This is a genomic window from Paenibacillus sp. FSL M8-0212, from assembly GCF_038004645.1.
GTDB lineage: Bacteria > Bacillota > Bacilli > Paenibacillales > Paenibacillaceae > Paenibacillus.
This window is the reverse complement of record NZ_JBBORP010000001.1, coordinates 6,112,792-6,228,134: the sequence shown is the minus strand read 5'-3', so window position 1 is coordinate 6,228,134 and position 115,343 is coordinate 6,112,792. Positions and strand designations below refer to the sequence as shown.

General features: G+C 44.3%; 108 protein-coding genes (2 of these 108 only partly in view). 79 read left to right on the top strand and 29 right to left on the bottom strand.

Going from position 1 to position 115,343, the window contains the following annotated elements:
• A protein-coding gene (locus MKX68_RS27205) for a Gfo/Idh/MocA family oxidoreductase (RefSeq protein ID WP_340914835.1) crosses the window boundary here: on the top strand, window positions 1-70 show its 3' portion. The gene continues 950 nt to the left of window position 1, outside the view; only the last 70 of its 1,020 coding nucleotides appear in the window; its start codon lies off the left edge, out of view; its stop codon occupies window positions 68-70.
• 146 nt (window positions 71-216) lie between these two features.
• On the opposite strand, the gene MKX68_RS27200 is transcribed toward MKX68_RS27205, so the two are convergent.
• Window positions 217-1,233, bottom strand: a complete 1,017-nt coding sequence (locus tag MKX68_RS27200) for a zinc-dependent alcohol dehydrogenase (protein ID WP_340914834.1) — start codon at window positions 1,231-1,233, stop codon at window positions 217-219.
• A gap of 198 nt (window positions 1,234-1,431) precedes the next feature.
• On the opposite strand from MKX68_RS27200, the gene MKX68_RS27195 reads away from it, so the two are divergent.
• The 10 genes from MKX68_RS27195 to MKX68_RS27150 all read left to right on the top strand — a co-directional run bounded on the left by MKX68_RS27195 (window position 1,432) and on the right by MKX68_RS27150 (window position 11,667).
• On the top strand, window positions 1,432-2,103 hold the full coding sequence (locus MKX68_RS27195; protein WP_338594556.1) for a response regulator transcription factor: 672 nt from the start codon (window positions 1,432-1,434) through the stop codon (window positions 2,101-2,103).
• Window positions 2,100-3,167, top strand: coding sequence for a HAMP domain-containing sensor histidine kinase (locus tag MKX68_RS27190; protein ID WP_340914831.1), 1,068 nt, complete (start codon window positions 2,100-2,102; stop codon window positions 3,165-3,167). Before MKX68_RS27195 ends, MKX68_RS27190 begins: the two co-directional genes overlap by 4 nt.
• Window positions 3,168-3,341: 174 nt before the next feature.
• Window positions 3,342-3,875, top strand: coding sequence for a hypothetical protein (locus MKX68_RS27185; RefSeq protein ID WP_340914830.1), 534 nt, complete (start codon window positions 3,342-3,344; stop codon window positions 3,873-3,875).
• A gap of 12 nt (window positions 3,876-3,887) precedes the next feature.
• Window positions 3,888-4,577, top strand: coding sequence for a hypothetical protein (locus MKX68_RS27180; protein ID WP_339784007.1), 690 nt, complete (start codon window positions 3,888-3,890; stop codon window positions 4,575-4,577).
• A gap of 115 nt (window positions 4,578-4,692) precedes the next feature.
• Entirely contained in the window at window positions 4,693-6,159 is a 1,467-nt protein-coding gene (locus tag MKX68_RS27175) for a methyl-accepting chemotaxis protein (protein WP_340914827.1), read from the top strand.
• Between the two features lie 5 nt (window positions 6,160-6,164).
• Window positions 6,165-7,049 (top strand): alpha/beta hydrolase, encoded by an 885-nt coding sequence (locus MKX68_RS27170; protein WP_340914825.1) that lies wholly within the window; start codon window positions 6,165-6,167, stop codon window positions 7,047-7,049.
• 229 nt (window positions 7,050-7,278) lie between these two features.
• Window positions 7,279-8,436 carry a type III polyketide synthase gene (locus tag MKX68_RS27165; RefSeq protein ID WP_338594562.1) on the top strand — a complete coding sequence of 386 codons (1,158 nt, stop codon included), beginning with the start codon at window positions 7,279-7,281 and terminating at the stop codon, window positions 8,434-8,436.
• The gene (locus MKX68_RS27160) at window positions 8,423-9,142 is read left to right on the top strand and encodes a methyltransferase domain-containing protein (protein ID WP_047842870.1); all 720 of its coding nucleotides are present in this window, start codon (window positions 8,423-8,425) and stop codon (window positions 9,140-9,142) included. Before MKX68_RS27165 ends, MKX68_RS27160 begins: the two co-directional genes overlap by 14 nt.
• Window positions 9,143-9,148: 6 nt before the next feature.
• Window positions 9,149-10,297, top strand: coding sequence for an NAD(P)/FAD-dependent oxidoreductase (locus MKX68_RS27155; protein WP_340914821.1), 1,149 nt, complete (start codon window positions 9,149-9,151; stop codon window positions 10,295-10,297).
• A 179-nt stretch (window positions 10,298-10,476) separates the two neighbouring features.
• Window positions 10,477-11,667, top strand: coding sequence for an aminotransferase-like domain-containing protein (locus MKX68_RS27150; RefSeq protein WP_340914819.1), 1,191 nt, complete (start codon window positions 10,477-10,479; stop codon window positions 11,665-11,667).
• A gap of 68 nt (window positions 11,668-11,735) precedes the next feature.
• On the opposite strand, the gene MKX68_RS27145 is transcribed toward MKX68_RS27150, so the two are convergent.
• A complete protein-coding gene (locus MKX68_RS27145; protein WP_340914817.1) occupies window positions 11,736-12,161 on the bottom strand; it encodes a MaoC family dehydratase in 426 nt (141 codons plus the stop codon).
• Window positions 12,162-12,325: 164 nt separating this feature from the next.
• On the opposite strand from MKX68_RS27145, the gene MKX68_RS27140 reads away from it, so the two are divergent.
• From MKX68_RS27140 to MKX68_RS27100, 9 genes are all read left to right on the top strand, one after another.
• Complete coding sequence (locus MKX68_RS27140) at window positions 12,326-13,321, top strand: LacI family DNA-binding transcriptional regulator (RefSeq protein WP_340914815.1); 996 nt, start codon at window positions 12,326-12,328, stop codon at window positions 13,319-13,321.
• A gap of 118 nt (window positions 13,322-13,439) precedes the next feature.
• A complete protein-coding gene (locus MKX68_RS27135) occupies window positions 13,440-14,324 on the top strand; it encodes an AraC family transcriptional regulator (RefSeq protein ID WP_017688600.1) in 885 nt (294 codons plus the stop codon).
• Between the two features lie 85 nt (window positions 14,325-14,409).
• Entirely contained in the window at window positions 14,410-15,675 is a 1,266-nt protein-coding gene (locus MKX68_RS27130) for an ABC transporter substrate-binding protein (protein WP_340914813.1), read from the top strand.
• A gap of 216 nt (window positions 15,676-15,891) precedes the next feature.
• Complete coding sequence (locus MKX68_RS27125) at window positions 15,892-16,782, top strand: carbohydrate ABC transporter permease (RefSeq protein WP_036608160.1); 891 nt, start codon at window positions 15,892-15,894, stop codon at window positions 16,780-16,782.
• Between the two features lie 15 nt (window positions 16,783-16,797).
• Window positions 16,798-17,679: a carbohydrate ABC transporter permease gene (locus tag MKX68_RS27120; RefSeq protein WP_340914811.1), complete on the top strand. Its 882-nt coding sequence runs from the start codon at window positions 16,798-16,800 to the stop codon at window positions 17,677-17,679.
• A gap of 189 nt (window positions 17,680-17,868) precedes the next feature.
• On the top strand, window positions 17,869-19,278 hold the full coding sequence (locus MKX68_RS27115; RefSeq protein ID WP_340914809.1) for a spore germination protein: 1,410 nt from the start codon (window positions 17,869-17,871) through the stop codon (window positions 19,276-19,278).
• Window positions 19,279-19,318: 40 nt separating this feature from the next.
• Entirely contained in the window at window positions 19,319-20,434 is a 1,116-nt protein-coding gene (locus MKX68_RS27110) for a GerAB/ArcD/ProY family transporter (RefSeq protein ID WP_338594574.1), read from the top strand.
• Window positions 20,435-20,476: 42 nt separating this feature from the next.
• The gene (locus MKX68_RS27105) at window positions 20,477-21,628 is read left to right on the top strand and encodes a Ger(x)C family spore germination protein (protein ID WP_340914807.1); all 1,152 of its coding nucleotides are present in this window, start codon (window positions 20,477-20,479) and stop codon (window positions 21,626-21,628) included.
• Between the two features lie 43 nt (window positions 21,629-21,671).
• Window positions 21,672-21,890 (top strand): hypothetical protein, encoded by a 219-nt coding sequence (locus MKX68_RS27100; protein WP_340914806.1) that lies wholly within the window; start codon window positions 21,672-21,674, stop codon window positions 21,888-21,890.
• An 84-nt stretch (window positions 21,891-21,974) separates the two neighbouring features.
• Here the strand turns inward: MKX68_RS27100 and MKX68_RS27095 are convergent, their stop codons facing one another.
• Entirely contained in the window at window positions 21,975-23,249 is a 1,275-nt protein-coding gene (locus MKX68_RS27095; RefSeq protein ID WP_340914805.1) for a stalk domain-containing protein, read from the bottom strand.
• 267 nt (window positions 23,250-23,516) lie between these two features.
• Here MKX68_RS27095 and MKX68_RS27090 point away from each other — a divergent pair, with 267 nt between their 5' ends.
• On the top strand, window positions 23,517-23,939 hold the full coding sequence (locus tag MKX68_RS27090) for a hypothetical protein (protein WP_340914803.1): 423 nt from the start codon (window positions 23,517-23,519) through the stop codon (window positions 23,937-23,939).
• 98 nt (window positions 23,940-24,037) lie between these two features.
• On the opposite strand, the gene MKX68_RS27085 is transcribed toward MKX68_RS27090, so the two are convergent.
• Window positions 24,038-24,463 carry a hypothetical protein gene (locus MKX68_RS27085; protein ID WP_340914802.1) on the bottom strand — a complete coding sequence of 142 codons (426 nt, stop codon included), beginning with the start codon at window positions 24,461-24,463 and terminating at the stop codon, window positions 24,038-24,040.
• A 46-nt stretch (window positions 24,464-24,509) separates the two neighbouring features.
• A complete protein-coding gene (locus MKX68_RS27080) occupies window positions 24,510-25,742 on the bottom strand; it encodes a GAF domain-containing sensor histidine kinase (protein WP_133384686.1) in 1,233 nt (410 codons plus the stop codon).
• A gap of 163 nt (window positions 25,743-25,905) precedes the next feature.
• On the opposite strand from MKX68_RS27080, the gene MKX68_RS27075 reads away from it, so the two are divergent.
• The 5 genes from MKX68_RS27075 to MKX68_RS27055 all read left to right on the top strand — a co-directional run bounded on the left by MKX68_RS27075 (window position 25,906) and on the right by MKX68_RS27055 (window position 32,108).
• A complete protein-coding gene (locus MKX68_RS27075) occupies window positions 25,906-26,214 on the top strand; it encodes a hypothetical protein (RefSeq protein WP_211083220.1) in 309 nt (102 codons plus the stop codon).
• 187 nt (window positions 26,215-26,401) lie between these two features.
• Window positions 26,402-26,974, top strand: coding sequence for an alpha/beta fold hydrolase (locus MKX68_RS27070; protein WP_211083302.1), 573 nt, complete (start codon window positions 26,402-26,404; stop codon window positions 26,972-26,974).
• A gap of 204 nt (window positions 26,975-27,178) precedes the next feature.
• Complete coding sequence (locus tag MKX68_RS27065) at window positions 27,179-28,177, top strand: helix-turn-helix domain-containing protein (RefSeq protein WP_340914799.1); 999 nt, start codon at window positions 27,179-27,181, stop codon at window positions 28,175-28,177.
• 129 nt (window positions 28,178-28,306) lie between these two features.
• Window positions 28,307-29,101, top strand: a complete 795-nt coding sequence (locus MKX68_RS27060) for an SDR family NAD(P)-dependent oxidoreductase (RefSeq protein ID WP_340914796.1) — start codon at window positions 28,307-28,309, stop codon at window positions 29,099-29,101.
• 187 nt (window positions 29,102-29,288) lie between these two features.
• Window positions 29,289-32,108, top strand: coding sequence for a glycoside hydrolase family 2 TIM barrel-domain containing protein (locus tag MKX68_RS27055; protein WP_340914794.1), 2,820 nt, complete (start codon window positions 29,289-29,291; stop codon window positions 32,106-32,108).
• Between the two features lie 105 nt (window positions 32,109-32,213).
• Here MKX68_RS27055 and MKX68_RS27050 read toward each other — a convergent pair whose 3' ends face one another.
• Window positions 32,214-33,587, bottom strand: a complete 1,374-nt coding sequence (locus MKX68_RS27050; RefSeq protein ID WP_340914793.1) for a sugar phosphate nucleotidyltransferase — start codon at window positions 33,585-33,587, stop codon at window positions 32,214-32,216.
• A gap of 17 nt (window positions 33,588-33,604) precedes the next feature.
• The gene (locus MKX68_RS27045) at window positions 33,605-34,414 is read right to left on the bottom strand and encodes a DUF6492 family protein (protein ID WP_340914791.1); all 810 of its coding nucleotides are present in this window, start codon (window positions 34,412-34,414) and stop codon (window positions 33,605-33,607) included.
• A 202-nt stretch (window positions 34,415-34,616) separates the two neighbouring features.
• Here MKX68_RS27045 and MKX68_RS27040 point away from each other — a divergent pair, with 202 nt between their 5' ends.
• The 5 genes from MKX68_RS27040 to MKX68_RS27020 all read left to right on the top strand — a co-directional run bounded on the left by MKX68_RS27040 (window position 34,617) and on the right by MKX68_RS27020 (window position 41,383).
• Window positions 34,617-35,381 carry a YheC/YheD family protein gene (locus tag MKX68_RS27040; RefSeq protein ID WP_340914789.1) on the top strand — a complete coding sequence of 255 codons (765 nt, stop codon included), beginning with the start codon at window positions 34,617-34,619 and terminating at the stop codon, window positions 35,379-35,381.
• A 198-nt stretch (window positions 35,382-35,579) separates the two neighbouring features.
• The gene (locus MKX68_RS27035; protein WP_340914787.1) at window positions 35,580-36,320 is read left to right on the top strand and encodes a LytR/AlgR family response regulator transcription factor; all 741 of its coding nucleotides are present in this window, start codon (window positions 35,580-35,582) and stop codon (window positions 36,318-36,320) included.
• Between the two features lies 1 nt (window position 36,321).
• A complete protein-coding gene (locus MKX68_RS27030) occupies window positions 36,322-37,620 on the top strand; it encodes a sensor histidine kinase (RefSeq protein WP_340914785.1) in 1,299 nt (432 codons plus the stop codon).
• 111 nt (window positions 37,621-37,731) lie between these two features.
• Window positions 37,732-39,783 carry a serine hydrolase domain-containing protein gene (locus MKX68_RS27025; protein ID WP_340914783.1) on the top strand — a complete coding sequence of 684 codons (2,052 nt, stop codon included), beginning with the start codon at window positions 37,732-37,734 and terminating at the stop codon, window positions 39,781-39,783.
• A gap of 196 nt (window positions 39,784-39,979) precedes the next feature.
• A complete protein-coding gene (locus MKX68_RS27020) occupies window positions 39,980-41,383 on the top strand; it encodes a PQQ-binding-like beta-propeller repeat protein (protein WP_340914780.1) in 1,404 nt (467 codons plus the stop codon).
• A gap of 67 nt (window positions 41,384-41,450) precedes the next feature.
• Here MKX68_RS27020 and MKX68_RS27015 read toward each other — a convergent pair whose 3' ends face one another.
• Window positions 41,451-42,125: a class I SAM-dependent methyltransferase gene (locus MKX68_RS27015; protein ID WP_340914778.1), complete on the bottom strand. Its 675-nt coding sequence runs from the start codon at window positions 42,123-42,125 to the stop codon at window positions 41,451-41,453.
• Window positions 42,126-42,288: 163 nt separating this feature from the next.
• On the opposite strand from MKX68_RS27015, the gene MKX68_RS27010 reads away from it, so the two are divergent.
• The 4 genes from MKX68_RS27010 to murB all read left to right on the top strand — a co-directional run bounded on the left by MKX68_RS27010 (window position 42,289) and on the right by murB (window position 47,359).
• Window positions 42,289-42,900, top strand: coding sequence for a hypothetical protein (locus tag MKX68_RS27010; protein ID WP_340914777.1), 612 nt, complete (start codon window positions 42,289-42,291; stop codon window positions 42,898-42,900).
• Between the two features lie 181 nt (window positions 42,901-43,081).
• Window positions 43,082-44,062: an SDR family NAD(P)-dependent oxidoreductase gene (locus tag MKX68_RS27005; RefSeq protein ID WP_340914775.1), complete on the top strand. Its 981-nt coding sequence runs from the start codon at window positions 43,082-43,084 to the stop codon at window positions 44,060-44,062.
• Between the two features lie 242 nt (window positions 44,063-44,304).
• Window positions 44,305-46,335 (top strand): methyl-accepting chemotaxis protein, encoded by a 2,031-nt coding sequence (locus MKX68_RS27000; protein WP_340914774.1) that lies wholly within the window; start codon window positions 44,305-44,307, stop codon window positions 46,333-46,335.
• Window positions 46,336-46,450: 115 nt separating this feature from the next.
• Window positions 46,451-47,359, top strand: coding sequence for a UDP-N-acetylmuramate dehydrogenase (gene murB, locus MKX68_RS26995; protein WP_445671132.1), 909 nt, complete (start codon window positions 46,451-46,453; stop codon window positions 47,357-47,359).
• A 52-nt stretch (window positions 47,360-47,411) separates the two neighbouring features.
• Here murB and MKX68_RS26990 read toward each other — a convergent pair whose 3' ends face one another.
• From MKX68_RS26990 to MKX68_RS26975, 4 genes are all read right to left on the bottom strand, one after another.
• Window positions 47,412-49,661, bottom strand: a complete 2,250-nt coding sequence (locus MKX68_RS26990) for an ABC transporter permease (RefSeq protein WP_340914772.1) — start codon at window positions 49,659-49,661, stop codon at window positions 47,412-47,414.
• 30 nt (window positions 49,662-49,691) lie between these two features.
• A complete protein-coding gene (locus tag MKX68_RS26985; protein WP_340914771.1) occupies window positions 49,692-50,390 on the bottom strand; it encodes an ABC transporter ATP-binding protein in 699 nt (232 codons plus the stop codon).
• 1 nt (window position 50,391) lies between these two features.
• Window positions 50,392-50,979 carry a TetR/AcrR family transcriptional regulator gene (locus MKX68_RS26980; RefSeq protein ID WP_340914770.1) on the bottom strand — a complete coding sequence of 196 codons (588 nt, stop codon included), beginning with the start codon at window positions 50,977-50,979 and terminating at the stop codon, window positions 50,392-50,394.
• Window positions 50,980-51,199: 220 nt separating this feature from the next.
• Window positions 51,200-51,985 (bottom strand): DUF817 domain-containing protein, encoded by a 786-nt coding sequence (locus MKX68_RS26975; RefSeq protein WP_340914769.1) that lies wholly within the window; start codon window positions 51,983-51,985, stop codon window positions 51,200-51,202.
• 266 nt (window positions 51,986-52,251) lie between these two features.
• On the opposite strand from MKX68_RS26975, the gene MKX68_RS26970 reads away from it, so the two are divergent.
• The 7 genes from MKX68_RS26970 to MKX68_RS26940 all read left to right on the top strand — a co-directional run bounded on the left by MKX68_RS26970 (window position 52,252) and on the right by MKX68_RS26940 (window position 57,694).
• Window positions 52,252-52,596, top strand: coding sequence for a YojF family protein (locus MKX68_RS26970; protein WP_340914768.1), 345 nt, complete (start codon window positions 52,252-52,254; stop codon window positions 52,594-52,596).
• Between the two features lie 23 nt (window positions 52,597-52,619).
• Complete coding sequence (bshB2, locus tag MKX68_RS26965; protein WP_340914767.1) at window positions 52,620-53,300, top strand: bacillithiol biosynthesis deacetylase BshB2; 681 nt, start codon at window positions 52,620-52,622, stop codon at window positions 53,298-53,300.
• A 317-nt stretch (window positions 53,301-53,617) separates the two neighbouring features.
• Entirely contained in the window at window positions 53,618-55,006 is a 1,389-nt protein-coding gene (locus MKX68_RS26960; RefSeq protein WP_340914766.1) for a right-handed parallel beta-helix repeat-containing protein, read from the top strand.
• On the top strand, window positions 55,003-55,584 hold the full coding sequence (locus tag MKX68_RS26955; protein WP_340914765.1) for a nitrous oxide reductase accessory protein NosL: 582 nt from the start codon (window positions 55,003-55,005) through the stop codon (window positions 55,582-55,584). The genes MKX68_RS26960 and MKX68_RS26955 overlap by 4 nt, the downstream gene beginning before the upstream one ends.
• 28 nt (window positions 55,585-55,612) lie before the next feature.
• Window positions 55,613-56,434 (top strand): ABC transporter permease, encoded by an 822-nt coding sequence (locus MKX68_RS26950; RefSeq protein ID WP_340914764.1) that lies wholly within the window; start codon window positions 55,613-55,615, stop codon window positions 56,432-56,434.
• On the top strand, window positions 56,427-57,140 hold the full coding sequence (locus tag MKX68_RS26945; protein ID WP_340914763.1) for an ABC transporter ATP-binding protein: 714 nt from the start codon (window positions 56,427-56,429) through the stop codon (window positions 57,138-57,140). The genes MKX68_RS26950 and MKX68_RS26945 overlap by 8 nt, the downstream gene beginning before the upstream one ends.
• 11 nt (window positions 57,141-57,151) lie before the next feature.
• The gene (locus MKX68_RS26940) at window positions 57,152-57,694 is read left to right on the top strand and encodes a TlpA family protein disulfide reductase (protein ID WP_340914761.1); all 543 of its coding nucleotides are present in this window, start codon (window positions 57,152-57,154) and stop codon (window positions 57,692-57,694) included.
• Window positions 57,695-57,856: 162 nt separating this feature from the next.
• Here MKX68_RS26940 and metE read toward each other — a convergent pair whose 3' ends face one another.
• Entirely contained in the window at window positions 57,857-60,151 is a 2,295-nt protein-coding gene (gene metE, locus MKX68_RS26935) for a 5-methyltetrahydropteroyltriglutamate--homocysteine S-methyltransferase (protein ID WP_340914760.1), read from the bottom strand.
• Between the two features lie 262 nt (window positions 60,152-60,413).
• On the opposite strand from metE, the gene MKX68_RS28750 reads away from it, so the two are divergent.
• Window positions 60,414-60,815, top strand: a complete 402-nt coding sequence (locus tag MKX68_RS28750; RefSeq protein WP_445671094.1) for a DUF3888 domain-containing protein — start codon at window positions 60,414-60,416, stop codon at window positions 60,813-60,815.
• Window positions 60,816-60,831: 16 nt separating this feature from the next.
• Window positions 60,832-61,455, top strand: a complete 624-nt coding sequence (locus tag MKX68_RS26930; RefSeq protein WP_340914759.1) for a hypothetical protein — start codon at window positions 60,832-60,834, stop codon at window positions 61,453-61,455.
• 221 nt (window positions 61,456-61,676) lie between these two features.
• Here MKX68_RS26930 and MKX68_RS26925 read toward each other — a convergent pair whose 3' ends face one another.
• On the bottom strand, window positions 61,677-62,342 hold the full coding sequence (locus MKX68_RS26925) for an MBL fold metallo-hydrolase (protein WP_340914758.1): 666 nt from the start codon (window positions 62,340-62,342) through the stop codon (window positions 61,677-61,679).
• Window positions 62,343-62,559: 217 nt separating this feature from the next.
• Here MKX68_RS26925 and MKX68_RS26920 point away from each other — a divergent pair, with 217 nt between their 5' ends.
• Window positions 62,560-63,030: a GNAT family N-acetyltransferase gene (locus MKX68_RS26920; RefSeq protein ID WP_074095010.1), complete on the top strand. Its 471-nt coding sequence runs from the start codon at window positions 62,560-62,562 to the stop codon at window positions 63,028-63,030.
• A gap of 142 nt (window positions 63,031-63,172) precedes the next feature.
• On the opposite strand, the gene MKX68_RS26915 is transcribed toward MKX68_RS26920, so the two are convergent.
• Window positions 63,173-63,538 carry a winged helix-turn-helix transcriptional regulator gene (locus tag MKX68_RS26915; protein WP_036608870.1) on the bottom strand — a complete coding sequence of 122 codons (366 nt, stop codon included), beginning with the start codon at window positions 63,536-63,538 and terminating at the stop codon, window positions 63,173-63,175.
• 105 nt (window positions 63,539-63,643) lie between these two features.
• On the opposite strand from MKX68_RS26915, the gene MKX68_RS26910 reads away from it, so the two are divergent.
• On the top strand, window positions 63,644-64,501 hold the full coding sequence (locus tag MKX68_RS26910; RefSeq protein WP_340914757.1) for an arginase family protein: 858 nt from the start codon (window positions 63,644-63,646) through the stop codon (window positions 64,499-64,501).
• A 144-nt stretch (window positions 64,502-64,645) separates the two neighbouring features.
• Complete coding sequence (locus MKX68_RS26905) at window positions 64,646-65,824, top strand: MFS transporter (protein ID WP_340914756.1); 1,179 nt, start codon at window positions 64,646-64,648, stop codon at window positions 65,822-65,824.
• 87 nt (window positions 65,825-65,911) lie between these two features.
• Here MKX68_RS26905 and MKX68_RS26900 read toward each other — a convergent pair whose 3' ends face one another.
• The gene (locus tag MKX68_RS26900) at window positions 65,912-66,724 is read right to left on the bottom strand and encodes an undecaprenyl-diphosphate phosphatase (protein WP_036608062.1); all 813 of its coding nucleotides are present in this window, start codon (window positions 66,722-66,724) and stop codon (window positions 65,912-65,914) included.
• Between the two features lie 210 nt (window positions 66,725-66,934).
• On the opposite strand from MKX68_RS26900, the gene MKX68_RS26895 reads away from it, so the two are divergent.
• The 5 genes from MKX68_RS26895 to MKX68_RS26875 all read left to right on the top strand — a co-directional run bounded on the left by MKX68_RS26895 (window position 66,935) and on the right by MKX68_RS26875 (window position 70,888).
• Window positions 66,935-67,963: an ABC transporter substrate-binding protein gene (locus MKX68_RS26895; RefSeq protein ID WP_340914755.1), complete on the top strand. Its 1,029-nt coding sequence runs from the start codon at window positions 66,935-66,937 to the stop codon at window positions 67,961-67,963.
• A gap of 186 nt (window positions 67,964-68,149) precedes the next feature.
• Entirely contained in the window at window positions 68,150-68,575 is a 426-nt protein-coding gene (locus MKX68_RS26890) for a MarR family winged helix-turn-helix transcriptional regulator (RefSeq protein WP_036608058.1), read from the top strand.
• Between the two features lie 137 nt (window positions 68,576-68,712).
• A complete protein-coding gene (locus tag MKX68_RS26885) occupies window positions 68,713-69,357 on the top strand; it encodes an SDR family oxidoreductase (protein WP_340914754.1) in 645 nt (214 codons plus the stop codon).
• 51 nt (window positions 69,358-69,408) lie between these two features.
• Window positions 69,409-69,753 (top strand): rhodanese-like domain-containing protein, encoded by a 345-nt coding sequence (locus MKX68_RS26880; RefSeq protein ID WP_017688554.1) that lies wholly within the window; start codon window positions 69,409-69,411, stop codon window positions 69,751-69,753.
• A 112-nt stretch (window positions 69,754-69,865) separates the two neighbouring features.
• Window positions 69,866-70,888, top strand: a complete 1,023-nt coding sequence (locus MKX68_RS26875; protein WP_340914753.1) for an NADH:flavin oxidoreductase/NADH oxidase — start codon at window positions 69,866-69,868, stop codon at window positions 70,886-70,888.
• A 133-nt stretch (window positions 70,889-71,021) separates the two neighbouring features.
• On the opposite strand, the gene MKX68_RS26870 is transcribed toward MKX68_RS26875, so the two are convergent.
• On the bottom strand, window positions 71,022-71,945 hold the full coding sequence (locus tag MKX68_RS26870; protein WP_340914752.1) for an AraC family transcriptional regulator: 924 nt from the start codon (window positions 71,943-71,945) through the stop codon (window positions 71,022-71,024).
• A gap of 289 nt (window positions 71,946-72,234) precedes the next feature.
• Here MKX68_RS26870 and MKX68_RS26865 point away from each other — a divergent pair, with 289 nt between their 5' ends.
• Entirely contained in the window at window positions 72,235-72,813 is a 579-nt protein-coding gene (locus MKX68_RS26865; protein WP_340914751.1) for a TetR/AcrR family transcriptional regulator, read from the top strand.
• Between the two features lie 99 nt (window positions 72,814-72,912).
• Here the strand turns inward: MKX68_RS26865 and MKX68_RS26860 are convergent, their stop codons facing one another.
• Window positions 72,913-73,326: a MerR family transcriptional regulator gene (locus MKX68_RS26860; RefSeq protein ID WP_017688550.1), complete on the bottom strand. Its 414-nt coding sequence runs from the start codon at window positions 73,324-73,326 to the stop codon at window positions 72,913-72,915.
• A gap of 193 nt (window positions 73,327-73,519) precedes the next feature.
• On the opposite strand from MKX68_RS26860, the gene MKX68_RS26855 reads away from it, so the two are divergent.
• The 3 genes from MKX68_RS26855 (at window position 73,520) to MKX68_RS26845 (ending at window position 75,717) form a co-directional block, all read left to right on the top strand.
• Window positions 73,520-74,560 (top strand): NAD(P)-dependent alcohol dehydrogenase, encoded by a 1,041-nt coding sequence (locus MKX68_RS26855; RefSeq protein WP_036670869.1) that lies wholly within the window; start codon window positions 73,520-73,522, stop codon window positions 74,558-74,560.
• Window positions 74,561-74,577: 17 nt separating this feature from the next.
• Window positions 74,578-75,219 (top strand): HIT family protein, encoded by a 642-nt coding sequence (locus MKX68_RS26850; protein WP_340914750.1) that lies wholly within the window; start codon window positions 74,578-74,580, stop codon window positions 75,217-75,219.
• Between the two features lie 126 nt (window positions 75,220-75,345).
• On the top strand, window positions 75,346-75,717 hold the full coding sequence (locus MKX68_RS26845) for an iron chaperone (protein WP_338594647.1): 372 nt from the start codon (window positions 75,346-75,348) through the stop codon (window positions 75,715-75,717).
• Between the two features lie 74 nt (window positions 75,718-75,791).
• On the opposite strand, the gene MKX68_RS26840 is transcribed toward MKX68_RS26845, so the two are convergent.
• Window positions 75,792-76,772, bottom strand: a complete 981-nt coding sequence (locus MKX68_RS26840; protein WP_338594648.1) for an aldo/keto reductase — start codon at window positions 76,770-76,772, stop codon at window positions 75,792-75,794.
• Between the two features lie 410 nt (window positions 76,773-77,182).
• Here MKX68_RS26840 and helD point away from each other — a divergent pair, with 410 nt between their 5' ends.
• Together helD and MKX68_RS26830 are read left to right on the top strand one after the other, a co-directional pair.
• Window positions 77,183-79,597 (top strand): RNA polymerase recycling motor HelD, encoded by a 2,415-nt coding sequence (helD, locus tag MKX68_RS26835; RefSeq protein WP_340914749.1) that lies wholly within the window; start codon window positions 77,183-77,185, stop codon window positions 79,595-79,597.
• A gap of 221 nt (window positions 79,598-79,818) precedes the next feature.
• The gene (locus tag MKX68_RS26830; protein WP_340914748.1) at window positions 79,819-80,532 is read left to right on the top strand and encodes an SDR family oxidoreductase; all 714 of its coding nucleotides are present in this window, start codon (window positions 79,819-79,821) and stop codon (window positions 80,530-80,532) included.
• 108 nt (window positions 80,533-80,640) lie between these two features.
• Here the strand turns inward: MKX68_RS26830 and MKX68_RS26825 are convergent, their stop codons facing one another.
• The 3 genes from MKX68_RS26825 to MKX68_RS26815 all read right to left on the bottom strand — a co-directional run bounded on the left by MKX68_RS26825 (window position 80,641) and on the right by MKX68_RS26815 (window position 83,727).
• A complete protein-coding gene (locus tag MKX68_RS26825) occupies window positions 80,641-81,471 on the bottom strand; it encodes a carbohydrate ABC transporter permease (protein WP_340914747.1) in 831 nt (276 codons plus the stop codon).
• A 1-nt stretch (window position 81,472) separates the two neighbouring features.
• On the bottom strand, window positions 81,473-82,345 hold the full coding sequence (locus MKX68_RS26820; RefSeq protein WP_036670879.1) for a carbohydrate ABC transporter permease: 873 nt from the start codon (window positions 82,343-82,345) through the stop codon (window positions 81,473-81,475).
• A 68-nt stretch (window positions 82,346-82,413) separates the two neighbouring features.
• A complete protein-coding gene (locus MKX68_RS26815; protein ID WP_338594651.1) occupies window positions 82,414-83,727 on the bottom strand; it encodes an ABC transporter substrate-binding protein in 1,314 nt (437 codons plus the stop codon).
• A gap of 206 nt (window positions 83,728-83,933) precedes the next feature.
• Here MKX68_RS26815 and MKX68_RS26810 point away from each other — a divergent pair, with 206 nt between their 5' ends.
• From MKX68_RS26810 to MKX68_RS26800, 3 genes are all read left to right on the top strand, one after another.
• Window positions 83,934-85,697: a sensor histidine kinase gene (locus MKX68_RS26810; protein WP_340914746.1), complete on the top strand. Its 1,764-nt coding sequence runs from the start codon at window positions 83,934-83,936 to the stop codon at window positions 85,695-85,697.
• Window positions 85,698-85,875: 178 nt separating this feature from the next.
• Window positions 85,876-87,402: a response regulator transcription factor gene (locus MKX68_RS26805; RefSeq protein ID WP_340914745.1), complete on the top strand. Its 1,527-nt coding sequence runs from the start codon at window positions 85,876-85,878 to the stop codon at window positions 87,400-87,402.
• Between the two features lie 243 nt (window positions 87,403-87,645).
• Window positions 87,646-89,631 carry a methyl-accepting chemotaxis protein gene (locus tag MKX68_RS26800; RefSeq protein WP_340914744.1) on the top strand — a complete coding sequence of 662 codons (1,986 nt, stop codon included), beginning with the start codon at window positions 87,646-87,648 and terminating at the stop codon, window positions 89,629-89,631.
• Window positions 89,632-89,735: 104 nt separating this feature from the next.
• Here MKX68_RS26800 and MKX68_RS26795 read toward each other — a convergent pair whose 3' ends face one another.
• On the bottom strand, window positions 89,736-90,608 hold the full coding sequence (locus MKX68_RS26795) for an AraC family transcriptional regulator (RefSeq protein WP_340914743.1): 873 nt from the start codon (window positions 90,606-90,608) through the stop codon (window positions 89,736-89,738).
• 245 nt (window positions 90,609-90,853) lie between these two features.
• Between MKX68_RS26795 and MKX68_RS26790 the strand changes: the two genes are divergently transcribed.
• Both MKX68_RS26790 and MKX68_RS26785 read left to right on the top strand, forming a co-directional pair.
• Window positions 90,854-92,053, top strand: coding sequence for an MFS transporter (locus MKX68_RS26790; protein WP_340914742.1), 1,200 nt, complete (start codon window positions 90,854-90,856; stop codon window positions 92,051-92,053).
• A 215-nt stretch (window positions 92,054-92,268) separates the two neighbouring features.
• Window positions 92,269-93,024, top strand: a complete 756-nt coding sequence (locus tag MKX68_RS26785; RefSeq protein WP_340914741.1) for a gamma-glutamyl-gamma-aminobutyrate hydrolase family protein — start codon at window positions 92,269-92,271, stop codon at window positions 93,022-93,024.
• A 107-nt stretch (window positions 93,025-93,131) separates the two neighbouring features.
• On the opposite strand, the gene MKX68_RS26780 is transcribed toward MKX68_RS26785, so the two are convergent.
• Both MKX68_RS26780 and MKX68_RS26775 read right to left on the bottom strand, forming a co-directional pair.
• Window positions 93,132-95,456, bottom strand: coding sequence for an MMPL family transporter (locus MKX68_RS26780; RefSeq protein WP_340914740.1), 2,325 nt, complete (start codon window positions 95,454-95,456; stop codon window positions 93,132-93,134).
• Between the two features lie 19 nt (window positions 95,457-95,475).
• On the bottom strand, window positions 95,476-96,123 hold the full coding sequence (locus tag MKX68_RS26775; protein WP_340914739.1) for a TetR/AcrR family transcriptional regulator: 648 nt from the start codon (window positions 96,121-96,123) through the stop codon (window positions 95,476-95,478).
• Window positions 96,124-96,358: 235 nt separating this feature from the next.
• On the opposite strand from MKX68_RS26775, the gene MKX68_RS26770 reads away from it, so the two are divergent.
• The 5 genes from MKX68_RS26770 to nspC all read left to right on the top strand — a co-directional run bounded on the left by MKX68_RS26770 (window position 96,359) and on the right by nspC (window position 102,259).
• Entirely contained in the window at window positions 96,359-97,252 is an 894-nt protein-coding gene (locus MKX68_RS26770) for a TetR/AcrR family transcriptional regulator (RefSeq protein ID WP_340914738.1), read from the top strand.
• 216 nt (window positions 97,253-97,468) lie between these two features.
• The gene (locus MKX68_RS26765; RefSeq protein WP_074095035.1) at window positions 97,469-98,728 is read left to right on the top strand and encodes a cytochrome P450 family protein; all 1,260 of its coding nucleotides are present in this window, start codon (window positions 97,469-97,471) and stop codon (window positions 98,726-98,728) included.
• Between the two features lie 163 nt (window positions 98,729-98,891).
• A complete protein-coding gene (locus MKX68_RS26760; protein WP_340914737.1) occupies window positions 98,892-99,350 on the top strand; it encodes a nucleoside deaminase in 459 nt (152 codons plus the stop codon).
• 541 nt (window positions 99,351-99,891) lie between these two features.
• A complete protein-coding gene (locus MKX68_RS26755; RefSeq protein ID WP_017688530.1) occupies window positions 99,892-101,130 on the top strand; it encodes a saccharopine dehydrogenase family protein in 1,239 nt (412 codons plus the stop codon).
• Window position 101,131: 1 nt separating this feature from the next.
• Entirely contained in the window at window positions 101,132-102,259 is a 1,128-nt protein-coding gene (nspC, locus tag MKX68_RS26750) for a carboxynorspermidine decarboxylase (RefSeq protein ID WP_100526213.1), read from the top strand.
• 200 nt (window positions 102,260-102,459) lie between these two features.
• Here the strand turns inward: nspC and MKX68_RS26745 are convergent, their stop codons facing one another.
• Window positions 102,460-103,233, bottom strand: coding sequence for an SDR family NAD(P)-dependent oxidoreductase (locus MKX68_RS26745; protein ID WP_340914736.1), 774 nt, complete (start codon window positions 103,231-103,233; stop codon window positions 102,460-102,462).
• A gap of 111 nt (window positions 103,234-103,344) precedes the next feature.
• Here MKX68_RS26745 and MKX68_RS26740 point away from each other — a divergent pair, with 111 nt between their 5' ends.
• The 5 genes from MKX68_RS26740 (at window position 103,345) to MKX68_RS26720 (ending at window position 107,820) form a co-directional block, all read left to right on the top strand.
• Window positions 103,345-103,701 (top strand): MerR family transcriptional regulator, encoded by a 357-nt coding sequence (locus tag MKX68_RS26740; RefSeq protein ID WP_338594670.1) that lies wholly within the window; start codon window positions 103,345-103,347, stop codon window positions 103,699-103,701.
• A gap of 90 nt (window positions 103,702-103,791) precedes the next feature.
• Window positions 103,792-104,664 (top strand): YitT family protein, encoded by an 873-nt coding sequence (locus tag MKX68_RS26735; protein WP_036670902.1) that lies wholly within the window; start codon window positions 103,792-103,794, stop codon window positions 104,662-104,664.
• A gap of 168 nt (window positions 104,665-104,832) precedes the next feature.
• The gene (locus MKX68_RS26730) at window positions 104,833-105,027 is read left to right on the top strand and encodes a hypothetical protein (RefSeq protein ID WP_017688524.1); all 195 of its coding nucleotides are present in this window, start codon (window positions 104,833-104,835) and stop codon (window positions 105,025-105,027) included.
• Between the two features lie 215 nt (window positions 105,028-105,242).
• The gene (locus MKX68_RS26725; protein WP_340914735.1) at window positions 105,243-106,376 is read left to right on the top strand and encodes a serine hydrolase domain-containing protein; all 1,134 of its coding nucleotides are present in this window, start codon (window positions 105,243-105,245) and stop codon (window positions 106,374-106,376) included.
• Window positions 106,377-106,677: 301 nt separating this feature from the next.
• The gene (locus MKX68_RS26720) at window positions 106,678-107,820 is read left to right on the top strand and encodes a DUF4309 domain-containing protein (protein WP_340914734.1); all 1,143 of its coding nucleotides are present in this window, start codon (window positions 106,678-106,680) and stop codon (window positions 107,818-107,820) included.
• A 99-nt stretch (window positions 107,821-107,919) separates the two neighbouring features.
• Here the strand turns inward: MKX68_RS26720 and MKX68_RS26715 are convergent, their stop codons facing one another.
• Window positions 107,920-108,888 carry a DMT family transporter gene (locus MKX68_RS26715; protein WP_156946115.1) on the bottom strand — a complete coding sequence of 323 codons (969 nt, stop codon included), beginning with the start codon at window positions 108,886-108,888 and terminating at the stop codon, window positions 107,920-107,922.
• Window positions 108,889-109,045: 157 nt separating this feature from the next.
• Window positions 109,046-109,606 (bottom strand): TetR/AcrR family transcriptional regulator, encoded by a 561-nt coding sequence (locus MKX68_RS26710; RefSeq protein ID WP_340914733.1) that lies wholly within the window; start codon window positions 109,604-109,606, stop codon window positions 109,046-109,048.
• A gap of 167 nt (window positions 109,607-109,773) precedes the next feature.
• Here MKX68_RS26710 and MKX68_RS26705 point away from each other — a divergent pair, with 167 nt between their 5' ends.
• Window positions 109,774-110,181 (top strand): cupin domain-containing protein, encoded by a 408-nt coding sequence (locus tag MKX68_RS26705; RefSeq protein WP_340914732.1) that lies wholly within the window; start codon window positions 109,774-109,776, stop codon window positions 110,179-110,181.
• A gap of 161 nt (window positions 110,182-110,342) precedes the next feature.
• On the opposite strand, the gene MKX68_RS26700 is transcribed toward MKX68_RS26705, so the two are convergent.
• On the bottom strand, window positions 110,343-110,912 hold the full coding sequence (locus MKX68_RS26700) for a TetR/AcrR family transcriptional regulator (protein ID WP_340914731.1): 570 nt from the start codon (window positions 110,910-110,912) through the stop codon (window positions 110,343-110,345).
• A 187-nt stretch (window positions 110,913-111,099) separates the two neighbouring features.
• On the opposite strand from MKX68_RS26700, the gene MKX68_RS26695 reads away from it, so the two are divergent.
• The 5 genes from MKX68_RS26695 to MKX68_RS26675 form a co-directional block, all read left to right on the top strand.
• Window positions 111,100-111,534 (top strand): nuclear transport factor 2 family protein, encoded by a 435-nt coding sequence (locus tag MKX68_RS26695; protein ID WP_340914730.1) that lies wholly within the window; start codon window positions 111,100-111,102, stop codon window positions 111,532-111,534.
• Between the two features lie 248 nt (window positions 111,535-111,782).
• Complete coding sequence (locus MKX68_RS26690; RefSeq protein ID WP_036670908.1) at window positions 111,783-112,772, top strand: LacI family DNA-binding transcriptional regulator; 990 nt, start codon at window positions 111,783-111,785, stop codon at window positions 112,770-112,772.
• Window positions 112,765-113,643 (top strand): ribokinase, encoded by an 879-nt coding sequence (gene rbsK / locus MKX68_RS26685; protein WP_340914729.1) that lies wholly within the window; start codon window positions 112,765-112,767, stop codon window positions 113,641-113,643. The genes MKX68_RS26690 and rbsK overlap by 8 nt, the downstream gene beginning before the upstream one ends.
• On the top strand, window positions 113,643-114,044 hold the full coding sequence (gene rbsD, locus MKX68_RS26680; protein WP_340914728.1) for a D-ribose pyranase: 402 nt from the start codon (window positions 113,643-113,645) through the stop codon (window positions 114,042-114,044). Before rbsK ends, rbsD begins: the two co-directional genes overlap by 1 nt.
• 14 nt (window positions 114,045-114,058) lie before the next feature.
• Window positions 114,059-115,343: the 5' portion of a sugar ABC transporter ATP-binding protein gene (locus MKX68_RS26675; RefSeq protein WP_340914727.1), read on the top strand. Its footprint extends 197 nt past the window's final position; the window shows 1,285 of its 1,482 coding nt (coding positions 1-1,285); the start codon lies at window positions 114,059-114,061; the stop codon falls past the right edge of the window.

The following is a 115,343-nucleotide window of genomic DNA, read 5'->3' as shown; positions in this document are numbered from 1 at the left end:
GGTCATCAAAGAGGAAGAAACGATTATCGCGATGGGGATTCTGGAACAAGGTATAGCCGCATGCAAATAAACAAATAAGCATTTGAGCTTACGAATATAGATCAGTTTCGAAGAAAAGGTAAGTAAAGATGAGCGACAAAAAGCCACCTTCTGGTGGCTTTTGTCATTCAATTTATTTCATTTTGAGTTTTGGAATGCATCTGGACTTGTGAGGTATTAAGTTAAATCTACAACCACTTTAACCGTTCCTTTGGCCTGAATGGCTGTATTAAAGGCTTCCTGGATATCATCCAGTTTGTATACCTGTGTTACAAGAGTAGATAATTCAGGATGGAAGTGGGTCAGATGTTCCACAACCTTACTGAAATCCTCGTGCGTGTATCCACTGGAACCTTTCACTTGCACTTCTTTGGACATCACCTGTTGCAGGCTGATGGGCACCTCGGTTTTATATACGGCAATAATGGAGATTCTGGCCTGCGGTTTGACAATCTTCATGATCTTCTCGAACAACACGGGAGCACCAGCCGCATCGATAAATACATCGACATTAGGCACCTCAACGCCGTATACATTAACGGTGCCGTAGTGTGCAGCCAGTCCCTCTTCAAGTGTAGTAGCCGAGGTATTCACGGTCAGAGCACCGAGTCCTGCAGCTTTGGCGAGACGCCATTCGTCGATATCGACAACACATACCTGTTTCATACCCTCAGCAATCAGACTTGCAGCAGCCAGCAGGCCAATCGGACCCGCACCCATGACGACAATCCGATCTTCAGGCTTCGGATCTGCACTGAAAGCCCCATGTCGTCCTACACTCATGGGTTCAATCAATGAGGCTACTTCTGCCGGAACACTTGGATCTATTACATATAAGTTATAATCAAGCTGGGCTTCTTCTACCAGAACGTACTGGGAGAATCCGGAGCATTCCAGCGATTTGCGTCGTCCGACTTTTTTGGCGGTAATGGGATTAATACCTACACGCATTCCGATGTGGATCTCCGAAGCAACGTCAGAGCCGATCTCAACAACTTCACCAACCATCTCATGTCCAAATTCAGAGCCCAGGCTGATGCCCATATCTCCTTGACCCACTTTAACAATATTAATATCGGTTCCGCAGATTCCACCGCGCAGATTTCGAACCAGAACATCGGTTGGACCGACAACCGGCATTGGTTTTTCTTCCACACGAATATCATTTTTACCATAATAAATAGCTGCTTTCATCATGATTCACTCCTTATGACTGATTATCATTCACTGCTTGAGCGACTGAGTACGTTTATCATGATGCAGCGATGTTTCCGTGTTGTTTGAATATTGTTTATGAGATATTAATTTAACAGATGGATAGATAGACGGTTTAAACAATTTTTTAACATCTGGACATTATAATGATGACATGCAGCACGAGAGGATGATTAGATGATCAAAATACTTGTGGTAGAGGACGATATTAAACTGAATCGTATTATCTGTACATATCTAACCAATAACGGTTATCACGCTATCGGATGTTTTAATCCGCGAGAGGCGTATGATTTGATGTATAACGACATGTACGATCTTCTGATTTCCGATGTCATGATGCCAGAGATCGACGGATTTGAGTTTGCAGAGACGGTGAGACAGATTAATAAAACCATTCCCATTCTTTTTGTTACAGCACGTGACGATATTTCCTCGAAACAAAAAGGGTATCAGGCTGGGATCGATGATTATATGGTCAAACCAGTGGATCTGGACGAGCTCGTCCTGCGTGTAGGTGCGCTGTTGCGGCGGGCCAATATTGCCCATGAGAAGAAGCTGAGTGTAGGAAGTCTGTTGATGGATGCAAATGATATGACAACAACGGTGAATGGAGAAGAAATTTCCGTAACGGTGCGAGAATTCAATATCCTTTACAAACTGCTTTCCTATCCCAAACATACCTTTTCCCGTGCACAGCTGATGGACGAGTTCTGGGGCATAGACAGTCAGACCAGCCTGCGTGCAGTGGACGTCTACATTGTGAAACTTCGGGACAAGTTCTCCGTGTGTGAGGATTTTAAAATCGTAACGGTTCATGGACTTGGCTACAAGGCCGTATTGCAATGAGCAAGACACAGATCCCGGACGTGCGAATTAAAAAGCCACTACTATCATGGAAAGAGTTTCTCGGTACGTATCTCTTGTTATCTACATTGACCGCAGGACAAGCTCTCATCTATAACGCCTATCTGCCCGTGGGTTATGTCCCATGGCCCTACATTTTCGGTATCTCGGGATACTGGGTCATCGTCAGTCTTATTTTTTGCCTGGTGACAGCAAGGCAGAAGTATAATGCCTTCGATAAGCCGATGCGCAAGCTCAGTGAGGCTGCGAAGCAGGTAGCGGAAGGTGATTTCTCCGTGTATCTGGAACCGATTCACCGAGCGGATAAGCAGAACTACGTGGATGTGATGTTTGAGGATTTTAATAAAATGGTAGAAGAACTGAACAGTATTGAAACGTTGAAAAATGATTTCATCTCCAATGTATCTCACGAGATTAAGACACCGTTATCGGTCATCCACGGGTATGCCATGGCGTTGCAACAGGATGATATACGTCCAGAGCTCCGAAAAGAGTACACAGAAACCATCATTTCTTCCACGAACAAACTCGCGACCCTCGTCGTTAATATCCTGAAGCTGAACAAATTGGAGAATCAGGAGATTACCCCTGTTGCCGAGCCTTATGATCTGTGCAGGCAGCTTGCCGAATGTGCTCTATATTTTGAACAGACATGGGAAGAAAAAGATATTGAATTCATGGTGGATATCGAAGATCGTGCAATCATTCATGCGGAAGAGAGCATGCTGGAGATCGTATGGCATAACCTCTTCTCCAATGCGCTCAAATTCACATCTCCCGGAGGAAAGATCACCCTCAAGCAGACGTCGGATGAAGACACCATTACAGTCATGGTATCCGACACAGGTTGTGGTATGAATGAAGAAACGATGAAACATATCTTCGATAAATTCTTTCAAGGGGACCCCTCCCATCACGGAGAAGGGAATGGCCTTGGCCTCGCTCTTTCCTTGCGTGTCATCGAGTTGGTAGGGGGTGTTATTTCAGTGGAGAGCAAACCGCAGAAGGGCACAACCTTCACCGTTAAGCTAAAAGTGGGAGAGTAACATATAGCCTAGTTACGTGAGCTTAAATAGCTAAGCCTGAATTCGAAACCATCGAATTCAGGCTTTTATTCATATTTCGTAAACATTTCATAAGCAACTTATAAACATTTGGCCGGTACGATAGGAACATCCAATGAGGGATATCAGGAAAACAATTGAGGAGTGATGCCAAGCATGAATGAGATGATCAGAACTGAACATAGCTTCGTCGGCTATGAATATAAAGACGTCATTGTGAAGCAAGATGTTGAATCATTGTATACGGACGGATATGCTCACTTTGGATGGATTCTGGAAGCTACTTCAACACCATTTCAAAACGTGGGTTCTGTCACGATGAAGTTTAAGCGGGATCGCAAGATTCGCAACAAAGCGGAGTTGATCCGCCTGCAAAGACAGTTCGAATCCTGTGTTACCGAGATAGCAACATTGGAACGATCCAAGATCATGGGAGCTTCTGCCGTTGCTTATTTTATCGGAATTGTCGGCACAGCATGTATGGCTGGTTCGGTGTTTGCATATCAGGCTAACATGCTGCCTCTTACCATTACTCTGGCGATCCCTGGTTTCGCAGGCTGGATTATTCCGTATTTCAGCTATAGCGGGCTTCGCAAGAAAAAGTCCGACAAGGTCACGCCGTACATTGACAAGAAATATGACGAAATATACGAGGTATGTGAAAAGGCGAATGGTCTGCTCGCCAAGTAGTATGAATATCTTATGAAAATGAAGACATACTTGAAGTCCATGTGGGTCCGTTATCTTGGAAATAAGCAAGACCGGACGGCCATGATTAACGCTGCATCCCTTGTTATCAATGCTTTGATCGGAATAGGTAAGTTAATTCTGGGGATATATCTCCTTTCCGGATGGTTCGTCACGAATGCTGTATATTATCTGATTCTGTGTGTAGCCAAAGGGCAGGTGCTTCAACAATATAAAGTTGCCAAAAGGATGGAGTCTCCCCAAGAAAGATATGCATTGGAGCTTACGGTCTATAAGCGCGGAGGTCTTTTCCTTTGCTTTCTGGGTGTATCCTATTTGATAGTCTGCCTGCGAATGTATCTGATCGGCGATGCCTTTATCTATAGCGGCATCATTGTGTATATCGTAGCTACAGTCGCTTTTACCAAGCTGGCTTTTGCTGTGTACGGTACTTGGGCTAACCGTCATCTCCATAATCCGATCATATCTACATTGAAAATGATTAACTTCACCGATGCTATGGTGTCCATCGTTGTGACACAAGCGACACTGCTTACCATGCAATCCTCACCGCTTGCATTAAAGACCAGCAGCTTGTTTGGCATGGGGTGCAGCGCTTTATTTTGTCTGATGGGAGTCTGGATGATGTTCCACAAGAAAAAGGAGTCCAATATGGAGCAGGGGAGTGCAACACACGAACAGTGAGATGAAAGAGGGGGGAATTAGCATGGAATGGTGTTATGTACTCCTGCTCAATATCATTTTGATTATGACCAAAATCATCGCAGAGCAGTTCACAAGTCGTTGAGGGGGAATTACCATGCAAGTCATGGACAACAGCTTTTTTAGAAACAACACTTCCAAAGTTAATAAAATTATCGCCACGATTCTATGGCTAACGCTGCTCGCTTTCTGCTTTTTCATCCGTAGTAAGCAGGTTGAACTTGCAGTTGTATTCTCGCTGTTTGTTGAGCTTTCCATTGCATCATTTTTGATGTATCGTAAGAAAAAAACGGTCATGATCATGGTTGTGCTGATGATCGCGATTCTGACTGCAACCACTCAATATATCCAATCTCCGGGAGCAGGCATGCTCATCGTGGTTGTGCTCTGCGTTATCTCACTTTATCTGAACCGTGTTTTATTGTATGGATTCGGTGCAATGTATAATATTGCTTATATCGTGATCTATTACGCGGACCATCAGCAATACGATACGACCTTTTACATGACCATTGGGTTCATTGAACTGACCATTGTTGCTCTGTATTTTGTATGTAAACGAGGAAGGGACTTGATTCAGGTCGCCCTCGACAAAGAAGCAGAAGCCAGAGATCTTGTGAAGGCACTCGATAATATGGTGAAGGTGATTCGGGAGAACACATCTACGTTAAATACCGATATTGCCAGTTGTAATGATGATATCCGTAATCTGAAGCAGATGAGCGACACTGTAACATTGAACATTCAGGAAGTGACCGAGGGCATTCGCGATCAATCAGGCAGCATTACACGTATCAGTGAGATGGTGAACACGGCAGATGCACAGATGGTGGAGATCAATCAGATATCACATCACCTTGCCCAAATCTCGTCCGATAACGGACAAGTTGTTCGTCAAAGTTCGGATCGAATTGTGCAAATGGGTAAGCAGATGAACATGATTAACGGAGCAGTAACCGATTCGATGACGACAGTCCAGGAATTGAACCAAAGTATGGATGATGTGAATACCTTCCTATCGGCCATTAACCAGATCTCGGATCAGACCCATCTCCTGGCATTGAATGCCAACATCGAAGCATCAAGAGCAGGGGAAGCTGGAGTTGGCTTTGCCGTCGTAGCTCATGAAGTCAAGAAGCTTGCACAGGAAAGCTCCGATACGGTCAAACAAATTAATGAGATCATTCATAATATCAAAAGAAAGACACAGCTCGTGGTGGAGAAGGCCGCCATAGGCAATGCTGCCGTAAAAGAAGGAGAAGCGATCACTGAACAGGTACTTGAGAGTTTCGACCACATCAGGTCCACATTCGAACATGTTGATCAATACATAGCTAAGGAATTGGGCATGACGGATCAGATGAGCCTGATCTTTACTCAAGTACGAACGCAAGTGGATCATATTTCCGATATTTCGCAAGAACATGCAGTCGCAATCGAAGGTGTACTGGCAACGACGCAAGAGCAGGAAAATAACATTGATGTTATCTACGAATTTATTAGCAGAATTAATCATTCAAGTCTGCGGTTGCAGGAACTCATTGGTAATCATAATAAGGAGTGATATCTATGGATCAACAACAACAACTGGCAATGGTACAACGTATGCGTCAAAATGTCGTCGGTACAGGTGCAGCTCTTCAACCCAGTTCCACGTATGCTGTCACAGTAAAAGAAGTCATGATTCCTACGACGAAAGGTGATACACGTGTACTTGTGTATACTCCGGATAGGGACCATTCCGCTCCTCTGCCAGTCTTCTTTAATATGCATGGGGGTGGTTTCATCTTGGGACAAGCAGAGATGGATGATCCATGGTGTCGTCTGATCGCTGATCGATCTGATTGTGTGGTCGTTAATATCGATTACAGTCTTGCACCAGAGCACAAGTTCCCAACGGCGGTCCATGAATGTTACGACGTTGTACAGTGGGTCCACGCCAACCCACAATCCTTCTGGGTTAACCCGTCTCTATTCGCTATTGGGGGGCATAGTGCTGGTGGTAATCTTGCTGCAGCAGTGTGTCTACTGAATCAGCAACGTGTTAGCGAGCTGCCAATTGTTCTGCAAATTATGGATTATGCCGTGTTGGATGTGGCTACAGATCCGGCCGAGAAACCGAGTTTTGCAGAAGCCATTCCAGCCGATATCGCCAGAACGTTCAATGCCATGTACCTTGATACGCCAGAAGATGCGCAAGACCCGTTGGCTTCACCTGTGCTCGCAACATCAGTAGAGGGACTTCCAGAAGCATTGATTATTACCGCGGAGAAAGATTCACTGGCCCAAGAAGCAAGAACATATGCAGCAAGGCTGGAAGCAAGCGGTGTGAAGGTGACACTTAAGGAGTACGAGGGAGCCGCTCATGGATTTACGCATTCTGGGGATCTCCAGATGGCTGAGGATGCCTGGTACCGAATGAGTGACAAGATCAGAGAAGCATTTTCCAAATAACGTGTATCAGAATGACGCTTAGTAGGAATCTGGTACCCTTGAAGTCGCCTAATGGCGGCTTTTTTCGTTCATTGGTGTAATTGCTTCAATGGCTTGGCGAAACCAAGCTTCTGAGCTTGCAGATGTGTTAATAAACTAGATTAGGAGCCTTATTGAGATTATAACGATATCGTTAAGGGTAAGAGTTGTTAAATTAGAGGAAATAATGACCAATACCAGGAGGTTTATTATGAACCAATATAACAGTCCATCCGATATCGCGATTCTTGGCATGGGGACGGCTCTACCTGCTCACCCCGTAGCGCAGTCAGATATTGCAGAATTAATCGCTTCTTCTCTTCAGGATCGGCCAGATTTGGCCCGTTTTGCCAAGCGAATATTCAAGTCCTGTGGTGTTGAAACACGATATACCGTGGAACCGAGCTATCTGGGTTCACTGGAAGAATGCCGTTATCTGCCCTCTGGTGAGCGATCAGACATCCCGACAACCGAAGAACGAATGAATACATACAAGCGAGAGGCGCTTCCACTCGGGATTGAGGCGGCAGAGAAAGCCCTGGAAGATTCAGGCGTATCTCCAAAGAGCATCACACATATCATCACGGTAAGCTGCACCGGTCAGTATCTGCCGGGTCTTGATGTTATGCTCATTCGTCATTTGGGTTTGTCTGCCCGAGTTAATCGACTGCCGCTGATCTTTCAGGGTTGTGCCGCAGGGTTGAAAGCCATTCAGATGGCACGAGATGTCGTGCAGGGAGCTCCCGGATCACAGGTCCTTGTGGTCAGTGTAGAGTTATGCACCATTCATTTTCAGCCCGTACAAGATCGGGAAGCGCTGTTTGCAGCTTCATTCTTCGGAGACGCTGCTTCTTCTTGTGTAGTGGGTACACCAGAATCTCAGCACAAGAATGTTTTGAGTCTGGGAACGGGTTATTCTGTGCTTCTTCCGGATTCGACTGAAGATATGACCTGGGAGGTGGGGAATCTGGGGTATGATTTGTATCTATCCCCACGCATTCCGAAGCTGTTAGGTGTTCATCTGGAAGAGGAACTGCGTCTCTTATTGCAAAGTGAACAGCTTCCTGAACTATGGGCCATTCATCCGGGAGGACGTGGGATTGTGGACTCTGTGCAGAATGTAATGAAGCTGCGAGACGAGCAAACGAAGTATAGCAGGGATGTCCTCAGAACGTATGGTAACTTATCTTCCAATACCATTCTGTTTGTACTGAACGCGATGCGTGAGGACATGAAGGCACAGGGTCAATCCTCTACGGATGGTGTAGCCATGGCATTTGGACCGGGACTCACCGCAGAGTTGATGAAATTCACTTATGTACCCTCATTATCTTCAGTGATGGAGGAGCATGATCATGTCCTTTTTTAGAACATTGTCCATTCGAGCCAAGGAAGATGAACTGATGGATGACTTCTCTCTGGGAGGGGAGGAGCTGCGTGAAGCGCTTAGACATCTGAGACGTCTTAACAAAATATTTGCAGCACCTGGCCCAACTCTGGCTGGTGTAGAGAAGTTATGGAACTCTGTCGGCAGGCCGGATAAGCTGACTCTGCTGGATGTGGGGGCAGGTTCAGGAGATGTGAACCAGAAACTACTGCAATGGGCAGATCGTCAGGGTGTTCAGCTGGAAATTACGTTGGTTGATCTGACGGAAGAAGCATGTGAGGAAGCGAGACAACTATTTCGTGACGAACCCCGAGTTCGGGTACAGCGTGCCGATCTTACACAACTGCCGGATGCTTCCGCAGATATCGTGACAGGCTCCCAGTTTGTACATCATTTTGACGGAGATCAGCTGGTCGATATGGTTTCTCATATGCTAAGAGCATCCAGATACGGTGTCGTTATTAATGATATTCACCGCCACCCCGTATCCTATAAGGCGGTCTGGATTACTACACGGATGATCTCGCGCAATCGTTATATTCGTCATGATGGGCCTCTTTCCGTAGCCAAAGGTTTTACAGGGAGGGATTGGAAGGAACTTAAACAACGGCTCAATCATGATACGATGACCTATGAATGGAAGCCCTTATTCCGTTATTCTGTTGTAATTCCCACGAAAGGCAGGTGATCTTACGTGTCGAAATCGATAGATGTGATTGTCATCGGAGCCGGAATTGCCGGCAGTACATGTGCAATGCAACTGGCAGGAAAAGGACATCGGACCCTTTTGCTGGATCGCCAGGAGTTCCCGCGGCACAAAACCTGCGGTGAGTTCATGTCACCCGAAACCAAGGAGATGTTAGAGGTTCTGGACATTCACCTTCTGGACCATTCGAAGAAACCCAGCACCATGGATCATGCCAAAATCGTAATGCCACAAGGCGGAGTGATCGAAGCACCGCTGCCGGGATTCGCATATGGCATAAGTCGATATGAGCTGGACCAGATTTTGCATCAGAAGGCTCAGGAGGCCGGAGCTCAGATTGTGACCAAAGCGACGATAACGAGCATTGAGCAGCTTGAAGATGCCAGTTATGAGGTTCAGGTGAAACAGGGAGATGAGCAGATCAGCTACAGAGCCAAAGCCGTCATCGGAGCACATGGGACCAAGAAACCGCGTGGGATGGCTTCCGCACCTGATCTGCGGGATCAAACCGTATATGTTGGTATTAAATCCCACTTCAGCGGTATCCAGATTCCAGCACGGGTAGAGTTATATTTTTGCGAGAGAGGTTATGTGGGGATTTCCCCTATTGAGGACGGCAATGTGAATGTCGCTGCATTGTTGACACTGGATACCGTCCAGGGAAGTGGCAAGTCTGTCAACGATATTTTACAGGCGGCATCCCTGACAAACGTGAGTTTGGCAGCCCGTTTAGCCGAAGGAAAACCTGTAGATGGAACGCAAGTGTCGATTGCGCCGCTGCATCTATCCAATGTTCCTGAACCATGGTCCCAATATCCGCATATTGGGGATGCCATGCTGATGATACCGCCTTTATGTGGAGACGGGATGTCCATTGCCCTTCGCTCCTCACTCCTGTGTGCAAGGTGGACTGACAAGTACCTGCAAGGCGACATTGAACATGCCGATTGGCAGAGTAATTACACGCTGGAAGCAAGCCGGGAATTCACCCAATTGCTCAGACGCGCAAGGAGAATTCAAAAGCTGGCTTTTGCCAGAACCAATAAATTCTATCCTGGTCTGGCTCGGATGATTCCCGGTCTAGCCGCTTATGTTGTGAAGGCCACACGGTTATCCGAGATGAACGCAGCGCGCTAACAGGCTGAAATTTTGCTCAATACTTATGTGGAAGAGGTTGCTGACGGCGGCCTCTTTTTTGGTGTATAAACATTAATTTTGTGGAGACAGTTTGGAAATTCGGGAAATGCTCGTATAATAGAATCTAATGTAATGATAGAGAGTTAATTCAGATGAAATGTCGGGAGGCACTATTTAAGATGAACTATTCATTTTCCAATCGTATCGCAGCACTGCAACCATCCATTATTCGTGAGATTCTGAAGGCTTCTTCGGGGCAAAATGTGATTCCATTCTCCGCGGGAAATCCTGCTCCGGAAACCTTTCCTATTGAGGCGATTCGCACATTCACTCAATCCATTCTGGAGCATGACCCGATCACAGCTCTGCAATATGGGATTACGGAAGGATATGTTCCCCTCAGGGAAGCATTGACTCAACATTTGAAGACAGGTTTTGATACCGGTAAACCATCCGATCAATTGTTCATCGTATCTGGAGCGCAGCAGGGGATTGAGCTTGCCTGTAAAGTATTCTGTAATGAAGGGGATACAATCATCTGTGAGAGCCCGAGCTTTATCGGTTCTCTGAACTCCTTCCGGGCATCCGGTGCAAAGCTTGCTGGCGTTCCGATGGAGATGGACGGTATGGATATCGAGAAGCTGGAACAGGCGCTGCAAACGGAGCCTAATGTGAAACTGATCTACGTGATCCCGAGTTTTCAGAATCCGACTGGTGTAACGACAAGTCTTGCGAAACGTAAGGCCATATACGAGCTGGCCAAGAAGTATGGCGTTATGATTTTGGAAGATAACCCGTACGGAGAGCTTCGATTCAATGGAGACGATGTGCCAACGATCAAGTCTATGGATGATGAGGGTCTGGTCATCTATGTTGGATCATTCTCCAAAATTTTGTCGGCTGGACTGCGCGTTGGTTTTGTACAAGCGCCACATGAAGTTGTGGAGAAAATGGTTGTCGCGAAACAGGGAGAAGACGTACATACGGCTATGCTTCCACAGATTCTGGCATACAAGTTCATGACAGAGTATGACTACGCAGGGCATATTAACAGCATTCGTGAGGTATATCGGAGAAAGGCAACATTGATGATGGACAAGCTGCAAGAGCATATGGGTGAGTCCATTACCTATACCCAACCGGATGGTGGGTTGTTCCTCTGGTGTGATCTGCCAGCACATGTGCCAATGCTTGATTATGCCAAGACAGCGGCAGCTCAAGGGGTTGCGGTTGTACCGGGAAATGCATTCCTGGTGAACGAACAAGACCCTTGTAATGCCATTAGGCTTAATTTCTCAACTCCGTCAGACGAACAGATTGTCAAGGGCGTAGAGATTTTGGGGCAGGTATTAAAAGGTTATAACGCTTAAAAATGCTTCAATGTGATATATCTACGAAAAGCCGCCAATTGGCGGCTTTTTTGGGCTTTTTCTCGTCCTTAATTATCGATTAATGCACTTAATTCTGCCTGAAATACCTTTTGATTCTTCTGATTGAATGTACTCAGCAGCACCGTAACAATCCCATTTCCTTTTCGTCTGGGAGTCAGTCCAATGACTTCTGCAATGACATGAAGTTCATCATCCGGAAAGACAGGTTTCAGGAATTGAATGTTATTCATTCCGGTACCTGCCACGACATGCTCTCCATAGACCCCGACCTCAATCCATAATTTAAAGGAGATATTCATTGTTTGCATGCCAGAAGCAATTAAACTGCCGAATCGGCCTTGCTTGGCCTTTTCCTCATCCAAATGCATGTACTGTGGATCATAGATTGTGGCAAACTCAATAATATCGCTTTTGGATAATGCCAAGGATTTTGTTTCGTAGCGCTGACCTATTACATATTCACTAAATCTCATGAAGGCACCTCGGTTTCTTTAATATGTTTTTTCGTAGTTGATGGTTTGTTAAGAGACATGACTGGACTGACGTGTTAAAATGCTAGTGAACTATCCCGTGTGTATTGCTGTGTTACTGCCATAATGAACTAAACAGATGAAACTGTCTTTGAGGAGTATATATGATGACAACGATTAAAGATGTAGCCAAGATGGCGGGTGTGGCCAGTTCGACCGTATCTTGCGTACTCAACGATAAAGGGAATGTAAGTGAGCCGACAAGACTCCGAGTACTTGAGGCAGCGAGTCAACTCAATTACGTTAGGCATGGTCCTGCATCGGAATTAAAACGAAATAGTACACAAACCATTGGTGTTATTGTCCATGACATGTCCAGTCCATACTTCTCGGATTTGGTGAATGGAATAGAAACCGTCGTCATGAGTCATGGATATGATATGATCGTATGTAGTTCGTTGGGTGGAGAGAAGTCGACAGCCCATCGCTACATTCGAGAAAGAAGAATTGACGGAGCTATTGTTATCGCTCAGAATATTCAAGATCAGTTGCTTATTGAAGCATCTGAAGCAGGATTTCCTATTGTTGTCATGGATCGGGATCTGGATGCTCAACATATTGTAAAGGTTTTGATGAGTGATACGCAAGGTGGTTACTTGGCTACCCGTTATCTGATCGATAAAGGACATCGGACAATAGCTTATATTAGTGGCCCGTCACAATCGGAATGTAATCTCCATCGTTATCAAGGTTATTTGAAAGCCTTAAAGGAGGCAGGCATCGAAGAGAACCCCGAATGGAAAATTGGCGGACAATACATGAAGCAAGATGGCTACATTGCAGCCAAGAAACTGCTTGAAGGAGAGTTGCCATCCGCTGTATTTTTTGCAAATGATGAAATGGCCATCGGCGGCTTGGAAGCCTTCAGGGAGCATGATATCTCAATACCTGAGCAGTTATCCGTAATTGGCTTTGACAATATACCTGCATCTCAGTACATGAATCCACCTCTAACCACATTTCGTCAGCCGAAGAGGGATGCAGGCCAGCTTGCAGGTCATGTTCTCTTCCAACTGCTGAACGGAGAGATCGTAGAGACGTTATATACACTGGACATCCAATGCGTGGAACGTGATTCTGTTCGGCTCCTCAACCTGAGTTGAGGAGTTTTTTTTGCATTCTATAGAATTTTAAATACTTAAAAAGAAAGGAGAGTAGCCATTTATGCATAATATAAAGACGAGGAGTATTTTTTGTTGGAAATAAATGGAGGTTGATACGATGGGCGTACCCACTTTTTTGGAGACAGGCCATATGCAAGAAGGTTTTCCCATTCGGGTAATTCATACAGGAAATCAGTTCAATTATGCTGCACACTGGCATGATGAGGTTGAACTGGTTCTCGTCAATGGAAAGAGCGCCAGAATTGGCGTGAACGACCACGTGTGTGAGTTGGAAAAAGGGGATGTGCTGTTGATCAAACCAGGGGATGTTCACTGCTTCTTGCCGGGAACCGAACATTTGACCATTATTTTGTTCCGACTCGAATTGTTAACGGGAAGTTTCACAACCGAAGCCGAAATTCAGGATCTCGGACAACTTTTCAACAAAACAACAGTTATTCCCTCGAATACGGGAAGTCAGAGCAATCTGACTCAATATATAGATGACATCATTACCGAGAAGAAAAATCAGAAGCCGGGATACCGATGGTTAATGGTATCCAGGTTGTATGATCTCATCATACTTTTATTACGTACCAAAGTACCGGTTACCACCGATGAATCTTCATCTTCAGGATGGGCATGTACTTCTTCCAAAAAATTTGAATTCCTTGAATCGGTCTGTGAATACCTGGAGGAGCACTATGCTGAGCCCATTAAGCTGGAACAGGTGGCGGAACATATTAAATTCAGCAAGTTCCATGTCTGCAAACTGTTCAAAGAGATCAAGGGAGTAACACTGATGGAATACTTGAATCATTTTCGAATTATCAAATCCGAGTGGGCTTTATTGTTCCGTCAGGATACGATTCTAGAGATTGCGATCGGACATGGATTTAACAATGTTAACTCCTATAATCGTCTTTTCAAGAAATATAATGACTGCACGCCCTCCGAATTTCGTAAGAAACATCGTACAAATATCACAAAATATGGAGGGTAATGCACAATATTTGTGGAGAAAGCCCTCTCCAAAATCAATATACTCTAATAAATTGTAAGCGTTTCCTTTTTGAAGGAGGGGGCCTATGAAGAAGTGGTTTAAGCCAACTATTGTATTTGTATGTGCAGCGATGTTGTTAGCTGGTTGTCAGTTCAGTCCATCGAATCAAACCAAACAACAGGAGATTACCGTGTGGAGTTTTACAGATGAAGCAGGGTACGCCATCGAGAAATTCGAACAGAAATATCCTGACATCAAAGTGAACTTTGTCAACATCCCCGGTAATTTCTATATCACCAAGCTGAAATCTGCGCTACAGACAACCTCGAAGGCTCCAGATGTATTTATGATTGAAAATGCGAATATTCGAGAGCTGATTGACGTTCCATATCTGGAGAATTTATCCGCTTCGCCGTATAACGCCAATGAACTTATCGAGGAACAATATGCTTTTGTTCAGGCCAATGAACAGGACAGTGAAGGAAATGTCAGAGCGATAGGTTATCAGGGAACACCAGGGGGCATCTACTATCGTCGGGATTTGGCGAAGAAATATCTGGGCACCGATGATCCTGAGCAGGTGGGTTCACAGATCGATACATGGGAGAAGATCTTCGAGATTGGAGAGAAGGTACAGCAACTTAGCGGGAATAAAGTACATGCATTGGCGAATTGGAACGCTATTTCGAATTCATATGATGGTATACCTTGGGTGAAGGACGGCAAACTTGTTATCGATCCAACTTACTTGGAAGTGCTCGATCTTGTACGTGAAGCACGTGAGCGGAATGTACTTGCCGAGTATGAAGATGGAAGTGCCGGTTACGCTGCATCCATGCAAAAAGGAGAGGTCATGTTTTATCCCGGGGCAACCTGGGCACTGCAATACACGTTCAAGGCAAACGCCCCGGATACCGAAGGCATGTGGGGCTTGGCTCAGGGACCGTCAGCGTTTAGTGCAGGCGGAACGTATATAGCGATGTATAGTAAAAGTGACAAAAAAGATCTCGCCTGGAAGTTTATCGAGTTCTATAACTTTAACCACGACTTTCTGTCGGAGTTAGCAAAAGAGCAGGATTATTTCACCAGCAACATGGTTGTGAATGATGAACTTGCCCCGTCTCTCTCATCGTCTTATTTGGGAGGACAGAAGCATTTCGAGTTTTTCTCGGAGGCTGCAAAACGGGTACCTGTATACGAACGCACCAAATATGATGCCACGATTAACAATGATATCTACAAGATTGTACTCCAGTTATATCTCAACAAGGACATTCAGACCAAGGAAGAAGTCGTAAAGCGAATCAAACGTGATGTCACTTTGAGATTTCCGGAGCTGGAAGTGGATTAGCTTAGGACGTGTCTCAAAACTCGCTGAAGTGCATCTTTTACCGCCTTTTCGCCCCCTGCTGTGTCACTTTCCCTTGACGTGCCCCGGCACGCCTGCGGAAAACTTCCTTGCTTGGAACGAAAATTCGGCAAAATCTGCTTCCTTCGGAGTTTTCAGACACGCCCTAGAAGTAAGCGATTGAACATACACATCCGATGATAACTGGGGGGATAGAACATGTTTGCCAAAACGATTCGCAAGGACCATTACGGCTACTACTTCATTGCTCCGTTTTTTATTATTTTCACCACTTTTGGGCTGTATCCCATTTTATATTCCCTCTACATCAGTTTCACCAACTTTGATGGGATCACGACACCTGATTTTGTAGGGATCGGTAACTACGTTGCCGTATTACAAGATCCGTTGTTCTACAAAACCTTGTTTAATACGTTATTCATCTGGGGCGTATCTGTAGTTCCACAGCTCACAATCTCACTTGTGTTGGCTTTTATCTTGAATGATAAGCTGCTCAAAGGACGGGACTTTTTCAGAGCCGTATACTTTTTTCCCAACATCGTGACGGCTGCATCACTTGGACTACTTGTCAGCTTGATTTTTGACTGGCAGTCTGGCGGACTGAATCATTTTTTGGTGCAGACCGGCATAATACAAGATCCAATTAACTGGAAAAACGATCCCTGGTTTATGCGCCTGATTGTATCATCCATTTTGTTTTTTCAATACTTTGGCTATTCCATGGTCATCTACTTAGCTGGTCTTCAGGGCATTGACCCTTCTCTGCTGGAGGCTGCCCAGATGGATGGCGCGAAAAAGAAACATATTTTCATTCATATTATCGTGCCGATGCTCCGTCCAATTATTCTGTTTCAGATGATTACATCCATTATTGGGGGCATCCAGATATTCGATCAGCCATTTACACTGACCAATGGAAATGGCGGTCCTGACCGGGCAGCCATGACCAGTATTATGTATCTCTATAATGTAGCATTTCAGAGCACGCGTTTTGGTTACGGCGCTGCCATAGCATTTTGCCTGTTCATCATTATCATATTGTTGTCTGTTGCATCCTTCATCATGACCAAGCGCAAGAGCCGTTCATAGGGAGGGGAGTTCTTCATGCAAACTGCGAAATCAATGGAACAACCAAATGCAGCGATTCAGCATTATGCCAGCACAAGGCGACTGACGGTTGGCAAGATCATCATCTATTTGTTACTGGTCGGTCTAGCCGTGCTTTGTATTATTCCATTCTATCTGATGCTCATCTATTCAACACATAATAATGCAACGATTGCTTCGACGTTTACATTTCTCCCGGGCTCATTCTTGGTTGATAACTATATGAACATGGTATCCAAAATCAACATATGGCGTGGGTTTGCCAACAGCATATTTATTGCCGGAACATCAACCGTATTATCTCTGTATATTGGGGCCTTAACTGCGTATGGATTTGCCAAATTTAAATTCAAAGGACGAAACGGGTTGTTCCTGTTTCTGTTAGCAACCATGATGGTACCGGGTCAACTGGCTCTTATTGGTGTATATCGACTATTCAGCATGATGGGCCTTCTGGATAGTTATGCCGCCATTATTTTGCCTGCTGCGGCTAACGCGTTTAATGTATTTTTTATCAAGCAGTTCATGGAGAGCAGCATCCCGGATGAGATTATTGAATCTGCAAGGGTGGACAGTGCTGGTGAGTTCCGCACGTTTAATCAGATTGTACTGCCTATTCTGGGGCCAGCGATTGCTGCCCTTGGCATATTCACATTTATCGGATCATGGAATAATTTCCTGACACCGCTTGTGCTATTTTTCTCCCTGGATAAATATCCGCTTCCGGTATTGGTTGCGCTAGTGCAGGGGTACTATGGGATGGATTATGGGCTCTTGTATTTGGGTGTAGCGATCTCAATCCTGCCTATTATCATTGTATTCTCTATATTTTCCAAACAGATTATTGGGAGTGTTGCTTTGGGTGCTGTGAAAGGATAGTGATAAATAGAAAATAGGGAATTTCAAAGAGCAAGATCAACGAATTCATAGGAATGAATAGCGCAGGGTCGCCCGAGAGGGAGGCCCTTTTTGCTATTCTATATTTTGCGTATATATCCCATCTGATAAGTAAAGGATACCTTTAACTGAGAATATCTGGACGGAGCGTTTACGGAAAGGGGAGGCGTCATGGACACATCAGCGATAACACAACAGGACCTGCCATTAACCGGACAACTTGTTATTGATCAAGAAATGTTACGCTCCGTTTTTGCGGGTTGCTCGGACGTTGTATTTCATACATTCCAAACCGCGTGTCTTACATCAGCGTTATGCGTATATTGTGTTGGTGTATGTGATACGGAGCGGCTGGAACGACAGGTACTAACACCCCTTCAGGAAACGGGGATCGAAGCTGCGCAAGTTCCCCTAGCTTCTGTTAAGCAAGTTGAAACGACTACTCAGGCAGTACAGGCCATATTTGAGGGGGAGGCCCTGTTACTGCTGGACGGTTCAATAGGCGGAACAACATACCCTTTATACCAAGCTGCAAATCGTTCAACAGAAGAACCGTTAGCTGAATCGACCGTGCGTGGTGCACGGGATGGGTTCACAGAGTCGTTGACCATGAATATGTCTTTACTGCGCAAACGTCTCAAGACACCTGCATTGAAGATTCATACACGTAACATGGGAGATCGTACAAACACCAGTATTTCACTTGTATACATGGAGGGGATTATTGACCCCAAACTTGTTAAGGAAGTGGAGACACGACTTGCCGATTTAAAACTCCGAGACGTACTGGAGAGTCAGTACATTGAAGAAGGCATTGTTGATCAGCGATATTCACCATTTCCACAGATGATTGCGACAGAGCGCCCGGATGTCGTCGTATCCAACTTGCTGGAAGGTCGTTTTGCTATTCTCGTTGACGGAACGCCATTTACCCTTATCGCGCCAGTGACCATTTTTTCCATGTTACAATCCCCCGAAGATTATTATCAAAATGTGTTCATGAGTGTTTTTGTACGCTGGCTGCGATACATCTTTTTTGTTTTATCAATGCTGCTTCCATCGGCTTATGTAGCGATTACGACGTTTCATCAGGAGATGATTCCTACCGTATTGCTTCTCAGTATTGCTCGGGCGAGAGAAGAGATCCCTTTTCCAGCACTGGTGGAAGCGCTCATTATGGAAATTGCCTTTGAAGCATTGCGTGAGGCTGGCGTCCGATTGCCCAAGCAGGTCGGATCAGCGGTCAGTATCGTGGGCGCCTTAATTATTGGGCAAGCGGCGACGAGTGCCGGAATTGTCTCAGCCCCCATGATTATCATTGTCGCGATTACCGGTATCGCTTCTTTCATGATCCCTCGCTATGCTGCCAGCATCGCGACCCGTCTACTACGTTTTCCCATGATGTTTCTTGCGGGAACGCTGGGACTCACGGGTGTCATGCTGGGAGTCATCTTGGTTGTCATTCATCTAAGCAGTCTTCGTTCATTTGGAACACCTTATCTCTCACCGGTAGCACCTACGATGGCTAAGGAACTTAAGGATGTATGGTGGCGTCCATCCCCAAGGAACAAACCACACTAGAACAATCTACATTCAAGCAAACAAGGGAGCGGGATTACATATGTTGACTGACAAAGGGAAAATATCGGTGACTCAATTGGCATTTATGGTCTTTCCCGCCATTCTCGCGACGGCTATCCTGTCTGTGCCTGGAATTACAATGCACTATGCAGGACATGACATGTGGATGACTCCAATTATAGGTTCTATTGTTGGATTGGCTGCCATTGGTATTTCCGTTGGACTTGATCGTCTGTACCCTGGAAAAACGCTCATTCAATCCAGTGTATTGATTATTGGTCGGATTCCTGGCAAGTTATTCGGTCTGATATATATTGCTTTCTTGCCCCACCTGACGGGCTTGATTATTCGGGAATACGGTGAATTCATTGTCAATAATGCACTTCCGCGTACACCTTTGTTTGTTGTGATGGGTACGATGGTTGTTGTATGTGCGATTAATGTCAGACTCGGGATTGAAGTTGTCGGACGAACCGCTCAGGTGTTTGTTACCCTGCTGATCGTTCTGCTGGCTTTGATCTTTATATTGTTGATTGGTGAACTGAATCCTGCCGAGCTGTTTCCTTTTATGGAGAAGGGTCCAATTCCCATTATAACGGGGGCGGCTGCACCTGCTGCATGGTTTAGTGAATATATCGTGTTGGCTTTTCTGCTACCTTATGTGAATGAAAAAAAACGAATAACCCGGGTCATGCTGGGTTCCCTTGTGTTTACAACAACTGCAATGACAGTTACCAATCTGTTTTGCCTGTTTTTAATTGGTGATTTGACGGATACATTTGTATTTCCGGTCATGATCGCAGCAAGATACATAACCATTGCGGACTTTTTGCAACATATCGAATCCCTTATTATTGCCATCTGGATTTTCGGTATTTTCGTTAAAATCTCCGTTTTTCTATATATCTTTGCTACATCAACCGCGGAATGGTTTGGTTTGCGGGACTACAAACCTGTGGTTGGTCCACTTTCGTTCCTGTGCATGGTATTTGCTTACTGGGTTGTGTCGGGTGGATCCGGTATTTCTAGTTTGGTTAGCGCTTCAGCCAACTTGTATACGATCAGCATTTTATTAATCCTTCCGGCTATGATCTACGGTGTCGCATGGCTGAAAAAAGGGTGGGCACATTTTCGGAAGAATCGAGCGAACACCTGATTGATGGGGGAGGAGCACTTGCGAATATATAGAGTACTACTAATGCCAATATTGTGTTGTGTGCTTTTAAGTGGATGCTGGGATCGTATCGAGATTAACGATTTGGCTATCGTGCTGGCTACAGGGATAGATTATGAAGATGGCAAAGTACAATTGACTTCACAGATTTTCATTCCGCGAAAGGCGAGTGCAGGAGATAGCAGTGGGAGTGGAGGCAGTCCAAGCGGGGTTACAATGATTCGAACAGCGGAAGGACGTACAATTGCGGAGGCATTGAATCGGTTACAACGTAAAGTTCCCCGCAATATGTTCTGGGGCCACTGCGAAGTCATAATCATTAGTGAGCAAGCCGGCAAACGTGGTATTCGCGAGTACATCGATTTCTTCCTGCGTTACCCTCAGTTCAGGGAGCATGCATATGTCTTTTCCAGCGAAAAGGCTGCGAAAGATATCCTTGCATTACTTGATCCACTGGAGCGAAGTTCTGCTGAATCGTTGCGTGAGATGGCCAATTTGAAGTTAGGTACACGTGTTACTGCCCTTGAACTGGCTAAATCTATTGAAGGTCCGAGCAGTTCCGCCATTTTGTCTCGCATGTTAATCTTACCCCCGGAGCCCGATCAGGATAAACTGACAACTACGCCATATGTGAAAGGTCTGAGTATGTATAAGAAGGATCGTTATGTCAAGACGGTCAAAGAACCACTAAGCGTAGGTGTATTACTACTTGCAAAAGAACTGAACAACATTATCATGCCTGTTGAGTTTGAGCCGTTAAAGGGTTCTTTCTCGATAAGACTCATTGAAAATAAAACCTCCTTGAAGCCGCGAATCGTAAACCAACAGTGGAGTATGAAGGTCGATATCCAGACCAGGGGAGAAGTGGTATTAAATACGACAGATGCCAATCTGACTGATCCTGCTGTATTAACTAAACTGGAAAAGGAATGGTCGGCTAAGCTCACATCTTTGGCTCATGATGCTTTAGATATGTCCCAGAAAGAGCTGCGCTCCGACTTCTTCAAATTCGCAGTTGAATTCCGCAGATATTATCCGAATCAATGGAAAGCGCAGGAGAAGAACTGGGAAGCCATCTATCCTGATTTGGACGTGCAAGTCAACGTAGATGCGCATGTAGTACGTACCGGAAAATCAACAGGACCACAGGGGATACCTAATGAGGACGAAAGTTGAACAGAATCGGCTCCTGTACAAGCCTGAGAAGAGAGGTGATTGCATGAAACTAGGCTCAATCCTTGGTATTTTGATGCTGGCGACTGCGATAGTGTATGGAGAGTGGAAGAGTAGCAAAGAGAAGCGAGCCAGAATATTGATCGCGGGAATTACTGCTGTGGCGGCAGTAATTGGGATTATTCTTCTCTTTCAGCCCCGTTTGCCTGGTCCTACCCAGTTTGTGAAGCTTGTATTTGGAAGTGTGGATAAATTTATGAAGTGAGATGATGGGAAAAAGAAGGGCCAAGCTCTGAGTACCAGACGCGTGGTCCTTCTTTTATTAAGTGAACTGCATCCAGTCAGAATTTTACTCTTTGATTACAGAAGCATTCACGGCATCTTCCATTTTCGTATTGTAGGAACGGAACAGACCCAGACGCCAGAATGCGGCTCCTTTGAGGTCATAACGTTTGGCGAGACCGAGCTTGTCATCTACAGAGGAGGGCGTTTCACTGCTTAGACTGATACCGAGCAGAAGCTTGCTCTTTGGGACACCGGCCTGTATGGCTAATTGAATCGCCTGATCTACAAGACTATTTGGCTCAGGTACCTGAGATTTGGTGCCAACCGGATTATACTGATAGGCCATAATAATAAGATCATCTGCAATAGAGGCAAGTGTCTTGTAATCATAACCTTTATAAGCACTATTTAGCGGCGGTACTGCCAGAGATAAAGCTGTGTCCTGGGGCAAGGAACTCTTTAGTTGCTTCACGTAAACATTGAGCAGCTTCTGTTGTTCTACCGCATCCAGCTTAAAGCCCAGTCCTTCAAAGTCAAGAACAACTCCGCCAAAACCATGCTCTGCGACAGCAGCAGTTATGCCTTCAATCGATTTAAGCCGCAGACTGCTGTCGCTCAGAACTTTGGTCAGTTCGCCGTTTCCATCCAAGGCATATACCATGAGCTGTGGTTGGATATTTTGATCTGCTGCGTCAGCAACAATGGACTGAGGTGTAATATCACCCGCAGCAGCAGGGAGACGGTATTCATCTCCTTGGAGCGTGAACTGACCTTCACGATCAATGCGGCTCCAGCCAAAGGCTACGGAATTCATGGAAGTAATAAGGTCCTTTTCTTGAAAGGATTGCAATGCATAGAAGGCTCTCAGGTGCATCTCGCGTTGTGGGGAGACAAGGGAGACCGTCTTGGTGGCCTGATTCCAGCTTACTTGTATACCGAATTGGTTACTGAACGAACTTAGTGGGATAAGTACGCGCCCCTCCCGTTGAACGGGTGCTGCAGCAAGTGTAACTTTTTTTCCATTTACGGTCGCTATGGTACTGCCAACTTGTAATAGTACCTCGGTAGTTTGTCCTTTCACAGTGTTCGTCGCTTTAACAGTCTGTGATTTGCTGTTCCAGGTAATATCAATACCTAGGGCTTCCCCGACTGTCCGGAACGGAACGTAAGTAACACCTTTATCAATACGTGGAGCTGCATCAAATTTCAGGGGCACATCATCCAATTGAACTGAGATGGCCGGGGCAGCATAGGCTCCACCGAGATTGGAAGTACTTCCAAGGATAGAGAGAGCAATTACAGTAACCGCGGCGATTTTTCCTACACGTTTAATAAGCATCGTATGTCTCCTCCAACTTTGTACATAATAATAGAATCATGTTTTATAACAATATCTAGTAACCTAGCATATGTATCATAACAAAATTTTCATATCGTTCCAATATAAGAGTCTGGAATATAGTCACATATACCATATTGCTGTTTGATAGATTCTTCCCGAGCATAGTGAAATTAAATTAAACTCTGTTGAGCGAATGATAAGAAGTCCAAACACAATAGTACGTTACGAATATACTATTCTATCCCAACATTAGGAGGTAGATTGATGAGCACATTTCTGGATGCAAGAACATCTCAAAATGCCAGTTTGGCCAACTCAATAGCTATTCCAATATTATTCCTGAACACTCCACAGCTCTTTGGCCAAATCGGTCTGCAAACTGCCGGAGCAGGAGCAAATCCCAGAGTTCAATTTAAAGGGACGGTTTCTGTACAATTACCTTTAGCTCTTGCGGGAATAACGATTACCGTTGTAAGAGGTACCTTAGCAACGGACCCGGTCATTTATTCTGCTACATCCACATTTGATTTAAGTGTACTGGCACCACAAGTAATCACATTCTCGGGAAATGATTTTAATCCACCGATTTTACCACAATTAACCTACACTGCTTTTGTAAGCTCCAACTTGCTGGGAACAATCCGTGTTGGTCCTGAGAATTTCGATGGATTTGTTGTTTCTGATTAATAGCTCTCTCTAAAAATAGTTATGTTAATAGTATAAATAACCCCATACCTCTAATCTTATTGGGAAACCGATTAGAGGTATGGGGTTATACGTATTTTTTAATCTGAAACGACATACCCGTCGAAACTCTCGGGTCCCACGCGTGTAGTCCCGAGCAGGTTTGTGCTGATAAATGCGGTATAGGTTAATTGGGGCATGAGCGGTGGGTTATAGTCAGTGGCAGAGAAGACAATCACTTCAGGGTTAAGCAGACCATTCAGACCATATGTGTGGTTTCCTGAGTATACAATTGGATCGGTTGCGATTGTTCCTCTTACCACAGTAATTCTCACTATAAAAAGTGCACGAGGCAATTGCACCGTGATGGTTCCTTTTAATGAAACTCTTAGATTGGTTCCGGCTCCAGCGGTGATGAGACCAATCTGGCCGAATAATTGGGGCGTTAAAATCACTGGAATCGGTATGGAGATGGAATTAAACAAGGCGGCATTTTGGGATGTCCGTGCATCTAGAAATTGCGTCAATGAATATACCTCCTATCTTACTCAGATAGAATAATATATTCATTATTCAGATATTCGCATGGACGGTGGGTGCAGTGCTGGAAATATTAAAGACAAACTGACTGCCCAAATCACTGGAATCTTTAAGCCATACAACGCCACCCATTAATTCTGCGAGTTGTTTACAGATGGACAGGCCCAGCCCCGCTCCGCCATACTTTCCTGAATTACCATGAATCTGGGAGTAGGATTTGAACAAGAGATCCTGGCGATCCTGCGGGATGCCGATGCCCGTATCCTTTATTTCGTAGGATGCATGGAGAGTACCTTCTGTATCAGCAGATACCTCAGTAGAGATACATACTTCACCTTTCTCCGTAAATTTAAGCGCATTCCCAACGAGATTGATTAGAATCTGACGAACTTTGTGCTGATCGCCCATAAGCATCAGATGATCATTAATATTATATTCTGCGTACAACTTAATTCCTTTTTTCTGTGCTTCAGAAGAGAATAATTGTAATACATGTTCTACTGTTTCAGTGACACTATAGGGTTTGATCTCCAGAGAGATCGCACCAGCTTCTGCTTTGGAGTAGTCCAGAATTTGATCCATCATCGACAGAAGGCTGGCACCACTTGACTCAATGACATTAACATATAACGATTGATCCTCACTCAGCCTGGTCGATTGCAACAGATTGGCCATGGCAAGAACACCATTCATTGGCGTCCGGATTTCGTGGCTGAGAACGGCGAGCAGATTTTTCTTTTCTTCAAGCACTTTTGCAGCGGTCTCTTCCGCCTGTTTTAACTGTTGCAGAGTTGTTTCCATCTCAAGAAGACTCGTGAAAAATGAAGATAAGGAGAGAAGCAGATCCACGTCCTTTTGTTGATAGGAATAGAAATCCTGATCAAATGAGCAAAGGGAGCCGTAAATTTCTCCGTTCTCATTATGTATAGGCACACCGACAAATGAGCAGCCACCTACGAATTCGGTTGCGTCCATATGTCTGGTTAATGGATGAGTCAGATTATTATTGATCACCAACGGACCTTGGGTATGTTCTGTCACAAGTGCACAGTATGACTCGGCGTTATCAACGACCAGCCCTTCACCCAGGATTAGTTTGTCGCGATTATATACGTTCAGAACTTTGGTGGATAGATGATCCAACTGGGCAATACAAAACGTGTTTGCAGGAATTAATCTGCTTGCCGTGTCCATAACGTTAGCAGCCGAATCATATAATTTATGTGAGACAATGGATAGTACATCAATGAATTCTGTTTTCAACATATTGATTTGACTCCTCCTGATTGTAGAAATTCGTTGTGCACTGTATTCAGTATATATGAATTCGAAGAATCGATCATGTATGGTTTTGACAGTGGAAGACGGAAATGAGAAAATATAATGCTGTGCAACATGTATATATTAATAAAGTTTTGGAGGCAAATCAATGAATCAACGTTTTCGAATTACCCGATCCATGCAAGATAGTAATGCCGAACAATCCATTTCGCTGGAAGAGTGCAAACTTTACTTTGAATCCCAACCCGATTTTACCTATTCACCGGTTCTTAACATTGTAGGAGCTGAAAGCACCATGACCATCGAGGGGGACTTTTTTATGTGGGACCTTGAGGGTGCACAGATTGCTTTTCGTTTGTACATGGGGGATCTGTATGTAGCTATTTCTAACGAAGCTATTGTACCCAAAATGATTGAGATTGCAACGGAACTACGTGCAGATATCGTTGAAGGATAAGAAGTAGAGAACTAGAGTTTGATAAAAGTGTAATCATGTTAGTTGTAGTATGCTTTAGACATTCTTGTAAAAATGAGACTAAAGATTCATTTATATTCCATATGTTAGATTGTAATATATGGAATATAAAACATTTTACAGGAGAGTGGATGAAGTGAAAAAGACCAAATTAATACTTGTTGTATTCATGAGTATGATCCTTGCCTTATCAATAACTGGAATAGGATCGAGTTCAAAGGCTTCTGCAGCTACGGCGCGTACACCTATTGTATTGGTACATGGATTGACCGGTTCAGATAGCAATTTTACAGCAATTGAGAGTTATTTGCGTAGCCAAGGGTGGACAAGAGACGAACTATTTGCGATTGACCTTCCTAGCAAACAAGGAAACCAGCTGTTGAACTCCGCAGCAATTAGTCGATTCGTAGATGATGTTCTAAACCAAACGGGTCACACGAAAGTGAATATTATAGCTCATAGCATGGGTGGAGCTAACAGTCTCTATTACATACTTAACCGTGGAGGCGCTTCCAAAGTGGACAAGTTGATTACCCTTGGCGGGGCTAATCGATTGACCACAACGACAGCTCCGAGTGGAATAAAGGTGACTTCGATCTATTCCACCAGTGACACGATTGTGTCCCCGGCACTTTCCCGGTTGAACGGGGCGAACAACGTTTCGGTTTCCCTCGTATCCCATATCGGTCTGCTGTTTAACTCACGGGTGAATGCCCTGATCAAAACTGCGTTGAACGAGTAGCTGACATTGTAAAAATGGTAAACAAATGTACATTTTTTCATAATATATTAAATGATTGACTTGAACACGACTGACCATTCATGGTTAGTTGTGTTTTCGTATTACCTGGAAATGGCTTGCTGAGGTAAGATTCAAAAATAGGTGCATCCATTCTATAATTAGAAATCAGAATAAAAATGGAGCAAGTTAAAGGAGTCTGTATACGTGCAACCTCAACCGAATGATCGAATTAAGGTTCATCCAGGCTTTTGGGCTGGATTACATCAATTAGGGATTGATGCTGACGACATCGCTCGTACAGCACAACTATCTCTTGAGACAATAAATAAACCTGTAGTGACCCAATCTCAGTACTTTGCAATCTGGCAGGCCTACTCTGATCTCATTGGGGACACTGCCGAGGGCATCGTCAAACTTGCAACCGGATATGAGATATCGAAGTATCCTCCGCCTGTTCTGGCGATGTACCATGCTCGTGATTATCGTGATGCGTTGAATCGAATGGCCCGTTACAAGCAAATGTGTCCTCCCGAAAGTTTGCAGATTACCGAAGCAGGGGAGGAATGTATCATTGAACTCGAATGGTTACATAAGGGTCAACAAGGTCCGCCATTACTAGTCGGTATTACGCTGGCATTTCTAATCGAACTTGGACGGAGGGGCACAGGACAGCCTGTCACTGCAAAACGGGTTGAGTTCTCCCAACCGATGGGTGACGTAGCCACCCTTGAGGCTTACTTCGGCTGTCGAGTCGATACGAATTCCAACTCTAATCGGCTGACGATAGAACGGAAAGATCTGAGTCTTCCCTTTCTATCGTATAACGAGGAGTTACTTGAGATTCTGACCCCGGCTCTGGATCGGTCGCTGGACGAACAAGAGAGCAATCGTTCCGTTACTGAAGTAGTCAAATGGATTATGAAACGCAGCCTCACAGGAAAGCGCCCTGACATCCAGACGGTCGCCAAAGAGCTTCGCATGAGCGATCGTACCTTGCAGCGGCGACTGACGGAGGAGAACACAAACTTCAAGCAATTATTAACCGAGGCCAGACGTGAGCAGGCCCGAGAGTACCTTGCAGATCCTTCGCTCGATATCAAAGAAGTCGCATTTCTGGTTGGATATGAAGATCAGAATTCATTCTATCGTGCTTTCAAGACCTGGGAAGGGGATACACCTTCAAATTGGCGTGTAAGGCAATAACTCTGGCGCAAAATGCTAGTTACTAGGTCCTTCAGACTGCGTAATATTATACCTATCCGGTGCGTGAAGCTATTGGCAATGTCCAGAAGAAGAAGCCGGATAGTTGTAATCATGAAGGAGAAATGCAGGATGGATATGGGACTAAAAGAGAAAACAGCCTTAGTTACAGGATCAACAAAAGGGATCGGCAAAGCGATTGCTATAGAACTCGCTCGAGAAGGTGTTCATGTTCTGATTAATGGACGTAATGATGAAGAGGTGGAACAAACCGTTCGTGAAATCAAGTCCACTTTTCCGGAGACCTCTCCGCAAAAGGCTACCGCTGATCTTGTGGATCTGGCGCAACGCCAAGCTTTATTCGAAAAATTTCCTGAAGTTGATATATTAATCAATAGTATGGGGATATATGAAATCATGAGTTATGAAGACGTGAACGATGAAGTGTGGGAGAAATATTTCCGTATTAATGTACTCGCTGCCAATGGCTTGTCTCAATTTTATTTACCTAAAATGGTGAAGAAAAATGATGGGCGTATTATTTTCATCGCAAGTGAAGAAGCCCTTATGCCTTCAGGTCAGATGCCCCAGTATTGCATGACCAAGTCAATGCTGCTGTCATTATCCAAAAGTTTGTCCAAACTGACAGCAGGGACCGAGGTTACGATCAATACAATCCTGCCAGGTCCAACACTGTCCGAAAACGTACAAAAAATCATTGAGGGCATATACCCTGATGAGACGTTGAATTTCAAGGAAAAAGAGAAAGACTTTATGAAGAGTAATCTGCCACAGTCTGAATTACAGCGATTCATCAAGCCATGTGAAATAGGCAGACTCGCAGCTTTTGTATGCAGCCCGTATGCTTCAGCTTTTAGAGGTTCTCCCATCCGAATGGACGGGGGCATGGTTCCCACCATATTTTAAAATTGTTCAGGATACAGGATATGTATCCATAAGATGTCGCCAGCATTGGCGACTTTTTTATTTGTAAATGATCTATGCGAGGGGCGTCAATCGAGTTTATAATACAGGTATGATTTTCGAAAACGATTTCTGTTTATTGGAAGCGATTACTTATATCGATTAGTTGAATCTAAAAGGGGATATTATCATGATAGCTGCAATAAATCTGGAAGGCATATGGAAACTCCAACTTGATGAACATAAGGTGGAACGTGGTCTGAATTTCTCAGACGTTATTACATTACCAAATACTACATCTCATGCGGCCAAGGGCAAGAAAAACGAGAATGTGTTAATCGGTGCGCTGACGGATGAGTACTTATTTGAGGGTTATGCCTGGTTTTCACGAGAGATTAAAATTCCCGAACACTTGGCTGGAAAATGTTGCTTCTTGCATCTGGAACGAACACGAGTAACCACAGTTTGGATCGATGGGGTGGAATGCGGAACACAAAACAGTCTGAACACACCTCACCGTTACGAGATTGAGGCAGGGCTAACCGCTGGGACTCATACAATTACCATTCGAGTGGACAATACCAATTATCCAACCAAAGGTGGTCACCTTACATCCGAAGACACGCAGACGAATTGGAACGGCATCACCGGGAAATTGGAACTTCAATTTTTCGAGCGTGTTTTCCTGGAGAATGTTCAAGTTTACCCCGTTCTGGCAACAAAATCTTTCGACATTAAGGCAGCACTTGTCGGTGAACTGCAAGGAGTACGAATCGTGGTATCAGCTGTTTCTGTCAGTGCAGATCCAGTTCATACGACGGAGGAACAGATATTCACCCCGGATTCGCAAGAGATCCAGCTGACGTATAAGATTGGCGAAGATGCCATGTTATGGAGTGATGATGAACCTAACCTGTACCAACTTCATATTCATCTGCAAGATCAGGATGGCGAAGTGCTGGATTCCACCGAAGTATGGACGGGATTAAGGGAATTCCGGGCTGCCGGAGATAAATTCACCATTAATGGTCGCAAAACGTTTCTTCGAGGCAAACATGACGGGCTGATCTTTCCGCTCACGGGATACGCGCCAACAGATGTGGATGAATGGGTTCGTATTCTCGCTATCTCCAAGTCCTACGGTATCAATCACTACCGTTTCCATACCTGTTGTCCTCCGGAGGCTGCTTTTATTGCAGCGGATCTGCTCGGCATCTACATGGAGCCTGAGCTTCCATTCTGGGGAACCATTACGGATGAATCATCGGATGGGCATAATCAAGCAGAGCAGGATTACTTGATTAGCGAAGGATTTGCAATGTTGCGTGCTTTTGGTAATCATCCTTCGTTTGTCATGATGTCCATGGGGAATGAACTATGGGGAAGCAAGGATAGATTGAATTCGATCCTGAAGGCATACAAAGCATATGATCATCGTCATCTATACACCGAAGGTTCCAATAACTTTCAGTTTGTGCCGGACATTCTGGAGGAAAGTGAATTCTTCTGCGGAGTGCGTTTCTCCAAAGAGCGCCTGTTCAGAGGTTCGTATGCGATGTGTGATGCCCCGCTTGGTCACGTGCAGACCGACTTGCCAAACACGCTGAAAGATTACGATTCGAACATTTTACCGGAGCAAGGCAGCGATGTTGACCCTTCTGGACAAACGGGGGATAAAGAGATTCAGATTCAGTATGGGACAAGCTCCAAAACGGTGCAGGCCGAAGCTGGTAGTGACCAACTTGTCTCACATGTACCGATCATCTCGCATGAAATTGGACAGTACGCCACGTTTCCTAATTTCGAGGAGATCAACAAGTATACAGGTTCTCTCAAAGCCAAGAATTTCGAAGTGTTTCGAGAGCGTCTGAATGCCAAAGGACTGGGACATCTGGCGGAAGCATACTTCAGAGCCTCTGGTAAACTCGCGGTCGCATGTTACAAGGAAGAACTGGAAGCTGCTTTTCGTTCGCAGCAACTAGCCGGGTTCCAGCTGCTGGATCTTCAGGATTTCAGTGGTCAGGGAACAGCGCTGGTGGGTGTACTGGACGCATTCATGGATTCCAAAGGCATGATTACACCTGAGGAGTGGAGAACGTTTTGTTCCGATGCGGTGCTGTTGGCGAGATTCCCCAAATATAATTATCAAGCTGGTGAACTGTTCGAAGCGCGCATTGAACTAAGTTACTTCCGGAGACAAGCATTGGATGGACTTCAATTGAAGTGGGAAATTCAAAGCGAGCAGATCGAAGGAAGCGTCCTATTGGAAGGGAAAGCAGACCTGCCAGCGACCCATGGAGAACATTATGTGAATATCGCGGATCTCAGCATTCGCATTCCTGAAGTCTCCAATATGACCAAAGTGGAGCTTAGACTGTCCATTCCAGGCACGGATATCCGTAAGTCGTACGACCTGTGGATCTACCCGAGTCAACTGGACGTGGATTTGACCGGATTAAATCTCTTTACCGAACTCTCCGAAGCGGCGCTGGTGTTGCTAGAGCAGGGAGAGGATATCATGCTTTTCCCAAATCCCGACCAGATTCAACATGCGATTCAAGGTTTCTATAGCACCGATTTCTGGTCTTACCCTATGTTCCGATCCATCTCGGAGAATATGAAAAGAGAAGTTCCTGTGGGCACAATGGGCTTGTTAATTCAACAGGATCATCCGGCCTTCGAACATTTTGTCACAGAGGAGCACTCAACTTATCCGTGGTGGAGCATCGTGTCCGAGTCATCATCGATCATCTTGGATGAGTTGGATAAAGACTTGAATCCGATCGTGCAGACCATTGACAATTTTGAGCGAAACCACAAGCTCGGCCTGTTGATGGAGTGTCGGGTCCGGAAGGGGAGAGTGCTGATGGGAGCGCTGAATCTGGAGCGTCTGATGACTACATTGGAGGGCAGACAGTTGTTATACAGCTTCCGGCGTTATGTACAGAGTTCCGCTTACCAGCCAGTTGCACGTCTGGAAGTAGAGGAACTTCGCAAGTTGTTTAACTAAGATATAGGGGAAGAAGTGTCAGGTTTCCCTTAATTATGCCAATGAGCCCCTTCCGCGAATGGAAGGGGCTATAAGACATGCAGATTGAATCGGTTCATTCGCCCATTAAGCGTTAGATAAACCTGCACTTTTTAGGATAACATTCCAATCTTCTTCTTCAAAAAGTATGTTGTCTTTATCCTCTGTTACTCCGATCCGGACCTCAAGGATCACCATCCTGGTTTCAGCCAGAATAGAAAAGAGACTCTCCTTGGTAATCGCGAACTGATTGCCCATACTCACTTGCATGACCTTTCCGTTGACGAGCACTTGCCCACTGCCTGCAAGCACGGTCCATGCTCTACACCCAGTTCTATGCCAGTTCAACCCGATATGTTTGCCCGGTAGAACCGTTATGTTTAATGTGGTTACTGTTCTATTCTCATCTTCTAACGAACTTTCAATGACACGATAACTGCCCCAGGTTGATTCACCATACATCGGTTTTAGTGGCAAGTTACCCAATTGCGCTTTAATTTCATTTGAATTATTTTTGTTGGCAATGAGAATGCCATCCGGACTTGCGGCAGCGATAATACCTGGCACGCCAATGACTTGGATGGGGTAGGGAAGCTCGTTAATAATATAGGAATCGGAGGAAGAACCCGAGATTTCACCGTGTCCGATTACATGGGTATCTAACTGTGCGCACAGCGTATCCCAGCTTCCGATATCCTGCCATACTCCCTTATAAGGCAGGACTACGGCCCGCTGCGCCTTTTCTGCAACATGCTTGTCAAAACTGCGTTCAGGCAACGCTTCATACAGGGACAACAATTGATCATAATGAACCGGAAGCCCCATTTTTTTAATATGGGATATCATAAACGCGACGGTGAATGCGTACACACCGCAGTTCCATAGTGCCCCACGTTGTAGCAGAGTCTCAGCAATGGTGGCTTCGGGTTTTTCTATAAATTGTGTTATGGGCGCATAAGCATTACGTTCTTCCCCACCCGGCAGGATGTATCCATACTGTTCTGAAGCATGTGTAGGCCTTGTCCCAATTAAAGCGATATCGGCTTGAGAATGTTTCAATATGTCCGGCAGTAATTGGAAGTTGCTGAAAAAATCTTCACCTGCGAACACATCAGCTGGCGCGATACAGATCACATCGTCATCTTTGGCCATTCGGAAGGATTGCAGATATAACGTCGCTAAGGCCGCCGCAGTAAAAGTGCCTCGTTTATAAGGTTCCCCAATGACTGGTATTTTGCCTTGAGTATGTCGTGCCGTAATATTAGCCTGATCCTGATGTGAAATAATGAGCGTTGAATCCGTTAGGGATGAACTGTCAAGCTGGCGGCATACTCTGCTGATCATGGATTCCCTACCTCCAGCGGGTGATGGAAGTATATCTATGAACAGCTTGGAGCGAAGCTCATTGGATAACGGCCAGAGCCTTTTGCCAGAGCCGCCGCACAGCATTACGATATGCATGGGCTTCCTCCTTAAGCTCAGGGAGCTTTACTATAGATTTTCCGTTTATGGAAGGAAAGAGAACGGTATTTAAGAGCCAGATTGCGGATTTGTTGCTCTTTTAACGAAGAAGCGTTCACATTCAGACTTTTATTCTTGGAGCTTCTAAGGACCATGCTGCCTGGGTTCTTGGTATACATAAAATTGGCATACGTTTCATACTCGGAGAAACCAAACTGCTTTTTCTTATTGATATTGGAGATGATCGCTTTGTACCATGGCAGCTTATGAACGGCTTCAATTTTATGTTTTAAGGCAGCGAGTTTCGATTTGTCGAACAGCATATAATGAGTGACAAAAGAGCGGGGACGTGGAGCTTTCATGCCTAACAACTTGCGGTAGGTATTAAAATATTCCGGCTGGCTCCAGTCACGGCAGTAAAAGACTGTTTTGCCTTCTACAATAAATGAATGAGGTTTAATCAGTACGGTATCTGCATCCATGACTAGAAAGTACTTTGCCTTCACAATGGAATCTCCGTTCATTTTGAGCAGCTGTTGATATAACCAGCCTGACCGATTCCATCGGGAGGACTGGTAGTGTATGTCGTTTTTGGTTATAGGCAGGACGGATCGCTCATTAACAAAAATGCAGTTTTTGAGGGTACAAAGTTTTCTGATTTTGGTGCTTACCGGAGAAACAATATATATGCTTCCAATGGGATGGTTTACATAACGGCGAATGTTATCAATGACGAGGGGAAGGGTAGCCAAATCTTTCTCGATCGCTGGTATCAGAACATCAATCTTAGGCGCATTATTCAACCGGATTTCAGGCAGGACGGACATTTACTCATCTCCTTGCACAAATCGTGATGACTCATTATATGGTATGTGTGCAAAAGTGTTTTGGTCAGGGCATGTGCAAATATACATTTTTACGAATAGGGGCTTTTGTTGAGGGCTCCTTTATCGGTATTACATATAATGCATGCAGGATCTTGATCAAACAGCGGGCTATGATGCGGTTGCTGAAGGGAGAGTTTACGACATGGGAGTTGATAAATTGCAGCCGTTAAGAAGCAAGTGGTTAAAAACAAAATTGATCATTAATAATGAATTAATTAAACCGTTTATCCCCGACACACAGAAATATAACAAAACGAATCTGAAATCCATGATCAGCAAATATGGAATGGTCTATGTCAAACCCGAGAGAGGTACTTTCGGGATGGGTGTTATTAAGGCCGAGATGGAAAGTCATCAACATTTTGTCTATCAGATAGAGCAAAAACGCCTGACGTTTGACAGCTTTGAATCGTTTTATAGCAGTCTGACTCGTCTGGTGAATAAAAGAAGTTATCTGATTCAGAGAGGAATCCATCTGCTTAAGCACAATAACAGACGTTTTGACATCCGAGTCATGATACAGCTAAGCCCGACCAAACATTGGGAAGCTACCGGAATCATCGGCCGACTGGGTCATCCTAAGAAAATCGTAACCAATTATCATAGTGGTGGTACACCGATGGATATTCACAAGCTGCTACAATCGCATGCATCCACAAAACGCAGGAATGAACTGGTTCAGGAGATGAATGAGCTTAGCCTGCGCATAGCTCGTCATATGAAAAAAAAGTACCCGTATCTAAAGCAAATCGGTGTAGATATCGGCCTTGACCACAGTCTGAAACCCTGGATTATTGAGGTAAATGTCAAACCTGACCCATTTATATTCAATCAATTAAAGGACAAGACGATGTATCGCAAGGTAATACGATATTACCGCCATGCTTTCCCCAAAAAAACAGAATAACAGACCGGACTTTTCATAGAAATGACTGGAGAAGGTCTCAAGCTCAAGAGTCGCCAATGTGGCGACTTTTTTTGTTGATCTGCGTTTTAGGGTCGGAATAATGCATTTCATCCCAATTCGACTCCGAAACCTATGCTAAAATAGTATATTCGAGAGTGAAATTCAGAGTCGATGTCGATGAAAGGCGGATGTTCCCCCATGTTCAATATTGCAATCTGTGATGATGAGGAACAGCAACGAGAACGTGTGAAATCCATGCTGGTCTCCTTATCTCTAAAAACCAATTTTGATTTTCAAATTAGCCTATTCACATCTGGTGAACAACTGCTCTCACACTACAGAGAGGTTGGGGATACATTCAATATCCTCATCTTGGATGTGGAGATGGGCGGAATGAACGGAATTCAGACCGCTAAAGAGATCAGAAACATGAAGTTTCTGGATGTACAGATTATGTTTCTGACGAGTTACCCGGAATATATGGTGGAGAGCTTTGATGTCATCACCTTTCAATATCTGATCAAGCCCATCCAGCCGCAAGTTTTCGAGGAAAAGATGATTAAGCTGTGTCAATATTTTCAGGCATTGGACAAAAAGTATGTACTAATCAAATCAGACTATGATGAACTGCTGCTGAAATATGATGATATTCTCTGGATTGAGGTCGTCAAAAGTTTAACGATCAAGAACAAGTTAAATTTTGTGACACAGGAAAATGTACATGAAACCAAAGGCATTTTATCCAGCTACGCTAGTGGTTTGAAAGATCACGGTTTCTTGCAGATTCATCGCTCGATTATCATCAACCTGATGCATGTTCAGAAGTTTTCCGGTACCCAAGTTGTTATGTTAAATGGAACCGAATTGCCTATAGGCCGATCCAAGGTTAAAGAAGTCAAGGATGCCTACACCAAATACATGATTATGAGGATTCAATGATATGGATGTATATATGATCCTTTCCATCATCTTTGTCACCTTACTTATGGCATTTCAGGCGAATTTTTATTTTGATTCTGTGCTGGGTAAGTCCAAGCGGAAGCCACAGAGAGTTTTCTATTTCATCGTATTTTTGATGCTGGGTTATTTTTATTTGGCATCTTCCTTCTCCGATCTCGTTTCCACTGCAGTTGCTCTGCTATTAATCTTCAGTCTGGCACAGTCCTATGAAGTGGAGTTCAAAATCAAGCTTGTTTTCACCATCCTGTATGGGGTCTTGATTACTATGGCGAATACGATAGCGGTATATATTCTCGGAGTTGTGGAATCGACAGATTTCATTTCATGGGAACAGTTCAACGGAGATAACCACTGGATTCTCTCCAAGGTGATGTTACTGGGTTGTAGCATCATGTTCATTGTTATTCAAGTTGTCCGTCTAGTCGCCAAACGTAGAAGTTTTGCCGTTCACTATCGTTATTATTTGCTGTTTCTCATCGTGCCGATCATTACGATCTATCAGATCAATGTGGCCTCCATCTATAGTGAAAAAAACATATTTTACGTCTTTTCTGTACTGGGCTCTCTTTTTCTCAACGTGTTCATTGTTTATGTATTCGATAATATGGTGGAAAAGGTACAGCTCACGCATGAAAATAACCAGTTACAGCGTCAGATGGACTACCAGGATGCCAACTATGAGAAGACCGTTCACAGTTTCAAGAACATTAAATCCATCATCCATGATATCAATCAGCAATTTCTGTATATTGATGAATGTATCCAACGTAACGAACTGACGGCGGCAGGGGATCATATCAAGTCTACATTAAATACCATTGAAGGTGCGTATAAGCGGGTGAATTCCGGCAATCTGGTCATTGATGCTCTTGTTACGAATACTCTAGCTATGGGACAGGCAAACGGAATCAAAATCGACACCAAAATCCAGCTCCACTCGCAACATATCCAGATCGATCGCTATGATCTGTGTGTGGTGCTTGGTAACATGCTCGATAACGCGATTGAAGCCTCCAAGAAGGTTAGACAAGCGGAGGATCGATATGTCCTCATTGCCATTCACTCGACGTCATCTGCACTCGTCATCCAGATTATGAATCATGTAGAGCACCCTGTCGTTGATTTGAAAAGTGAGAAGCCCAATCCGGAGTACCATGGGATCGGGCTAACCAATATATCGCGAATGTGCGAGAAATATGGTGGACATATGAGCATTGAGCATCAGCATCGGAAGTTTAATAACATGGTCGTGCTTCCGTTTCACACCGACAATCCCTGAACATACCGTTCGGGGATTGTTTTTTTCCATTCAGGGTCCGTTTGCGTTCGATCTGTCTTTTCCCGGATATGATGAATTCAATCAAAAGAACATTTGAGGGAGGACATGGGCATGAAAAAATTAATTAGTCTTTTATGTACAGCGGTGCTTGTCATTACACCGATGGCAGATGTCAGCGCAGAGGCGAATAACAGCAGTACGATTGAGGCACGGGCGGAGCAGATCGCCACGCAGATGGTGCAAAACTACGGTGTCACCAGTGTGCAATATGCGATCATGGATGAAGGAGAATTCATTTTATCAGATAGTGTAGGACTGCACGACAAGGCATCACAGAAGCCAATAGACAAGGATAGCATGTATGGCATAGGCTCGGTTAGTAAAATGGTTGTTACGGCAGCCGCCATGAAGCTGGTTGATTCCGGAAAAATAGATCTGGATGAGCCGCTTACTTCGTATATTAAGGACTTTAAGATGGCAGATGCGCGATATACGCAAATCACACCGCGCATGTTGATGAATCATTCATCTGGTCTTTACGGAACTCATTATGGAAACAGCATGTTGTTTGACGATAATGACAGCCGCAATCATGATGAACTATTGCTCAAACTTCAGTCCGAAAAACTGAAATCCAAACCTGGCGAATACTCCGTCTACGCCAATGACGGTTTTCAATTGCTTGAAATCCTGGTTGAACGGGTGAGTGGGTTAAGCTACAGCGAATATATCGCCAAGTACATCAGCGAGCCGTTGAAGTTGGAATCAACGAAGACACCACTAGATTCCTTTGACAGAGCGCAATTATCCGAAACCTATTGGCCTACACTTGAGATGACGATGCCTACCGAAAATGCAAACATTATCGGCACAGGCGGGGTGTACTCTACCGCAGAAGAATTGAGTCAATTCGGAGAGGTTTTAATGGGGAACCGACCCGATATTCTGTCCGAATCTGCTGTGAAGGCCATGCAATCTCATGAATATCGGAAGGGCATATGGGTATCTGATGAGCAAAATACGATCAATTATGGCTTGGGGTGGGATTCGGTTGAGCTTGCACCTTTCAGCGATTATGGGGTTACCGCGCTTGCCAAAGGCGGGGATACCATGTTGTACCATGCCGTGTTAATCACTATACCTGAACATGATATTTCAATGGCGGTCCTATCCTCTGGCGGATCTTCCGTCTACAATCAGATGTTTGCCAGCAAAGTGCTGCTGGACGTTCTGGAGGATCAGGGCATCATCAACGATGTTCAGCCTGATCAGACATTCTCACCACCTGTCAAAGTGAAGATGCCAACAGAATTAAGCGCGTACTCCGGTCTCTATGGTACGGTAGGAGAGACATTGGATATAAAGATCAATGATGGTGAGATGCAACTGCCTGCCTTGCTGGGAGGAATTATTCCTGAGCAGAACTATGTCTACACAGGTGACGAACATTTTACAAGTGCGGATGGCAGTGTAAAAGCTAGCTTTGTGAAGGAACGTAATGAAAAGGTGTATGTTAAAGTTCAGGCGATTATAACGTTACCCGGCATAGGTCAGACGGTGATGAACACGTATGATTATCAAAAACTGGATCATAATGCGCTTGACGCAACAACCAAAGAGAAATGGACAGCTCGTGACGGCTCGAAATATTACGCGTTGGATGAAAAAATAACGTCGATCTTCTATCTGCTTCCATCGATGCTGATCAAGAACCTGTCTGTTGATGCCCAAAATGGCTATGCTAATGGCACACAAATCATGGATGCAAACAACGCAGATAATATCGCCGAGATTCCTGTAATGAACGGAAGAGACGCGTTTGATCTGCAATTTTACACAAAGAATGGCGCCGAGATTTTGATCCAGGATGGGCAAGAATACATTGCCGAGGATGCGATTACTCCAATCTTTGGTGGGAAAAAAGGAATTACAACTATTCCGGCAAACGGTCAAGCGCGGTGGTATGCGATCGACGCCCGATCGGGTAACAAATCCATCAAGGTGGATTCTCCGAAGACCGGAGGTTATGCAGTGTATAATGATAAAGGTGAAATGGTTGACTTCTCTGTAGCAACTAAACAGGAATCGACGAAGCTCCCAAAAAGTGGTTTTATCGTTTTTGGTGGGGATGCCGGTGATGTATTCCAGATTGAATTAAAGTAAAGCAGGGACTGCGTTACAAAATTGTCGTGCGCAACTTGTCACATAAATAATGTCGTATTCAGAAAGTCGCCTTATGGCGGCTTTTTTGACTTTTTATTAGAATAATTTAACAATTTGGTAACTATTCGGCCTCACTGCTCGTTATATTTATGTAGTTATATATCAGGCTCATTTTTAACAGGAGGAATTATTATCTATGATCAATAGACATAAACGTCAAACGACTAAGCAATGGAAAAGAAGAGCAGGCAGACCCATCGTTGCAGGTCTTACTGCCGGAATGTTGATGGTTCATGGAGTCATCGGCGTGTTGCCATCTCAGGCACATGCTGAAGCATCGGATGTATCCATCCGTAACTGGTATTCCTATCAGCGAATCACTGTACCTGAACTGAAACCTTCTTGGACAGCAAAAGTAGATAACTATTTGAGTATGAACGAGACGTACATCGGAGCTAATGCCATTGCAGAAGAAGGCAAAGTATTTACGTTTGCTGGATCAAAGTTGATTGCACTTGATGCGACAACAGGTAAACGGCTGTGGACTTACGGCAAAGAACTGACACCTTATATTACCTATCAAGGCGGCGTCCTCTACGGACTGACCAGTGATCACAAGCCATATGCCTTGAATGCAAAAACAGGCAAAGCAAAATGGCAGTCAGGAACATCCACATGGATTGATACGGTTCAACGTGCGGAAGCTCTGATTCCAACAGCGGATACCCTCTATGTTATTAAAGGAAGTACAACGTTTGCACTGGATATCCAGTCAGGCAAACTGCGCTGGAAGGCAGATGAGCCATTAGGCGAAGGTCATGGTACTGAATATCTTGAAGAGTCTAATGGTATTGTACTGAGAACCTTTTTTGTCCAAGGGGCACTTACATCCGTTCAACTTAATGCATATGACAAGAAAACGGGCAAGAAGCTTTGGGGGCATTTTGGTCAGGGGGAAGCTATTCAGATCAAAGACGGTCTTGTGTATTCGGTGGATTTTTATTCTCCAATGTTGGAAGATGACGAGTCTTCACCTGAACGCAAATGGAAAGTCAATGCGTACAACCTGAAGACCGGTGTGTTGAAAGGAAGTCAGGAGTATAGGTGGACCATGCCTGGTGACCCACCGTATACGAATGGTAGAGGAGGTATACTTGTCTATAAAGACAAACTGTACATTTCGCAGGGGGACAACATAGCGGAGTATTCGTTGAATACGACCAAGTTGGAAACTACGCCAATTCGAACGTTTCACCAACCTTACGGGGACAAAATGGAGTTACTTGGCATTGTACAGGAACGGCTGGTGTACAAGAACCTCGAGACAGGTGAACTTAAAGGCATTAAGCTGGCTAACGGTCAGGAGGTGCAGTGGCATGGTGATGCCCCGGTTTCTCAGATTGATGTTTACGGTAAAGGAATGTATCGAGCGCAACGTAACGGCACCTTGCTTGCCCTCAACATGATGACGGGTCAGCCAGCTTTTCGAGTCTCTACCGGGGGAGACCTGTATAATAAGACATTGAAGACAAATGGAATGATCATCATCCAAGCCGAAGGCAAACTTCTCGGCGTCAAGCTGCCAGCATCGCTGAAATAATCGATTCAGAATAAAATCATGGGAGAAGACCGGATCAGGGCATAACTCGCTTCTAATCCGGTCTTTTTTATTTTTGTGCGTAAAACACTGCAAAGTCCAAGTATTTGTACATGCAATCTGCCACGCCAAACCCAGCTTCCTCCAACCACATCAATTGATCCTCCAGCGTGGCATTGATATCCACCTTGCGTCTTTCGATCGAAGCCGAGATGGCTTCCTCAGACAAACCACTTTGATGTATCGTTTCTAACCAGCGCTGGCGGTAATAGGTGTCCGTATCGGGGGTTCTTCCCTGAACTTGATCTGCGTTGATGAAACATCCACCTGGTTCTAACAACTTGTGTACAGATTCAAACACCTTTTTCTTGTCAGCGTGGGGCAGATGGTGAATAGACAGGGAGGAAATAATCATATCGTAGGAACTGGTGAAATCGTACTTGGAGTAATCCCCGATCACATACTGTACTTGGTTTGCATCAGCAAATCTTCGACGTGCTGCTTCAAGCATTTGATCACTAATATCGATCAGGGTTAATCGTGCGTTGGGATACTTTTGCAGGACCAATCCGGAGAGCAGTCCCGTTCCTGCACCCAGATCAAGAATACGCGGAGAATCGAGCGGGCTTTCCATGAGATCCAGAGCTATTCCATAAAAATCATCAAAGCAAGGGATAAGCTGCTTTCGCTGCACATCATAATCTTGGGCTACCTTATCAAACAGCTGCTTTACTGAGAATTCCATGTGCTTATCACTCCTTGAGGTTTTCTCCATATTTTACAAACTGGAAGGGATCAAGGGAAATACTGATTATGGATAAACTCATAGGTTGGGCCTATAGGTTTCGAGTTTCTGCCATGGGTAATAACATGTAAGCGCAGAATATAGACAGGGAGGAATGAACCTGATGTTTCAACCACGTTCTATTATGATGAGTATCTCGTTAATCGTTATAGTTCTAACACTTGCAGCTTGCTCTGGTAGTAATCAACCTTTGCCTAGCCCTCAACCATCAATGCCAGTAGGTGAAACAGAAGACGCGATTGAAACAGAGCGTCCACAGACCGAAAGTTTTGAAATGTTGACCGCAAATGGCAATCAATCACTAGAAGCGACCTTGCAACAAGGAGAAGGATTTTCCTTGTACGTATTTGAGAAATTCACATTTGATGCTGTTAAAGGCCGTCTGTCACTGATTAGTAACGCTGACTATTATGTGGATATTGAACCACTGCCTTCGGAGTATAATCTGGCAGAACTGGAGACAGCGGGTAAAGAAGAATTAGAAAAAGCCGGTAAGGTATCCGATTATAGTGGAGAACTGGTAGAACACCCCCTTGGTTATGCCGAGCTCTATCTTCAGGCCTCTGGTGAAAAAGGCATTAGCGATTATATGGTCTGGAAATCAGAAGAAGGGGATGCATTTCTATTCCGTCTTCATAATCCAAAAGGAGAAGAGGCATCTGATTTCGCCAGTCCGGTCCTTGTTTCGTTATCCACAGTTCAGGGTGATTCGTAACTTAGATGACTATAAATTTTTCAACGAAAGTCGCCAATTGGCGGCTTTTTTACTTATGCAGATTGCACGGAAAAGTTGCGAGACGATGTATTCACTTCCATTTGACTTAGAGTACGCTCTAGGGTGTAGACTTTGAAGAAGAAAAAGAAGAAGAAGAAATATTGCCAAGGAGATGAACAGAATGACACAGGAAAATAATATTAGAACTTTACAACATAAAATGGACTCTGGCTTCAATCATAACAGTACAGCGGAGGATGTATTGAGAGATCTGGACTTATCAGGACAGCTTGCTATTGTAACGGGTGGATATTCGGGTCTCGGGTTGGAGACGACACGTGCGCTTGTTAATGCGGGAGCCCGTGTAGTGGTGACTGCACGTCGTCCAGCGGTTGCGAAGGAAGCACTTTCTGGTCTGGAAGGTGTTGAAATAGATGCATTGGACCTTGCTGATTTATCCAGCGTTCGTGCTTTTGCCGAGCGGTTTCTGGCGAGTGATCGGAACATTGACATGCTGATTCTTAATGCGGGCATCATGGCTTGCCCGGAGACGCGGGTTGGTCCTGGCTGGGAAGCTCAATTTGCAACAAATCATCTGGGCCACTTTGCCCTGACTAATCTGTTATGGCCAGCACTCGCTAGTCAGGGGGGAGCACGTGTTGTTTCCTTGGCATCAGCGGGACATCATTTCTCACCTATTCGTTGGGATGACATCCAATTTGAACATGGCTATGAGAAATTCCCTGCCTATGGACAGTCCAAAACAGCAACGATTTTATTCAGCGTTGAGCTGGATCGTCGAGGTGCAGAGCACGGAGTACGGGCTTTCTCAGTTCATCCAGGCGGAATTATGACACCACTACAGCGTCATATGCCAAAAGAGGAAATGATTGCGCTGGGCTGGATTGATGAATCTGGACAAGTGGCCAACCCTGCGTTCAAAACACCTGAGCAGGGGGCAGCGACGCAAGTCTGGGCAGCAACTTCACCTCAGCTTGAGGGAAAAGGTGGTGTCTACTGCGAGGATTGTGACCTCAGTGAATTGGCTCCAGAGGATGGAGGTTTCTATGGGGTCAAGAAGTATGCTATCGACCCCGAACAAGCTATTCGTTTATGGGAGCTATCGGCCAATCTGACTCAAACAGACATAGTACTCTCATAATCATGTAATTTTCTTGTCCACGAGATAACGGTAGTTGCATGAGAAACGCCTTGCGGTATTCATCCGGCCTAGATGCTGGTTCCGCAAGGTGTATTTTTTATTTATTTTTTGAAAGAGAAATATTTAGTTTCATGAAAAACTTTCATATATCTTTAAGTTGAAATTAATCGTACCCTCATCTATTTCATGCTTAATAGAGAATAAGCTACGATACATTACATCATACATAAGGAGAAACGCCTATGAAATTCAAGAAAAAAATCGGTACGGTCAGGAACCGTCTGGTAGCATCATTTTTAATCGTATTGTTGCTTCCCAGTCTGGTTATCGGAGGATTCGCCTATTTCACCGCTAAACAGCAAGTAGATACACAACTAGCCAACATGGCCAACACCGACATATCGCTCGTTAGCAGCATGGTCAACCAATACATACAAGCTAAACAATCAGATGTGGGTCTCTTAGCCGAATCCATTACATCTACAACTCCTGAAGCCGCATTAAAAGCCTATACCAATAACCATTCGGAGGTCGAATCAGCTATTTTTGTAAACAGCGACGGACAGCATGTGTCCGCTTCTTCCAGTCAGAGCAAGCCGGGCAACGATAAACCTCTGGAGAGCGAATTCTATACAAAGGCGATGGCTGATCCAGGACAGGTTGTTCTGACGGAGCCGTTCACTTCGGAAGAGTCGGGTAACACGGTATTGACCTTAGCGAAAGCGTCTAGTGACAGCAAGTCAGTCGTCGCTGTAACCCTTGATTTAAGCACTCTGCAAGAGATTGTAGGCCAGATCAAAATTGGAGATAACGGCTTTGTCGTCATTTTTGGCGCGAATGGCTCTATGATCGTAACTCCGCCATGGGGAACTGAAAGTTCTCAGGGTGAGGATGCGGCAAATGGTAGTGCAACACCGCTCAACTCCTCTTCTGATGCAGAACAAGACACCGCTCAAGGTGATGGAGGACCCGGGACAACGATGTTTGAGGGCGACTCCGGCCAAATTGAGCAAAGCTCTCCTGAAGGAGAGACACGTCAGCTCGTCTATATTACCAATCAGCTTACGGGCTGGAAAATCGCAGGAGATCGCTCACCGATCGAGATCGTGCAAGCAGCCAAACCCATTTGGAACAATACATTAATGGTCATCTCCGTGTTTGCCCTGCTAGGGATAGGGATGACAATCCTGATCGTGCGTTCGATCACCAAACCGCTCAAAACATTAAATGATGTATCTGAGGAAGTCAGTCGGGGAGATTTGACCCAAAGCGCAGCCATTCATTCAAATGATGAACTCGGTCAGTTGGGGGATGCCTTCAACCTTATGGTCGGTTCCCTGAATTCCATTGTATCCGAGGTGAAGAATTCATCTAATCAACTGGTCACTGCTTCGGAACAGTTATCCGCTAATGCGGGTCAAAGTGCTACAGCAACAGGACATATCGCTGAAACGATTGAACAGATGGCGGAAGGCGCTGACAGACAGGTGGCGCTGGTTGAAGCGAGTCTGCGTACTATTCATCATGTGGCGGAACAAATCGGTCATATCGCCAATAATGCCTCAGCGACAGCTTTAGCTACAGAACATGTAACGGAGAAATCAAAAGAGGGTGGGCAGGCCATCAATGGCGCTGTGACACAAATGGGAACCATACACCATTCCGTCAATCGTGTGTCGGATGGCATTAACCATCTGGTTCAGACTTCGTTGGAGATCGGGCAAATCATCAAGGTGATCTCAGATATCTCCCGTCAGACCAATTTACTGGCTTTGAATGCTTCCATTGAAGCTGCACGGGCAGGTGAACACGGCAAAGGTTTTGCTGTTGTAGCCAGAGAAGTAGGTGCACTCGCGGAGCAAGCTGCTGATTCAGCGAAGCAAGTCACCACACTAATTGGGAGCATTAACGAAGGAATCCAGCATGCGGATCAATCCATGATTGAGGCGATTGGTGAAGTTTCCAAAGGGATGACCGTGATGAATACGGCGGGCCAGCTCTTTGAAGAAATTACCTTGTCCGTGGATATGGTGAACAGCAAAGCCAGCGAAGTATCCACCATGGCTGATGATATCGTTCAAGAAACCTCCCATGTGGTGGCGAAAATCGAGGACATTTCTCATGTCTCGCGGGAAACGGCGGAAGGAGCGCAAACGGTATCTGCGGCAACAGAGCAACAACTTGCTTCAATGCAAGAGATTAGTTCATCTTCATCTTATCTGGCTCGCATGGCATCACGTCTTCAGGAACTCACGGAAAGGTTCAAAATCTAAAGAGAATGCGATTAATTATTGTGAAAACAACATAATTTCAAACAAAATCTCCTATTTAGCATATAATAAAGAAGGAGCATCTTATTTTCGCGATGATGCAATCATTTCTTTATGAATTCAGGGAGAGAAAATCATGAATATTTTTGAGCATCAGATACCTTTGGAAAAAGTGAAATTCAATGAACCGTTAAAAAATCACACGTTTATAAAAATTGGTGGTAACGCAGATATTCTCATCCATCCAACAACGATAGACGAAATCACAAAAATCGTAGAAATTGCCAACTTACATCAGTTACCTCTGACGGTCATTGGAAAAGGCTCAAACGTTATCATTAAAGACGGGGGCATCCGGGGAGTAACGATTTCTCTTAGCCACTTCGATCAAATTAAAGTGAGTGAGGACAGCATGATTGCGCAAAGTGGCGTTGATATCATTGATGTATCCAGACTTGCTTTGGAGCATAGCTTGACCGGTTTGGAGTTTGCTTGCGGTATTCCCGGCAGCACGGGGGGCGCACTTTACATGAATGCGGGTGCTTATGGCGGTCAGATCGCAGATGTTGTTGAACGTGCGACTGTGATCACCAAAGACGGCGCAGTGTTGGAGATCCCGCGAGAAGAGATGAAGTTTGGTTATCGAAATAGTCTCTTCAAAATGGATCACTATATCATACTGGAGGCCGAATTCGGGCTCAAAAAAGGAAACAAGGATGAAATTGCAAGCAAAATGAAGGAATTAACGTTCCTGAGAGAATCCAAGCAGCCGCTGGAGTACCCTTCTTGTGGAAGTGTATTTAAACGACCCGAAGGACATTTTGCCGGTAAACTGATTCAGGATTGTCACTTGCAGGGTACTCGCATCGGAGGTGCTGAAATCTCCATGAAGCATGCAGGTTTTATCGTAAATGTGGATCACGCTACTGCCCAGGATTATATGGATCTGATCCAATTTATTCAGAAGAAAGTCTATGATACGTTCCAAGTTGAATTGGAAACCGAAGTAATCTTTCTGGGAGAATAGCTTCGATGATGTAAGAAGAGCCGCCTTTTGGGCGGCTTTTTTGCTTATCAACTTATTCATGACTTGGAATACTTTCAAGCCCCATGCCTCGTGTCTGCTTGAACACTTTTCGCTTAAATAAGGAGACGACCAATTGATATTGAAGCAAAATCAGTATGAGGATCAGGATTAGAATCCACCAGTGGATCTGGAACGGGATATAATCCCCGGTTTGTAATGAGATTATGCGCAAGATTGCACGTGCTGCCAGAATCGCAAAAGGTACAGCAATCAGATACAGCAGGACAAATAGCGGTTTGTATACATCAATGAGCGTACGGTTAATGTCTCGATGGCTATATCCAAGCAATCGAAGGATATGCATATCCTTATGGCTATCCTGAACGTTAAGCAAAATGACTAGATATATCAGCAGGAAACCAACAAGAATCCCTGCCACTTGATTAATGACAGCACTGGATTGGCTCGATACTGCATCGCTACGCAGAGCAGCTAACTTGTTCTCGGCAGTAACCACTCGTGCATTTGAGTCCTGAGCACTATCGTTACTGTATTCCCCGTTATGCATGAAGGGGCTAACGTTCATCCACCTCGCTAATTGTGTTTTGGATGTATAGATTGTATCTGCTTCACCATTTCGGCTAATCTCCCGAACAGAGATGTTATGCGGTTGATGATTAATGATCAGTTGAACGGTATCTCCGGATTGGATGTCATACAACGAACTGGTCGCCTCGCTCACCACAATACCATCTAGCTCAGCAGGCAGAATGGGGGTGTTGTCATGATCCATGAGTTGCACCTGTGTTCCCTGGTCGTCCATGCCGACCAACTCTACTAAGAATTTTTGCCCCTCAACTCCCATAAGCTGGACGGGCTGCCTGAGGTAGTACATGCTGGAGCTATGCGAGGTTACTTCATCTTCCCTCAGATCCGGATAACGGATATCGTACATGTAGTGCATGCCTGTCGTCTGCGATTCCAGGGCGGCACCACTTGATTGATACAACGAAGAACTCATGATAAATAACAAGGTCATCAGAAAAATTGCTGCTGCACTTAAGAAAATGGCGTTCCATTTGCGAAGCACGACGCGCAGAGGAAGCCTTAAGCGTTCCGGCAAAAGGCTAATTACGGATTGAAGAGCTGTCGTTAATCTTCCATTCGGAAGAGGCTTAATCGCGTTATGCATGACATCAAAGGTCTCTTGGCGCAAAAAAGGAACGATAGACATCCAGGTAACCAGCACCGTTCCGATAATAGGAATCAAAAGCCCAAACAAGATAGAACGGAGTTCAAGGCCTCGTTCCCAGAAGGGGAAGGAGTACATTTGAGCATACGTATGGATTAGGACAGAGGAACCGAAGAAACCCAAAACCATCCCGACGAGTCCTCCTGCTGTCGATATGATCAGTGAATAAACGAGTGGTGCGTGGCTGATCTGTCTTGCCGTATATCCCATTGCCTTGAAGCAACCGAAATCTTGACGGTGAAGACGGATGAAACGGGTGTAGAACATGTAGAAGATAAACAAAGTAATAAGTGTAAACAAGAAGAGGAAGCTCTGGGCCAGACTTTGATTGGAATCGATTGCGGTCAGTGGTTCCGTGCTGCTCTCAAGTCCAGAATCGAAAGCCAAATATGAGAAGGCGGGGTCACTACTTAAGCGCACTTCAGCTGAGCCGGAGTCCACATCTGGTTTGAACTGTGCTGCATAATAGCGCTCTTCCTGTCCGTTTATCTTATGGTACACATCAGGGGTAACGACACCGAATGTCGCTTGATTGTAATCTTGCTTCAGGTCATTGAAAGGAATAAATGATTGGTAGTCTGGCAAAAACATGGAGCCAACGATGGTGAGATTCTGATTTCCCATGGTAATCGAGTCTCCTACAGTCAGGGCATGCTTATCCATATACTGCGGCATTAGGGCAACTTCCGTAGAAGCTGCCGGCAGTCGACCTTCCAATAGGTAAGGTACATTTAGCATCTGGGGTGGAGCGAGCAGATAATAATTTGTACTGTCTTGTGTAACTTTTTTGAATCTTTTTTCCTCAATAATAGCTTCTGTATGTATCTCCTCTAACGTATGTAAACGATCTGCATCTTCTTGCAATTGGAAGCGGAAATCCTCCAGATGTTGTGTCTCAACGTATTCTTGAATATGAACCTGATTACGATCCACCGAGAATTCCACAAAAAAATACATAAACGAAGTCAGCACAACCATGAGAAACAAGAGGATGGTGTATCCACGGTTTTGCTTCAATAAACGGTACACATGCTTGTTAAGATAGCGCATTAGTCTTCCGCCTTCCCATTGTGAGTATATCTATGCCCAATGCATCTGTGCAGCAGTAATTGGGTGCTCGTTCAATCGATCCTGATAGATGGAGCCGTTCTTGATTGTAATTACGCGCTGAGCAGTTTTGGCAATTTCAGGATTATGGGTGATGAACACAATGGTCACTCCGTATTGCTGCCGGGCAAGATGAAGAAGCGCGATCACATTTTTGCTGTTCATCTCATCCAACGCACCCGTGGCTTCGTCGCAGAACAAGATACGAGGCCTCTTAATTAATGCACGTGCAATGGCTACCCGCTGCTGTTGCCCACCAGACAGTTGACCGGGAAACTGATTCAGTATGTCCTCAATCCCCAGAAGGGCAGCTAGCTCCTCAACCGTGTGGCGTTCACTTGTTCCAGAGAGCCCAATGTATATATTTTCACGAACCGTAAGATGAGAGAGCAGATGGTACTGTTGGAAAATGTACCCCAGATGCAGTCTGCGAAAGTTGGCAAGTGCATCCTCGTTCAGTTCAGCAATGTCCTGGTTATTGATGAAGACGTGACCATTCGAGGGTCTGAGCAGTCCTGACATCAGGTTGAGCAGTGTGGATTTTCCGGAGCCACTTGGGCCAATGATGGCTGTAAACTCACCTTCAGCGAGATCCAGACTGATATTGCCTAGTATCATTTCATTTTTCTTAAAATGTTTCGTTACGTTCTGAACGGAGATGGCGATGTTCATCTTACACACTTCTTTCATAAAGATGAATTTGGATGAAATCAAGCTGTTCGCGAATAAAATCTTCAGTTAGATCGGTAGACAGGGCAAGCACTCGTAGTCCCTCCAGGAAAATAACAATATGAGCAGCAGCCGTGCGGCTTGCCTCAACCTGTATTTCACCACGTTGGACCCCATAGTCGATCAGTCGACTGAGCTCCGTGATGCTATGTTCCTGTTGGCGGTGAAGCAACTCACGATCCTCTGCATTGCGGTGTGACAAATAATACTCATACGCCGCAGTCATAATACTGTCATTGATCTCAGTTAGATCGATCCGTTGACTTGTCCAGAATGCATCCATGATCTGCTGAAATGGCATATGTGCTTTCATCTGAGCTGAAAAAGCTTCTTGCGTCTGTTTGTTGTTCTCCATCAGTAAGGCTCTGAATATCTCCTCTGTAGAGTTGAAATATCGGTAAAGACCGCCGCGGCTAATTCCGCATTGCTCCACAATATCTGTCATCGTGACAGCATGGAATCCTTTTCGAACAAATACCTGATGTGCACCTGCAAGGATCATCATTTTTTTGGACAACGATTTCTGAGTCATAGCTTCCTCCCAATGTTGTAAAACCGAAAAGTGACACTAATGTCGCTTTTTGATCATTTTATGACACCAATGTCGCTTTTGTCAAATGAAAGTGTTACCGATCAGGTGGGGGACATAAGTATATCTCCAGTTGCATTGGCACAGTAAAAAAACAGCGGCATTCGAAGACTTTCATGTACGAGTCTAAGTTGCTGCTGTTTTACGGTTAGAGAATAAATAGTTAACTGGATTTTGGATCATCTGCGGTTCGATTGGCCTTCACATATTTGAGCTGCGCAACGATGATGACACTGATGATGACCAGCAGGAACCACGAACTGATCTTACTAAAGCTAACCAGTTGCCATGCATCATGCTGATCTGGATATTTCCAAGCATTGAAGAATGTAGCGATATTCTCGGCAGTCCAGATGAAGAAACCAACAATGATAAAAGCCAGCGATAACGGCATTCGATAGGTCGTTGCTCGTACCCGGTAGATAATCCAGGTTTTCCAGAAGACAATAAATACAAGCGCCGTCAGCCACCAGCGAAAATCGGGAATAAAATGATGAGTGAAAAAGTTGATATAGATGGCTGCTCCGAGCAGAATGGAAGGTGCAAAGCCAGGCCATCCGGTCATGTCCATTCGCAATCTTCGCCATACTTGACACATAAAACTGGCTACACTTGCATACATGAATCCACTATACAGAGGGACACCCAGGATTTTGGTGTATGCTGGCTCAGGGTAAGACCAAGATCCCATCCATACTTTATAAATCTCCAGCACCAGGCCTATAATGTGAAATACACAGATGACCTTGATTTCATCCCGGGTTTCCAAGCCGCTTCGATACATCAGGTACTGCACAGCAAGTAATACGAGCAGAATGGCATCATACCGATGAAGGAAAGGAATAGGAATTACGCTGGACAGGGCCAGTGTTCCAAAGATCGCTACGGGAAATATACAGCTCATGGCCTGATGATAGCCAAAATGAAGTAGTTGTATTAGAGATTTCAAGTTGAGTTAAACTCCTTTCCAAACATGTTGGAGCAAGATTCATTTAAGATTAAAGGTTCTTCATCACGGGCGTTTTTGCCTACACTTCATAATATAGATATGGTCCATGAATAAAAAGAGAAAAAAACGGGCAAATCTGTTCTTGTTTTCAAACCTGAATCATCATGAGAATGCTCTATAAGAGGCGACAGGGTCACTCCATGTATATTCTCTTCAGGTTATGTTAAAATGAAATTCGTACAATTACATTAGACAAGGAGGCCGCTATGCAACCAATTAAACCTCAAGATATTCAGCTCCGGATCAATGATCTTGCTGATCAGGACTTATACGTACATCTAGAGCTTACGTCAGGTGCTTACGCACAACACATGGACAGTAATAAACATCCAGCATCGGCATTCATTACTAATGCGGCCATACGATATACGCAGGGATCCATTTCAGGTACAGGTCCATACCGTGTTGGTCTGAAAACGACGCAGGGATGGCTTTACGCCGAAGGTCTTACACATATTGATGAGCAGGAACAAGAAAGACTGATTCTCGCCGGTCACGACAGCCAAGGTAAACTAGTTGTGGCGTTACAATTAAGCCGAGAGATGTTCTGATGAAAGCGGAGGATTGAATAACCATGAATACTACACACAACGAGCAAGAGCATGAGCGCATCTTGGTGGTGTATCCACATCCAGATGATGAAGCTTTCTCTGTATCGGGAACGTTAGCCAAATACATAGATGGCGGTGCCCATGTAACCTATGCTTGTCTAACCCTTGGCGAGATGGGGCGCAACATGGGGATTCCTCCATTTGCTAACCGAGTGACGTTGCCTGCCATCCGTAAACAGGAACTCATCGAAGCTTCTGAAGCGATTGGTATTCAGGACCTGAGAATGCTGGGTTTCCACGATAAAATGCTGGAGTTCGAAGACCCACAGTTACTGGAAGACACCATCATGTCGCTACTTAAAGAATTAAACCCCACGCTGGTCATTACGTTCTATCCGGGGTACAGTGTTCATCCCGATCATGATGCAACAGGAGCCGCTGTTATACGTACAATCGCTAAACTTCCTGTGGATGAACGTCCGATTGTTCACTGTGTTGCGTTCGCAAATAATCAGGAACAGTATATTGGCAAACCGGACGTATTTGTTGACGTATCCGAATTTTTGGATCGGAAAATGGCGTCCATTCGTGCCCATCGTTCACAATTCCAGGCAGCAGAGCTTGTAGGAAATCGTGAGCTGAATAATGAAGAAATCAAGAAACGTTTTGGCAGAGAAACATTTTGGACCTATCCATTTGAATAATATGTTACTTAGAAGTCGCCTATATGGCGGCTTTTTTTGTTTTACATCACAATATCGACACAAAAATGTAGCGTCTATAGCCTAATTGAGCTATATGGAATAAATATCATTTTAAGTACACTGTGATCAGGATAGTGATAACGCTTCATTTATTATGTTGCTTCAATGGATGAGGAACATGGAGAGTTGATTTTAAGTGGAATGGAGGGATGGTGTGTACAACCAACGTATATTTTGGATTAACGTAAGACCCGTTGAATACATTGCCACAGTAATAAGCAACTGTAACCAGAAGCCGGAATTGCGCGGTTTGAATCATGAGTAATCCTCAGGCAGGATTGGGTGCATTCGATATTTGTAAGAAGAGTCGGGTTACGGGTTTACTTTTTCTAATCGGAATGATGATGCTCCTACTATCCCTTCCGCACGGTGCAGTCATGGGCTCTTCCGGACATCGTGATCTCATTCCCCTTCAGCCTATGATTGACCGATCTGCACCTGGAGAAGTCATTGAACTTACATCAGGTCGTTATTCTGGACCCGTGACGATTGACAAGAACATCACCATTCAGGGTGATGTTACGGTCATAGTCGTGAATGAGGAAACCACTTCTACAATAACTATTCAGTCGGATGGGGTGAAGTTAAGCGGGTTTACGATTGAGCATAATGCGAATGAACAGACCGCAGCGATTCAGGTTGAAGGGAAAAACAGTGAAATCACGGATCTGCACATTCAGACCCAAGGGTATGGGATGATCATCCGGAATTCGAGTCAGGCAACGATTCAGCGGAACAACATTACGTGGGCCGGGTCTGATTCTGCTTCCAGTGGCCAGAAGGGCAATGGCATTGATCTGTACAACTCCCATGATAGCTACATTGAAGCCAATGAGATCACCGGCATGAGGGATGGAATCTATCTGGAGAACAGTCGCAAGTCTATCGTGCAAAATAACAGGCTGTTACATACAAGGTATGGCATCCACTGTATGTACATTGACGGCTCTTCTGTCATGGATAATACCGGAGAAGAGAACATGACAGGTGCCATGATTATGGGCGTCAAGAATACGGTAATCTCGGGCAATTCTTTTCGCAAACAGAGTACTAATGTTCATTCCCAAGGCATTCTGTTGTATGACGTGCATCAATCCTCAATTCATAACAATGTGGTGGAGGGTAATCGTGTCGGCATGAATATTGCAGAGTCATCGGGCAATGAAATCCGTGGCAATGCGGTGCTTCGGAATTTTGTTGGCATCCAGCTTGTTCTGTCAGAAGCTAATGAGTTTACACGTAATCAATTGGTGTCTAATGTCATTGAAGCTTCGGCGCTGGATAGTCCCAATAATGTCCTCATGGAGAATTACTGGGACTCCTTTCAGGGGCTCGATCTGAATCAGGATGGAATCAGTGAAATATCCTATGCCATCAATCCTTTTTATGAGCAACTGGTCAGTCGAAATTCAGCATATCAGCTCTTTTTTCAATCACCGGGTATGGTCTTTCTGAGTGACTTATTTACAGAGGGCAGAGAACAATGGACTACCGACGATTCGCCACGAATGAGCATGGATACGGGATCTGATCTGAACATGTCAGTGGAAAGGGTAGCAGGTTCCAATGTGGTGTGGATGCTCGGGTTAGTTCTGTTGGGTAAGGCAACTTTTATAATCATCTATATGGGGGTATTACGAAAATGAACAAAAGCTTGAACAGAAGATGGTCCATGGTTATGGTACTTATGTTTGGCATGGTATTGTTAACCGCTTGTGGAACAAAATACGCGGCATTGCCGATCAATGAAGACGTGGATATCTGTGCGATCTGTAAAATGCAGGTGAAGGACGATGCATATGCAACACAGCTCACTACGAAAGACGGCCAAAATTACAAGTTCGATGACATCGGCTGCATGAACCAGTGGAAAACAGAAAATGGCACAGATAACATCGGTATGGACTATGTACGTGATTATAATGACAAGGAATGGATTGAATTCAGTAAAGCCACGTATGTGTACGACGCTTCATTGCGTACGCCTATGGCTTATGGAATTCTTAACTTTAAGGACAAGCCTTCGGCTGAAGCTTTCATTGCAGAGCAAGGTGTCGGAACCATTATGACCGCTGAGGATCTTGCCTCCCATGACTGGAAACAGAACACAGAGAATATGGACATGATGGGTGAACATGGGCATGGTGAGCACGGACATGGTGAAGAAGGAGACGGTAATGAGATGCATCAGGAAGGTGAGATGAAAGAAGAGTCAGGCCACTAGGAATGACAATAGAAAATGGTGATTAATGATGTCAGATATGATACAGATTGCAAGACGAGAAGTGAAAATGGGATTTCGCAATCCTTGGGCATATTCGTTTCTGATTCTTTTTTGCACATTTAGCTTAAGTTTGTTACTTCTAAATTCACAGAATCTGGTTGAAGGATATTCGGGCACAACAGGTTCGATGTTGAATCTCATTCTCTACCTTTTGCCATTAATGACGCTATTCCTCGGTTCCTTTTCATTAACATCCGAAAAAGAAGACGGTAGCTGGCAGCTGCTATCCACGTATCCCATCGGCACGATGTCTTTTATTGTGGGCAAGTATCTTGGGCTGTCGATTGTTTTGATCACCATTGTTGCGTTTGGATACGGCCTAATGGGGGTCATTAGCGGAGTAATCGGAAATCCACTGGATGCCGTGACATATCTTCTCTTTCTGGCATTTTCTTGTGGACTGGTGTTGTTATTCCTGACGCTGGCTCTATTTATCGGTTCGTTGTCGCGCAATCGGTGGCAGGCGTTAACCATATCCGTGACCGTATGGTTCTTCGCTGTCATTGGATGGCCGACGTTATTGCTCTCTGTGCTGGGATTAATGCCTTATCTGTGGGTCAAACCGCTACTGATTATACTAACACTTATCAATCCGGCCGAGCTGGTACGTTTGTATGTCGTGATCAAACTGGGAGGCGGCTCCATTCTGGGACCAGAATATTATCGATGGGTGGAGTGGGTGCAGCAACCAAGTGGCAGTTGGATCTTCATCGGGATATGCCTGTTCTGGATCACCTTCTCTGTCCTCGCGGTATATGCGATCTGGGAGAGGGGGCGTTCTCATGGATAAAGTGGGACTCGAAGTGATAGGATTGTGCAAATCCATTAAAAAGCAACCGATTGTTGAGGATATCTCCTTTCGGATTACTTCAGGCCAAGTGCTTGCCCTCTGTGGAGGGAATGGCGCAGGAAAGAGCACGGTGCTGCGTATGATCGCTGGAATTCTTCGGCCTACCTCCGGTGAGGTTGCGGTGAACAATGTGCGATGGTTGAAGGAGCGCAAGCGTTATTCAGAGCAGATTGGATATATGCCGGATGATTATCAATTTAATCAGGGACTGAGTGCGGAGGAAATGCTTCTGTTCTGGGCTTCTCTGAGGAAAGTTCCGAAGGAGAGAGTACAGGAAGTACTGACCATGGTTGGCTTGGAGGATCAAAAGAAAAACCGGGTTACGACCTTCTCCAAAGGCATGCGCCAACGTGTGTTATTTGCCCAGGCTGTACTGTCCAAACCACCACTGCTCATCATGGATGAGCCAACAAATGGATTGGACCCATTTTGGATGCAGGAATTAACTCAGCTGCTCAAGGGAATAAAACAGGATGGTCACATGGTCGTGTTCTCGACTCATCAGCTGGAGATCGCAGACGATATTGCGGATCAGGTAATATTCATGAACCATGGACGTAATGTTGGAGAGGGCTCCACTCATGACTTTTGTGATCAATTCGGTTCGCTCCATGCAGCATTTCATCAAAGTCTTGGTTTAAAGTGAAGGTGAGTTTAATGCAGAAAAAGAGTTTTAAAAGTAGACGTACACTTACAATTTTGATTGGTGTGATCGCATTGTTAGCAGGTACATGGGCCATTTTTGAAAATGTGTCGACACCCGAATCTCGGCGAGGTAACGCCATTGAAGCTGGTGCCATGGCTCCTGAGTTTACAGCGGTTAATTCAGAAGGCGAACAAGTCAGACTGTCCGATTATCGGGGCAAAGCCGTGATGATTAACTTTTGGGCTTCATGGTGCACACCTTGTGTAAGGGAGATGCCGCTCGTTCACCAGATTGCTCAGGACTATCAGAATGACGTGGAAACCCTGTTTGTTAACGTGGGGGAATCGAAGGGCACGATTCGTGAGTTTATGGATAAGCAGGCATTTGATTTCCCGGTGATCATTGACGTGACAGGCAACATATCAGGAATGTATCGTATAACGGGTTTGCCCGCAACAATGGTCATTGATAGGGATGGGGAGTTCCGTCACATACTGCTCGGTGAACTGACCGAAGATACACCGTTGCAGCAATGGCTGAAAGATAGTATCTAGTCGTAAGGCGTTGGATGGTGAGAAAAAGGGCAGGAACGCTAGAGATCGCCCAAATTGGAGTAGATTGAATGTATTTAAAAAGTAACCATATAAAAAGCCGGACACCCATTTAACGAAGGGGCGTCCGGCTTTACTCTTGAAGCTATGCTGCTTCGCAGCCGATTACAATACAGCAGCTGAAGCGTGATTGGTACGAGCAATTCTGGTTGCGTCAACCATGTTACGCAGAGAAGCTACCGTTTCTTCTTGTCCACGGGTTTTTAATCCGCAGTCTGGGTTAATCCAGAACAGCTTCGGATCAAGAACACGCAAGGCGCGTTCAATCATGCTGCTCATTTCATCCACACTTGGAACCCGTGGACTGTGGATATCATATACGCCAAGACCGATACCGAGCTCATACGTATTTTCTTCAAAACTATGAATCAGTTCACCGTGACTACGGGATGTCTCAATGGAGATAACATCCGCATCCATAGCTTCAATGGAATCAATCATGTCATGGAATTCGCAATAGCACATATGCGTATGGATTTGAGTCGTTTCATGCACCGTGCACGTGGAGATACGGAACGCTTTGACCGCCCAAGCCAGGTAATCGGCTTGTTCATTTTCTTTCAGCGGAAGCCCTTCACGAACAGCCGGCTCGTCAACCTGGATCATACCAATGCCTGCCTGTTCAAGTGCCTCGACTTCCTGTCTCAACGCATACGCCAATTGATAGGCAATCTGCTCACGAGCAATGTCTTCGCGTACGAATGACCAGTTCATGATGGTAATCGGGCCAGTCAGCATGCCTTTGACTGGACGTTCTGTCTGCGATTGGGCATATTTCGTTTCTTCCACTGTCATTTCACCCGTAAATGCAACATCACCGAAGATAATAGGTGGCTTCACACAACGTGAACCATACGATTGAACCCAGCCGAACTGTGTAAAGGCAAAGCCTGCCAGTTTCTCGCCAAAGAATTCAACCATGTCGGTACGCTCAAACTCGCCATGTACCAATACGTCAATTCCGATCTCTTCCTGAATCTTAATCCAGATATCAATTTGCTCCCGGATGAAGGCAGCATACTGTTCGTTGTTCAACTCACCCTTGCGCCACAACTGACGTGCTTTTCTGACTTCAGCAGATTGAGGGAAACTACCAATCGTTGTTGTCGGGAAGAGTGGCAATTGCCATTTGGCCTGTTGAGCTTCATGACGCTCTGCAAAAGGACGGGAGCGCTCCGGCTGTTGAACACTGATGGAAGCAACGGCTTTCTGTACAGCGGTACGGTTCCGATCTTCGGATTGCTGAAGCGCCAGAAGAGGAAGCTCTGCTTCGTCTATTTTGGCAGTAATCTCTGCACTTGGTGAAGATAAGGCTGTAGTCAAAAGAACAATCTCATCCAGCTTTTCATCTGCAAATGCAAGAGCATTTTTCAGTTCAGATGTAAGTTTTGCCTCACGGTCTGTCGTAACTGGCACATGCAGCAGGCTGCAAGATGATTGCACGATGATACGTTCAGGCGTCACGAACTCAGTTAGTTCATTCAGCAAATTCAGTTTTGTCTGAAGGGAAGCTTTCCAGATCCCACGTCCATCAATAATACCTGCTCCGAGCACTTTGTCTGCCGGGAAACCGGATGTCCGAATAGATTGTGTGTTACCAGAGAGTCCGTGTACAAAATCAAGTCCTACACCTTGAACTGGCAGTGCAACAATGTCGTTGTAGTTTTCGACAGATTCAAAGTATGTTTGCAGCATGATATTCAGGCCTGGAACGGCTGCTGCAAATGTTTCATATATTTTATTCAGACGCTGTACGTCTTCATCGCTTAATTTGGTTACCAGAATAGGTTCGTCGACCTGCACCCACTGAACGCCTTCGCTCGCAAGTTCTTGAAGCAATTGAGTGTAAAGTGGAAGCAAGCGGTCCAACCAAGCGTCTGTCTCGGATTTATCATAGCCTTTGGAGAGCTTCAGGAAGGTTAACGGTCCAACGATAACCGGCTTGCCTTCAATGCCGAGTTTTTCTTTTGCTTCACGATAAGCGAGAAGTGGTTTGTTCTCCGTCAGAGTTGGGGAAGCCCCGTCCAGTTCAGGTACAATGTAGTGATAGTTCGTGTTGAACCATTTTGTCATTTCACTTGCTGCGGCATCTTTCGTTCCCCGTGCAATGCCATAATATACGGACAACGGAACGGAACCACCATCATAAGCAAAACGTTTAGGAATAATGCCAAACATCACGGCCGTATCCAAGATATGATCATAATAGCTAAAGTCATTCACCGGAATGATGTCGATGCCTTTTGCTTGTTGCTTGCGCAAATGATCGATGCGGATCTCCTGCAAACGTGCGTGAAATTCTGTTTCCTCCAGCTTACCTGCCCAGAACGCTTCCAACGCTTTCTTCCATTCCCGATCAGCACCAATACGCGGATATCCCAATACACTACTTTTTGTCATCGTTTAAAACCCCTCTGCTTTTATGTTACACAAAATTTATCACAGATCCGGAGTTATAATGTAATTCCATTAAATTATACCTAGTTATAGCCTGAGGCTATATCCAAAGGTGTGTGCTATATAAGTTGAACTAACGAGTATTTACACTTGCCACTCCGATGACAGAATAACCTTTCAACTCAGCTAAGGATAAATAATAGATCATAATCATATTTTGTATGCTTTTGCATTCACTCGGAATAATAGAAATTAAAAAAGGTTGATGAGTATGGGAATTCAGAAACGTCTTTTTCACTTTATACTTGCAGCAACATTAATGATAAATAGTGTTTCCCTATACACAGATGTTACATATGCAGATCCTGAGAGCATACAGGAGCATGACTATAAGGCAATAGCACTTACGATGCTCAACCCATACATTTACCGTGAGATTACCAACTATTATCAGGAAAATCATAAACCGGTCCCTAGCTATGGGCTATATGACATTCACGTATTGGAACTTAAAAGGCGCACAAAAGGTGGTTATAATTTTCGAACGGTTCTGGAAGTCAGAACGTTCTACGGTCCACATAACCCGCCATATGGGAAAGAGATCATTACGTTTGAAATAGACCCCACTAATGTTACAATGGTGAGCTATGTTCATACGAATGATTGAAAGGAAGGCGGTACGCATGAATCTGTATCACATCCAGTCCACCGTGCATGGAATCAACAGAGTAACATCCTTTTTGGAAGACAATTATATTGGTATTGCTTGGTCAAGTACAGGGGATCTGGAGCAAACGCCCCCGGAGCTATGGAAGGAACAGCTGGTTCAACACTATCCCTTGGATGAAGCAGAATTGGCGAGCACACTCGCGACATTACATATGTTTGGTAACCTCATGCAGGATGGAGATTATGTATTAATTAGCGATGATGAATGGACGTATGTTGGGGATATCGGGGATTATTATTACGACGATTCCGCTGGTACAGAAGAGGGATTGATATGTCACCGTCGCGGAGTTACATGGTTGGGGCGTATTCCTCTCGCTGAGCTGAATGACAAAGTGCAGGCACTGCAAAATGATTCAGCCATCCTTGCGAAGTTTGAGTATCCCATATCACAAGCACAGCTGGATCGAGGTCTTGCAGTCAGTATAACAGCCGAAGCAACCAACCCTCTCTCAACAGGAGTAGATGAAGCCACGATTCAGACAGCTCTCCAGGTGCTGAGAGAAGCGTTACACAGTGAAGAAGAAGAACTGCGAATTTGTGCGGCTACAGCCATTTTGCAGTATGCCAAACAATAAACCCTTAACTACATAAATTGAACGAAACATTTACACAAAACGGAGATGACGGAAAGAACCTGAAGAAGGGGAGCGTTCGCCTACAAGCTTTCTGCAAGAAAGCTACATCGGAAGCATACGTTATCCCCGGATTTACCCTTTATAAAAAAAATTAAAAAAATCTGGGGATAACAGCGATCGGAAGGTTGTTCTGTCATCGGAGTGTCCAGTGTAAATATTCGTTAGTTCATTTTATATAGCTCTGAGATCTGTTCATTTATATTCCTATGACTTAGTCCACCGTGATAACAAACCACAGATGTAATGTCGAGTTCGATATACTTTTTCAAAGAGATTCGAGCAGTCTCTGTATCCAGCGTAGTAGGTTCATGAATGCCTCCAAGCATGCCGTCTACACTGTACATTGAATCTCCGGCGATGAGCGTCTTGCTGTCCATCAAATATAGACTGATATGACCTGGCGTATGACCAGGTGTATGAATAACGCGAATTCCGCCGCAAAACGGCAGTTCCTGACCATCAGTCACCGTTTCATTTACTTTGCCCATTGGAGGATGCTCAAGGTGACCGTCTTTGAGAAGAGGGAGATGTCCCTCAATATATGGTTTATCCAGCTCATGCGCATATATCTTGACTTGTGAGCCACACTCTTTCAAAATTTCGGGTAGACACCCGATATGGTCCACATCCTGATGCGTCAAAATCACTGCTTTAAGTTGGCTGATCGGCACACCAATCTTTTCGAGTGCGATACACAAATCGTCATATTGTCCAGGGAATCCAGTATCAATTAACACAACCATTTCTTCATCCCATATCAGCACAGGGTGAATTATATTCCCCTCAAAATCAAGCTGAAGCATCGTTATTCCCTTTGAAATTTCCATAATATCAGCCTCCGAGAGTTGAATTTCATATACATCGTTGCTCATTATATTTCTTATGTAAACGAATAAAGACGGCAATAAGATACGTTCGGGTATTTATAGGGTGTACTTATAAAAATATTCAATGAATGGGGGAATTGACGCTTGCTGTTGGGAATGATAATTTAGATATATCATTTAAACCAATAAGTCCAATAAGATAAAGGGGGTATGTGGGATGACACATATCGTGCATGCAGCAGCTGAAGATATTCGGAGCGAGGATTCGCTACTATTGATCAAGGAACTGAGTGAAGAACTCGGTTTGTTATATGGCGGTGATGGAACGGCGGGATTTCAACTGTCAGACGTTGAGGTGCCACGTGCGGCTTTTATCGTTGCCAGGATCGACGGGTATCCAGTCGGTTGCGGAGCACTTAGACCCCTTGATGATACATCTGTAGAGGTTAAACGCATGTATACACGCAGTGGTTACCGCCGTAAGGGAATTGCCCAAGCTATATTGGCCGAGGCAGAGCGTCTTGCGAACGAACTTGGTTATACCAATCTGAAACTGCAAACAGGTCCCTTGCAACCAGAAGCTGCAGCGCTGTATGAGCGTGTAGGGTATTATCGAATTCCTGTTTTCAGTGGCAATTGGGACAGAGTGTTGGCCTATCAGAAAGATCTGGTACACGAAAAAGTATAATTCTACGAATCACAGCTTTTATTTGCTGAACGTACAGAGGAACACAAGATAAAAGTAAAAAAGTCGCCGATTGGCGACTTTTTGCATTTTAACATACTGCATTTACTCCAATTATTTCAGCTGAAAATATAGACAAAAGCGTTCAATCCGTTGCGCTATTATTGATCGAAGGTTCTTGATGTTGGACACCCCATTCGCATAGTCCTTCCAAAACGGGCAATAACGTTTCAGCTTTGGCTGTCAGACGGTACTCGACTTTAGGAGGGACTTGGGGATACTCTTTCCGTTCGACCATACCATCTGCTTCTAATTCTTTGAGTTGTGAACTCAGCGTTTTATACGTGATAGCGCCGATCTGTCTTTTTAGTTCATTGAAACGGACAGGTGGGTTTTCTGCCAGAAGATACAAAATCACCATTTTCCATTTGCCACCAATGACAGACAACGTATATCCAAAAGGGGTATCTTGAATGTTTTTAACTTTACCGTGGTATTCAGCCATACTCATCATTTACACTATCCTTCCGGGTAGTACCTATCATAAAAGACCGTACTATTTATTTGTTTTGGCTCAGTTTATACTAATCTTACTTTGAAGTAAAGGGGATTTACGATGACTCAAAAAACAATACGTCTGCTTATGCCACAATGGCAAGGTGGAGATAATCCAAACTACTCATTTGGAGCGGAGTTGCTTGCATGGCTTGCACCTGACAATGATCAACCTCTCATTCATGTTCCTGTTGAGGCTTATGATGGAACATCTCTGGTAAGCGAGAACGGGATAAAAGGCAGAGCACTGCTACTTCAGCAATTGCAGGCTGCCCAGCATATTATTCAAGCTCACCAGCCCGATCGCATTGTCATGTTTGGCGGTGACTGTTTGGTTGAACAAGCCCCGTTTGCTTATTTAAATGAACGATATGGCGGAGAACTTGGTTTGATATGGATTGATGCACATGGTGATCTGGTTAGATACGAGGGCTATGACAACGGTCATACTTTACCGCTTGGGAACCTTCTTGGGGAAGGCGATCCGGAGTTTGCCAAACATGTGAGTGTCCCTTTGAAGCCCGAACATGTCTTCATGGCCGGGTTGACAACCCCCACGGAACAGGAAACCGAAGTGATTCAAAGATTGGGTATCCGAACGGCTGGAACTGAAGAATTAACCCATGGCATGGATTCGATTAAGAAGTGGATTAAAGAGATTGGTATCAAACATCTGGCAATTCACCTTGATCTGGATGTGCTTGATCCTAACATGTTCCGTTCATTGTTATTCGCTAAACCAGGGGAACCTTATGTTTTTTCACCAGCGGGAACCATGCAAATACCTCACTTGCTTCGTCTGATCAAAGAACTGTCTGAAGAAACAGATGTAGTTGGATTAGGGATAACTGAGCATATGCCGTGGGATGCCATTAACTTGAAGAATTTGCTTGGAGAAATACCTATCCTGAACCAGTGATATAGGTTATAAGTCGCCAGAATATATCAGAATACTGATATAAAGAGTCAAAATATAGGAAGATTACAGATAGAAATATCAATATTATTATATGGGTGGTTCGACGAGAATCAGAAATTAAACAAACTGAGGAGAGACACCCAGATGGTCACGTTATTGTTAATCATTATTTATCTCGCATTTATAGGGCTGGGATTACCGGATGCTTTACTTGGTAGTGCCTGGTCCGTTATGAAAAACGATATACATGCGACAACAGAAATGGCTGGTTACATATCGCTAATCATTTCATTTAGTACAGTAGTGTCCAGTCTGTTCGCCAGTCGATTGTTGCACCGGTTCGGAACGGGTAAAGTCACAGTATTCAGTATCCTCTCAACAACGATCGCGCTGTTGGGATTCTCATTCTCTGAGAATTTTGTGTTTTTACTGATTCTGGCGATCCCTCTCGGCTTAGGTGCAGGTTCGGTGGATGCGGCACTAAGTAATTATGTAGCATTGCATTTCAAGGCCAAGCATATGAACTGGTTGCATTGTTTCTGGGGAATTGGCGCAGTGACAGGCCCACTCGTTATGGCATATTGGCTGAATCAAGCAAACAACTGGCGTGCAGGATACGTTACTGTGGCGTTGATTTTACTTGGGATCGTGGTGGTCTTATTATCAACTTTGTCTCTATGGAAGATTTTTGAGAAGGGAAGAGTAGAGGGTTCAGGTGATGAGAAGAAACGCGTAAGCAACCGTGAGGCCTTACGTATCCCCGGCGTGAAAATGTCGATGCTTGCGATGCTCTGTTACAACGGTTCCGAAACTGCAGCCGGTCTGTGGATGGCTTCATTCTTCATCGGAAGCAAAGGAGTTTCCCCAGGTACTGCCGCAGCACTATCCTCCCTATTTTTTATTGGCATCATCTTGGGACGTGTGATCTCAGGTTTTCTTTCCACTCATGTATCCAGCAAAATTCTCATCAGATATGGTGGAATCGTTGGATGCTTCGGATTGGTTATCTTGATTATGCCGATTCCTTACTGGATTGCCGCAGGGGCTTTATTTATCGTGGGATTGGGCGGAGCACCGATCTATCCGAGTATTGTTCATGCGACACCGGAACGCTTCGGTGAGAAGGCATCCCCAAGTGTAATTGGACTTGAAATGGCCAGTGCCTATACAGGTTCAACACTCATCCCGTTAGGTATGGGACTTATAGCCAGCCAATGGGGAATGTCAATGGTACCCCTGATCCTGCTGATTCTGTTCAGTGTTATGTTCGCGGCTACAGAGCTGGTTAACAGAAGCAACAAGGCTACGCGCCTGACCGTCTAGCTCTTGCTATAGGTCATTAAGGTTCTGCCACTATACAACAAAGGAACAACCATCGCTGGTTGTTCCTTTTGGTGTGTGGACTATTTTTTATAAGAAGATCAGTAACAATGTTCCTGCAGCAAAACAGTAATACGAAAAGTATTTCAGATTGCCTTTGGCCATAATGCCCATAAACCATCTCATGGAGAAATACGTGACAAAGAGTGTCGTGATGAATGCGATCAGATAAGGGATAGCCAGTTGTGATCGATTCGGATCATTGGCAATGTCGGATACCCCCATGATGAGTCCGCCAATACTGATGGGAATGTACAGCATAAAGGAGAACTTCAAAGCTGTTTCCTGTTTCATGCCAACAGCGATGGACGCAATTACAGTTGCCCCTGAGCGGCTAATCCCCGGAATAAGAGCGACCGCCTGAGCCAGACCTACCAACAATGCATCTTTCGTAGACAGATCACCGTCTTGCTTGCGACCACGAAGATTACGAATAAGCCACAAGGCAACCCCGGTGATTAATAGCGCGATGGAAACGGTATATACGGATGAGAAGATTTCTTCAATCCGGTCCTTGAACAGGACTGCAACGACAGCAGCAGGGATCGTACCAATAATTATGTATAAGCAAAACATGAAGTCTGCTCGATATTCTTCTTTACGAGTACGCAGGTAACCTAATGCACCAATAATCAACTTTTTGATATCTTCCCGGAAAATAAAAATAATAGCGATAAGTGATGCTGTGTTTGTTAAAATCTCAAATGACAATCCATTCTGCTTGATGCCCATAAGTTTCTGGGCGATGATCAGATGACCGCTTGAGGAGACGGGGATTGGCTCCGTCGCACCTTGAACAATACCTAAAAACAAATACTTTAACCACAATATAATCTCTTCCATGTTGTCCTCCTTGATTACGTTTCATTGGCTTTTCAAAACTCTCTTTTTTAAAAAAAGTGAATGGTTTACTCTATTGATGATAGCTGTTTAACTTGGTGACTTGCAAGTTAGAGTTCATAGAGGGGGTGAAGTAAACATAGCTTGTCAAATCCTGCATAGCATGATATCGTTGATAACGATTATCAATATCAACGAAAAGGTGGGTTTATTTTGCGTAAACAGATAAAATCAATATGGATCATGATGGCACTTTTCTTGCTGATTGTACTTAGTGCATGTGGTCAGTCTGCTACGACCAATAGTACAACCGGGGACAGCACGAATGCGGCTGCGGAGACAGAAACCAAGACGAACTCGGATTCAGCTTCTTCCGCTGATAAAGCGGCAACTGCCGAAGAGGAACTTGTTACATATCAATCGGATGCAGGCGAAGTACAGGTACCGAAGAATCCTAAGCGTATTATTGATTTGACATCATTTTCGACAGGCTACTTTGTTGCCTTGGATGCACCGGTAGTCGGCGCTTTATCAGGAGCGATGAACAACAAATATATCAAGGATCAACTTGCAGCAGCGGGCACCAGTGATCTGGGTCAAGAGCCTACACCAGAGAAACTAATCAGTTTAAAACCTGACTTATTTATCGTGTACACTGGAACAGAGGGCATCGACAAGCTGGAGCAGATTGCGCCTGTTGTACAGATTGCATATGGTAAGCGCAATTTCAAGGATCTAATGCTTGAAATGGGTAAGCTCACCAATAGAGAAGACGCAGCGAAAGCTTGGAATGCTAAATGGGAAGCGAAGATCAACGAACTGAAGCCCAAGGTTCAGGAAGCTGTAGGCGATCGTACCGTTTCCATACTGAATCCATACGCCAAAGGATTATTTGTATTCGGTCATAACTATGGTCGAGGTGGTGAAATTATTTACGGGGAGTTTGATCTCAAGGCACCAGCCAAGGCCCAAGCTGAAGCGATTGACAGCGGAACTGGATGGGCTTCAATCTCCATGGAACTATTACCGGAGTATGCGGGGGATATCATCTTCACCAGCCCGTGGTCGGGAGATACAACCGATCCCAAGATCGTATATGACAATACATTGTGGAAGAACTTGCCTGCGGTGAAGGCAAATCATGTGTTCCAGCTTGATCCGACCTCAGACTCGTACAACGATCCGTTAACGTTGGAAGGTCAGCTGCAATTTATTTCCGATAGCCTGCTTACCGCGAAGTAAGATTAGACTGTATAAATGGTAATACTGGAGCATTTCCAAACGTCGTTACAAGACGGGGAAATGCTCTTCTTATGAGCTTAGAATGTTATATACGTCGAACTTGGATGGGTTTTGACCAATGTAATTAAGCTTGATACAATAGGATAACAGCTGATGAACATTAAATATCAAGTGGGGTGATCTAGATTGCAGCAAAAGAGTGAACGTTTGAATGTTTGGTTGGCTTTCTCTAACATTCATACCCATCTGAACGAGAAGCTGGAACAAGCTCTGCTTCAACAATATGACTTATCTTTGAAGGAATTTTATGTGTTAAACTTCATATATAATGCGGAGGGTAAGGAATTACGCCTACAGCAACTTCAAGAACTAGTAGGCTTGAGCCAAAGTGCTACTTCCAGGCTCGTCGTTAGGATGGAAGCCAAAGACTGTGGGGCTCTGGAAAGACATGCATGTGAAGATGACCGACGTGGCATTTACACTCGTATTACTGAGCTTGGAGAGAATAAATACAAGAGAGCACTTCAAACGTTTAATCAGGTCTTGCAAACTGAATTGGAACAGGATGGATTTGAGACTCGATTAGAGAACCTCACTAAAGAATTGTTCTAAGGCTAGGGGAAATATAGGGTAATGTAGTCATTTACCCTATAAGAAGACTTGACACTCATTAATATATCCGTTAAATTAAATGCATGCGCATGAATTTAATATGGGTGCGGTGATTTTGTATAAAGGAGGTATTGAACATGAAGGTCTTCGTTGTAGGATCAAATGGGCAGATTGGTCAACAGCTTATTCATCTTTTGAAGAATAGTGAAGAACACACCGTTCTTGCCATGGTACGAAAACAAGAACAGGTAGATACATTTGCAGCACAGGGTGTGGAAACGGTGCTTGCCGACTTGGAAGGTACGGTTGACTCACTTGTAGCTGCTGTAACGGGTTGTGATGCCATTGTATTTGCAGCTGGTTCTGGCGGTACAACGGGATATGATAAAACACTCCTGATTGATCTGGATGGTGCCGGGAAAACCATTGAAGCGGCTCAAAAAGCGGGTATTGATCGATTTATCATGGTGAGTGCGATCCAAGCCAATAATCGTGAGAACTGGCATGATAACATCCTTCCATATTATGCAGCGAAACACTATGCTGATAAATTGTTAGAGATCAGTGGATTAACATATACCATTATACGTCCAGGGATTCTAATGAATGAACCGGGAACAGGTAAAGTTACTGCTGCTGAGAATATAACAACCGGTAACATTGCTCGTGAAGATGTAGCTCATGTGATTTTGGCCAGTTTGAGTGAGAAGAATACCTACAAGCGTTCATTTGATCTAATCGCTGGTGAGGATACAATATCTGAGGCATTGAGTGGGCTCTGATCCGAAACAAAATTTTCAACGATATCTGATGAGTTAAGAGAGGGCTATACAATGATTATGTTGATGCTTTTGACCTTCATATTAGGTATCTTCATCGTTGTACGTCAATTTTGGCCAGTACGCAATCTTGAATATATAGATTATCAAGTATTTCTCAGACAAGAGCGTGATTTTCGGCAGTATAAAGTGATTGATATTCGAGATGCGACGGATTATATGGCTAATCCTACTCCGGATACGATTAACATCTCATTGGGACGCCTTGCTTTCACATGGGAAAAATACCTTCTTCGAGAAGATAACGTAATTATAATGTCACCTGGTATGCTTCAATCCAAAAAGGCTGTTCGTATTTTGCGAAAGCATGGATTTGAATGTCTTTATGTGATGAAGTAAAAGATATATGTGAGTTCCAAATCATACGGAGTTATTAATTGTAGGCATTAATTCAATGCTTGCGCATGCATTTTCATTATTCATGATTCATGAAAAGGGGAGTTTTATTTTGATGACAGATTTGTTTAGTCCATATTCTTTTAAAAGCCTAGAGCTTAAAAACCGTGTTGTAATGGCTCCAATGTGCCAATATTCAGTTGAGCGAAAAGATGGTATTGCAACAGATTGGCATTATATGCACTACGTTAGTCGTGCTGTGGGAGGAACAGGCCTCATTATCATTGAAATGACAGATGTAGAGCCGGATGGCCGAATCTCAGATTATGATCTTGGGTTATGGTCAGATGAACAGATCCCAGCTCTGAAGCGGATCGTCGATGCGTGTCACAGTTATGGTGCCAAGGTTGGTATTCAGATTGCTCATGCAGGCCGCAAAGCAGAAGATGCCGAAGTTCCAGTTGCCCCATCCGCGATTGCCTTTGATGAGAATTCCAAGCAACCTAGAGCGCTCACAACGGATGAAGTTAAAGGAATGGTTGAAAAATTCCGGAGTGCTGTAGCTCGTGCTGTGAAAGCTGGTTTTGATGCGATTGAGCTTCATGGCGCACATGGATATCTAATTCATCAGTTCCATTCTCCACTAACAAACAAGCGAGAAGACGAATATGGTCAAGATTTAACGTTATTCGGCCGGGAGATCATTCAGGCTGCAAAGGCAGAGATGCCCGAGGATATGCCCTTGATGATGCGTATTTCAGCCAAAGAATACGTCGAAGGTGGCTATGGCATTAACGAAAGTTCCGAGTTTGCCAAGGCATATCAAGAGGCAGGCGTTGACGTATTTGACATCTCATCTGGTGGCGAGGGACCTATTGGTGCATCGGGCAGACCAGGAACTCACGCAGCTTATCAAGTACCTCTCGCTAAAGCAATCAAAGAAGCTCTTGATGTGCCTGTGATTGCTGTTGGAAGGCTGGACGACCCGAAATTGGCGAATGCAGTCATCGGAAATGAAGAAGCTGATCTCGTTGCAGTCGGAAGAGGGCTGTTAAGAAATCCTTACTGGGCCTTGGAAGCTGCGTCTGCTTTGCGCAAGACAACGGACGTTCCAAAACAATATACGAATGGTTTTTAATGTATTAATAATTTAACGATTAAATGATCTTCATTAATACAGAAATAAGAAAGGACTCCTCTAATAAAACAGAAGGAGTCCTTTTTGAGGTTAAACTATACAAGGTAAAGGAACGATATTAGCCAGTAACCAGTCAAGAGATGGTAGTTGGCTCATCGCTTCCGCTTCTCAAGCGTTTAATATCTTCTCTGGGCGGAAATCCGAACATGCGAGAATATTCACGGCTGAATTGGGAAGGGCTCTCGTAACCTACCTGAAATGCTACATCTGCTGCATCGGTGGACTTGGATAATAACAAGCGGCGCGCTTCTTGCAGCCTAAGTTGTTTTTGAAACTGAATCGGACTCATGGCAGTCACTTCTTTAAAGTGTCTGTGCAGCGAGGCAGTACTCATATTGGCCAAATCCGCCAATTCCTCAACCCGAAAATTTTGCTCAGAGTGATTCATAATATATTCAATAACGTCTCTGATTCGATAGGTATGGCTGCCCTCCATGGTAGCTTGTTCCAGAGCAGTCCCATGTGGGCCTTTCAGAACTTTATAGAGAATTTCTTTTTTGAACAAAGGAGCGAGTAGTGGGATATCTTCCGAATGATCTTCCAACAAACGGGCTAACCTGACGACTGCATCCAGCAGAGACGGCTCAGCTTGGCTGACAAACATGGCACGTCTCGTTGTTTTCCGCGGTCTTGCTGGGAAATCGGAATGGTTCAATAACTCCAGAATCTCACTGGATGTGAATTCAAGTTTCAGGGCCAGATAGGGAGCCTCAGACGAGGCTTGAATCACTTGTCCACTAACCGGCAAGTCAACGGTTGCCACGATATAACTTCCTGGACCATACCGGAAACGATCCTGTCCCAGCAGGACCTCTTTCTCACCCTGAACGATAATGCAGAAGGATGGTTCATTCACTCTAAATATAGGTTCAGTAACGACCGATTCACGGATTAGAAATAATGAAGGGATTGCCGTAGGATGCACCCCGTCCTTGTCAGAAAAACGGTCAATGAGTGTGGCTAATTCGTTTTGTTGTTCGTGTATTTGATCAGACATGCAAAGTTCTCCTTTTTTCCTCACAACATAATAATCACATTCTATCGTATATTGACCGAAGGCGGTAGAAAACGGATAGGAATAGGCAAACATTTGATGTGAATGGATAAGACATTCTGATTGCTGGTTACATAATCACAAGTACACAGGTCATGATATACAACAAGTACAGAAGATATACACTTACGGTTCAGCTAATACATGCTAAGATGAGAATGAGAAGGGTATCTGCATCTTTTATTTACTGATCGTTCCCGATGTGTTAGATTGATTTTGGGAGGGAAGTCGAATGGCTAGAAGTAAAGAGTTTGAAGTGAACGAAGTATTGGATAAAGCAATGAAGATCTTCTGGGAACAAGGTTACGAGAAAACGTCGATGAGTGACCTGGTTGAGCATATGGGAATTCATCGCAGAAGTATATATGATACATTTGACGACAAACATTCGCTATTTTTGCAGGCAATGGATCGTTACAGAGGTAAGGTCAGCACCACATTACTTGCAGAAATCAAGGCATCCAAGACGGCAGTGGAAGCACTGCATAAAATCTTCGAAGTTATGATCAGTGAAGTAGAGGATACGCCATCGGGATGCTTGATCGTGAACTCCGCCGTAGAGCTTGGTACACGCGATCCGGACGTGGATACACGATCTCTTGATTCATTTAATGAAGCAGAGCAGATGTTTGAGCAAATCATTCAATGGGGGCAGCGGGAGGGGGAATTCTCTTCTGATCATGATGCGAAGGAAATGGCAGAGTACCTGCACAATATTTCTGTCGGCATCAGAGCCATGGCAAGAACCTCGACGGATAAGGAAAAATTAAACCGGATTATCCATGTAACGATGAAACTTTTGGGAAAATGATGAGTAGAGACGTACCCAAAAAAGTAGCTTGAAATCCGTTAGAGGACTTCAAGCTACTTTTTTTTTGCGCTAATTTTAGAAAATAGAAAGCATGAACCATCAATTGGTGATGGCATTTTCCATCGGTTTAATTTTATGAATCTCTTCGGTCCCAGCCTCCAAAGCTGTTTCGTAGTAGGAGCGTTTGTGCTCGATGACTTCCATGGTTCTTCTTAGTTCCTCCATTTGTGCTTCCACAATAGCTTTTCGCTCCGTAAACATGTCATATCTTTGCTTCAGCGAGGAGTCCCCTTCAGAGCACCATTCAATGAAGTCTTTAATGTCTTTAATAGGCATGCCGGTCAGCTTCAGACATTGGATGATCTTTAGAAAGTCAATGTCGGAGTCTTTGAACAAACGTGTTCCACTTGTGGTACGTTCCACAAAAGGCATGAGTCCTTCCTTGTCGTAGTAACGCAATGTATATACCGTAAGGTCTAATTTTTTGGCAACTTCACCGATTGAATAGGTCATTTAGAATGAATTCCTTTCTACTAGGGGTAGACTTCGAGTTAGCTCTAGGATTGATCCGAGTGAATTCTAACATGTTGGATTACTGGATGTCAAAGTACATTGGAGATAAAAAAAATAAGATAAACATTTGACCTAGAGTTAACTAGAGGGGGTAAGATTATTTTGAACTTTAAATTACGAGGAGGTTATACCATTGATTATAGCTAAAGCCAGAGCCGTTGACGGACCAGACCAACAATTCAGAAGTGCTGAAATTAAACGACGTGATCTGGATACCAATGATGTATTAATCGAGATTAAATATGCAGGTATCTGCCATTCTGACATCCATACTGCCCACGGTGAATGGGGACCTGTGAATTATCCACTCGTTCCTGGACACGAAATTGCCGGGATTGTAACGGATGTAGGAACCGGAGTATCCAAATACAAGGTCGGTGACCGAGTAGGGGTCGGATGTATGGTGGACTCTTGTGGTGAATGTGTTAACTGCCGCAAAGGTGAAGAGCAATACTGTCTCAAAGGAAATATTCAAACTTACGCTGGAGTAGATAAATACGGTGAGCCTACGCAAGGTGGATATTCAACTCATATTGTTGTCGTAGAGGATTTCGTCGTTCGCATCCCTGATAACATTGCACTTGATGCTGCTGCACCTTTGCTGTGTGCCGGTATTACGACGTATTCACCACTTCATCACTGGGGAGCTGGCCCAGGTAAGAAGGTTGCCGTTGTAGGTATGGGTGGTCTTGGTCATATGGCTGTCAAAATTGCACATGCGATGGGTGCCGAAGTAACGGTTCTCTCCCAATCCTTAAGCAAAAAAGAAGATGGACTGCAATTTGGTGCAGATCACTACTTTGCCACAAGCGAACCGGAAACATTCGAGAAACTTGCAGGTACATTTGATCTGATGATTAACACAGTAAGTGCGAATATTGACATTAACGCTTATTTCTCACTGCTCACACTGGATGGCACACTCGTGAACGTGGGTGCTCCTGCTGAGCCACTAGCCGTAAACGTATTTTCTCTTATCGGCCATCGCCGTTCATTCGCAGGTTCCATGATTGGTGGCATCCGTGAGACGCAGGAAATGCTTGATTTCTGTGCAGAACATGATATTGCGCCTAATATTGAGGTCATCTCCGCTGACCAGATTGACGAAGCATACAAACGTGTACTGGCTTCCGACGTGAAATATCGCTTTGTTATTGATATCAGCACCATGTAATTGTGAAGTGTGCAATAATGATAGTTAAAGATAGAAAAAAAGCAGCTGCCGCCAAGGTCAGCTGCTTTTTGCTTTTCAGCCTGTTAATTGCTGATCATTCTACAACCCGTGCTCTTTTCGCAACGAACAGAAGATACCTGCGTCTAATAACTATGAGTAAACATGAAAGAAGTGGAATGAGAAAGATGACAGTATCATTTTCACATCAGCCTGAAGGTTACGAATGTCCATTTTGTCGTATTTGGGGTATCGAGCGACCTGATCAGGGAACAAAACAAAGGGATATCATCTATCAGAATGAAATGGTAACGGCATTTATAGCGGGCAAATGGTGGCCAAACAATAAAGGACATGTTCTTATTGTTCCGAATCAACATTTCGAGAACATCTTTGAACTCCCTGCGGATTACGCTGTTGAAATTCACCGCGCGGCTCAGCTTACAGCATTTGCAATGAAAAGTACATATGGATGTGATGGGATTTCGACACGGCAACATAATGAACCTGCTGGTAATCAAGACGTGTGGCATTATCATCTGCATGTTTACCCTAGATACGTGAATGATCAACTGTATCTGTCAAATGGTTCTCCGTCCGATCCAGATGAACGGGCTCTCTATGCGGATAAGTTGCGATCTTGGATAAAAGAAAACATTTAAAGTCTAGCAGGCTGCTCATTTTTTGTTGAGTTATTGGCAGATAAGGGTTTGGAATTTGATATTCATGATAGAATGAGTTTGAATGGGGAAAATTAAATAGTATATTTCATAATATAGGGGGAACCAATGGAGACCTTTGCAGAATTTATAGCACGCATCGATAATCCGGAACACCAGGCACGAACAGAAGAAGTTTTGAACTGGGTCACTGAAAAATTCCCGAAATTAAAACAAAAAATAGCCTGGAACCAACCGATGTTTACCGACCATGATACCTTTATCATTGGTTTTAGTGTATCCAAGCAACACTTGGCTGTTGCTCCCGAGAAGGCAGGAATTAATCGTTTTTCGGAAGAGATCACTCAGGCGGGGTATGATCATACCAAAGAGTTGGTGCGGATGAAGTGGAAACAGGAGATTGATTATTCATTACTTGAGCGAATGATTGAGTTCAATATAGCGGATAAGGCAGAATGTTCAACTTTCTGGCGAAAATAAATCATGATAAAAAAAGAAGACCCCCAACTTCCGAGTACGGAAAGGGGGGGCTTCTACATTGTAAGCAAAAGCGATTATTGAGCACCTACAACAGGGTGAGGCACATAGGGCTCTTCAAGGAATGAGACGTCTTCTGAGGTCAACTTAACGGAAAGAGCACCTACCGCATCTTCCAGATGCGATATTTTGGTGGCACCAATAATTGGAGCCGCTACAGTGTCTTTTTGTAGCAACCACGCAAGTGCAATGTGTGTGCGAGGGACACCGTATTTTTCTGCAATGGATGCAACTCGTTCAACAACAAGCTGATCTGCATCGCTAGTCGCATTGTACTTGGATTTCTGAATTTTGTCTGTCTCGGATCGGAGTGTCGATACGGACCAGTCACGGGTTAACCTGCCTGAAGCAAGAGGACTGTAGGGAGTCACACCAATCTTTTCTTCCTTGCATAAAGGCAACATTTCACGTTCTTCTTCACGGTAGATGAGGTTCAAGTGGTTTTGCATGGAGACAAACTTGGTCCAACCATTTTTTTCTGCTACATGTAATGCTTTTTGGAACTGCCATGCAAACATGGCTGAAGCGCCAATATATCTCACTTTACCGGACTTCACCACATCATGTAAGGCTTCCATGGTTTCTTCAATAGGCGTATTGTAGTCCCAACGATGAATGATATACAGATCTACATAATCCGTTTCCAATCGTTTCAGGCTTTTATCAATCTCACTCAGGATGGCTTTTCTGGAAAGGCCAGAACCGTTGGGTCCTTTATGCATTTGTCCGTGTACTTTGGTAGCAATGACAACCTCATCCCGATTGGCATAATCCTTTAATGCCCGACCAAGGTATTCCTCGCTTGTACCCAGAGAGTATACATTAGCTGTATCGAAGAAATTAATGCCTAGATCCAGTGCTTTTTTGATCACGGGGCGAGAATTTTCTTCATTCAGTACCCATTCATGAACCCATTTACTGGCGTCCCCAAATCCCATACATCCCAGGCAAAATCGAGATACGTCCAAGCCTGTATTACCAAGTTTTGTATATTCCATATCATGTTCAAATCCTTTCTAATGTTTATTATTGCCACCTGTATGGTGACCTATTTACACATTATTATGTCATAACGAATGGAACAACCTGTACCACATTACTATCAAACTTTTGCCTAATCCTATCAAAATCCTGGAATCCGTTAGATAGAGGACACAAAAAAAGATGCCCCCAGAGTAGTGAAAGGGACATCTTTTTTTCAATATGAATTATTGTTCAACTCAGTCAGAACAGAAAAAAGGATTGAACGTGAAAAAAAGCCATGATATAATCTATAGCGCAATTGACATTTATATTGAATGTAAAGGGTGAATCATTATTTCTCCTAATTTAATTTTACATCCGACATTCCGATTTGTCAATGCTCTTTTTTTGGTCCTAATAAATGGAAAAGGGAGTGGACTTATTCATGGATAAAACAAACGAATGGAAGTTGGAAGAGGACAGATTAGTGCAGGTGAGGAATAAACTTCAGGCACGACTCGACGAGCTAGAACCGAAGGTTGCCGGACTGCATGAACAGGCTGCCGAAATTCGTAAACGGTTCTGGGAAGAAGTGACGATCAATACGAGTTCGTACAGTGATTTTGAAGATGCATTCTATACCATTAATCAGCAGTCCAGAGTGTTGGCCGAGAGGGAGCGCGGGCACAAGCTGTTAACACAACAATGGAAAAATACAAAGAGACTGCTTCCAACGCCGTATTTTGGCCGTTTCGACTATAAGGAAAAAGGCATGACATTGACTGAACAGATCTACATCGGCGTATCATCCTTCATGGATGAAGATGGTTTGAACTTTCTAATCTATGACTGGCGTACGCCAATTGCGAGTCTGTACTATGATCACTCTCCCGGGCCAGCAAGTTATGACACACCTTCAGGACGAATCGAAGGAAAGATGGAGCTCAAGCGTCAATTCCAGATTCAACATGGGCAACTTCATAGCATGTTTGATTCAACTGAGACGATTGGTGACGAATTGTTGCAGCAAGTGCTCGCCAAGGGTGCAGACTCACAAATGAAGAGTATTGTAGCAACGATCCAGAAGGAACAAAACGCCATCATCCGTGATGACCGAAGCCGAATGCTTATCGTTCAGGGGGCAGCTGGCAGTGGCAAGACGTCGGCTGCGTTACAGCGAGTCGCTTACTTACTATATAAACACCGCCAGACAGTTAAAGCAGATCAGATTGTACTTTTCTCGCCGAATCCGATGTTTACCAGTTATATCTCGACTGTGCTCCCGGAACTTGGGGAAGAGAATATGCAGCAGACGACTTTCCAGGAATATCTGAATTATTGGCTGGATTCCTCCATCCGACCAGAGGATGCCTTTGATCAGATTGAATATGTGCTGACAGCTCAGAATGATCCGGGATATGAAGCTCGTATGGAGGCGATCAAGTACAAAGCTTCCGAGACATTCCTGCAAGTGCTCCAAAACTACGGTAAGTGGTTAGGAAGAGAGGGGATGCGGTTTAACGGCATTCAATTTCGGGGACGTGAATTCATCAGTTCAGACCAAATCAAGACCCAATTTTACAGTTTGGATCAGAATCTTACCTTGTCCAACCGTATACTTCTTTTGCAGGAATGGCTGCTGAGAGAACTTGTTTCGCTGGAACGTCTGGAACGGGAAGCAGACTGGGTTCTGGAGGAGTTGAATTATCTGGACACGGATGAGTATGTGGAAGCTTTCCGCATGTTGCACAAAGAAAAGCCTGTGTTTGATGTAGCGGAAAAATACGCAGGACGAGATAACGGTAATAACAGCGCAGTGCAAGATGAGGGTGCCTTTAACTTTGCACTGCGAGAAGAGGAGTTGCTTCGTCAGAAACTGGTGAAAGACATGTTTAAACCGTTAAGAAAGAGTGTGCGGAAATTCCAGTTCGTGGATGTGAAAGGTATATACGAACAACTATTTGTAGATGAAGCGGCTTATCGACAACAAACGAATGGGGCAATCCCCCCACAGCACTGGCCTGAGATTTGTAAACAGACCAAGGCCATGATCCTTCAGAACAAGCTGTTCCATGAGGATGCTACTCCGTATTTATATGTAAAAGAGATGATCGAAGGCGTACGGACAAACACAGAGATTCGTTATGTCTTTGTTGATGAAGGCCAGGATTATTCGGCGTTTCAATACGAATATCTCAAGAAACTGTTTCCTCGTGCCCGCATGACGGTGCTGGGGGATTTCGGGCAAGCCATCTTTATGCAGGCTACGGATTTGGCAGCATCCAACTCGCCACTGGTTCACCTTTACGGAGAAGGCGAAACTACATTGATACGGCTGGTACGCAGTTATCGTTCAACCAGAGAGATTGTTGAATTCACGAGACAGATGTTACCAGGGGGAGAAGAGATCAGACCGTTTGAAAGGGGAGATCAGAAGCCTCTTTTAACAAGATTGAAGGACGACAAGCTGCGTGGTGCGCAGATTCTCGCAGACATCGCCGCGCTTAAGGCGGAGGGATTTGATTCCATCGCTGTGATTACGAAGACCACGGCTGAAAGCCGTGACGCCTATGAAAGGTTGCAAAGTCAAGGCGGCGAAGGGTTACAGCTCATAACAAAGGACACACAGATTTTCGAAAAAGGAATCATGGTTATTCCTGTGTATCTCGCCAAAGGCGTTGAGTTCGATGCTGTCCTGGTCTATGATGCTTCACCCGTTGCTTACAGCCAGGAATATGATCGCAAGCTTCTGTATACGGCATGCACACGGGCCATGCACCGACTTCATCTATATACAGTGAGTGACTGGTCACCATTTGTGCAGGCGTTACCTGCGAATCTATATGACATAAGAACGTAATTCATATGTAAATCCGTTTTCAATAAAGGACCAAAGAAAGATGCTCGGAGCCTTATTTCAAAGGTTATCGGGCATCTTCTTTTACTAAAGACATGAATCATAAAAGTTATTCTTTACTGATCGTTCCCAATGTGATAGATTGTTATTAGAGATTGTGAGAATGATCATTCCCATAACAACTCGAAAATGAATAAATTCTCAATGAGAGGGAGTAATAATAAATGAATATTTCCAAACAAGTTGCTATTGTAAGTGGGGCTAATCGAGGGTTGGGTAAGGAACTTGCTCTTGAACTGCTGGCGAGGGGAACCAAAGTGTATGCTGGCGCACGAAACCCTGAATCAATTGATCTGCCGGGGGCAATTCCACTGCAACTCGATATTACTGATCCACAATCTGTCATGGCTGCAGCTGAGGTAGCTAGTGATGTAACCCTTCTAATCAATAATGCTGGTTCCGCTACGGGTGCTTCTCTGCTTACGGGTGAGCTGAACGATATTCACTTGGAATTCAATACACATGTATTCGGTACGCTTTCAATGATTCGTGCGTTTGCACCGGTGATAGAGAAGAATGGGGGCGGTTCGATATTGAATATCCTGTCCGCTCTATCTTGGCTCAGCCTTGGTAACTCAGGTGCATATTCAGCTGCAAAATCAGCTCAATGGGGAATTACGAATGCATTACGTCTGGAATTAGCCCCTAAGAACGTTAGCGTTGCTGGATTGCACGTGGCGTTCATGGATACGGATATGACGGCAGGTATCGACGCACCAAAAACGAACCCAACGGATATTGCCAAAATTGCAATAGATTCCATCGAAGCAGATCTCTACGAAATTATTGCTGATGATACCAGTCGGAATGTACAACAGGGTCTTGCTGGTGGTGTTGCAGCCCTTTACCCGCAATTGTTTCAGAATAGAGAGGTGTAGATACATTTTCTCGCTATAAATAAAACAACCCTCACCAGATATGGTGGGGGTTGAGTACGTCATGAATCCTACAGTTCCATTTTCTCAAGAACGGTGAGGATATAAGGTTTAACCTTTAACTGCACCGGCAGTAAGGCCGCTGACGATATATTTTTGCCCGAATAGATAAAGGATGAATACAGGCAGTGAAGTAAGCACGAGATTGGCAAAGATCAGGTTCCAGTCCCGGCTATATTTGCCGTAGAAATTGTAGATCGACAGTGGCATCGTCCATGTGGAACTGTCTGTCAGGAAGTACACCGGAATTGTAATGTCATTCCATACGGACATGAACACCATGATCGCTACCGTTGCGTTAACGGGCAGGATGAGCGGTGTGACGATGCGGAAGAACACGCCGAACACACTTGCTCCTTCCAGAAATGCGACTTCGTCCAGTGCTCGTGGAATGGTTTTGATGAATCCACTATACAAAAATACACTGAAGGCCGTATTTAACGCGGCATAGATCAGGATAACACTCGTGATACTGCCGTAGAACCCCAATCCCTGCACGACCCGTATAGTCGTAATAATCGACATTGGTGCAATTAATCCCATGAAGAAATACATGTAGATGGTGCCGGATAGTTTGGTTTCCCGACGTGCCAGAATGAATGCCGCTGACGAAGAGGCAACGATATTAATGATGGATGATACGCCAGTAATCAAAATGCTGTTGAAGAATGCTCGCGACAGACCACCTTCCTGGAAGACACGAACATAGTTCGAGAACTGCCATGTTTCCGGGAAACTCAGGGAAAAGCTGAGCACTTCGGCGCTCGTTTTGAATGAACCAAAGATCAGAATGACAAGCGGCAACAGAACGATAAGGGAGGCCAGAATCAGGAAACCTTCCACGATATAGTTGCGGATGGCGAGTTTGCGTGTATAGCCCATGTTATTCCGTAACCTCCTTACGCCGCATGAAGATCAATAGCGGTATAGCAATAATGGTAACGACCACGAACAGAAGGGTGTTGACCGCCGTACCAAGTCCCCAGTTGCCTTCGCCGAAAGATCGCAGAATGATCGTACCTACGACCTGGGAAGCGTTACCCGGGCCACCACCGGTCATGACATATACTTCGGAGAATACTTTGAGTCCACCGATCAATGTCAACATCAGGTTAATGTTAATCGCGGGCAGCAAGAGTGGTAGTGTGATTTTGAAAAAACTTCTCCACGAACTTGCGCCATCAATCTTGGCTGCCTCGTAATACTCTTGAGAAATGGACTGCAGGCCCGCCAGATAGATGGCCATCTGGAACCCGGCACTCTGCCAGATCGAGACGATGGCAATCGTCCAGATCACAATCGATGGGTTGGTGAGCCAAGCTTGGCTTAACGAATGTAACCCAACAGATTCCAACAAATTGTTGATTGTACCTTCGGTACGCAACATGGGAGTGAACAGAATGCTGATCACAAGGATGCTGAGAATGGAGGGGGAGTAGAAAATCGCACGCAGCAGGTTCTTTGTTCTTAATCGCATGTTAAGTCCTACGGCCAGCAATAGGCCGATGACATTTTTGCCAACAACGGTGACGATTGCAAATATCGCCGTGTTTTTCAGCGCCAGAATAAGCGTTTTGTCCGAGAAAATTTTCTGGAAATTATCCCATCCGATGAACTTCAGCTCTAGCCGATCCAGCCGCCAATCCGTGAATGAATAATAGAAAGCGGCGAGAGCAGGCACAACGAAAAAGATGGAGTAGATAATCAGTGCGGGAAATATCATATAATACGAGTACAGATTTTTAGTCCTTTTCATGTCTCACACTCCGTTATAACTAGGCAGCATAACGGTCGATCCTGTTATGCTGCCTTATATTTCACTCTTTAGAAACCTTCTACGCCTTTATCCTGCATCAGCTGACTGAACTTCTCATCCCAGGATTTCAGTACTTCTTCCGGTGACAATCCACCCGCGAATTGATCCTGCAACAATCGGTACAGTTCGCTGCGATCAACCAGCATGTATGCATCCGTTGTCAGCACGGTTTTCTTCGGCGTAATATAGTTGTCTACAATATCCTGCTTGTAAGCCGGCAATTCTGGTGTGGTGACGTCACTGAAATTGGATACATATCCTTTGGAATCGACGATCTGTTGTGCGACATCCTTGGAAGCGATATAGTCCAGGAACTGTTTGGCTTCATCCAGATGTTTGGATTTCTTCGGAATGAACAGTTGTCCGCCCAGTGGACTTGCGCCCAGACTGGCATTATCCAACGATGGAATCGGGAATACGCCCAGTTCCATATTTGGATCTTGCTCGGCAACGCCTTCAATTAACCAATCGCCCATAAACATCATGGCAACTTCCTTGTTCAGGAATTTACCTACGGCCATGTCATAGCTGTCACTAAGCACATCCGTGTTGGTATACCCTTTGGTGTAAATCTCGTATTGTTGTTCCAGGAATGTTTTGAATTCCGGGATATCAGACCATTTTTTCTTATTACTGTTCAGCTCATCAAAAAAAGTCGGGTCATTTTTGGCTACAAAATCGGCAAATGCTGCAGCAGGCCAGATGTTGGCAGCCCAGGCATCTTTATAAGGCATGAATACAGGTGTAATGCCACTTGCTTTGATTTTTTCACAGATTGCCAGGAATTCTTCGTAGTTGGTTGGAATCGATAACCCGAGTTCTTCAAAGATTTGTTTGTTATAAACGACCCCTTGCATCCCCGTATCTTGGCTGACATGGAAGCTGTAGAGATGGCCACCAGAAGAGAGGACGTCTTTGTTCACAATTCTGCTCGCCCAAGGCTCGTTATCCAGAATCTCGAAGTTACGTTCAAGGTTTAGGTCTGTGACTGCGCTCGCCAGATTGTACTGAATAATGTCAGGCGTTTCATCTACAGCCAGTTTGGTTTGCAGTACCGTTGTTGTTTGTTCCGCTGGAATCAGCTGCAAATTGACACGAATGTTCGTTTGTTTTTCGAATGCATCGAGAATGTCCTGCTGGATGAAAGCAGAGTCCTGAGAACTTTTAGAGATGGCCAGCTCCAATGTAACTTTGCCACTCTTGCTGTCCCCGCCAGCAGCTGTGCCGGAATCCGTACCTCCTGATCCACAAGCCGTTAACGAGACCGATAATAAACTGGCCAGAATAATGGAAATCGCCTTTTTTCTTTTTATTGTTTTCAATGCAAATCCCCCTCTAAAACGTTTAGTGAATCCGTTTACAAGTCCGATTATAGATTCTTTTCTCGCCCCGGTACATGTCTGTGCTTGAACGTTGATGTGTAAAATCCTGAACTTGAAATCGCTATCATTTCATGAAATACCGTGATAGAGTAGACATGAATATAAGGGATTTCACATCATGTCAGAACAGGAGGGCACCTCTGAGAATGGCAAAGCTCATACATAAGGCAACTCAATTCAGTTTGCAGACGAAGGTGTTTTTGACGTTTCTGGCTCTGCTTTTGTTCGTGCTGGGCTGTTTTATCGTGTATGTGAATGTGATCGTTGTTCGCCCGCTCAAACTGAAAACGGAGCAGGATACACTCGTGACCGCTACAAAGGTAAGAGAGCAAGTTGATCTCTACGTAGAACAACAGAACCAGATGTCGCAGCGAATATTATCCAGCAAAAATATATTTGCAGCCATGGACAAGAGCTCCTCGGCTCATAGTAATTATGAAAGGCTGAAACAGATTCGGATCATCAAAGACATCATGTTCCAGGCCATCGGGCCGAGCATGAATATCAAGGACATGTCCATCTACGACAATCACGGGGTTCTCCTGACATCATATCTGGGTTCGGGCAATCCTCCCGCAATCCTGAACACCATGATGGAGAGTAGTCAGGTTGGACGAGATTGGTCGGAAAGTGGTTTTGTTCTGCTGCGTCAAGACGATACGATCTCCTTTGTGCGCACGATCAATGATCAGAACGGCAAGGTGTACGGTTATCTTAGCATCCAGATGGAACAGGCCTATATACAGAACTTAACGGAGGGCATTACCGCTGGCGATGTCTATATCATGAATGAACAAGGGGAGCAGATGACGGGCTCGGAAGCGGGTGTGACATTTGCCAATTGGACAAAGCCTTCATCAGACGAGGGGCTGGATGTGGACAAAAACGACAATTATATCACCCATTCCACGTCACCGAGTACAGGTTGGATCACGTATATCATAACGCCCAAAAAATCTGTTCTAGGCTCGATCCATTCCGTTCAGACGATGTCCATTCTGTTGATTACAGCACTGATGCTGGTTTCGTTTGTGTATATCTTTCTGTCGACGCGTAATCTGCTGCTGCCGATCCGCAAGCTACGCAGTCAGATCTGGCGCATGAACTACAGCAATATGAATCTGAAGGTGGATGAAACGCCGAAGAATAACGATCTCTTATTGCTAAATGAAGCCTTTCAAGATCTGATGGAGAGGTTACAGCAATCGATTGACCGGGAAAAATCGGCGCTTCATGAGGAAGTAAAGGCTCGTAATTCGGCGCTGCAAGCCCAGATTGCTCCTCATTTTATTCATAACGTTCTATATCTGATCAGTATTGCTGCCCAAGAGGGGAAGACCAAAGTTGTATCGGATATGTGCAAACATCTTTCGGACAGTCTGCGTTATATTGTCTCTTCACCATACGCGCATGTGACTTTGGCTGAGGAGCTTCAACATACGAGACATTATCTGTCCCTTGTACAACAAAAGTACGAAGAGGATCTGGAGTGGGACATCCATGCAGACGAGCTGGCGAACGAAATCCGATTGCCGCGGTTGGTCATTCAGCCGTTTGTGGAAAACTGCATTGAACATGCCTTTGCCAACACCGCGCCGCCTTGGCGTATCCAGATTACCGTGAAGCAATATAACGGATTATGGGCTTTGGAGATCAAAGATAATGGAGAGGGCTTTCCACCGGATAAGATCCAGGAGATTTTATCCAATATTCAGGCATCGGATTCCGGAATGAACCAGACGGCCGATCGTGCCACAGCCCTTGGTAACATGGGGATTATCAATAGCGTCAATCGACTCAAACTAATGTATAACAACCGGCTCTTCATTAATATATTTAACAATCATGCGGAAGAGCAACATGGAGCAACAATTCAAATCATCGGCTCACTGACGAAGGATTTTTATTAGGGAGTGTCTGAAAACTCCGAAGGAAGCAGATTTTGCCGAATTTTCGTTCCAAGCCAGGAAGTTTTCCGCAGGCGTGCCGGGGCACGTCAAGGGAAAGTAACGCAGCAGGGGGCGAAAAGGCGGTAAAAGATGCACTTCAGCGAGTTTTGAGACACGACCGAACAAGGAGGGACGGACGATGTATAACGTTATGATCGTTGAGGATAGCAAACCGATATTACGTAATATTAAAATGCTCCTGGAAACGCTCAACTTTCCGATTTGTGTAGCGGCTACGGCAACAAATGGAGAGGAAGCCTTGGCAGCGTTAAAGCAGGAACCGATTGATCTGCTGTTGACCGATATACGAATGCCGAAAATGGACGGACTGTCCCTGATTGAGCAAGCCAAGCTTGCCAACCAGGATCTGAAGGTCATTCTAATTAGTGGGTACAGCGATTTTGAATACACAAGAAAAGCATTGAACCTGCAAGTGTTTGACTATTTGTTAAAACCTGTCGAGCGAGAGTCGCTTGAAGAAGTCATGGGTCGGGTAATTGACCAACTTGATCAACAGATGTCCAAGGAACTGCTGGATTTGCAGGAAATCATTCATCCCCAATGTGAGACTACGCCGAAACAGGGGGAGGAGTTTCCACCTTTATTCAGCCAGATGATGATCATTATGAGCAAACAGCCTTTTACCGCAGGGCATGAACGATGGGTGGAAGTGGAACTTGAGGGTATAGTGCAGGATTTTTTTGCATTCCATGCTTGTCGTGTGTACACCAGTCAAACCCCATATCAATTTGTTGCTTTTGTTAACAAGAGTGCACTTGAGGTGTACTCTTCCGTACATGAATGTCTTGAATCGTTGCGACGGCATTTGGTTGCGCATGACATCGATGCGATCATTGGAGGACAACTTCTATTCGCTGAGTCTGGTAATCTGCCAGAGCTCTATCACCGCATGTCGTCCATTTTGTCTGAGCAGCAACGGTTGAAACAAGGAATAGTGTTGGATACCGGGAATCCGGTGTCGATGGCCAGATCCGAGACAGGCTGTCTGGATCCGGTGCAGGAATCTGCTTTTGTACGGATGATACAGGCTCGGCAGAAAGAACGGTTTGCTTTCAAGTTATCCGAATTGATGAATCGATGGGCAGAGGAAAATGTACATATGACCGAGGTGGAGCGGTTTATCGGATTGATTGTAGACACGTTTGCTCATCTGTACGAGGAACAGGGCTCGGGCATGAGATTGGGTCTGGAGCTTCGGTCAAGACAATTCGCCCATGCACAGTCCTATGCCGATTTTTGCCGGGAAATGACGGAATGGACGGGACAGTGCTTCGATATGCTGCAATCCCACGTTCGAAAAAGCAAGGCGATCCTGTTCGAACAGATTGACGATTACGTAAAACTAAATAAATACTCTCCATTGTCTATCAACGACATTGCCATGAAGTTTCACGTTAGCCCGTCGTATGTCAGCAGAGTGATCAAAAATGCAACGCAAATTACGTTTGTTCAGTATTACACCCAGCTTCGCATTCAGGAAGCCTGCAGACTGATGGAAAGTCAACCGGACATGAAGTTTAAGGAAGTTTCCGATTTGCTGTCGTTTAGCGATCAGCACTATTTCTCGAAGGTGTTCAAAGAGTATACGGGGCTAAGTCCTACGGATTATAAACAACAGATGTCTGGTATAAAGACCCAATCATAGTTAACAAACCCTTTTTATTTATGTTATAATACTAAACAAATACGGCTTGTTACTGAATTCATTCAGGCAATACCTATGTATATTTACGCTCAAAGTCTCTTTGTGTGTGCATATATATGGGTTTTTTTGCGTTTACTTGCCGATTGATTCTACCAAAAATGGATAAAGAGAGGAAGATTCACTTTGGAAAAGAAAAAGAAAAAAAGGTCATTTTATAGGAAAGGAGGAGCCAGTTTACGATTAATGAGTACTAGACTCATTGCAGCTTTCCTTGCGGTGCTTATTATCCCCACTGCACTTATCGGTTATTTCTCATATCATAGTGCCAAAGATCAGGTGCAACAAAAAATGACAGAGCCCATCAATACCATATTAACGATGGCAGGACAGCATATTAACAATCTGGTAGGGGAAAAAGCAGCATTATTGAGTTATATAGACAGTATGTATGGCTCCACTCCCGGTCAGGCGAACAACGAAGCAGTACAAGTAGGAATCGACCAATTAGCTGATACATATCCTGATCTTCTTGCCATCACTGTGGGCAGCGACCAAGGCAGTGTTATATCATCTCCAGCAATAGAGGATGCAACATATGATCCACGCAGCACAGCATGGTACACCAATGGAATGAGTAACAATGGAGCACTCTTTTTTTCGAGTATTATGACAGATCCGGTATCCGGGAAGATTTATGTAGAAATTTCAAAGGCTCTTTCAAATCAACAAGGTGCAGCAAGTATTAAACTTGATCTGGAGCGATTAGCAAACGAAATATCTTATGTGGATGTAGGAGGTAACGGGAGCCTGATTGTGGTTGACTCCAATAGAACCATCGCAGCTTGGTCTGGTGCCATTGTAAAAGGTGGGGGAGGAGAACTCGGCGGAGCGCTCATCGAGGGAATTCCAGTGCATCCAAATACGGCTTCAAGTTCCGATGAGCCGATGGCATTTTCTCAATTTGTCAGAACAGATCTGGCATATGATCTAGAGGTATATAACGGGGTTAATGCTTTGACGGGGTGGAATGTCATTGCTCTGATGGGCCATGAAGACTTTATCGCCGCAGCGAAACCCATCATGGTATCAAGTCTAACCGTCATTGCTGTATCTGTATTAATTGCCGGAGTTATTATTTTCTTCATTCTGAGATCTTTTATTGTACCTATGCAAAAACTGCGAAAGGCCACTCGCAGCGTAAGCGAAGGGAATCTGTCCGAACGGGTTAACCTTAAAACCGAAAACGAATTTGGTATATTGGCAAATGATTTTGATCAAATGACCAGTTCCCTTCAATCGGTGGTTGCTGAACTTCATCAGACGTCATCGTTGTTAAGCCACTCTTCCCAAATGATTCAGGAAAGTACCGAACAAACCACCCAATCGGTTCAACATGTGGCTGAAACCATGCAGCAGACTGCGGAATCAGCTATCGTTGGGGCGGAAAATTCGGAACAAACCGCAAATGCCGTAGAAGAGATGGCGAGAGGCATCAGTACAATTGCAGAATCTGCGAGTGCCATCGTTGATTCGGCTGAAGAGACGGAGCGCGCTGTTGCTAATGGTGGGAAAACCATAAACCAGGTTGGAGAACAAATGGAACATATTCTGGGAGCTGTTGAAGAAACCTCGGCATTGATTAATGAGTTGTCCAGTCTGTCCGCCGAAGCCAATCGAATGAATGAAGCGATTGCGGATATCTCTCGGCAAACCAACCTACTATCACTGAATGCCTCTATTGAAGCTTCAAGAGCAGGAGAACACGGTAAAGGTTTTGCTGTCGTTGCTGGTGAGGTGCGCACGTTATCCATGCAATCTAAACAGAGTGCGGACGACATTGGCGCTACCATTGGCAAAATGCTCGATCTGATTGCCAAATCCACATCTCTTATGAATGATAAAGTTCGCAATCAAGTTGGTGAGGGCATGCGGATCAGCCAAGAAGCTTCCGCAACCATATCCAACATTGAACAATATACAACGCATATCGTGGATCAAATTCAGGATATTTCCGCTGTCTCCGAACAGTTGTCAGCCAGCACGGAAGAAGTCTCGGCTACAGTTGCAGCGATGAGTCATATCTCTAAAGTGTCGGCAGATAGCGCTCAGACAACTTCAGCAGCAGCCCAAGAGCAAATGGCGGCAATGGAGGAGATATCTGCATCCTCTGCACAGCTATCCAAAACAGCTGCGAACATGCAAGAGTTGGTTCGCCGATTTAAGCTCTAGAGTAGAAGTAAGTAAATGTGTAATGAAATATGTAAAGAGATATGTAAGAGATATGTAAAGCACCAGGCGCTCCTCAATGGAGCGCCTTTTTGCGTTAAGAGAGATTAATAAGAATGTGATGCCTCATCCCCGAACATATCCTTTTGATTCTTTTTTCGGAAACTTCGTGGTGATTCACCAACCGTTTTGGTAAATAAAATTGTAAAGTAATTGGGATTATCGTAACCGACCAGTTTGGCGATCTCCCATATTTTTTTGTTGGTTGATACTAATAATCGGGTAGCTTCCCCCATTCTTCGTTGAATCAGATAATGATAGGGAGAAGTTCCATAGTGATTTTTATACATATGAATTAAGTAATAAAAATCGATATGAAATTGATCTGCCAATTCTTTGAGTTTAATGTTTTGCCGATAGTGGGTATCCAAATAGTCTTTAATGCTCTCGGCAAGGTTGTTACTCCCAATAGTCTCCCCACTAGGAAGCTGTTGACGGGACTGCCGATCAATGATCAGAAGTATGGCTTTCAGGACATGCCCAGAGATAGATTCATAACCATGTTCCCGGATTGAAAATTCATTGAAGAGAGTCTGCATTAACGAATGGAGCTCATCGGAATAACGGTTTGCTCGAATGATCGGTTTGTTAGAGGGAGGGATGACCCAATCCTTAAGGGTGTGGGTGTCTTCTGTAAAACGAAAGCCGCAATAAAAGGTGGATAACGGGAATTCAGTATTGGACTTCTCCTCATGAAGAGTCCCCTTATTATAAATGAGCATGTCACCTTTTTGAGCCCAGTGTTTGGTGCCGTCAATGGTGAACAATCCTTTGCCTTCAGTTACGTAGATAATCTCATGCAGATCGTCATGTTTATGCGTCGGAAAACTCCAATGGGGGTTGTCGGCCAGTTTCCCTACATAAATAATGGTGCAATCTCGGTTTGCATGTAGTTGGCCGGATTCGTGGTGTGTATTCATCTATGTCTTCCCTTCAGAATCTGTATTGAAAGTCTGTGTTGAAATGACAACATATATAATGTTTTGCAATAAAACCACAACAACCTTGATTGTCGCCATGGTATATCTGACAGTACAATTTCACTATCCAAAATGTACTATATATCGAAAGTGAAAGGATGGGAAAGCAGAAAATACATGAACTAATGATCGTAGACAGAATTAAAGCGCTTGCAACAATAGAAAGGATTAGTGAGTATTGATTTATGACTAGAAATAGAGAGAACCTACTTATTTTAACGCTTACGCTCGTTAGCTTTGTACTGGGAACAACCGAGTATGTTATCGTTGGTGTGTTGAAGGAAATTGAAAGTTACATGAAAGTATCACTTGCTGCCGCGGGTATGCTTGTCTCCGGTTTTGCGATTGCATATGCAGTGGGTACACCATTTGCTGTGGCCTTCTTAGCCAAAATATCCAGAAGAAGTTCCATATTGATTGGATTTGCAATCGTGTTAGCATTAAATCTGTTGACCGTGTTCTCAACAACGTTTTATTCTCTAATGGCCATTCGCATCGTTTCGGCCGTTGCTTGTGGACTTACGATATCGCTTTCGATCTCAATCGTAAGTGACGCAGTGAACCGGGAGCGAAGAGGGGAAGCTATCGCCTGGATTTTGGGCGGATTTTCAATCGCTAATGTGTTAGGTGTTCCGCTCGGTACATTTATCGGACAACATCTGAGCTGGTCCATGACATTCGTTGTTACGGCATGCATAGGTGTTGTGCCGCTGGTGTTCATGTTCCGTATTCTGCCACGCCAAACAACAACGATTGCAGGTTCGTTCAGTGATCAGATGTCTCTCTTTGTGAAGCCACGGATATTGCTGGCATGTCTGATCCCTGTACTGGGAAACAGCTGTATTTTCGTCGTTTTTACGTACATTACGCCACTCCTGAGTGAGACGATGGGTGTGCCAGTACAATGGATTAGTGCCATACTTCTGATCTATGGAGCCTGCAGTATCCTGAGTAACTGGATTGGTGCCAAAATAGCCAAGGGTGAATTCCTGCCCAAGCTCAAACGGCTTTTCTTAATTCAAGCCATCATCTTCCTAGGTATGAGTTTTACCGTTACCAATCTGTGGATCGGCTTGGCTTTTCTGTTCCTGATTGGATGTCTGTCATCCTCCATGAGCGCGGCATCCCAGCTATATTTGTTTGATGTGTCAGGATCGATCGCGCCGGGGTCCAAAGCATTTGCATCTACACTCCTGCCTGTGGCAGCCAATGTGGGTATAGCGTTAGGCTCCGGCGTCGGGGGAATTGCCGTTAATATGGGTGGTGTCCAGTGGGTGCCTCCAGTTGCTGTGATGCTTGCCTTGCTGGCTTTTGTCGTTACCCTGATATGCCAGCGTTCCATCCAAGTGAATTCAGACGAAGCAACCATAGTAAAAGCCGCCTAGATGAGATGAGGTTTAAACTAATTAGATGAATCCATATTTATGGGATTGGAACTACAAACAAAGTCGCTGTTATGCGGCTTTGTTTGTTTTTTTAGTTTTCCAGCATTCCGGATGAAACGGGTTCGTAGATGATAGAGGTAGGATAATGCAATAATTCAGTGAATTTATATATGATGAGATCTGATAAAATGAATGAAAAGCTGGGAGGTAAAGCCATGAAAAAGCCGATGATTGGTGTACTGCCTTTATATGATACAGACAAAAAAAGTTACTGGATGCTTCCAGATTATATGAACGCCATAGAAGGAGCAGGTGGGATTCCAATTATGCTGCCTTTGACAACGGATACCGAGATCATAGCAACGCTGGCTAATCAGTTCGATGGGTTCCTGTTCACCGGGGGACATGATCTCAATCCTGAGCTGTATCATGAGCATGCAGAGGTTACCTGCGGAGAGTTATGTATTGAACGCGATATGATGGAGTCGATGTTATTACATAAGGTAATTGAGCTTGATAAGCCTGCCTTTGGCATATGCCGTGGACTACAGCTATTTAACGTTATTTTAGGTGGAACGTTATATCAAGACATTCCGACTAGCCTTCAACTTCATGGGAACAAGATCGTTAATCATAAGCAAAGCCCGCCGTATACGAAACTAGTACATGATGTACATATAGAGCAAAATAATTTGCTTCATGATATTTTGCTAACAGATACGATAAAAGTGAATAGCTATCACCATCAGGGAATCAAGGTGTTGTCGGATAAGTTAACTGCCGTGGCTGTCGCTGAAGATGGACTCATCGAATCCGTGGTCATGCCGAACCGTTCATTTGTTTTGGCTGTGCAATGGCATCCAGAGTACAGCTATAAAGTAGATGACTATAGTCAAAAGTTATTTGCAGCGTTTGTTAATGCTTCTCAATCCGCACGATATAATATCCATATTGAAGACATCACCGCATAAATTTGGAGTAGAAAAAAAGACCTCCTGTTTATAAAAACAGAGGAGGTCTTTGTATTGGTGAATGTAGTCGTAATAGTAATCGTGATATTACCATTGTTGTGGAATGATTATTTTAACCCAGACTTCGTGTTGGCGTGCTCTTCAGCATTCAGGGAAGCAATCAGCTTCTCACCTTCAACATCCAGGTTTGGCAGAATGCGATCCAGCCATTTTGGAAGTGCCCAAGCTTTGTCTCCGAAAATAGCCATGATGGCAGGGACCAAGCCCATTCGGATAATGAAAGCATCAATCAGAATGCCTACCGCCAAAGTGAAACCAATCTGCTTGATCATGACATCGTCAGTGAATATAAATCCTGCAAATACAGAGACCATAATCACTGCTGCGGCAACAACCACGCGACTTACCTGATTGTACCCATGAACGACGGATTCGGTCCCGCGATGACCATGCACATAGGATTCCCGCATGGAGCTAACAAGGAAGACTTGATAGTCCATCGCCAGGCCATACAGGATACCTGTCACGATGATCGGCATGAAGCTCAGCAGCGGGCCGCCGGTATCGAAACCAAAGAGCGAATGCAGCCAGCCCCATTGGAATACAGCAGTTGTGATCCCGAATGTAGCCAGGATACTAAGCAGGAAGCCAATTGTTGCTTTGATGGGAACGATGATCGAACGGAATACAAGTAACAGGATGATCAGCGACAGCAGGATTATGATGCCTACATAAATAGGGAACACCTGCGCCAGTTTGGCTGACATATCGATGTTAACAGCTGTGAGTCCAGTAACTCCAAGTTTCACATCATAGGTCTGTGCGATGCTGGAATCAGCCGCGCGTAGATCAGTGACCAGTGTTTTAGTGAGATTATCGTTAGGACCCGTTTTTGGAATGAGACTGAAAATAGCTAAATCTTCTGTCATACCAAGCGGTGTGACTTGTGCAACGTTATTCTGACCTTGGAGTTCCATCACCAGACCACCCATGAGTTCCGGTGTAACTTTTGAGGAAGACTGAGTAGGCTCTGCGACCAGAATAAGTGGTCCGTTAAACCCTTCCCCGAAGCCTTCGGAGATGGCATCATAACTTTGTCTTGCTGTTGTATCCAGATTCGCTGAGGAAGCGCCAGGGATACCCATTTCCATTTTGGTAATCGGCGTCGCGGCAAAACCAAGAATGACGATGATGGCGATAATGGTGGCCCAACGATTTTTGATAACGAATTTCACCCATCTGTCCGCGACTCCGCGGCTAGTGGCTTTAGGATGTTTCGTGTTTTTCTCACGAGCTTTGGCGGAACAAATGCGTTCTCCTACCAATCCCAGTAAAGCCGGCAACAGGGTTAAAGCAACAAATACGTTGATGAGTACGGTGGCAGCTGCGACCAAAGCCATCGTAGACAAGAATGTGAGACCGATGACAAGCATACCGCACAGTGCAATAATGACGGTTAATCCGGCAAAAAATACCGCGCTGCCCGATGTACCAATGGCTCTGGCAGTGGCTTCTTTTGCGCTCAAGCCTTGATCAATGATCATTCGACGCTGGCGATTAACAATGAAGAGAGCATAATCGATTCCAACAGCCAATCCAACCATGAGAGCCAGGACGGAAGTAACACTAGGCATTTCGATGAATTTGGAGATGGAGAACGCACCACCAACTCCAATGGCAACTCCGAGGAGTGCGGTGATCAGAGGCAGACCTGCTGCAACAACGGAGCCAAGGGTGATCAGCAATACAATGACAGCAATCACCAATCCGACAATCTCAGCCGAGCCAACCCCAATCGATACCGTTTTGAGCGTTTCGCCCGGCAAGACCGTAATGTTGGTTCCTTGCTCTACTGTCATAACAGATTGAATAACGGAATCAAATACATCCTGTGTTATGGCAGACTGCTCGATTGTAAATTGGAACTGGAACAGTGCAATACTACCGTCCGAAGAGATCAGCATACCAGGTACAGGAACACCATCGACCATCAAAGGTCCATAGGGAGGAGGCGTGGTTGTTGCGGATTGTGCCGTATCGGTAGCCTGAGCGTTCTGAGCCATTTCCGCCGAAGCACCCGAATTACCCGCTTCAGCTGCATAGTCCGCAGGATTAATGACTTTGTCTAATCCGTAAACTTCATTAACACCTTTCATCATGGCAGCCAAACGTTCAGGCGTATCCAAACGCTCGTTGTCCGGTGCCTTGAAGACAACACTTCCTTGACCGCCGGAGGCGGCTGGCAGTTCTTTTGCCAATTGATCCAGAACCTTCTGTGACTCTGTGCCTTCAATCTTCATTTCAGAACTGATGTGAATACCATTGATGCTGATCATGGAAATGACAATTCCCAGAATTAAAACCCAGCCAATGATGAAGGTTGCAGGTTTGCTAAAAGCGGTTTTCCCCACTCTGTATAATAATGTAGACATTTCTCTAATTTACACTCCTCTATGATGAATGTGGATGGTTGGCATGTTCGAATCCTGCCCGCAAATGATTAAATGTGGTTTCCAAAAATTGATCAAAGGTGATAGCACCGGGCTTGGTATCTTCAGTCATGACTTGTCCGGGCAGTAACACATTGAGTCTTCCATCAATTAATGGCAGTATTGTTCCATATAGTGCGTTGATCAAAAGATAAGTATAGATCTCGTCATACTTCCCGTTAGATAAGTCTAATAAGGTATCTTGTGCCTGCGTCTGCATCCGGTGCATGGCTCCAAGGTAATGCGGTTCTAGCACGGGATAAGTCTGGGATAGTGAGAGCAGCTGATGAAGTCTTCCAATTAGTTCTGTTGTAAGTTGCATCTTGATCAGGTTATACAGTACGTCAAGCAAGGAGACGTTGTCGGGCAGTTCGGTAAGTAACTCTTCGAGTTCCGTTGTATTCTGAACGGATATCGCACCTCTTGCTACGGCTTCCTCTTTACATGTGAAGTAGTTTGCAAATGTTCTACGTGAACAACCCACCTGATGCACGATATCTTCGACCGTAAAGCCATCAAGCCCATGTTCAAGGGTAAGTTCAAATGCAGCACCAGCAAGTGCTTTTTCAGTGGCTTCTTTCTTCAAATGTCGCAAGTTTCGTTTAATCATTATTCTCCGCTTATGCGTTCACCTCCAACACCAATGACTATGGTTTAATTCTCTTTAAGAAGAGCACACTTACTGAACATGCACTTTGTGAGGTTTATCATAACAAACAAGTTGCTCATTGTGCAAATTTACTCATTGTGCAATTATTTTATATGACGGCTAGTGGGAATCAATGCTTCAACTCCTGAGGAATGAATGTTAAAATCAATAGAAAAACTTGGGGCGATAACGAGACATGAGTAGTCGTAAACAAAGTTTATTGGAAACAGCACTTGCGCTATTTTTAGAGCATAGCTATGCAAATACAACAATCCAGATGATCCTGGATCAATCAGGTGTATCCAAAGGCACATTCTACAAATTCTTCAGCTCAAAAGAAGACTGTTTATATTCGATTATTGATCAGCGTATGCAAGAGGATGTTTTCATTCGCAAAGAGCTTGAACAAAATCACTATACATCGGATTATGACCTGCTCGTAGATCAGATTGCGATTCCTATGTCTGTACCTAATAAAGAGCGAGTATGGGAATTATATTGGACGGGATTTTATTCCGGGGAGATCAACTCAGCCAAGCTGGCTACAGTTCACCTGAAATGGCTGTCCACACGCTTGATTCAGGTGTACGGGAACGACATTAGCTTATATGCCAACGAAGGGGCAATTTTGTGTTACGGCATATTACATCAGATTGCCAACACATCAAGAAGTCTAAATACGCAAAAACCGGTATGGAGCGAAGTAGTTCCAAAAGTACTAACGTACATTGAAGTGATTCTAAGAACCATGCACCAGAGAAATGAACATATTTTCGACTTTCAGTCTCTATATTTCCTGAATGCGGATGAGCGTAACGATGATATAGGTCTGGACATCGATAATGTATTGATCGAATTTGATGAGTTCAACAACCGTGTTCAAAAATCCAAGGAATCTGCATCATTAAAGCAACTTTCGAAGGGGCTTTTAGCGCTATTACAGGATCAAGAGGATTTAAATATACCTGTAATCGAAGTGGTGCTTCAGGCGTTTCACAAAGAGTACAAATCCAGTGCGTTCCAATCTGAAGCCAATAGAATGACTGAAGCCTGTTGGTGGTACTTGGAACTGGTGAAGCAACGGAATTAATATGGGGGTTGGCTCAAAGCCAACCTCTTTTTTTGCTTTTTTATGCCCCTAGTTTTTATTAATATACTATTAGTATATTAATAAAATGTTGTTATAACAGTTGTTTTATGTTGTTTAAACTATAATATTTGAAATTAAATATACGAGTAGTATATAATCGAAATGAACATATATTTCCATAGATTCGAATAACTTCACTTCGAAAGGAAGATTTATATGAATAACTCGAATAACCAGACATCAGAAAAAGTAGAATTTAATTTGTTTAGCGAAGAAAATAGTAAAGATCCATTTGCCATGTTTGCACAGATGCGTTCCAAAGGCTCCGTTGTTCCTATTCCTAATCCGATGGGTGGAGCAGGGCAAACTTGGATTGTAACTCGGATGGACGTTGCCATGGAAGTGCTGAAAGATCACTCTCGATTTACGGTAGATATGAACTCTATTGATAGTGGCAATGATATTCGAAAGAATCTATCAGGCGAGCTTGGTTCATCGGAACCCCAGACTTTTTTTACCGGAAAGTCGATGCTCTTTGTTGATGAACCGGATCACCGGAGACTGCGTAGCCTGGTTTCCAAAGCGTTCACGCCAAGATATATGGAAAGCCTGCGTCCACGCGTTCAGGAAATTGCGGATGAGTTGATTGACCAATTCGAAGGCAAAGGAGAGATGGATCTTGTAAAAGACTATGCCTATCCTTTCCCAATCAACGTTATTTCCGAGATGTTGGGTATACCTCAGGAAGACCGACCTCAGATCCATGTATGGTCTGAAGCCATTGCCAAAGGTCTTGGTTTTGGTAAACAGGACCCTGCCGTAGCGCAGCACTTGCGATCATTCGCAGAGTACACCTCACAGCTTGTGGCGAACAAACGATTAGAACCTTCAGATGACCTCATCAGTCAATTGATTGCGATTGAGGAGGAGGGTGATCGACTGAATGAAGATGAATTAATATCCATGATCACGTTATTGATATTTGCTGGACATGAGACAACTTCCAATCTGATTGCAACCGGCTCTTATCTTCTTCTGACCCATCCCGAACAACTGGAACAACTGAAACAAGATCTGAATCTGGTTCCTTCTGCGGTGGAGGAGTTGCTACGATATAACGGACCCGCCACTTCTTCAGGTCCTCGTTATGCAACACAGGACACGGAGTTGGATGGACAATTGATTCAAAAGGGAGATGTTGTGATTCCCCTTCTGAAATCAGCGAATCGGGACGAGCATCAGTTCACTGACCCCGAAGATTTGGATATCGAACGCAAAATAAAACGGCATTTGGCCTTTGGACACGGCATCCATATGTGTCTTGGCGCTCCCCTTGCTCGTGTAGAAGGGGACGTGGCGTTTACCACGCTTTTACGTCGGCTACCGGATATTCAACTCAGTATTCCTCAGGAAGAGATTCAGTGGCATTCTGCTTTGTCATCACAGGGATTGGCAGCATTGCCTGTGAAATTTTAATAGATAAACTTAGTACGACCCATTGGAGTATGACGAATTTTCGTCATACTCTTTATTGGTATAGATGATAGAATGGAATGAACAAGAAGCATTTCATGTGGTGAACATGCTTAATGTAAAAGATAAAGTGGGATACATAATTTTTGTGGTGGAGGTAAACCTTATGAATAAAGATGAACAATTCATGCATAAAGCCATTGAAATTGCTCTGCAAGCTCGCAAAGAAGGAAACGAACCATTCGGAGCCATTCTGGTGAAAAACGGAGAGGTCGTCATGATTGGGGAAAATAAAATCAACACTTTTTGTGACCCTACGCATCATGCAGAAATTGGGCTTATCCGAAAGTATTGTACCGAACATCATGTGTTTGACCTGAGCGAATACACTCTGTATACGAGTTGTGAACCGTGTGTGATGTGTTCCGGTGCGATGGTTTGGTCGAATCTGGGGAGGCTGGTGTACAGTGTATCCCATGATCAATTAGCGGAAATTGCTGGTGGCAACATCATGATCGCGTGTGAAGAAGTATTCGACAAAAGTCCTCAAAAGCCTGAAGTAACAGGGGGTTTACTTAACACAGAGGGCTTAAAAGTATTCGAAGGATATCAATTTCATTCCTAGTCGTTATCCGGATAAAAAATTATTTTTGGATAATTGCTTGATTTTTTTTTCAACGTCTGATAGTGTAAGACCTGTGATTTTGGGAAGTTAATTTATCAATATGAATTAGAGCTTTCCAGCAGATAATTTTGACCACTTCACCAGGAAGTTAAGGCCATACGGACAGCCGGGTCAAACGCCGATTGGCAACTTACGTTGCTTTATTGATTGAGTTCAAAGCTCAAATTTTATAAGTTGGTTACTTTACAACCAGTGCAATTGCACATCAACTTGTGAAACGGTCAATAAGAGTGGTAAAGGCGAATTATTTGCTATATAGACTCTGATCCAATATTGATATACATGAAGGAGCTTTCCGCCAAAGGAGTTCTTGTGAACTTTTTTGGTCATGGAGACTTCACGTCTTTTTTATGATGTATATCGATAAGCAAGTGTGATGATGCGCGATTGCGAGCATTTTTCACCTTGCTTTTTTTGTTGTCTTGTTGTCACCGTATTAAACCAATTAAAAAAAATACATATTGGGATAGGAGAATGTAAAATGGGAAAAGCACTAATCATCGGCGCCGGCGGCGTTGCTTCCGTGGCAGTACACAAATGCGTTCAAAACAGCGAAGTTTTTGAGGAAATCTGCATCGCGAGTCGTACTAAATCCAAATGTGATGAACTCAAAGCCAAGCTGGACGGCGGAAAAACAAAAATTACAACAGCACAAGTTGATGCTGACAATGTCGACGAACTGATCGCTCTGATCAACGAAGTTAAACCGGATATCGTTATGAACCTTGCTTTGCCGTATCAAGATCTGACAATCATGGATGCTTGTCTTGCAACTAAAACAAATTACATGGACACAGCGAACTATGAGCCACATGATACAGCGAAGTTTGAATACAGCTGGCAATGGGATTACAAAGAGCGTTTTGAACAAGCAGGCATCACTGCATTGCTCGGTAGTGGATTTGACCCAGGTGTGACTGGCGTATTCTCCGCTTATGCCCTGAAGCACTACTTTGACGAAATTGAGTACATCGACATTCTGGACTGCAATGGCGGCGACCATGGCTATCCGTTCGCAACCAACTTCAACCCTGAGATCAACATTCGCGAAGTATCTGCGAACGGAAGATACTGGGAGAATGGTGAATGGATTGAAACAAAACCGATGGAAATCAAACGTGTCTACGACTTCAAAGAAGTTGGAGAGAAAGACATGTACCTGTTGTACCATGAGGAATTGGAATCTTTGGCAAAAAACATGCCAGGTCTGAAACGTATCCGTTTCTTCATGACATTTGGTCAAAGCTACCTGACTCACTTGAAAGCTCTTGAAAATGTAGGCATGACTTCAATCGAGCCTATTGAATATGAAGGTAAACAAATTATTCCACTGCAATTCCTGAAAGCAGTACTGCCGGATCCAGCATCCCTTGGACCACGTACTGTGGGTAAAACAAACATCGGTTGTATTTTCAAAGGCAAAAAAGATGGTCAAGACAAAACATATTATGTATACAATATCTGTGATCACCAAGAGTGCTACAAAGAAGTGGGTTCCCAAGCAATCTCGTACACAACAGGCGTTCCAGCTATGATCGGTGCAGCAATGGTCATGACAGGCAAGTGGAACAAACCAGGCGTATATAATGTAGAAGAGTTCAACCCAGATCCATTCATGGAAGAGTTGAACAAATGGGGCCTCCCATGGGTAGAAGACTTCAACCCGGTACTCGTTGATGAGTTGCCAGAAGAAGTTAAAGAATCGGAGCTTGTTCGTTAAAATGCGGTTCGAGCAATTACCGACACCATGTTTTGTTGTTGACGAGGCGCTTATCGAGAAAAACCTGAAAATCCTGAACGGTGTTATGCAGCGTACAGGTGCCAAAATCGTGCTCGCTCAAAAAGCATTTTCCATGACTGCGATGTATCCGCTGATTGGAGAATATCTGAGCGGTGCAACGGCGAGCGGTTTGTATGAAGCGCGTCTGGGCCATGAGGAAATGGGCAAAGAGAATCATGTCTTTGCTCCGGCATACCGCGCAGAAGAGATCGACGAGATTATCTCAATCTGCGATCACATTATTTTTAATTCTTTTTCACAGCTTGCAAAATTCAAGGATAAGGCGCTTCAGGCTGGCCGTAAGGTCGGCTTGCGCGTCAACCCTGAATGCTCTACCCAAGAAGGACATGAGATCTACGATCCGTGTTCTCCGGGTTCGCGTTTTGGCGCAAAACTGGAGGATTTCGATGCAGACCTGTTGGAAGGCGTCTCCGGACTGCACTTCCACACACTGTGTCAGCAAAACTCCGACGATCTGGAGACTACGCTAAATGCAGTTGTCGAGAAGTTCGGACAATGGTTGCCGCAGATGGAATGGATCAACTTCGGTGGTGGGCACCATATCACACGTGAAGATTATGATATTCCAAGACTGGAAGCATGCATCAAGCGTATGCAGAACGACTATGGTCTGGAAGTATATCTGGAGCCGGGAGAAGCTGTTGCGCTGAATGCGGGTTATCTGGTGACTTCTGTGCTGGACTTCCATAAGAACGGTATGGACATTGCCATTCTGGATACTTCAGCTACATGCCATATGCCTGATGTGCTGGAAATGCCGTATCGCCCGCCGCTGATCGGTTCGGGAGAAGTGGGTGAGAAGGCTCATCTGTATCGCTTAGGTGGACAAACCTGTCTGTCTGGTGACGTGATTGGGGATTATTCATTCGATCAGCCTTTGCAAGAAGGCGACCGTCTGGTATTCGAAGACATGGCGATTTACTCCATGGTGAAAACCAACACGTTCAACGGCATGCCGCTTCCAGCGATTGCAGTCAAAAGAAAAGACGGCGACTGCGAAGTTGTCCGTGAATTCGGATATCAGGATTTCAAAATGAGGCTGGCATAATTACTTCATTATATAGTAAACATTCAATTAAGAATTGAATATAAAGCATTGATTATAAATACAAAGAAGGGAACCTGGAGACAGGTTCCCTTTTTAACGTTAACTGATGTTTAACAATTACATTTAATGATGTTTATCATTGAGGTTAGATGAATGTTTACTGGTATTGAGCCGACTTAGCTTCGACTTCAGTTTTCGGGTTAATGTTGTGGTTTCGAGGCTGCTCTCGTAGCGTATGGAAAGATCGGTTCTCTTAGTTCAAAGTCATATGTTAACCCATCCACAATGCCCACTACACTCTCATTGTCATACAACTCCAGCAAAAATCCAGCCATTTGTTCCGCCGTATGGAACTTGGGAACCCTGCCTTCATATTCAAACTCATCTACATTAAAGGAATGTTTCGCAAATTCCGTCTCGGTTGCAGCCGGAGCGAGGACCTTGGCCTGCAACGCTGCGTTCTTACCTTTTAACTCTTGCGCAAGTCCTTCCGTAAAGGCACTAACATAGAACTTGGTTGCGCAGTAGGTTACTGCATCGGCTACAATCGTATACCCACCACCAGAGGAGATATTAATGATCTGTGTGCCATCAACATTTGCATAATCACGTACATACAGGGAAGAAAGAATCGTAAGAGCTTCTATATTAAGATGAAGCATCTGCTCAATCTTTGGCAGGTGTTGTTCGCCAACGGAAGCGAAATTCCCGAATCCGGCGTTGTTGATCCAAGTCTCAATGGAATAAGCCTGAAGACTTTCATAGAATTCATGCACATTAGCGGCAATAGACAGATCCACTGTACGAATGACAACATCCAGATCTGGATTGATTTCAGCTACTTTTGCTTTTAATTTGTCCAATTCATCGGTTCTGCGTGCAGCCAGGATCATATTTTTGCCACGAGCTGCAAAAGCTAAAGCCGCTTCATATCCAATGCCTGAACTGGCACCGGTAATCACTGTATATTTCATGGGAATTCCTCCTGGATCTGATTTCATTTTTTATTGTGATGTGACCACGAGTTGATTATACTGATTAGAGCTTACTCTAAGTCAAGCGGGAAAATGGAGGGGAGGTTAACCATGCATACCATAGGTGAAGTGGCAGAATTACTCCATATCAGTGCACATACGTTGCGTTATTATGAGAAGGAACAGATTATAACTCCTTTCCGAGATGCCAGTGGAGACAGGCGATACAACGAGTCACACCTGAAGTGGCTACAATTTGTGATCAAATTAAAAGAGACTCAAATGCCCATTGCTATTATTAAAAAATATGCCTCCTTGTTTCAGGAAGGTGAGCATACGGCGGCGGATCGTTTAAAGCTGCTGGAGGAGCATAAAGAGTCGATTCAAAAACAGATGCACATACTTAACACAGCTGATGAGATGCTTGAGCATAAAATTTCGTCGTATCGAACGCTCATCGGACAATGAACTAACACACACAAATGACGATCTATTGCCAAAACAGTGATTTTTATTATAGACTGTTTTTTATCGGTTGTTCATCAAGGGGGAAATGCAATGCATCAAAACAGAAAACAAAAGTCAAACAAGTTAAAGATCCTCTCCAAAGTATTATTGATTATCATTGGGGGATTTATAACGGCATATGGTCTCGAAGCCATATTGATTCCGAATAATGTCTCAGATGGTGGTGTCACAGGTCTGAGTATCGTAGGATCACAGCTGTTCGGATTACCACTGGGGATGCTCATCGGGATTATTAACATTCCATTTGTGTGGCTCGGGTACAAGCAAATCGGAAAAAGCTTTGCGTTATATTCGATCATCGGTATTGCTTCACTGGCAATCAGTACGAGTCTGATGCACCATGTACCAACTATCATTGAAGGTGATACCTTGCTTGTTACGGTTGTCGGCGGGATTATTATCGGTTTTGGTATGGGACTTGCATTACGTAATGGTGGCGCATTGGATGGCATAGATATGCTGGCTGTACTCCTTTCGCGAAAAGTACCTTTTGGAACCAGTGATCTCATTCTGTTCCTCAACATGTTTGTATTTATTGTCGTTTCTACCGTGTTCGGTCTGCAAGGTGCGATCTTGTCAGGACTTGCGTATTTTATTGCTTCTAAAGTAATACATATTGTTGAAGAGGGCTTGAGCGGCTCCAAAACGTTTAAAATTATTACGAATCAACCTGAGATTATGGTTGAAACCATTCGGGACCGCTTAGGCCGTGGAGCAACGTATACTGAGGCTTACGGTGGCTACTCTAATGAACAATTCAAGGAAATCACTTGTGTCATTAACCGGATGGAAGAGAGTAAAATTAAAGATATCATTCACGAAATTGACCCAACTGCTTTTGTAGTCGTATACGATGTAGCTGAAGTAAGAGGCGGAAATTTCAAAAAGAAAGATATTCACTAACATACAAAAACGCGCTGACAGGAGGAATACTCTTGCCAGCGCGTTTTTGTTTTACCTTGTTAAATAGTAATACTTTGTACTTCATGCATAAGCCCAGCTCACTTATGGAAAACTTCTGTAGTGCGAGTTAAATTGCATGACTTCAAGTATGTATGGGAGGTTAGCATAGTGACAAAGCAGGACCCGCAAGAGCTTTTAAAGCAAAAACACGAGCTGGATGAGCAAAAGAGACAGTTTACTAATTTTTCCCGAAATATTTCAGGCCATGGCGAGGTTGAAGCTGGTCAAGAGTTCAGTGTTGACCGGGTGCCAGATGATCAAAATCGTATGAAATCGGTTGAGAACAGACGCGGCGAAGTCTAAAACGTTACAACATAAGCCGATCCTTTCATGGATCGGCTTATTCAGTGAAGCATTGTGACAAACAGAACTATGTATTGTAGTTTGCACATACGAGAGGATATAGATGGTGGTCAATAGATGTAAAAGGTCGTATATTATTAATATGTGGATTGTGGGATTGAATATGGACCACATCGCAAAATGATAAACGATTTTACATAGAAGGACGGGAAAAAATGGACTTTAAACCGCTTGCTTCATTTATTGACCGCATGACATCCTGGCGCATTCCGTGGGCAGAGGTGCTGGTCATGCATCGAAATGATACCGTTTTCCATTATCGTAACGGTTACGCCAATCTGGAAGAGAAAACGCCCATCGGTGATGGAGCGATCTTCAATCTATACTCCATGACCAAAATCATGACCTGCGTGGCAGGGCTGCAACTGGTGGAGAAAGGTGAAATGCTGTTAAGCGACCCACTGTCCGATTATCTGCCAGAGTACGCTGAGATGACAGTTAAGAAAACGATGGCGAATGGCGAGATCCGACTGGAAAAGGCGACAAGAACCATTACAGTGCGAGATTTGTTCACCATGACAGCCGGGTTCTCGTATGACGTTGGTTGTCCAAGCATTCAAGAAGCTGTAAAAAGCACCAACGGAACATTGCCTACACGTGACTTCGCGAGAGCGCTTGCGAAAGAACCGTTGTTGTTTGAACCAGGGACACATTGGAATTACAGCATGTGCCATGATGTGCTGGGAGCCTTGGTGGAAGTGGTAAGTGGCAAAAGCTTTGGTACGTATCTCCGGGACGAAATCACCGGACCACTTGGTATGAACGATACAGCGTTTAATCTGAACGATGAGCAGCAGACACGCCTGATTCCGCAATATGCTTATAATGATGAGCTTGAGAAGGCTGTCCGTCTGGACGGCAACGGATTCCGGGTAGGGACAGAGTTGGAAAGCGGCGGTGCAGGATTGCTGTCAACCGTTAGTGACTATGCACTTTTCTTAAATGCACTTACTGGGCGTGGTACGAGTCCCGAAGGCGTCCGCATTTTGTCACAAGCTTCAGTGGAACTGATGCGAACGGATCACCTGAACGAGATGACTCGGGGTGATTATTCCTGGGATCATATGTATGGATACGGCTATGGGTTGGGTGTTCGCACACATATCTCCAAAGCAGGAAGCGGCTCACTGAGTCCAATTGGCGAATTTGGATGGAGCGGCGCTGCTGGTTGTATGGCTATTATTGATCCGGATTCAGAGCTTACAGTTATGTATGCCCAGCATTTGCTGAATAGCCAGGAGCCATACGTTCAACGACGCTTACGAAATGTCGTGTACTCCTGCCTGTAAATCATATCGGATTCGAAGTTACTTGAAGAGCCGCTGATCAGCGGCTTTTTTATGTTATATGGAAGGAAAACTATTGATTCAGATTGTTATATATTTCTTTATTAGATAGGGTATGTTATCATTCTTAGGAAAATAGTACTAGTAGGAGGATATGCCTATTGAACATGAACTTATATTAATTACATAGTTTGATTAAGATTACACGCTAGCAATTACTTGTTTGAATGTTGAGATTGTGCACAGTTTAAAATTAGAAAAACGCTACTAGATTTTTATTTTTTTACTCAAAGGAGAGTCAACAATGATACACCCTAAGCACCAATCAAAATGGGCTTCTCTGGCCCTACTAACTTTAATCGGCTATGTTCTGAGCGCATTGCTTCTGCTTCCACCCAATGCTGCTGCCAAAGGAGAGCAAATCTCCGCCAAACAGCTCGAAAGTATGAGCCGGCTTTCATTTACGCTTCGTGATGCCAAACAAACGGCTTACACCGTTTATATTTTCGCTTATGATGAACAGAAGAGCACGCTGACCGAAGAAAATGGTTGGACAAACAATAAAAAAGGCGACAAGAGTTATTCAGGCACGTATCGCGCAGCCTTGCTGAAAAAAGGTGCAGCATACGGAACAGTCCAAGCAGCAAAACTGGATCTGAATACGATTATTTTGCCGCAAACCTGGAACTTCGTTGTGAAAAGCAAAGAGGCTAGTACACCAGACATGCTGATGATTACCGATTGGGGAACTTCTAATTTTAATGAGGTGAAAACCTATATTGTTCGTTCCGGGGAATTGCGCCGTGTAACATATGTCGATAATAAGGGTAAAAAAATCGACGATTCCTACTCTGCAAGCAGAGATGATGGAATCCGTACTCTTTCAGGTGCCCGAGTACAGTTCAAAAATTACAACAACCTTCAATTCGTCTATGGAGTTAATACGTTTAAGTTGAATGTAAACAAATCGGAGTTGCGGTTGGAAGATACGCGTAACCTCCGTTCAAAAGCTTGGCCGAACTCGGGTGTTGGCGATCGCGCTTACCTGAAAAGCTTGAAGGAAGCTGCTTTAAAGGGTGCATTACCGGGCCGGACGGACATCAAGATTGGCATGACGCTTCAAAATGCGCAAAAAAAGCTGGGGAAACCAACCTCTCGTTCAAATGAGGAATGGGGAGCGGTCTATTATTATTCTAAATTCGGCGTCGGATTTGATTCATACATGCACGAGCTTACCAATAAATCACGTATTGCCGTTTTTGATTTGTACAATGAAAAGCAGAATCTGTCACCATGGAATGTGAAAATATGGATGGGGAAACCTTCCTCAGAGTATTACAATGAAGTCATTGGTGGTTATGAGATGGTATACCAATTGGGTAATCACGCCATTGTATTCAATTATGAGGAAGAAGAGGACTTGATTGACTTTACGAGTATATATTAAGCTATACCCATTGTAAGAAACAAAAGTGTATCGTATTCTTATTTACAAAAAAAGCCGCTAAATAGCGGCTTTTTTGATTTCCATGAGATGGACGGTAGTCTATTTTATTGGGGTATCATTAGAGCTTTGCACAGAACGTACACGATTGACTAAGTAAATGCCAACCGACACGAACAGTAATGCAGCCAGATTTTTCAGTTCCAAGATCGTTTCCCCCAGGAATAACGCCGATAACAATGCGCCAAACACAGGGATTAGGAAGTTGTAGACAGACACTCTTCCGACCTTGTTATACTTGAGAAGCATATTCCACAAACAAAATGCGACGGATGACAGCAAGGCCAGGTAGATCAAGTTACTGGTGGATTCCAAGGTGAAATGAGTAACCCGACCGCCGAGTGATAGACCTAACAGCGTAAGTACCAGTCCCCCAACAAACAGGCTGACCCCTGTTATGATCAGAACATCAATCGTAGCGGTGAGACGTTTTGCGTAAAGGGCCGTAACGGAAAAAACAAGTGCTGCTATAATAACAAACCCTTCGCCTGTGAATGAAAAGGAAAAAGCAAGCAGATCCGTATGGAAGTTTACGATGATTACACCAATGAATCCGAGCAAGCAGCCAACGATTTTATTTCTGCTTAATTTGTCGTTTTTATAGATGAAATGGGCCAGAACAACACTGAAAAAGGTTGTCGTTGCGTTCATAATGGAGCCTTTGACACCCGTCGTATTGGCTACGCCAACGTAGAAAAACATATATTGCAAACCGGTTTGCAATATACCTAACATGATAAGGCTTGTCCACTGCTTCCTGGACAATTGGAGCTTCTCTTTTCTAACGATACGAGACAGGAGCAAGAGCAGCAAGCCCGCCAGTGTAAATCGGTATCCGGCAAATACATACTTGGAAGCAATATCTTCCGGCAGAATGTTAAATGCGATATAACCAAGTTTGATGGACGGGTACGCACTTCCCCATAACAAGCAGCACAGGCTTGCCACGAGCATGACAAAAATGGGATCACTAAACTTACTTGGTTTCTCAAGGGTATTTCTCTCTATCACTTTCGATCTTCTCCTCGCATTTCATGCACATATGTATGTACGAATCTAATATCTTCACTGACCATATCACATAACGCCAATGTTTGTAATGATAATTAATAAACCGCTCCCCAGGTGGTAAGATTATAAAGAAGGAACGGTTCATGAGGAGTCTATGTTATAGATTCCTTTCTAATAAAATCCCAACTTGTTCTGCGACAATGTGAGGTTGCCGAGGTAATCCATTCGTGAAATAGGATTCCACGATACCAACGATTGCTGTACCAAAGAACGTAAGAATAACTTCTTTCGTTAGTCCTTTATTTTTGCCCTCCGTTACATTCACCTCATCTTCTAGTTCTTCAATGACGAGAGCCAGGAAGCGATTGTGGAAAAAAGGGGCTCCTTTACTCAGTAACATAGCCGAGAAGAATGAATAATGAACTTCAAAATAATCGAACCAAAGTACATTGCTTTTTATAAAATCCAGATCGGATGCTTCTTTGCACAATCTTCTTAGTTCATCAATATGTTCTTCAATTAATTTATCCAGCAAGTCAAATTTGTCCGAATAGTGATGGTATATCGTTCTGCGGCCGACATTTGCATGATCAGAGATATCTTGCATCGTTATGGTATCAAAAGGTTTCTCGTTCATGAGTTTGATAAAAGCGGATTTGATCGCTTCCTGAGACTTTAGTATTCTTCGATCTGTAATAGAAACGATAGTAATCACCATTCTTTCCAGAGAGTAATTGCACAAATGTTGTCTCCTTGCGCCATAAGGCACAGATCGGGTTCATTTGATCCTTGCAGAGGCAGTGCAATTATTTTATATTATACACGAATGTGCGATATCGCACGTATGTGTGTAATCATTTTTAGGTCAACATAGGAGGAAATGAAATGGCTAAACATGAAGAAGTTAAAGATGGAGTGATATTCCCGGTAGGAGAAAAAAACGAAGCATTTGCACAATATTTTGTAGGGCAAAGTTATCTCCAATCCTTGGTTGCTGATCCCAAAGTGAATGTGGGTGTTGGGAATGTAACGTTTGAACCGGGATGCAGAAATAACTGGCATATCCATCGCGGTGGATTTCAGCTGTTGTTGGTGACTGGTGGGGAAGGTTGGTATCAGGAAGAAGGAAAACCTGCTCAATTCCTAAAAGCCGGCGATGTTATTGTGACTCATGATGGTGTGAAACATTGGCATGGGGCCGCTAAAGATAGTTGGTTTGAACACATTGCGATCACTGCAGGCACACCGGAATGGTTGGAACCTGTTACAGATGAAGTTTACGGGAAGTTATAAAATAAACGGTGAAATGTAAACAGTAATGTGACTTAAAGTGAATACATGATGAAGAACGATATAGACCATGAAACTACGTTAACAGGCTGTTGAGATTCCTCAACAGCCTGTTTTTTAACCTTTACCTTAGCCGGATAGATCGTTGCTGTGTGGGGACCGTTTCAGTTGATTACCTGATTTCGCTTCAACAAACCCCATAATTGTTCCGCTACATCTTCAGATGACTGAGGCATATCATTCATAATCCACCATTCAATGATGCCGACAAAGGCAGACGCCATAAATTGAGTGATAAATTCTTGGTTATAGTGACTATTGTCACCTTCCATATTGATGTTAATCCTTATGTGCGTTGTCACGAGTTCCAACATCTGTTCACGAAACGCAGGAATTCCTTTGTTAGAGAGCATTGAAGCGTAAAAACGATGGTGCTCTTCGAAATATCGAATTACAGGTAGAAAAGAGGATTGAATAAGATCAACCGTTTCGCCATTCGCATTCGTAGTCGTCGTTGCGGAGATCATTTTATTTAAGTTTTCTTTAATGCACTTGTTCAACAGATCATACTTATCACTGTAATGAAAGTATACCGTCCCCCGATTGATATTAGCTCGATCTGCTATTTCGTTAATTGTAATGTCCTCAAAATTTTTCTCGGCAATGAGAGAAAGAAAGGACTGGAAGATAGCTTGCTTCGTTTTGACGACTCTTCGATCGATTTTAATGTCCACTTGGTAACCTCCACCCCGAGATATCTAACACTTTGTGATTGAACGTTGGATATCGAACAAAAAGCGCCAGATTAACGATTGTAGTTATTTTTGTACTCTTTATAATAATCAATAAGCCATACTTATTCAACAAATGTTGGATAAAAAAATGCTATGGCTCACACGATACATCAAGGAGGACAAATATATGTTACTGGAAATTTTACAAGCAAAATCCGAATTGAGAGATTTGGTGGACTCGTATGCTACATTAACCGATGCCAAAAAAATTGCAGATCAGATGCTCTTATTCACACCGGATACACGATTCAAAGTATATTTTGGTGATCAACTGATGTCTGAAGTAACCGGAACCAAGCAGCTGGAAGAAGAGTTTAAAGGCCATGTGGCACTCGTGAAACGCTATTTCACCACGAACGCACAGCATGTAGTGAACGTGGAAGGTGATACTGCAACAGGCATTGTATTTTCTCAGATCAAAATGGTTAGGGACGAAGAAGGCAAAGAAGTTCTCACCGATTATAGTGTTCAATATCATGATGTTTATGTTCGCCACGGCGAAAAGTGGTTGATACAGGAGCGCACTTCACAATATATCATCATCGAAGCAAGATCTCTGTAAGCATAATGATATACCCAAAATAATGCTTAAAGAAATGTCGAGGGCGTTCACTGATGCTCTCGTCATTTTCTATGTTTTGCAGCATGTTATTTCAGGCGTCGAACAGGCAGTATGGCTTGGGTTTGCGTGTATTACAGTCCATTTTCCAATGGACTTGGAGAAATTTCCAGAATGAAAACGCTTGTCAAATCAAAAATAATATGATAATTTAATGTCTGTAACCGGTTACACATAGAGGAGAGCAACTTATGAAAACAATTAAAGACGTAGCTCAACTGGCTGGCGTATCTGTTGCCACCGTATCCAGAGTCATTAATGATAGAGGTTATGTTCATGCGGACACACGCAAGAAAGTGGAAGATGCTGTGAAGGCGCTTAACTTTTCGCCAAATGAAGTGGCCCGCTCATTATATAAGCGCAAGTCCAAACTGATAGGCCTGTTGTTGCCGGATATTGCCAACCCTTACTTCCCGCAGTTGGCCCGCGGTGTAGAGGACCGGATGCAGGAACAGGATTACAGACTGATATTTGGAAATAGTGATGAGGATGAACGGAAGGAGCAGGATTACATCCAGACGTTTATCCAGAACAACGTGGTTGGTGTGATCTCTTCAACGAACTATCCTCATTCTTCAATATATGAAAAACTGAAGATTCCCGTTGTGTTTCTGGACAGAACATCACTGGATCGTCCATCCGTGTATGCGGACGGTAGAGAAGGTGGAAGACTAGCTGCAAGGGAGATTATCAAACGCGGCAGTCGCCGGATCACGGTTATGCAAGGACCGTCACAGATCAGACCGGCTCAGGATCGCTTTGAAGGAGCGATTGAAATCATCCGTGATGCTGGGTTAGACTACCGGGTAATCAAGACAACCTCATTTTCAATTAACGAGGCGGGTGTATGGGCTGAAGAATTATTCAGGAAGTACGCGGACACAGACGGGGTCATTGCCAGCAATGACATCGCAGCCATGGCAGTACTGCATGAGGCATCACGAATCGGAAAAAAAGTTCCTGATGACGTACAAGTGATTGGTTTCGATGATATTCCGATGAGCAGCCTGTTATCGCCGGCATTGTCCACCATCCATCAGCCAGCATACGAGATGGGAAGAGAAGCGGCGGGATTACTTATCCAGCTTGTCGAACAAGCTGCAATAGAGAACAAAAACATACAGTTGCCCGTAAGTTTCATCGAACGGGGCACAACGAGAAAGGTGAAATCAGATGGCTAAAATATGTGTAATAGGAAGCAGTTCAATGGATCTGGTTGTTACTTCGTCAAGACGGCCGGGGGCGGGTGAAACCGTTCTTGGCGACAGCTTCAAAACGGTCCCTGGCGGTAAGGGAGCCAATCAGGCTGTTGCCGCTGCACGACTGGGTGCCGAGGTTGCGATGATCGGCCGGGTAGGCGACGATGCCTTTGGCAAAGATATTTTAGAGAACTTCAGAGCAAATGCTGTAAATACGCAAAATGTGAAACCGGTTACACATTTAGAAAGTGGAACGGCTCATATCATTCTGGCAGAAGGTGATAATAGTATCGTAGTGGTTGAAGCGGCGAATCGGGAAGTCACTCCTGCATATGTCGATGAAGCAGCTGAAGTGATCCGTGATGCAGATATCGTGCTGATTCAGCAGGAAATTCCGGAGGAAACGGTTGTTCATGTAAGTACATTATGTGCAGAATTCGGAACACCGCTACTGCTTAATCCCGCACCGGCGAGAACATTACCGCAAGAAGTGATCGACAATGCCGCATATATCACGCCGAACGAGCATGAAGCCGAGATTTTGTTTCAGGGTATGAGTCCGGCACAGGCATTACGTCAGTATCCTAACAAGTTGTTCATCACGGAGGGCAGTAAAGGTGTACGTTACTTTGATGGCACTGAGGAAATTCTAGTCCCAACTTATAAAGTTGAGGCTATCGATACTACTGGGGCAGGGGATACGTTCAACGCCGCATTTGCAGTTGCTTTGGCTGAAGGAAAAGCGTTGCAAGAGAGTATACGCTTCGCCAATCGGGCTGCATCGTTGTCCGTCACCAAGTTCGGAGCGCAGGGCGGCATGCCAACGCGTAATGAAGTAGAGGAGAGCTTGTAATGAAAAGAAATGGCATGTTGAATAGTCACATTTCCAAGATTCTGTCTGATCTGGGCCATACGGACATGATTGCTATTGCGGATGCAGGTCTGCCGGTGCCGGATGGGGTACTCAAAATCGATCTGGCCCTCAAACTGGGAACACCAAGTTTTCGCGAAGTGGTGGAAGCGATCGCTGAAGATATGGTCATTGAGAAAGTTATTGTGGCTGAAGAGATTAGCCAAGGTAATCCCGTAGCCATGCAATTCATCACAGAGAAATTCGGGGTAGAAGCAATCGATGCTTCCGTCAGCCACGAACAATTCAAAGTATTAACCCGGCAGGTGAAGGCGATCATCCGCACAGGTGAAGCCACACCCTATGCCAATTGCATTTTACAATCGGGAGTCCATTTCGGTTAAAAGGAGGTTGCGTAATGCACATTCAGATGCAAGATATTCATAAAGCCTTTGGAACGAATCAGGTGCTGAGCGGAGTGGATTTTGAACTAAAAGACGGTGAGGTCCATGCCCTGATGGGGGAGAATGGAGCCGGCAAATCCACACTGATGAATATTCTGATTGGTCTCCATCAGAGAGACCAAGGGACCATCATGATCGACGGAGAAGAAACCTATTTTGGAAGTCCAAAGGAAGCAGAGAAATTGGGTATCACATTCATACATCAGGAGCTGAACGTATGGCCTGAAATGACGGTGCTGGATAATCTCTTCATCGGTAAGGAACTGACATCATCGTTCGGATTGCTCAATACAAGACAGATGAAAGCGCTTGCTAAAGAGCAGTTCGCCAAGCTTTCCGTAGACATACCACTGGAACGTCCTGCGGGAGAGTGCTCTGTCGGGCAGCAACAGATGATCGAGATTGCCAAAGCGCTAATGACAGATGCCAAGGTCATCATTATGGACGAGCCAACAGCAGCACTTACGGAACGCGAGATCCAGAAGCTGTTTGGTGTAATCAGCTCGCTGAAGAAGGAAGGCGTGTCCATCGTGTATATTTCTCACCGAATGGAGGAGATATTCACGATCTGTGACCGGATTACCATCATGCGTGACGGAAGAACGGTGGACACGCAGACCATTCCACAGACAAGTTTTGATGAAGTGGTTCGGAAAATGGTAGGTCGTGAACTTACCGAGCGGTACCCTGTCCGGAATCCTTCTTATGGTGAAGTTGTTCTGGAAGTAAGGAATGCAAGCAGCAAAGGGTTGTTCGAGAATATTAACTTCACTGTAAGAGCGGGGGAAATCCTCGGTTTCTCAGGACTTATGGGTTCTGGACGAACAGAAATCATGAGAACCATCTTTGGCTTGGATACGTTGGATAGCGGTGAAATCTTCATCCGCGGGAAAAAAGCAAACATTCGTAAACCGGCAGATGCCGTGAAACATGGAATCGGGTTTATTACAGAAGACCGCAAGGATGAGGGACTGGTATTAGACTTTTCTATTCGCGAAAATATGGCGCTAACAAATCTGTTCAGTTTCTCAAACAAAGGTTTCATTTCAGCTTCGAAAGAACAAGAATTCGTAGATACATTGATCAAACGTCTACAGATCAAAACACAATCCTCCGAGACGGCAGCAAGGAATCTATCCGGGGGTAACCAGCAGAAGGTGGTTATCGCGAAATGGGTTGGTATCGGTCCAAGCGTACTTATCCTGGATGAACCCACACGCGGAGTGGATGTCGGAGCGA

Bases quoted from the DNA above. Each gene is read 5' to 3' on its own strand.
- MKX68_RS27165 (WP_338594562.1), top strand. From the start codon at position 7,279: ATGAACCAATATAACAGTCCATCCGATATCGCGATTCTTGGCATGGGG.
- MKX68_RS26845 (WP_338594647.1), top strand. From the start codon at position 75,346: ATGGAGACCTTTGCAGAATTTATAGCACGCATCGATAATCCGGAACAC.
- MKX68_RS27115 (WP_340914809.1), top strand. From the start codon at position 17,869: ATGGACACATCAGCGATAACACAACAGGACCTGCCATTAACCGGACAA.
- MKX68_RS27100 (WP_340914806.1), top strand. From the start codon at position 21,672: ATGAAACTAGGCTCAATCCTTGGTATTTTGATGCTGGCGACTGCGATA.
- MKX68_RS27145 (WP_340914817.1), bottom strand. From the start codon at position 12,161: ATGAGATTTAGTGAATATGTAATAGGTCAGCGCTACGAAACAAAATCC.
- MKX68_RS27125 (WP_036608160.1), top strand. From the start codon at position 15,892: ATGTTTGCCAAAACGATTCGCAAGGACCATTACGGCTACTACTTCATT.
- MKX68_RS26760 (WP_340914737.1), top strand. From the start codon at position 98,892: ATGAATAAAGATGAACAATTCATGCATAAAGCCATTGAAATTGCTCTG.
- MKX68_RS26790 (WP_340914742.1), top strand. From the start codon at position 90,854: ATGACTAGAAATAGAGAGAACCTACTTATTTTAACGCTTACGCTCGTT.
- MKX68_RS27140 (WP_340914815.1), top strand. From the start codon at position 12,326: ATGACAACGATTAAAGATGTAGCCAAGATGGCGGGTGTGGCCAGTTCG.
- MKX68_RS26925 (WP_340914758.1), bottom strand. From the start codon at position 62,342: ATGGAAATTTCAAAGGGAATAACGATGCTTCAGCTTGATTTTGAGGGG.
- MKX68_RS26980 (WP_340914770.1), bottom strand. From the start codon at position 50,979: ATGACTCAGAAATCGTTGTCCAAAAAAATGATGATCCTTGCAGGTGCA.
- MKX68_RS26960 (WP_340914766.1), top strand. From the start codon at position 53,618: ATGAGTAATCCTCAGGCAGGATTGGGTGCATTCGATATTTGTAAGAAG.
- MKX68_RS27200 (WP_340914834.1), bottom strand. From the start codon at position 1,233: ATGAAAGCAGCTATTTATTATGGTAAAAATGATATTCGTGTGGAAGAA.
- MKX68_RS26885 (WP_340914754.1), top strand. From the start codon at position 68,713: ATGAAGGTCTTCGTTGTAGGATCAAATGGGCAGATTGGTCAACAGCTT.
- MKX68_RS27135 (WP_017688600.1), top strand. From the start codon at position 13,440: ATGGGCGTACCCACTTTTTTGGAGACAGGCCATATGCAAGAAGGTTTT.
- MKX68_RS26770 (WP_340914738.1), top strand. From the start codon at position 96,359: ATGAGTAGTCGTAAACAAAGTTTATTGGAAACAGCACTTGCGCTATTT.
- MKX68_RS27170 (WP_340914825.1), top strand. From the start codon at position 6,165: ATGGATCAACAACAACAACTGGCAATGGTACAACGTATGCGTCAAAAT.
- bshB2 (WP_340914767.1), top strand. From the start codon at position 52,620: ATGAATACTACACACAACGAGCAAGAGCATGAGCGCATCTTGGTGGTG.
- MKX68_RS26755 (WP_017688530.1), top strand. From the start codon at position 99,892: ATGGGAAAAGCACTAATCATCGGCGCCGGCGGCGTTGCTTCCGTGGCA.
- MKX68_RS26905 (WP_340914756.1), top strand. From the start codon at position 64,646: ATGGTCACGTTATTGTTAATCATTATTTATCTCGCATTTATAGGGCTG.
- MKX68_RS26725 (WP_340914735.1), top strand. From the start codon at position 105,243: ATGGACTTTAAACCGCTTGCTTCATTTATTGACCGCATGACATCCTGG.
- MKX68_RS27075 (WP_211083220.1), top strand. From the start codon at position 25,906: ATGAATCAACGTTTTCGAATTACCCGATCCATGCAAGATAGTAATGCC.
- MKX68_RS26775 (WP_340914739.1), bottom strand. From the start codon at position 96,123: ATGATTAAACGAAACTTGCGACATTTGAAGAAAGAAGCCACTGAAAAA.
- MKX68_RS27020 (WP_340914780.1), top strand. From the start codon at position 39,980: ATGATCAATAGACATAAACGTCAAACGACTAAGCAATGGAAAAGAAGA.
- MKX68_RS26910 (WP_340914757.1), top strand. From the start codon at position 63,644: ATGACTCAAAAAACAATACGTCTGCTTATGCCACAATGGCAAGGTGGA.
- MKX68_RS26860 (WP_017688550.1), bottom strand. From the start codon at position 73,326: ATGACCTATTCAATCGGTGAAGTTGCCAAAAAATTAGACCTTACGGTA.
- MKX68_RS26785 (WP_340914741.1), top strand. From the start codon at position 92,269: ATGAAAAAGCCGATGATTGGTGTACTGCCTTTATATGATACAGACAAA.
- MKX68_RS27015 (WP_340914778.1), bottom strand. From the start codon at position 42,125: ATGGAATTCTCAGTAAAGCAGCTGTTTGATAAGGTAGCCCAAGATTAT.
- MKX68_RS28750 (WP_445671094.1), top strand. From the start codon at position 60,414: ATGAGTATGGGAATTCAGAAACGTCTTTTTCACTTTATACTTGCAGCA.
- MKX68_RS27040 (WP_340914789.1), top strand. From the start codon at position 34,617: ATGGGAGTTGATAAATTGCAGCCGTTAAGAAGCAAGTGGTTAAAAACA.
- MKX68_RS26945 (WP_340914763.1), top strand. From the start codon at position 56,427: ATGGATAAAGTGGGACTCGAAGTGATAGGATTGTGCAAATCCATTAAA.
- MKX68_RS27190 (WP_340914831.1), top strand. From the start codon at position 2,100: ATGAGCAAGACACAGATCCCGGACGTGCGAATTAAAAAGCCACTACTA.
- MKX68_RS26780 (WP_340914740.1), bottom strand. From the start codon at position 95,456: ATGTCTACATTATTATACAGAGTGGGGAAAACCGCTTTTAGCAAACCT.
- MKX68_RS26880 (WP_017688554.1), top strand. From the start codon at position 69,409: ATGATTATGTTGATGCTTTTGACCTTCATATTAGGTATCTTCATCGTT.
- MKX68_RS26950 (WP_340914764.1), top strand. From the start codon at position 55,613: ATGTCAGATATGATACAGATTGCAAGACGAGAAGTGAAAATGGGATTT.
- MKX68_RS26955 (WP_340914765.1), top strand. From the start codon at position 55,003: ATGAACAAAAGCTTGAACAGAAGATGGTCCATGGTTATGGTACTTATG.
- MKX68_RS27110 (WP_338594574.1), top strand. From the start codon at position 19,319: ATGTTGACTGACAAAGGGAAAATATCGGTGACTCAATTGGCATTTATG.
- MKX68_RS26810 (WP_340914746.1), top strand. From the start codon at position 83,934: ATGGCAAAGCTCATACATAAGGCAACTCAATTCAGTTTGCAGACGAAG.
- MKX68_RS26800 (WP_340914744.1), top strand. From the start codon at position 87,646: ATGAGTACTAGACTCATTGCAGCTTTCCTTGCGGTGCTTATTATCCCC.
- MKX68_RS26820 (WP_036670879.1), bottom strand. From the start codon at position 82,345: ATGAAAAGGACTAAAAATCTGTACTCGTATTATATGATATTTCCCGCA.
- MKX68_RS27005 (WP_340914775.1), top strand. From the start codon at position 43,082: ATGACACAGGAAAATAATATTAGAACTTTACAACATAAAATGGACTCT.
- MKX68_RS27010 (WP_340914777.1), top strand. From the start codon at position 42,289: ATGTTTCAACCACGTTCTATTATGATGAGTATCTCGTTAATCGTTATA.
- MKX68_RS26900 (WP_036608062.1), bottom strand. From the start codon at position 66,724: ATGGAAGAGATTATATTGTGGTTAAAGTATTTGTTTTTAGGTATTGTT.
- MKX68_RS27095 (WP_340914805.1), bottom strand. From the start codon at position 23,249: ATGCTTATTAAACGTGTAGGAAAAATCGCCGCGGTTACTGTAATTGCT.
- MKX68_RS26735 (WP_036670902.1), top strand. From the start codon at position 103,792: ATGCATCAAAACAGAAAACAAAAGTCAAACAAGTTAAAGATCCTCTCC.
- nspC (WP_100526213.1), top strand. From the start codon at position 101,132: ATGCGGTTCGAGCAATTACCGACACCATGTTTTGTTGTTGACGAGGCG.
- MKX68_RS27055 (WP_340914794.1), top strand. From the start codon at position 29,289: ATGATAGCTGCAATAAATCTGGAAGGCATATGGAAACTCCAACTTGAT.
- rbsD (WP_340914728.1), top strand. From the start codon at position 113,643: ATGAAAAGAAATGGCATGTTGAATAGTCACATTTCCAAGATTCTGTCT.
- MKX68_RS26940 (WP_340914761.1), top strand. From the start codon at position 57,152: ATGCAGAAAAAGAGTTTTAAAAGTAGACGTACACTTACAATTTTGATT.
- MKX68_RS27160 (WP_047842870.1), top strand. From the start codon at position 8,423: ATGTCCTTTTTTAGAACATTGTCCATTCGAGCCAAGGAAGATGAACTG.
- MKX68_RS27035 (WP_340914787.1), top strand. From the start codon at position 35,580: ATGTTCAATATTGCAATCTGTGATGATGAGGAACAGCAACGAGAACGT.
- MKX68_RS27060 (WP_340914796.1), top strand. From the start codon at position 28,307: ATGGATATGGGACTAAAAGAGAAAACAGCCTTAGTTACAGGATCAACA.
- MKX68_RS27150 (WP_340914819.1), top strand. From the start codon at position 10,477: ATGAACTATTCATTTTCCAATCGTATCGCAGCACTGCAACCATCCATT.
- MKX68_RS26930 (WP_340914759.1), top strand. From the start codon at position 60,832: ATGAATCTGTATCACATCCAGTCCACCGTGCATGGAATCAACAGAGTA.
- helD (WP_340914749.1), top strand. From the start codon at position 77,183: ATGGATAAAACAAACGAATGGAAGTTGGAAGAGGACAGATTAGTGCAG.
- MKX68_RS26695 (WP_340914730.1), top strand. From the start codon at position 111,100: ATGTTACTGGAAATTTTACAAGCAAAATCCGAATTGAGAGATTTGGTG.
- MKX68_RS26990 (WP_340914772.1), bottom strand. From the start codon at position 49,661: ATGCGCTATCTTAACAAGCATGTGTACCGTTTATTGAAGCAAAACCGT.
- rbsK (WP_340914729.1), top strand. From the start codon at position 112,765: ATGGCTAAAATATGTGTAATAGGAAGCAGTTCAATGGATCTGGTTGTT.
- MKX68_RS27185 (WP_340914830.1), top strand. From the start codon at position 3,342: ATGAATGAGATGATCAGAACTGAACATAGCTTCGTCGGCTATGAATAT.
- MKX68_RS26870 (WP_340914752.1), bottom strand. From the start codon at position 71,945: ATGTCTGATCAAATACACGAACAACAAAACGAATTAGCCACACTCATT.
- MKX68_RS27050 (WP_340914793.1), bottom strand. From the start codon at position 33,587: ATGCATATCGTAATGCTGTGCGGCGGCTCTGGCAAAAGGCTCTGGCCG.
- MKX68_RS27070 (WP_211083302.1), top strand. From the start codon at position 26,402: ATGAGTATGATCCTTGCCTTATCAATAACTGGAATAGGATCGAGTTCA.
- MKX68_RS27105 (WP_340914807.1), top strand. From the start codon at position 20,477: ATGCCAATATTGTGTTGTGTGCTTTTAAGTGGATGCTGGGATCGTATC.
- MKX68_RS26745 (WP_340914736.1), bottom strand. From the start codon at position 103,233: ATGAAATATACAGTGATTACCGGTGCCAGTTCAGGCATTGGATATGAA.
- MKX68_RS27030 (WP_340914785.1), top strand. From the start codon at position 36,322: ATGGATGTATATATGATCCTTTCCATCATCTTTGTCACCTTACTTATG.
- MKX68_RS27025 (WP_340914783.1), top strand. From the start codon at position 37,732: ATGAAAAAATTAATTAGTCTTTTATGTACAGCGGTGCTTGTCATTACA.
- MKX68_RS26970 (WP_340914768.1), top strand. From the start codon at position 52,252: ATGCAACCAATTAAACCTCAAGATATTCAGCTCCGGATCAATGATCTT.
- MKX68_RS26720 (WP_340914734.1), top strand. From the start codon at position 106,678: ATGATACACCCTAAGCACCAATCAAAATGGGCTTCTCTGGCCCTACTA.
- MKX68_RS26850 (WP_340914750.1), top strand. From the start codon at position 74,578: ATGATAGTTAAAGATAGAAAAAAAGCAGCTGCCGCCAAGGTCAGCTGC.
- MKX68_RS26915 (WP_036608870.1), bottom strand. From the start codon at position 63,538: ATGAGTATGGCTGAATACCACGGTAAAGTTAAAAACATTCAAGATACC.
- MKX68_RS26690 (WP_036670908.1), top strand. From the start codon at position 111,783: ATGAAAACAATTAAAGACGTAGCTCAACTGGCTGGCGTATCTGTTGCC.
- MKX68_RS27000 (WP_340914774.1), top strand. From the start codon at position 44,305: ATGAAATTCAAGAAAAAAATCGGTACGGTCAGGAACCGTCTGGTAGCA.
- MKX68_RS26985 (WP_340914771.1), bottom strand. From the start codon at position 50,390: ATGAACATCGCCATCTCCGTTCAGAACGTAACGAAACATTTTAAGAAA.
- MKX68_RS27080 (WP_133384686.1), bottom strand. From the start codon at position 25,742: ATGTTGAAAACAGAATTCATTGATGTACTATCCATTGTCTCACATAAA.
- MKX68_RS27045 (WP_340914791.1), bottom strand. From the start codon at position 34,414: ATGTCCGTCCTGCCTGAAATCCGGTTGAATAATGCGCCTAAGATTGAT.
- MKX68_RS27195 (WP_338594556.1), top strand. From the start codon at position 1,432: ATGATCAAAATACTTGTGGTAGAGGACGATATTAAACTGAATCGTATT.
- MKX68_RS27175 (WP_340914827.1), top strand. From the start codon at position 4,693: ATGCAAGTCATGGACAACAGCTTTTTTAGAAACAACACTTCCAAAGTT.
- MKX68_RS26710 (WP_340914733.1), bottom strand. From the start codon at position 109,606: ATGGTGATTACTATCGTTTCTATTACAGATCGAAGAATACTAAAGTCT.
- MKX68_RS26740 (WP_338594670.1), top strand. From the start codon at position 103,345: ATGCATACCATAGGTGAAGTGGCAGAATTACTCCATATCAGTGCACAT.
- MKX68_RS26765 (WP_074095035.1), top strand. From the start codon at position 97,469: ATGAATAACTCGAATAACCAGACATCAGAAAAAGTAGAATTTAATTTG.
- MKX68_RS26830 (WP_340914748.1), top strand. From the start codon at position 79,819: ATGAATATTTCCAAACAAGTTGCTATTGTAAGTGGGGCTAATCGAGGG.
- MKX68_RS26840 (WP_338594648.1), bottom strand. From the start codon at position 76,772: ATGGAATATACAAAACTTGGTAATACAGGCTTGGACGTATCTCGATTT.
- MKX68_RS27180 (WP_339784007.1), top strand. From the start codon at position 3,888: ATGAAAATGAAGACATACTTGAAGTCCATGTGGGTCCGTTATCTTGGA.
- MKX68_RS26825 (WP_340914747.1), bottom strand. From the start codon at position 81,471: ATGGGCTATACACGCAAACTCGCCATCCGCAACTATATCGTGGAAGGT.
- MKX68_RS26805 (WP_340914745.1), top strand. From the start codon at position 85,876: ATGTATAACGTTATGATCGTTGAGGATAGCAAACCGATATTACGTAAT.
- MKX68_RS26920 (WP_074095010.1), top strand. From the start codon at position 62,560: ATGACACATATCGTGCATGCAGCAGCTGAAGATATTCGGAGCGAGGAT.
- MKX68_RS26875 (WP_340914753.1), top strand. From the start codon at position 69,866: ATGACAGATTTGTTTAGTCCATATTCTTTTAAAAGCCTAGAGCTTAAA.
- metE (WP_340914760.1), bottom strand. From the start codon at position 60,151: ATGACAAAAAGTAGTGTATTGGGATATCCGCGTATTGGTGCTGATCGG.
- MKX68_RS27090 (WP_340914803.1), top strand. From the start codon at position 23,517: ATGAGCACATTTCTGGATGCAAGAACATCTCAAAATGCCAGTTTGGCC.
- MKX68_RS26705 (WP_340914732.1), top strand. From the start codon at position 109,774: ATGGCTAAACATGAAGAAGTTAAAGATGGAGTGATATTCCCGGTAGGA.
- MKX68_RS27130 (WP_340914813.1), top strand. From the start codon at position 14,410: ATGAAGAAGTGGTTTAAGCCAACTATTGTATTTGTATGTGCAGCGATG.
- MKX68_RS26795 (WP_340914743.1), bottom strand. From the start codon at position 90,608: ATGAATACACACCACGAATCCGGCCAACTACATGCAAACCGAGATTGC.
- MKX68_RS27120 (WP_340914811.1), top strand. From the start codon at position 16,798: ATGCAAACTGCGAAATCAATGGAACAACCAAATGCAGCGATTCAGCAT.
- MKX68_RS26865 (WP_340914751.1), top strand. From the start codon at position 72,235: ATGGCTAGAAGTAAAGAGTTTGAAGTGAACGAAGTATTGGATAAAGCA.